The 115,343-nt window shown below is 54.3% G+C and carries 105 protein-coding genes and 1 tRNA gene (2 of these 106 cut by a window edge); 77 read left to right on the top strand and 29 right to left on the bottom strand.

All coding sequences use genetic code 11. The features are described from left to right. The 3 genes from B4B27_RS12460 to B4B27_RS12450 form a co-directional block, all read left to right on the top strand. Positions 1-1,548: the 3' portion of a glutamine--tRNA ligase/YqeY domain fusion protein gene (locus tag B4B27_RS12460; RefSeq protein ID WP_290726964.1), read on the top strand. Its footprint begins 135 nt before the window's first position; only the last 1,548 of its 1,683 coding nucleotides appear in the window; its start codon lies beyond the left edge, outside the window; its stop codon occupies positions 1,546-1,548. A 183-nt stretch (positions 1,549-1,731) separates the two neighbouring features. Beyond that, on the top strand, positions 1,732-2,718 hold the full coding sequence (locus tag B4B27_RS12455) for a tetratricopeptide repeat protein (RefSeq protein WP_290726963.1): 987 nt from the start codon (positions 1,732-1,734) through the stop codon (positions 2,716-2,718). Between the two features lie 247 nt (positions 2,719-2,965). Then, positions 2,966-6,571 (top strand): fibro-slime domain-containing protein, encoded by a 3,606-nt coding sequence (locus tag B4B27_RS12450; RefSeq protein ID WP_290726962.1) that lies wholly within the window; start codon positions 2,966-2,968, stop codon positions 6,569-6,571. Here the strand turns inward: B4B27_RS12450 and B4B27_RS12445 are convergent. After that, positions 6,546-8,351: a CotH kinase family protein gene (locus tag B4B27_RS12445; protein WP_290726961.1), complete on the bottom strand. Its 1,806-nt coding sequence runs from the start codon at positions 8,349-8,351 to the stop codon at positions 6,546-6,548. The genes B4B27_RS12450 and B4B27_RS12445 overlap by 26 nt on opposite strands. Positions 8,352-8,543: 192 nt before the next feature. On the opposite strand from B4B27_RS12445, the gene B4B27_RS12440 reads away from it, so the two are divergent. Further along, positions 8,544-9,659, top strand: a complete 1,116-nt coding sequence (locus tag B4B27_RS12440; RefSeq protein ID WP_173365811.1) for a DUF3300 domain-containing protein — start codon at positions 8,544-8,546, stop codon at positions 9,657-9,659. Here B4B27_RS12440 and B4B27_RS12435 read toward each other — a convergent pair. Beyond that, positions 9,656-10,882: a TPM domain-containing protein gene (locus B4B27_RS12435; protein WP_290726960.1), complete on the bottom strand. Its 1,227-nt coding sequence runs from the start codon at positions 10,880-10,882 to the stop codon at positions 9,656-9,658. The two genes, B4B27_RS12440 and B4B27_RS12435, sit on opposite strands and share 4 nt — an antisense overlap. Further along, complete coding sequence (locus B4B27_RS12430; protein WP_290726959.1) at positions 10,883-11,785, bottom strand: DUF6175 family protein; 903 nt, start codon at positions 11,783-11,785, stop codon at positions 10,883-10,885. Positions 11,786-11,979: 194 nt separating this feature from the next. Between B4B27_RS12430 and B4B27_RS12425 the strand changes: the two genes are divergently transcribed. From B4B27_RS12425 to B4B27_RS12360, 14 genes are all read left to right on the top strand, one after another. Then, positions 11,980-12,618: an alpha/beta fold hydrolase gene (locus tag B4B27_RS12425; protein WP_290726958.1), complete on the top strand. Its 639-nt coding sequence runs from the start codon at positions 11,980-11,982 to the stop codon at positions 12,616-12,618. A 115-nt stretch (positions 12,619-12,733) separates the two neighbouring features. Next, positions 12,734-15,199 carry an ATP-dependent helicase gene (locus B4B27_RS12420; protein ID WP_290726957.1) on the top strand — a complete coding sequence of 822 codons (2,466 nt, stop codon included), beginning with the start codon at positions 12,734-12,736 and terminating at the stop codon, positions 15,197-15,199. Positions 15,200-15,275: 76 nt separating this feature from the next. Further along, complete coding sequence (gene gatC / locus B4B27_RS12415; protein ID WP_173365816.1) at positions 15,276-15,563, top strand: Asp-tRNA(Asn)/Glu-tRNA(Gln) amidotransferase subunit GatC; 288 nt, start codon at positions 15,276-15,278, stop codon at positions 15,561-15,563. A 19-nt stretch (positions 15,564-15,582) separates the two neighbouring features. Next, on the top strand, positions 15,583-16,287 hold the full coding sequence (locus tag B4B27_RS12410) for a 3-deoxy-manno-octulosonate cytidylyltransferase (protein WP_290726956.1): 705 nt from the start codon (positions 15,583-15,585) through the stop codon (positions 16,285-16,287). A gap of 29 nt (positions 16,288-16,316) precedes the next feature. Next, on the top strand, positions 16,317-16,781 hold the full coding sequence (locus B4B27_RS12405) for a ComEA family DNA-binding protein (RefSeq protein ID WP_290726955.1): 465 nt from the start codon (positions 16,317-16,319) through the stop codon (positions 16,779-16,781). Positions 16,782-16,818: 37 nt separating this feature from the next. Then, positions 16,819-17,736, top strand: a complete 918-nt coding sequence (locus B4B27_RS12400) for a hypothetical protein (protein WP_173365819.1) — start codon at positions 16,819-16,821, stop codon at positions 17,734-17,736. Continuing rightward, positions 17,733-18,749 (top strand): hypothetical protein, encoded by a 1,017-nt coding sequence (locus B4B27_RS12395; protein WP_290726954.1) that lies wholly within the window; start codon positions 17,733-17,735, stop codon positions 18,747-18,749. The genes B4B27_RS12400 and B4B27_RS12395 overlap by 4 nt, the downstream gene beginning before the upstream one ends. Position 18,750: 1 nt before the next feature. Further along, positions 18,751-19,299, top strand: a complete 549-nt coding sequence (rsmD, locus tag B4B27_RS12390) for a 16S rRNA (guanine(966)-N(2))-methyltransferase RsmD (protein WP_290726953.1) — start codon at positions 18,751-18,753, stop codon at positions 19,297-19,299. A gap of 16 nt (positions 19,300-19,315) precedes the next feature. Continuing rightward, the gene (coaD, locus tag B4B27_RS12385; protein ID WP_173365822.1) at positions 19,316-19,780 is read left to right on the top strand and encodes a pantetheine-phosphate adenylyltransferase; all 465 of its coding nucleotides are present in this window, start codon (positions 19,316-19,318) and stop codon (positions 19,778-19,780) included. A gap of 48 nt (positions 19,781-19,828) precedes the next feature. Further along, complete coding sequence (locus B4B27_RS12380; protein ID WP_290726952.1) at positions 19,829-20,695, top strand: rhomboid family intramembrane serine protease; 867 nt, start codon at positions 19,829-19,831, stop codon at positions 20,693-20,695. Between the two features lie 26 nt (positions 20,696-20,721). Further along, on the top strand, positions 20,722-21,684 hold the full coding sequence (locus B4B27_RS12375; protein WP_290726951.1) for an adenosine kinase: 963 nt from the start codon (positions 20,722-20,724) through the stop codon (positions 21,682-21,684). Positions 21,685-21,742: 58 nt separating this feature from the next. Then, a complete protein-coding gene (locus B4B27_RS12370) occupies positions 21,743-22,993 on the top strand; it encodes a hypothetical protein (RefSeq protein ID WP_290726950.1) in 1,251 nt (416 codons plus the stop codon). 18 nt (positions 22,994-23,011) lie between these two features. Beyond that, entirely contained in the window at positions 23,012-23,443 is a 432-nt protein-coding gene (locus B4B27_RS12365; protein WP_290726949.1) for a hypothetical protein, read from the top strand. Positions 23,444-23,452: 9 nt separating this feature from the next. Continuing rightward, entirely contained in the window at positions 23,453-25,048 is a 1,596-nt protein-coding gene (locus tag B4B27_RS12360) for a choice-of-anchor I family protein (protein ID WP_290726948.1), read from the top strand. A gap of 164 nt (positions 25,049-25,212) precedes the next feature. Here B4B27_RS12360 and B4B27_RS12355 read toward each other — a convergent pair whose 3' ends face one another. Together B4B27_RS12355 and B4B27_RS12350 are read right to left on the bottom strand one after the other, a co-directional pair. Continuing rightward, positions 25,213-25,638, bottom strand: coding sequence for an ACT domain-containing protein (locus B4B27_RS12355; RefSeq protein ID WP_173382230.1), 426 nt, complete (start codon positions 25,636-25,638; stop codon positions 25,213-25,215). Between the two features lie 12 nt (positions 25,639-25,650). Then, on the bottom strand, positions 25,651-26,988 hold the full coding sequence (locus B4B27_RS12350; RefSeq protein WP_290726947.1) for a phenylacetate--CoA ligase family protein: 1,338 nt from the start codon (positions 26,986-26,988) through the stop codon (positions 25,651-25,653). 300 nt (positions 26,989-27,288) lie between these two features. Here B4B27_RS12350 and B4B27_RS12345 point away from each other — a divergent pair, with 300 nt between their 5' ends. Both B4B27_RS12345 and B4B27_RS12340 read left to right on the top strand, forming a co-directional pair. Further along, positions 27,289-30,036: a BamA/OMP85 family outer membrane protein gene (locus tag B4B27_RS12345; RefSeq protein ID WP_290726946.1), complete on the top strand. Its 2,748-nt coding sequence runs from the start codon at positions 27,289-27,291 to the stop codon at positions 30,034-30,036. 11 nt (positions 30,037-30,047) lie between these two features. Beyond that, positions 30,048-30,563, top strand: a complete 516-nt coding sequence (locus tag B4B27_RS12340; protein ID WP_173365831.1) for an OmpH family outer membrane protein — start codon at positions 30,048-30,050, stop codon at positions 30,561-30,563. A gap of 33 nt (positions 30,564-30,596) precedes the next feature. Here the strand turns inward: B4B27_RS12340 and B4B27_RS12335 are convergent, their stop codons facing one another. Further along, positions 30,597-31,790: a class I SAM-dependent rRNA methyltransferase gene (locus B4B27_RS12335; RefSeq protein WP_173382228.1), complete on the bottom strand. Its 1,194-nt coding sequence runs from the start codon at positions 31,788-31,790 to the stop codon at positions 30,597-30,599. 50 nt (positions 31,791-31,840) lie between these two features. Between B4B27_RS12335 and B4B27_RS12330 the strand changes: the two genes are divergently transcribed. Then, positions 31,841-32,272: a VanZ family protein gene (locus tag B4B27_RS12330; RefSeq protein ID WP_290726945.1), complete on the top strand. Its 432-nt coding sequence runs from the start codon at positions 31,841-31,843 to the stop codon at positions 32,270-32,272. Positions 32,273-32,274: 2 nt separating this feature from the next. On the opposite strand, the gene murB is transcribed toward B4B27_RS12330, so the two are convergent. Next, the gene (gene murB, locus B4B27_RS12325; RefSeq protein WP_290726944.1) at positions 32,275-33,183 is read right to left on the bottom strand and encodes a UDP-N-acetylmuramate dehydrogenase; all 909 of its coding nucleotides are present in this window, start codon (positions 33,181-33,183) and stop codon (positions 32,275-32,277) included. A gap of 50 nt (positions 33,184-33,233) precedes the next feature. Between murB and B4B27_RS12320 the strand changes: the two genes are divergently transcribed. Both B4B27_RS12320 and mtgA read left to right on the top strand, forming a co-directional pair. After that, positions 33,234-34,358 carry a CHC2 zinc finger domain-containing protein gene (locus B4B27_RS12320; protein WP_173382225.1) on the top strand — a complete coding sequence of 375 codons (1,125 nt, stop codon included), beginning with the start codon at positions 33,234-33,236 and terminating at the stop codon, positions 34,356-34,358. Between the two features lie 7 nt (positions 34,359-34,365). Next, positions 34,366-35,085, top strand: coding sequence for a monofunctional biosynthetic peptidoglycan transglycosylase (gene mtgA / locus B4B27_RS12315; protein WP_173365836.1), 720 nt, complete (start codon positions 34,366-34,368; stop codon positions 35,083-35,085). On the opposite strand, the gene B4B27_RS12310 is transcribed toward mtgA, so the two are convergent. The 6 genes from B4B27_RS12310 to dnaX all read right to left on the bottom strand — a co-directional run bounded on the left by B4B27_RS12310 (position 35,086) and on the right by dnaX (position 44,329). Then, the gene (locus B4B27_RS12310) at positions 35,086-36,315 is read right to left on the bottom strand and encodes a GspE/PulE family protein (RefSeq protein ID WP_290726943.1); all 1,230 of its coding nucleotides are present in this window, start codon (positions 36,313-36,315) and stop codon (positions 35,086-35,088) included. 89 nt (positions 36,316-36,404) lie between these two features. Then, positions 36,405-39,551 carry an efflux RND transporter permease subunit gene (locus B4B27_RS12305; RefSeq protein ID WP_290726942.1) on the bottom strand — a complete coding sequence of 1,049 codons (3,147 nt, stop codon included), beginning with the start codon at positions 39,549-39,551 and terminating at the stop codon, positions 36,405-36,407. Positions 39,552-39,569: 18 nt separating this feature from the next. Next, positions 39,570-40,619: an efflux RND transporter periplasmic adaptor subunit gene (locus B4B27_RS12300; RefSeq protein WP_290726941.1), complete on the bottom strand. Its 1,050-nt coding sequence runs from the start codon at positions 40,617-40,619 to the stop codon at positions 39,570-39,572. A 12-nt stretch (positions 40,620-40,631) separates the two neighbouring features. Then, the gene (locus B4B27_RS12295; protein WP_290726940.1) at positions 40,632-42,050 is read right to left on the bottom strand and encodes a TolC family protein; all 1,419 of its coding nucleotides are present in this window, start codon (positions 42,048-42,050) and stop codon (positions 40,632-40,634) included. A 206-nt stretch (positions 42,051-42,256) separates the two neighbouring features. After that, a complete protein-coding gene (locus B4B27_RS12290; protein WP_290726939.1) occupies positions 42,257-42,559 on the bottom strand; it encodes a YbaB/EbfC family nucleoid-associated protein in 303 nt (100 codons plus the stop codon). Positions 42,560-42,595: 36 nt separating this feature from the next. Continuing rightward, positions 42,596-44,329 (bottom strand): DNA polymerase III subunit gamma/tau, encoded by a 1,734-nt coding sequence (dnaX, locus tag B4B27_RS12285; RefSeq protein ID WP_173366679.1) that lies wholly within the window; start codon positions 44,327-44,329, stop codon positions 42,596-42,598. An 88-nt stretch (positions 44,330-44,417) separates the two neighbouring features. On the opposite strand from dnaX, the gene B4B27_RS12280 reads away from it, so the two are divergent. Next, complete coding sequence (locus B4B27_RS12280) at positions 44,418-44,795, top strand: hypothetical protein (protein WP_173366678.1); 378 nt, start codon at positions 44,418-44,420, stop codon at positions 44,793-44,795. Positions 44,796-44,825: 30 nt separating this feature from the next. Here the strand turns inward: B4B27_RS12280 and B4B27_RS12275 are convergent, their stop codons facing one another. Further along, entirely contained in the window at positions 44,826-45,722 is an 897-nt protein-coding gene (locus B4B27_RS12275; protein ID WP_290726938.1) for a hypothetical protein, read from the bottom strand. Between the two features lie 156 nt (positions 45,723-45,878). On the opposite strand from B4B27_RS12275, the gene B4B27_RS12270 reads away from it, so the two are divergent. Next, complete coding sequence (locus B4B27_RS12270) at positions 45,879-46,400, top strand: hypothetical protein (RefSeq protein ID WP_290726937.1); 522 nt, start codon at positions 45,879-45,881, stop codon at positions 46,398-46,400. An 80-nt stretch (positions 46,401-46,480) separates the two neighbouring features. Here B4B27_RS12270 and B4B27_RS12265 read toward each other — a convergent pair whose 3' ends face one another. Next, positions 46,481-46,987 carry an ion transporter gene (locus tag B4B27_RS12265; protein ID WP_290726936.1) on the bottom strand — a complete coding sequence of 169 codons (507 nt, stop codon included), beginning with the start codon at positions 46,985-46,987 and terminating at the stop codon, positions 46,481-46,483. On the opposite strand from B4B27_RS12265, the gene B4B27_RS12260 reads away from it, so the two are divergent. From B4B27_RS12260 to B4B27_RS12240, 5 genes are all read left to right on the top strand, one after another. Beyond that, positions 46,899-47,330 (top strand): transposase, encoded by a 432-nt coding sequence (locus B4B27_RS12260; RefSeq protein WP_173382217.1) that lies wholly within the window; start codon positions 46,899-46,901, stop codon positions 47,328-47,330. The genes B4B27_RS12265 and B4B27_RS12260 overlap by 89 nt on opposite strands. Continuing rightward, positions 47,312-48,286, top strand: a complete 975-nt coding sequence (locus B4B27_RS12255) for an IS3 family transposase (protein WP_349678257.1) — start codon at positions 47,312-47,314, stop codon at positions 48,284-48,286. The genes B4B27_RS12260 and B4B27_RS12255 overlap by 19 nt, the downstream gene beginning before the upstream one ends. Positions 48,287-48,421: 135 nt before the next feature. Then, complete coding sequence (locus tag B4B27_RS12250) at positions 48,422-48,685, top strand: type II toxin-antitoxin system RelB/DinJ family antitoxin (protein ID WP_173382214.1); 264 nt, start codon at positions 48,422-48,424, stop codon at positions 48,683-48,685. Between the two features lie 164 nt (positions 48,686-48,849). Then, complete coding sequence (locus B4B27_RS12245) at positions 48,850-49,059, top strand: hypothetical protein (protein ID WP_143153091.1); 210 nt, start codon at positions 48,850-48,852, stop codon at positions 49,057-49,059. Then, positions 49,046-49,423, top strand: coding sequence for a PIN domain-containing protein (locus tag B4B27_RS12240; protein ID WP_173382213.1), 378 nt, complete (start codon positions 49,046-49,048; stop codon positions 49,421-49,423). The genes B4B27_RS12245 and B4B27_RS12240 overlap by 14 nt, the downstream gene beginning before the upstream one ends. Before the next feature lie 106 nt (positions 49,424-49,529). Here B4B27_RS12240 and B4B27_RS12235 read toward each other — a convergent pair whose 3' ends face one another. Further along, on the bottom strand, positions 49,530-52,277 hold the full coding sequence (locus B4B27_RS12235; protein WP_290726930.1) for a valine--tRNA ligase: 2,748 nt from the start codon (positions 52,275-52,277) through the stop codon (positions 49,530-49,532). Between the two features lie 395 nt (positions 52,278-52,672). Here B4B27_RS12235 and B4B27_RS12230 point away from each other — a divergent pair, with 395 nt between their 5' ends. From B4B27_RS12230 to B4B27_RS12215, 4 genes are read left to right on the top strand one after another with little or no spacing between them, the layout of a single operon-like run. Next, complete coding sequence (locus tag B4B27_RS12230; protein ID WP_290726928.1) at positions 52,673-53,506, top strand: TIGR02147 family protein; 834 nt, start codon at positions 52,673-52,675, stop codon at positions 53,504-53,506. Next, entirely contained in the window at positions 53,499-54,287 is a 789-nt protein-coding gene (locus B4B27_RS12225; RefSeq protein WP_290726926.1) for a hypothetical protein, read from the top strand. Before B4B27_RS12230 ends, B4B27_RS12225 begins: the two co-directional genes overlap by 8 nt. A 15-nt stretch (positions 54,288-54,302) precedes the next feature. Next, complete coding sequence (locus tag B4B27_RS12220; protein WP_290726924.1) at positions 54,303-55,415, top strand: hypothetical protein; 1,113 nt, start codon at positions 54,303-54,305, stop codon at positions 55,413-55,415. Between the two features lie 32 nt (positions 55,416-55,447). Continuing rightward, a complete protein-coding gene (locus B4B27_RS12215) occupies positions 55,448-56,845 on the top strand; it encodes a hypothetical protein (protein ID WP_290726922.1) in 1,398 nt (465 codons plus the stop codon). A 15-nt stretch (positions 56,846-56,860) separates the two neighbouring features. On the opposite strand, the gene B4B27_RS12210 is transcribed toward B4B27_RS12215, so the two are convergent. Beyond that, positions 56,861-57,829, bottom strand: coding sequence for a nickel/cobalt transporter (locus B4B27_RS12210; RefSeq protein ID WP_173366580.1), 969 nt, complete (start codon positions 57,827-57,829; stop codon positions 56,861-56,863). Between the two features lie 97 nt (positions 57,830-57,926). Between B4B27_RS12210 and B4B27_RS12205 the strand changes: the two genes are divergently transcribed. Beyond that, positions 57,927-58,000: transfer RNA gene (locus tag B4B27_RS12205), tRNA-Arg, on the top strand. A gap of 33 nt (positions 58,001-58,033) precedes the next feature. Here the strand turns inward: B4B27_RS12205 and B4B27_RS12200 are convergent. After that, positions 58,034-58,579, bottom strand: coding sequence for a TlpA family protein disulfide reductase (locus B4B27_RS12200; RefSeq protein WP_173366579.1), 546 nt, complete (start codon positions 58,577-58,579; stop codon positions 58,034-58,036). Between the two features lie 242 nt (positions 58,580-58,821). Between B4B27_RS12200 and nirJ2 the strand changes: the two genes are divergently transcribed. The 9 genes from nirJ2 to B4B27_RS12155 all read left to right on the top strand — a co-directional run bounded on the left by nirJ2 (position 58,822) and on the right by B4B27_RS12155 (position 66,232). Continuing rightward, on the top strand, positions 58,822-59,811 hold the full coding sequence (gene nirJ2 / locus B4B27_RS12195) for a putative heme d1 biosynthesis radical SAM protein NirJ2 (protein WP_290726919.1): 990 nt from the start codon (positions 58,822-58,824) through the stop codon (positions 59,809-59,811). Further along, positions 59,808-60,299 (top strand): tRNA adenosine(34) deaminase TadA, encoded by a 492-nt coding sequence (gene tadA / locus B4B27_RS12190; RefSeq protein ID WP_290726916.1) that lies wholly within the window; start codon positions 59,808-59,810, stop codon positions 60,297-60,299. Before nirJ2 ends, tadA begins: the two co-directional genes overlap by 4 nt. A gap of 101 nt (positions 60,300-60,400) precedes the next feature. Next, entirely contained in the window at positions 60,401-61,156 is a 756-nt protein-coding gene (locus tag B4B27_RS12185; protein ID WP_290726914.1) for a hypothetical protein, read from the top strand. Then, complete coding sequence (locus B4B27_RS12180) at positions 61,156-61,878, top strand: hypothetical protein (RefSeq protein ID WP_173382571.1); 723 nt, start codon at positions 61,156-61,158, stop codon at positions 61,876-61,878. Before B4B27_RS12185 ends, B4B27_RS12180 begins: the two co-directional genes overlap by 1 nt. A gap of 42 nt (positions 61,879-61,920) precedes the next feature. Further along, positions 61,921-62,796: a hypothetical protein gene (locus tag B4B27_RS12175; RefSeq protein WP_290726911.1), complete on the top strand. Its 876-nt coding sequence runs from the start codon at positions 61,921-61,923 to the stop codon at positions 62,794-62,796. Positions 62,797-62,810: 14 nt separating this feature from the next. Beyond that, the gene (locus B4B27_RS12170; protein WP_290726909.1) at positions 62,811-64,472 is read left to right on the top strand and encodes a fimbrial protein; all 1,662 of its coding nucleotides are present in this window, start codon (positions 62,811-62,813) and stop codon (positions 64,470-64,472) included. A 3-nt stretch (positions 64,473-64,475) separates the two neighbouring features. Then, entirely contained in the window at positions 64,476-65,114 is a 639-nt protein-coding gene (locus B4B27_RS12165; RefSeq protein ID WP_173365417.1) for an OmpA/MotB family protein, read from the top strand. Next, the gene (locus B4B27_RS12160) at positions 65,114-65,773 is read left to right on the top strand and encodes a hypothetical protein (RefSeq protein ID WP_173382569.1); all 660 of its coding nucleotides are present in this window, start codon (positions 65,114-65,116) and stop codon (positions 65,771-65,773) included. The genes B4B27_RS12165 and B4B27_RS12160 overlap by 1 nt, the downstream gene beginning before the upstream one ends. Positions 65,774-65,818: 45 nt before the next feature. Then, complete coding sequence (locus B4B27_RS12155) at positions 65,819-66,232, top strand: hypothetical protein (RefSeq protein ID WP_173382568.1); 414 nt, start codon at positions 65,819-65,821, stop codon at positions 66,230-66,232. Between the two features lie 145 nt (positions 66,233-66,377). Here B4B27_RS12155 and ilvN read toward each other — a convergent pair whose 3' ends face one another. Beyond that, positions 66,378-66,872 (bottom strand): acetolactate synthase small subunit, encoded by a 495-nt coding sequence (gene ilvN, locus B4B27_RS12150; protein WP_173365414.1) that lies wholly within the window; start codon positions 66,870-66,872, stop codon positions 66,378-66,380. Positions 66,873-66,887: 15 nt separating this feature from the next. Further along, positions 66,888-68,606, bottom strand: coding sequence for a biosynthetic-type acetolactate synthase large subunit (ilvB, locus tag B4B27_RS12145; protein WP_290726904.1), 1,719 nt, complete (start codon positions 68,604-68,606; stop codon positions 66,888-66,890). A gap of 398 nt (positions 68,607-69,004) precedes the next feature. Here ilvB and radC point away from each other — a divergent pair, with 398 nt between their 5' ends. The 6 genes from radC (at position 69,005) to B4B27_RS12115 (ending at position 76,283) form a co-directional block, all read left to right on the top strand. Beyond that, positions 69,005-69,670 carry a RadC family protein gene (radC, locus tag B4B27_RS12140; protein WP_173365413.1) on the top strand — a complete coding sequence of 222 codons (666 nt, stop codon included), beginning with the start codon at positions 69,005-69,007 and terminating at the stop codon, positions 69,668-69,670. 159 nt (positions 69,671-69,829) lie between these two features. Beyond that, entirely contained in the window at positions 69,830-72,910 is a 3,081-nt protein-coding gene (locus B4B27_RS12135; RefSeq protein WP_290726901.1) for an OmpA family protein, read from the top strand. 64 nt (positions 72,911-72,974) lie between these two features. After that, positions 72,975-73,226 carry a hypothetical protein gene (locus B4B27_RS12130; RefSeq protein ID WP_173381982.1) on the top strand — a complete coding sequence of 84 codons (252 nt, stop codon included), beginning with the start codon at positions 72,975-72,977 and terminating at the stop codon, positions 73,224-73,226. 35 nt (positions 73,227-73,261) lie between these two features. Continuing rightward, on the top strand, positions 73,262-74,074 hold the full coding sequence (locus B4B27_RS12125; RefSeq protein WP_173381981.1) for a thymidylate synthase: 813 nt from the start codon (positions 73,262-73,264) through the stop codon (positions 74,072-74,074). A 15-nt stretch (positions 74,075-74,089) separates the two neighbouring features. Continuing rightward, positions 74,090-74,575 (top strand): dihydrofolate reductase, encoded by a 486-nt coding sequence (locus B4B27_RS12120; protein WP_173381980.1) that lies wholly within the window; start codon positions 74,090-74,092, stop codon positions 74,573-74,575. A gap of 1 nt (position 74,576) precedes the next feature. Beyond that, positions 74,577-76,283, top strand: a complete 1,707-nt coding sequence (locus tag B4B27_RS12115) for a histidine kinase N-terminal 7TM domain-containing diguanylate cyclase (RefSeq protein ID WP_290726897.1) — start codon at positions 74,577-74,579, stop codon at positions 76,281-76,283. A 13-nt stretch (positions 76,284-76,296) separates the two neighbouring features. Here B4B27_RS12115 and B4B27_RS12110 read toward each other — a convergent pair whose 3' ends face one another. Next, complete coding sequence (locus B4B27_RS12110; RefSeq protein WP_290726895.1) at positions 76,297-77,763, bottom strand: leucyl aminopeptidase family protein; 1,467 nt, start codon at positions 77,761-77,763, stop codon at positions 76,297-76,299. A 94-nt stretch (positions 77,764-77,857) separates the two neighbouring features. Between B4B27_RS12110 and B4B27_RS12105 the strand changes: the two genes are divergently transcribed. From B4B27_RS12105 to B4B27_RS12090, 4 genes are read left to right on the top strand one after another with little or no spacing between them, the layout of a single operon-like run. Beyond that, positions 77,858-78,862, top strand: a complete 1,005-nt coding sequence (locus B4B27_RS12105) for a porin family protein (protein ID WP_290726893.1) — start codon at positions 77,858-77,860, stop codon at positions 78,860-78,862. A gap of 19 nt (positions 78,863-78,881) precedes the next feature. After that, positions 78,882-79,895 carry a calcium/sodium antiporter gene (locus B4B27_RS12100; RefSeq protein ID WP_290726891.1) on the top strand — a complete coding sequence of 338 codons (1,014 nt, stop codon included), beginning with the start codon at positions 78,882-78,884 and terminating at the stop codon, positions 79,893-79,895. A 1-nt stretch (position 79,896) separates the two neighbouring features. Then, on the top strand, positions 79,897-81,387 hold the full coding sequence (locus B4B27_RS12095; protein WP_290726889.1) for an MBOAT family O-acyltransferase: 1,491 nt from the start codon (positions 79,897-79,899) through the stop codon (positions 81,385-81,387). Positions 81,388-81,396: 9 nt separating this feature from the next. Next, positions 81,397-82,632: a hypothetical protein gene (locus B4B27_RS12090; RefSeq protein ID WP_290726887.1), complete on the top strand. Its 1,236-nt coding sequence runs from the start codon at positions 81,397-81,399 to the stop codon at positions 82,630-82,632. On the opposite strand, the gene B4B27_RS12085 is transcribed toward B4B27_RS12090, so the two are convergent. The 3 genes from B4B27_RS12085 to B4B27_RS12075 all read right to left on the bottom strand — a co-directional run bounded on the left by B4B27_RS12085 (position 82,625) and on the right by B4B27_RS12075 (position 85,660). Beyond that, positions 82,625-83,869 carry a nucleoside recognition domain-containing protein gene (locus B4B27_RS12085; RefSeq protein ID WP_290726885.1) on the bottom strand — a complete coding sequence of 415 codons (1,245 nt, stop codon included), beginning with the start codon at positions 83,867-83,869 and terminating at the stop codon, positions 82,625-82,627. The genes B4B27_RS12090 and B4B27_RS12085 overlap by 8 nt on opposite strands. Before the next feature lie 66 nt (positions 83,870-83,935). Beyond that, positions 83,936-84,565 (bottom strand): phosphodiesterase, encoded by a 630-nt coding sequence (gene yfcE, locus B4B27_RS12080; protein ID WP_290726883.1) that lies wholly within the window; start codon positions 84,563-84,565, stop codon positions 83,936-83,938. A gap of 18 nt (positions 84,566-84,583) precedes the next feature. Next, the gene (locus B4B27_RS12075) at positions 84,584-85,660 is read right to left on the bottom strand and encodes an RluA family pseudouridine synthase (protein WP_290726881.1); all 1,077 of its coding nucleotides are present in this window, start codon (positions 85,658-85,660) and stop codon (positions 84,584-84,586) included. Between the two features lie 74 nt (positions 85,661-85,734). Between B4B27_RS12075 and B4B27_RS12070 the strand changes: the two genes are divergently transcribed. The 8 genes from B4B27_RS12070 (at position 85,735) to hisB (ending at position 94,703) form a co-directional block, all read left to right on the top strand. Then, complete coding sequence (locus tag B4B27_RS12070; RefSeq protein ID WP_290726879.1) at positions 85,735-87,042, top strand: deoxyguanosinetriphosphate triphosphohydrolase; 1,308 nt, start codon at positions 85,735-85,737, stop codon at positions 87,040-87,042. Positions 87,043-87,053: 11 nt separating this feature from the next. Further along, positions 87,054-87,740, top strand: a complete 687-nt coding sequence (locus B4B27_RS12065) for a pyrimidine 5'-nucleotidase (protein WP_290726877.1) — start codon at positions 87,054-87,056, stop codon at positions 87,738-87,740. Positions 87,741-87,761: 21 nt separating this feature from the next. Continuing rightward, complete coding sequence (locus B4B27_RS12060; protein WP_173381969.1) at positions 87,762-88,880, top strand: hypothetical protein; 1,119 nt, start codon at positions 87,762-87,764, stop codon at positions 88,878-88,880. Between the two features lie 109 nt (positions 88,881-88,989). Then, positions 88,990-89,805 (top strand): S41 family peptidase, encoded by an 816-nt coding sequence (locus tag B4B27_RS12055; RefSeq protein ID WP_290726874.1) that lies wholly within the window; start codon positions 88,990-88,992, stop codon positions 89,803-89,805. Between the two features lie 305 nt (positions 89,806-90,110). Continuing rightward, a complete protein-coding gene (locus B4B27_RS12050) occupies positions 90,111-92,540 on the top strand; it encodes a putative LPS assembly protein LptD (RefSeq protein WP_290726872.1) in 2,430 nt (809 codons plus the stop codon). Between the two features lie 23 nt (positions 92,541-92,563). Next, positions 92,564-93,136 (top strand): Maf family protein, encoded by a 573-nt coding sequence (locus tag B4B27_RS12045; RefSeq protein ID WP_290726870.1) that lies wholly within the window; start codon positions 92,564-92,566, stop codon positions 93,134-93,136. Continuing rightward, the gene (locus tag B4B27_RS12040) at positions 93,133-94,119 is read left to right on the top strand and encodes a helix-turn-helix domain-containing protein (RefSeq protein ID WP_290726868.1); all 987 of its coding nucleotides are present in this window, start codon (positions 93,133-93,135) and stop codon (positions 94,117-94,119) included. The genes B4B27_RS12045 and B4B27_RS12040 overlap by 4 nt, the downstream gene beginning before the upstream one ends. Next, positions 94,119-94,703: an imidazoleglycerol-phosphate dehydratase HisB gene (gene hisB, locus B4B27_RS12035; protein ID WP_290726866.1), complete on the top strand. Its 585-nt coding sequence runs from the start codon at positions 94,119-94,121 to the stop codon at positions 94,701-94,703. The genes B4B27_RS12040 and hisB overlap by 1 nt, the downstream gene beginning before the upstream one ends. Positions 94,704-94,753: 50 nt before the next feature. Here hisB and B4B27_RS12030 read toward each other — a convergent pair whose 3' ends face one another. After that, entirely contained in the window at positions 94,754-95,404 is a 651-nt protein-coding gene (locus B4B27_RS12030) for a hypothetical protein (RefSeq protein WP_290726864.1), read from the bottom strand. A gap of 90 nt (positions 95,405-95,494) precedes the next feature. Between B4B27_RS12030 and B4B27_RS12025 the strand changes: the two genes are divergently transcribed. The 5 genes from B4B27_RS12025 to B4B27_RS12005 all read left to right on the top strand — a co-directional run bounded on the left by B4B27_RS12025 (position 95,495) and on the right by B4B27_RS12005 (position 100,474). Next, positions 95,495-95,797 (top strand): type B 50S ribosomal protein L31, encoded by a 303-nt coding sequence (locus tag B4B27_RS12025; RefSeq protein WP_290726862.1) that lies wholly within the window; start codon positions 95,495-95,497, stop codon positions 95,795-95,797. Between the two features lie 84 nt (positions 95,798-95,881). Next, entirely contained in the window at positions 95,882-96,781 is a 900-nt protein-coding gene (locus B4B27_RS12020) for a hypothetical protein (protein ID WP_173382483.1), read from the top strand. A gap of 536 nt (positions 96,782-97,317) precedes the next feature. Continuing rightward, complete coding sequence (locus B4B27_RS12015) at positions 97,318-98,283, top strand: AgmX/PglI C-terminal domain-containing protein (RefSeq protein ID WP_290726859.1); 966 nt, start codon at positions 97,318-97,320, stop codon at positions 98,281-98,283. 147 nt (positions 98,284-98,430) lie between these two features. Beyond that, a complete protein-coding gene (locus tag B4B27_RS12010; protein WP_290726857.1) occupies positions 98,431-99,228 on the top strand; it encodes a fibrobacter succinogenes major paralogous domain-containing protein in 798 nt (265 codons plus the stop codon). Positions 99,229-99,355: 127 nt separating this feature from the next. Next, entirely contained in the window at positions 99,356-100,474 is a 1,119-nt protein-coding gene (locus B4B27_RS12005) for an aminopeptidase (RefSeq protein WP_290726855.1), read from the top strand. Between the two features lie 81 nt (positions 100,475-100,555). Here the strand turns inward: B4B27_RS12005 and B4B27_RS12000 are convergent, their stop codons facing one another. The 3 genes from B4B27_RS12000 to B4B27_RS11990 are packed head-to-tail and all read right to left on the bottom strand — an operon-like array spanning position 100,556 to position 103,018. Then, positions 100,556-101,575 (bottom strand): aspartate-semialdehyde dehydrogenase, encoded by a 1,020-nt coding sequence (locus tag B4B27_RS12000; RefSeq protein ID WP_290726853.1) that lies wholly within the window; start codon positions 101,573-101,575, stop codon positions 100,556-100,558. A 9-nt stretch (positions 101,576-101,584) separates the two neighbouring features. Continuing rightward, positions 101,585-102,517 (bottom strand): hypothetical protein, encoded by a 933-nt coding sequence (locus B4B27_RS11995; protein WP_290726850.1) that lies wholly within the window; start codon positions 102,515-102,517, stop codon positions 101,585-101,587. Between the two features lie 39 nt (positions 102,518-102,556). After that, the gene (locus B4B27_RS11990; RefSeq protein WP_173365385.1) at positions 102,557-103,018 is read right to left on the bottom strand and encodes a single-stranded DNA-binding protein; all 462 of its coding nucleotides are present in this window, start codon (positions 103,016-103,018) and stop codon (positions 102,557-102,559) included. 120 nt (positions 103,019-103,138) lie between these two features. Between B4B27_RS11990 and B4B27_RS11985 the strand changes: the two genes are divergently transcribed. Genes B4B27_RS11985 through B4B27_RS11965 form a run of 5 tightly spaced genes read left to right on the top strand, consistent with a single transcriptional unit; the run spans position 103,139 to position 108,787 of the window. Then, positions 103,139-104,236, top strand: a complete 1,098-nt coding sequence (locus tag B4B27_RS11985; RefSeq protein ID WP_173382479.1) for an exo-beta-N-acetylmuramidase NamZ family protein — start codon at positions 103,139-103,141, stop codon at positions 104,234-104,236. A gap of 31 nt (positions 104,237-104,267) precedes the next feature. After that, positions 104,268-104,864: a superoxide dismutase gene (locus tag B4B27_RS11980; protein WP_290726847.1), complete on the top strand. Its 597-nt coding sequence runs from the start codon at positions 104,268-104,270 to the stop codon at positions 104,862-104,864. A 30-nt stretch (positions 104,865-104,894) separates the two neighbouring features. Further along, the gene (gene cimA, locus B4B27_RS11975) at positions 104,895-106,613 is read left to right on the top strand and encodes a citramalate synthase (protein ID WP_290726844.1); all 1,719 of its coding nucleotides are present in this window, start codon (positions 104,895-104,897) and stop codon (positions 106,611-106,613) included. An 18-nt stretch (positions 106,614-106,631) separates the two neighbouring features. Beyond that, the gene (nirJ1, locus tag B4B27_RS11970) at positions 106,632-107,801 is read left to right on the top strand and encodes a putative heme d1 biosynthesis radical SAM protein NirJ1 (RefSeq protein WP_290726842.1); all 1,170 of its coding nucleotides are present in this window, start codon (positions 106,632-106,634) and stop codon (positions 107,799-107,801) included. After that, a complete protein-coding gene (locus B4B27_RS11965; protein ID WP_290726840.1) occupies positions 107,771-108,787 on the top strand; it encodes an Lrp/AsnC family transcriptional regulator in 1,017 nt (338 codons plus the stop codon). Before nirJ1 ends, B4B27_RS11965 begins: the two co-directional genes overlap by 31 nt. A gap of 21 nt (positions 108,788-108,808) precedes the next feature. Here B4B27_RS11965 and B4B27_RS11960 read toward each other — a convergent pair whose 3' ends face one another. Next, positions 108,809-109,621 carry a hypothetical protein gene (locus B4B27_RS11960; RefSeq protein WP_290726838.1) on the bottom strand — a complete coding sequence of 271 codons (813 nt, stop codon included), beginning with the start codon at positions 109,619-109,621 and terminating at the stop codon, positions 108,809-108,811. A gap of 36 nt (positions 109,622-109,657) precedes the next feature. On the opposite strand from B4B27_RS11960, the gene B4B27_RS11955 reads away from it, so the two are divergent. From B4B27_RS11955 to cobA, 5 genes are all read left to right on the top strand, one after another. Continuing rightward, a complete protein-coding gene (locus tag B4B27_RS11955) occupies positions 109,658-110,929 on the top strand; it encodes a CotH kinase family protein (protein ID WP_290726836.1) in 1,272 nt (423 codons plus the stop codon). An 80-nt stretch (positions 110,930-111,009) separates the two neighbouring features. Beyond that, positions 111,010-111,669, top strand: coding sequence for a hypothetical protein (locus tag B4B27_RS11950; RefSeq protein WP_290726834.1), 660 nt, complete (start codon positions 111,010-111,012; stop codon positions 111,667-111,669). 93 nt (positions 111,670-111,762) lie between these two features. After that, entirely contained in the window at positions 111,763-113,028 is a 1,266-nt protein-coding gene (hemA, locus tag B4B27_RS11945) for a glutamyl-tRNA reductase (RefSeq protein ID WP_290726832.1), read from the top strand. Further along, the gene (hemC, locus tag B4B27_RS11940) at positions 113,021-114,079 is read left to right on the top strand and encodes a hydroxymethylbilane synthase (RefSeq protein WP_290726830.1); all 1,059 of its coding nucleotides are present in this window, start codon (positions 113,021-113,023) and stop codon (positions 114,077-114,079) included. Before hemA ends, hemC begins: the two co-directional genes overlap by 8 nt. Before the next feature lie 17 nt (positions 114,080-114,096). Continuing rightward, positions 114,097-115,343, top strand: the 5' portion of a protein-coding gene (gene cobA / locus B4B27_RS11935) for a uroporphyrinogen-III C-methyltransferase (protein ID WP_290726827.1). Its footprint extends 319 nt past the window's final position; the window shows 1,247 of its 1,566 coding nt (coding positions 1-1,247); the start codon lies at positions 114,097-114,099; the stop codon falls past the right edge of the window.

Below are 115,343 nucleotides of genomic sequence, written 5' to 3'. Positions count from 1 at the left end.
ATCTGCCTGAATTTCGGTACCGCCATCAAGTACAAGGATTTCGGCGGCATCACGAACCTGCGCTTTGACGACACGAACCCCTCCAAGGAAGACGTGGAATACGTGGACTCCATCCGCGAAGATGTGAAGTGGCTCGGTTTTGAATGGAAGGGCGGCGAATACTTTGCCAGCGACTACTACGACCAGATTTACGCTTTTGCCGAAAAGCTTATCGAGATGGGCAAGGCCTACGTGGAAGACCTGACTCGCGACGAGATGCAGGAATACCGCGGCAACGATGCCGGCAAGCCCAGCCGCCCGAGCCCTTACCGCGACCGCAGCATCGAAGAGAACATGAAGCTCTTCCGCGAAATGCGCGACGGCAAGTACGCCGATGGCGAGAAGTGCCTCCGTGCGAAGGTGGACCTCGCTAGCCCGAACATGAACATGCGTGACCCGGTCATCTACCGCATCAAGCACTGCACCCACCACCGCACCGGCGACAAGTGGTGCATCTACCCGATGTACGACTTTGCCCACCCGCTCAGCGACTGGATCGAAGGCATCACGCACTCCATCTGTACGCTGGAATTCGAGGCGCACCGCCCGCTGTACGACTGGTTCCTGATTGAACTTGGCCTCGACAACCGCCCGCAGCAGATTGAATTTGCCCGCCTGAACCTGACCTACACCATGATGAGCAAGCGCAAGCTCTTGGAACTGGTGGAAACGAAGGCCGTGATGGGTTGGAACGACCCGCGCATGCCGACGGTTTGCGGTTACCGCCGCCGTGGCTTTACGCCCAGTTCCATCCGCGAGTTCTGCGACCGCATTGGCGTGTCGAAGGCCGACTCCATGGTCGACGTGAACCTCTTGTACTTCTGCATCCGCGAAGAACTGAACAAGACGGCGAACCGCGTGATGGCGGTTATCGACCCGGTGAAGCTCGTGATTGACAACTGGGAAGACGGCAAGGTCGAGATGATCAAGGTGGAAAACAACCCGAACGATCCCGCTGCCGGTACCCGCGAAGTCCCCTTCGGTAAGGAACTCTACATCGAGGCCGACGACTTCATGGAAGAACCGCCCAAGAAGTACTTCCGCCTCAAGCCGGATGGCGAAGTCCGCCTGAAGGGCGCCTACTTCGTGACCTGCAAGAGCGTTGAGAAGGATGCAAACGGCAAGGTGACGGTGATTCACTGCGAATACGACCCGCAGAGCCAGGGCGGCGAGACTCCCGATGGCCGCAAGGTCAAGGGCACCATCCACTGGGTTTCTGCGGCACATGCCGTGGATGCCGAAGTGCGCCTCATCAACAACCTGTTTACGCTGGAAGACCCGGCACAGGTTCCCGAGGGCGAAGACTGGCACGACTACCTGAACCCGGAATCCATGGTGATTAAGCAGGCCAAGGTGGAACCGAGCCTCGCCGACGCCAAGCTCGAAGACCGCTTCCAGTTCATGCGCCAGGGCTACTTCTGCCTGGATAGCGAAGATTCCAAGCCGGACCACCTGGTGTTCAACCGCACGGTGGATCTGAAGGATTCCTTCGCTAAACAAGTGAAGTAATTCGCCGATAAACTTCGCAATACTGTGTCACGCGAACTCTCGCTGTATGTCAATACAGCTTCGATTCGCGTTCCTTGTCTTGCTCGTTTCTAGGCGAATTACAGTTTGATTGATTACAATGTTTTTAATAAATTAAAGGGTGGCTTTTGTGTCACCTTTATCATTTTTATATATACTTACAGTATGAAATTCAAGACACTTCTCATTTTCTGCATGTCTGCCGCAGTCGCCTTTGCGGAAGACGACAACCCCCTGAAGCGCGCGATGGAGACGCTGAACTCCTCCAAGATTGCCTATTCCGTGAAGGAACTCAAGAAACCTTTCCCGGAACCGGATCGCAGCAACTTGCTGAACATGCCCGCCTACCGCAGGTTTGTGGATGGAGGTTACAAGGTGACCGCCTTCGAGTTCAAGGGTGACGTGAAGAAGGCTTTAGACAAGGCGGAGGATCTCTTTTCCAAGAAGGAATACGCGAAAGCCCGCGATGCTTACAAGCGCGTGCTGCTGCTTGACCCGAATGCGACCATCGTGATGGCCTACATCGCGCAGACCTTCGGTATAGAGCAGAACTGGGACATGGCTGAGTCCTGGTACAAGAAGGCGATTGAGGCGAACTACATCGATTACCTTGCGCATTGGCTACTTGCCGACGTTTACCGCAACAAGGGCGACAGGAAAAGGGCCCTCGAGGAGATTTCTATAGCGAAGGTGCTGAACCGCAACAACCCGCGGCTCGAATCCCTGCGTCAGAAAATCTATGCGGCCAACGGGCTCGATTCAAGCCACTGGGCGTTCAACCCGCAGGCACGTGTTCTCGAGGCCCCCGATGGTTCCGTGGTGGTGGAGGCCGATACCCTCTGGATGTATTACGCGTTTATCGAGGCCGCGTGGAAGTTCGAACCCGAGTACAAGAAGCGTGCCGAGGCTAACAAGGACATGGGCGAGGCGATGATCAAGGAATGCCTTGCCGGCCTGTTGCCGAAGATTGATGAACGGAAGGCGAATTCAAAGACGCTTGCACGTCTGGACAAGGCTCTTTCGGCAGGGAAGATCAATTCCTTCATCATGTACGAAATCATTCTCCCGGATAGGCCCTCGCTGGCTTACTACCTGGATAAAAAGCAGATAGAATCCCTCAAGGATTACGTCATCTGGTCGAATCAGAAGTAACAAATAAGGGGCGTCCATCGGACGTCCCTTTTGCTTTTAGCAAGATGTGGAGAATAAGGTGGCCTTGCGCCGCCTTTTTTTTATTCGGTCGTTTCTGAGGGAAAATGAGAACATTTTGTAAAAAGTGAGAACATTCTTTATTAAATAATGGTAAAATTTTATTTAAAAACAATATATTTTATTGTAAAGGTATTATATTTGTTTCTAAAAATTGAGAACATTGTAGATGATCTCAGGGATGGATGTTATGGTGAATTGGGTTGAAAGGGCTAGGATGCTGGCCGTGGCTGCCGTCTTGGCGCTCGGAACGGCTCATGCCGAAAAGACGGTCGTTTTCTTTACGCCGTGGTCGAACACAAACGCGGTGCTGTTCGTGGGGGGCGATTCCGTAGCCACGATGACGCCTCTCGACAATTACTGCGGCTGGTTCAAGGCTACAGTGGATGCGCCCGCCGAGGGCTTCGGGGTCTACTTCAAGCAGACTGTCGGCCTCAACTACGTGGGTGCCGAGGGCATGGTCGCCGAGGAACCTACGGAATCAAGCGAGATATTGCTGGATTCCGTTGCCGCCCTCTCCGATACGGTTTGGGTGCAGGGGTACAAGGCCGATGTTCCCGCGCTGTTTTCCGGTTACCCCGGCGTGCTTGGCGACTGCCCGCTCAAGAAGATTCCCGTGACCGTCTACGACTGGCTGCACGGTACCGATGGCGATGGCGACGGAAGCGGAAAAAACGGTGACCCCGCAAACGGCGTTAGCGCGGACTTCGGTTCGGGCGGGTGCTCCGGCAAGGACAAGGCTGTTACGGGTATGGTCGAATACAGGCTCGGTGCGAACGGGGTTCCCGTGCGTGCGGACCCCTTCCCGGAAAAGTGCAAGATTACGGAGCATCTCGACAGCTGGTTCCTGCCCGAGGTTGTCGCCAAGGACAGTGCGGGCAACGAATACACGAACATGACCTGCCGCGACCTGTATGTATCTATGGACGACGAGGGTTTCTGGCTTGCGGAAGTTTCGAAGGACCAGATATCGAAAGGCAACGAGGCCAATTCGGACGGAATGTTCCTGCTGGACGATTTCGAGTTTCTCGACGATGCGGAGAAGGTTCCGAACCCTTACTACGACCAGCTGAAGGGAACGAAGATAGGCAAGCATAACTTCGGGTATGCCGCAAAGATCCAGGCGACGTTCGAGTATGTCCCGGGCCAGTACTTCGACTTTTACGGCGACGACGATGTTTGGGTGTTTATCGACAATCGCCTTGCGGTGGATATCGGCGGGCAGCATGGCCAGGTGGCGGGTGCTGTAGATCTCGATACCATCGGGCAGAATACCGGCGACATGCTTGTTCCGGGAAAGACGTACGACTTCCATATCTTTTACGTGGAGCGCCATACCGGTTCGTCTAATTTCCGCATGCGCACTTCTATTGACCTGCAGGTCGAGGCGTCGCTGTTCCTGACTTCGGACAGGCGCGGCTCCGGAATGAGCTACGAGGTATGGCAGATCAACAAGAAGAACAAGCTTTCCTGCAATTTCGACGCGAATTCTGCCGAGCGCGATACGACCGGTGGCGCGTCGACCTTCAAGCTTACCGGCGGTAACCTCGCGGGGCCCGAGATACTCGGGGTCGGTACCCATTACGAGGGAATCAAGATTACGAGCGATTCCACGTTCTCGATAGATTCTGCAGCGATTGTTTCAAACTACGCGCTTGCTCCCGGGCACTACTTCCTGGAAATTACCCTGAAGGCTGACCCGAGCCAGGTGACGAAGGTGGAAATTACCGTGCCGTCCTATTCCGTGCCGAGCGTCGCGTTCGCGAAGGAAGACTGGACTGTCCTCGGTACGCAGGTCTCTGGCGATACGGCGCAGATTGGCCCTTGGGCGTATGCGACTTACCAGGTGAATATCACGTTCTTCGAGGAATGGGCCGTCGTCAACAATTACAACCGCAAGATAAACCTATCGTTCTCGAATGCGGCGATAGATATCCTGGATGCGCCGGGCGGAAAGAAAATCAGCGCGGTGAATCTGGACGAGGATGGGCGTGCGACGTTCTACGTGCATGCGAATGTTCCCGTGTCCGGAGCCGTGCTCACGGCGAAGGGCGCCGCGGCGGGCATTTCGGTATGGACCGACCTGAAGTTTGCCGAACCTCCCGCACCGCGCGTAGAGAGGGCGGTCGCGATGGACCGGAACGGGGACGGGCGTGCCGACAGCCTGTACGTTCACTTTGAGCGCGCCGTCAATGGCAAGAGCCGTCTGGATTCTATCCAGCTGACTTTCGGAGAAACGTTCGTGGCGACATCGAACTTCAAGATTGTGAACGAGACCGATATCGTGCTTACTGCCGAAGACCTTGGCGCGGAATGTACCGGGAAGGTTTGCGGTTTTGGTAGTAGGCAGTTTACCGGAGATGCGTCGGGAATCTATTCTGGAAGCCTGAACAACTGGTTTACCTACGAAAATGAGGGCGAGGTCAGCAACTTCTTTATCGAGAACGAGCAGGTTGCCGACGGTGTCGGACCCATCGTGCTTTCTGCCTCGAAAAAGTTAAGCAAGGACGGGAGCAGGCTTATAGACATTACCTTCAGCGAGGCGATTTCTGAAGAGTCCCGGCACCTGTTTTCTGAAATCTTTGAATACACCTGCATGCGCTCGGGAATAAACGAGAAGCCCGAAAGGCCTCTGCAGCAGGGCGGAACGGGAGCGCGCATGACGCTCATCTATACCTCGGGCGGGAACGGGGCTGTACTGCCGACGGATGGTGACCTGATCAGGTTTGCACCCAAGGGCGGTGCGCAGGACCTTGCCGGGAATGTACCGCACAGGGACAATCCGTGGGTTGCCATTACGGGCGACCAGGAACTCGGTGTAGAGAACCCGGGCGTAGTCTCGCTGGGAGAAGACCCCTATGGCATTATCGGGAACGATACGGTTACGCAGGTGAAGCTTATTACGGACATAAGCCAGGACGTCCAGCAGATAGCGGATTCGCTCGGCGTGCAGGGCTCGCTTGTCGATTTTGATATCGCGAAGATTATGGTAGAGCAGACGAAGGATGCCGTCGAGAAGTTCGATGCCTTCGTGAAGTCTCGCGTCGGGAGCGAAACTGATTACGACACGACAATTGTCGGCATCAGCGAGCAGGAAGCCTTGACGCAGTTGTTCAACGACATTCGCGTGAACCTGGTGGATACCTCGTATGGTTTTAGCGAGCAGGCCATCAACGGGATTTTGGACGGATCCATTACCGAGGACAACTACAGGTCCGTTGTCGGCGAGGGCGACCTGGAGCTCTTCGCGAAAATGGCGGAGGCGAATATCGAGGCGAGCCGCGATACGGTAATCACCATAGGGAACGTCCAGACCGTGACGCAGGCCGACCTCTTCGATGCCATCCGTAGCGGCAGGCTGGATGCGGAACTTGCAGAAGCGGGCGTTGCGCGTGAACTTATCGATGCCGTAAAGGCGGGCGAGGTAACCGAATTCAATCTCGAAGAGTACCGTAGCGGCGAAAGGACGATTGTATCTGACGATGCCGTGGAACTGCACTACCGCACGTTCTATTACAGCCAGTTCGGCGAGTACGTGGGCGGAACGTCCAATACGATAAGGTGCTCCGACAAGGGCGTGTACGGCGAAGAGGGCTGCCTCAAGAACAAGGGAAATATCTTCCTTGCATGGAACATGCGTTCCAATAGCGGCCGCTTGGTCGGGACTGGCGTCTACATCTCGCGCCTAGAAATAAAAATTGTCGTGAACGGTAAAAATACACTTCACCAAGTTCACGACAGTTTCTGGGGCGTGCGCCGCGGTAAAAACTTTAGCGGCTTAGCATCTTCCCGTTGAGCGTTGCAATCCAGTGCTGATTCTGGGCCTTTCCCGGCACCTTCAGGGTCGTTACCCCTTTCTTGATTCTGGTCTTGAACAGCGTGACGCCGTTCAGGTCGATGAGCGCGAAGGTTCCGCCCAGATCGGTCTGGATTTCAATCTTGTCGCCGTTCACGTTGAAGAAGTTGGTCGGCGAGAGCCTGCTGAAATCGTCCAGGGCATCGGGAGGGGGCTCGACTTTAGATACGGTATCCTTCGCCCAGTCGGGAACGTGGATTACGGGCTCGGTGACGATGGGCTGCGCAGGTTCGGTAAATCCGAGCTGCTGGTCCATCCACTTCATGCGTTCCTTCATCTTCTTGCGGAGGTGCTCGAACTCGCCGTCCCAGGTGTCGGCGTTGTAGCCGCCCATGGGCATATTCATGCTCCACATGCCTTGCTGACCACCGCCCTGGTTGCAGTATTTCATCGGCTGCGGGTCGCTATCGCCTTGACCGCTGGACTTGCCTAGGTTCGGCCAGCGCTTGAAGTTTCTGTCGGCGGCTTTGGTCAGGTACGTCTTCATGGAGTCGAGATACACGTCCATGGTCTTGGTGTGCCATACGCCGCTGCGGAGTTCTGCCCAGCGCTTCTTGAGTTCACTCTGGTAATGGCTGTCTTTCCACATGCCAAGCAGCCAGTTGGGGATTTTGAGCCCGCTCATGCCGGTTTTCATGGTGCTCTCGATTTGCCAGCCGGTGGTGCCGGAACTTCCCATTCCGCCAGCGCCCTGTCCGCCACCGCCCCACATGTTCCAGTTGAAGCCGTTGTTGCCGCCGTTGTTGTTGCCGCCGTTTTCAGGCTGGCTTCCGTTGCTCATGGCGAGGTTGAAGTCCCACGCCGGGCCAAGCGTCACCTTGCCGCCCTTGCTTTCTTTGGGCTTGTGCAAGAAGAAACTGCACCAGTAGGAGTCGGAGTTGTTGGTCACTTCTTCGTGCAGCACGTAGTCGAGCGCGGAAGTCATGTCCACATAGTTCTCGTACCCGCTGCCGTTCTTGCCGTTCTTGAACAGGTTCTCGAGATCTTCCAGGTACTTTTTCAGGTAGGCCTGTTGCTGTTGCTGGAGGTTCTCCTTTTTGGGATAGTGCATGATGACGTTCAGGCCGTCGGCGGTCTTGAAACCTTCCTTGTTGATGTCTTCGTTGCCCATGCCGCCGGTATTGGTGCCGGTCTTGTCGAATGCCCAGATGTAGCCGCCGGTCACGTCGTCGCCGCTGATGTCGGTTTCTTTGAGCTTGCTTACATTCACGCGATATTTGCCGCGCTTGATTTTTTCGATGAGCACGTACACACCGCGGTACACGCCGTTGATGTAGAGGTCAAAGTGCTTGGTACGGGGGCTGTAGTGGCCAGCCTGCCTAAACAGCCAGTGGGCGAGTGCGTTGCGCATCAGGCTTTTGTCCACGTAGGGGCCGTGGAAAACCCAGTCGTCGGCAGGGGGCAGCCCGAACATGCTCACGTCCATGCCTTCGCCCTTGTCGTCGCGGATTTCTACGCTGTAGCCGGGTTTGGGGAACTTGGCCGAGGATTGCCCGCGGACCTTGATGCCGATATTGTAGTGCGTGCCCTTGGCGCTGTCGGCTACGTTGTTCGTTGCCGCGTCCAGCACGCTCATCGTGGCGGGTATTTTTTCGGTGACGTTCTGGTCTAGACACTTGTTCTTGGTGTCGATGAATACGATGGGTAGATCGTAAGTCTGCGCGAAAGCGGCTGTCGCTATGCAGAAGAACAGTGCGGATGTGATTTTTTTTCTGGACATGGGTGACTCCTTAACCATACCACTAAAAAATAAATGTCGGAGATGTTTATATAATGTTAAATGTGTTTTACGTGTTGTTTTCGCTTACAACTTAATTTTTTGCTAAAAAACGATAATTTCATGTTTTTTTGCAACGCCACGATGGTTTCGAACATCAAAAAGTTGTAATTTGAAAAACAGAGGAGGTACTTTATGTTCCGTTTTTTGCGAAAGCAGCCGAAAACAATCCGTGGAATCCTGATCCTAGCATCGGCGCTGCTATTCCTGCCGTCCCAGGGACTGGCGCAGGAGTTTACGCCGTCGGAGCTGGATACGCTAGTTGCAAACATCGCTTTATACCCGGACCCGCTTCTGGTGCAGGTTCTTGCTGCATCCACATACGGAGACCAGATTGCCCCTGCGAATTCGTGGGCGCAATCGCATCGTCACCTCTCGGGGAAGGATCTTTCAAACGCAATGGCGTGGGCGAAACTGCCCTACGATGCTAGTGTGCAGGCCTTGATTCCCTTCCCGTCTGTTCTTGCCATGATGGCGAAGTATCCGGCCTGGACCGACCAGCTCGGTGATGCGGTCTTCATGCAAAAAGACGACGTGATGTCCGCTATCCAGCGTTTGCGCCGTTCGGCCGCGAAGTACGGACACTTGAAGAGTGATGACCGAGTAAAAGTTTCGAAAGGAGACAACATAACGATTCTGCCGGTCCGTACGGAGTATGTTTACGTGCCTGTGTATAATCCGCATTACGTATACTACCGCTATTATGATGGCTACACGCGCATCACGTATGCACCGGGCATCTGGATAGGTGGTTTTACCTACTGGGGATGGGGCTCTTGCTGGTTCGATTGGGGGCCGCGCGTCATCTACGTGCGCGATACCCGTTGGCATGCGCCCAGGCGTCATTACCATCACCATCGCCATTACGCGCCTCCTCCGCGCAAGCCGCACCATGTTGGCCCGAACCTTGGCGATGGCCACCGCAACCCGCCTCCGCCGCCTAGGCATTCGCAGCCGAAGCAGTTGCGCAAGGACCCGCCTCCTCCGCCTCCTTCTAGGACAAAGGCGGAACCCGCATCGGGCAATGTTCGCGTATACCCGCACAGGAGCCAGGAGGAAGAAGAACCTCGCAGGCTAGAAGACAGGCCCCGCTCCAGGGATGAACGCCGGGATGACCGCTCGTCGTTCGGAAGGGATGTACCGTCTCAGTCGGGAACTTCTTATCCGCCTCCGCGTAGGTCCGATGACGACGACCGCCGCGGAGGAAGCGTTGGCCATGGTTCTGGCATCAAGCCGTTCAACCGTCGCTAGAATGCGTTCAGGATTGTCTTGATTGCATCGGCTGGGTCTTTTCCGCTAAGGCTAGGGAACAGGTCGAGAACCTGCTGATGCGTTTCGGGGTAAGTTCCTGTTTGTATAAAGAACATCCCATAGAGAATGAAGAGAATTTCTTCGAAGGTTTCCTTTTGGGAAACCTTTTTTGCAGGTCCCTTTTGCAACTGTTCAAGGATGTTGCGGAGCTTGTGTTCGCATTCAGACTGGAGCGCATCCTTGCGGGGCTCGAATCCGTCGAGGGGCTTGATTCCGCAGAGGGGGGCGTTCCTGTTTGCGATGTGCAGGTATTCAAGCGCATTGGTATCGAGCGTGCGAATGATTTCAGCGGGGCTGTAGAAGTGTCCGAACTCAATGTTGTCCCTGCGGGCGCGTTTGTCATGGACGTGAATTTTGGCAACTTCCTCGGACGAGTTGTCCTTGAGGATAAAGTTCACCGTCCAGGGCTTTGCGAGCGCGTCGAAGCCTTCCATAAGGCACTTGTCGGAGATGAAGGCCGAAATGAGGTTGTCTCCAAACGTGTCCTCGAAAATTTTTGGCCACTGTGAATTCTCGACCTCGCGGACGCTGAGCAGTTTTTTCATGTTGTCGAAGAATCCGAACCTTCGCCCCTTGCTCCCGAATGCGATAAGCAGGCCGAAAACGGCCGCGATGAATATCCATCCGCGTATGGTTAAGCCTTCTTCGGAGGGTTGTTCCTGCATGTCGATGTCGAACTTTTTTCCGGTGCTGTCGCTGATGGCGAAAGTGAGCCACCCGGCAAGTGAAAGGATGCCGTCGCCGTAGTGTTCCATGCGAAAGGAGGGGACAAGGAGATCCTGTTCTGCCTTTCGGATGGAGACTCTGTCAAGAATTTCGCTTGCGGTTCCCTTGGTCACGACCAGTTTTCGTCTTTGCTTCTGGACGACAAAAATAAGGACCTCGCCCTTGACGCCTGCATCTGCTTGCCATTTGTCTGCAATATCTGAAGCGTATTGAGCGACATCTCTCTCTCCGGTGTCGTCTAGAAGGACCGCATCGATGCTGATGCCGGTTTCTTTTGCAACTTCATCCGAGAGACGGTCGAAAAATTCAAGCTGCTGGGCGGAAACCAGGCGGTTCTCGTCGTAAACGTGGCTCTTTTCGGGACGGGTGGGAAGCCCGAACGTAGCGGAATAAAAAACGAGAAAAAACGCAGAGAGTATTTTGGCGTGCGGAATCACCTATTCGACATCCATCAGGATGAATTTCCGGGTGACGTTCACTTTCTTGGTGTCCGCCTTTCCCTTGAGCATGTTGCGGATAAAACTATAGACGCTCTGCGAGTCGGGGAATTCTGCAGGATCGGCGTAGACAATCATGTCGATGGTCTTTGCAGTCATCACGTTCACGTTCACCCGCTTGAAGGTCTTTTTGAGCCCGGAGGCGATGTCGTCATGGAGGTCTTCGATCTGTTCTTCGTCGAAATCCCCCTTGATGTTCATGACAATCTTGTATTGTGTCCCCTGGTTGATGTCCTGCTGCCAGTAGGCGAGAATCTTCTTTTCGAGCAGGGGCATGCCGCGTTTAGCCGCGTCATGGAGACAGGTCTTGATCGTCGTCTGGTCGGAAGCGCCGCAGTCGGGATCCTGAATGGTTTCGCTGCCGAGAAGCCTTGCCGTGGAGGATTCGTAGGCGTTCAGTTCCACGGTGATGGATTTCATTTTTGCATTTCCGGCGAACTTGATGTAGACATCGGCACCGAGGGAGAGGCTGGCGAGATACGACAGGTCTTCGTCCGTTTCTGCAATGTCGTTTTGCATCTGGACCAGGTTGTCGAGATCGGCTTGGCCCTCAAGGGATTTTACGTCGTATTTCTTCTTGGTGAGGTATTCGTTGATGGATTCCATCAAGGCACGGGCGAAGGGGTTGTTCTGCACGACCTGGAATTCGGAAATCCCGTTTCCGTTGTGGGTGGGAGTAACGAGGATGGTCGGTTGCGGCAGTTCTGCTGTTGCGTCTTGCTCGGGGGCCGCCTGTTCGACAATCTCGACCGATTGTACCTGGGGCTCGGTTTCGGGGGCGTCTCCTCCGGCGCAGGCCACGAGGATGAACGGAATTGAGAGCAGGATAGAGGTATATCGCATAAAAACCGCCTATTTAGATTTTTTTCTGTTATTTTTACAAAAAAAATCAGAGATTACTATTCCAAAATATAGTATCTCGAAAAAATGTTTGTTTTTTTCTTTAAAAATGTTTCCTTTTTTTGATTTGCATATATACATTTAGACTTGAAGATGTAAAGAGGTGTGCTTTTTGAATTTGTGTTTGGAGTATTGTTATGAAGGAAAAATGGATTTGGTTGCCGGACTGGGCTTCGGAACTGTCCCTCTGGGAAGATGATTTGACGGATGCCTGCGCATCTGCCTCCCATACCTTTGTGCCTTACGAGAAAATGTCTCAATCCCTCGAAGACGTCTATGAGATAGACGGGCTCTCGAAGGCCGACACGGTGGTTGGCTGGGGAATGGCTTGCCTCCTGCTCATGCTGGGTGCGTCGAAGCGCCCGAAAGGACAAAACTGGATTTTTCTTTCGCCCTACGCGGACTTTTGTGATGACGATGGCCCCTGGAATTCGGAAAACCTGCTGTTCAAGTCCCGCGAAATTTTCCAGACCCCGGATGTGGTTCTCGATGCCTTCAAGGAACAGTTTGGCGAGGAGTATAGCGAATGGCCCGACGAATGGGCCGATGCTGCGCGGAAAATGGACGCGGCAAGCCTCTCGGAGGGGTTAAAGTTCCTTGCTTCCCATCGGATTGAATGTCCGGTTGCAAGTGGTGAAGGTATCCAGGTCCTCTATGGTCGCATGGACCAGGACGTGACGCCCTCCATGACGCTCAAGCTAAGGGAACTTTTGCCGGGCGCGACATTCAAGGAGCGGCCCAAGTCGGGCCATTGGCCTCCGATGATGCTATTCTAGTTTTCTGTTCGACCCCGGTCTTTTTTTTGCTTCGCTAAATACTATATTAGCGGAGCGTTTTTAGTGTTTTTAGCGGAGCTTTTTGCGGAGCTTCCTTAATTGTCTGGAGATTTTGATGGCGCGCATTGTTGACGAAGAAGTTTTGGACAGGGAGCTGAATCCGGAGCAGGCGGCTGCCGCAAAGAAGATCGATGGCCCGATGCTTATTCTGGCTGGTGCAGGTTCGGGAAAGACCCGCGCTATAACCTACAAGATTGCGCATCTTGTGTCACGCCACCATGTTGAGCCGGGTCGCGTTCTTGCGGTGACGTTCACGAACAAGGCTGCCCGCGAGATGACCGGGCGTATCCAGAAGCTGCTCGATTGCGATATGCGGTTCCCTTGGATGGGGACGTTCCATTCGGTTTGCCTTCGATTGCTGAAACGTTGCCTGAACATGGAAGCGGTGCTCAGGGCTTTTGGTGGAAAGTGGTATGATGCAAATTTTTCTATCTACGATGACGACGACCAGAAGCGCATCCTGAAGCAGATTCTCAAGGAAGACCTGGGGGACGAATGTGATGCCGCCGAAATCAAGCGTGTGCATGGTGCGATTTCGCGCTACAAGAATACGGTGCTCTATGTGGGCGGCTGTGCAGAACTGCAAACTCCGGATGTGGCGCTCTCACGGGCCGAATTCGCAGATGAGGAACGCTACGCCCGCTATTATGCCGAATACCAGAAACGTCTCCTGGAATCGAATGCGATGGATTTCGACGACCTGCTGTTCAATACGGTTCTCATGCTCCAGAGAGTTTCGAACCTGGCTGAACAGCTCCAGTCGCATTTTGATTTTGTGGTGGTGGACGAATACCAGGATACGAACGATGTGCAGTATGAACTCTTGAAGTTGCTGATTAATGACCAGCGTAACGTGACCGTGGTCGGCGATGACGACCAGAGCATTTACGGTTGGCGTGGCGCGAATATCAAGATTATCCGCAACTTCCACCGCGACTTTGCGCCGGTGACGATTGTGAAACTCGAACGCAACTACCGTTCCACGTCTAATATCGTGAAGGGAGCGGGTTCCGTAATTGCACATAACATTCGACCCGCCGAAATGGAGAAGAACGTGTTCTCGAAAGAAGAAGCGGGCGACCCTATCCGCGTGCGGCATTTGGTGGATGACCGTTCGGAAGCGCAGCAGATTGCGGAAAATATCAGTGTAGCGGGCGAGGCGAACTTTTCGAAGACGGCAATCTTCTACCGCACTAATGCTCAATCCCGCGTGATAGAAAAGGCTTTGAATGACTTGCGTATTCCCTCGGTTATTTTCGGGGGAACGCGCTTCTGGGATAGAAAGGAAATCAAGGATATACTGGCATACCTGCGTCTCCTTGCAAACGAGAAGGACGATGCAGCCCACTTGCGCGTTATCAATACGCCGCCACGCGCCATTGGCAAGACCACGGTGGAAACGGTGCTGGAACGAGTCCGTAATGGCGATGGCACTTTTTGGCAGGTGCTTGTTTCCGAGGCGAACGGAATGGGTCGTTCTGCTCCGAAACTCAAGGGCTTTACGGATCTGGTCCAGGGCTGGAAGAATCTTGTTGCGGCGGGAGAGACTCCGCTTCCGATTCTTGCGGAACACATCATCGCCGATACGGGATACAAGGAATTTTTACGCAAGGAAGATGAACTTACTGCGGACGAACGCATTGCGAACATCGACGAAATGGTGAACGCCATCCGCGAATTTGACGAGGAACATCCCGATGCGACCCTGGATGCGTTCTTGCAGGACATCTCGCTATTGACGGATGCCGACAAGAAGGTGGATGATTCGAAGGGCGCCGTGACGCTCATGACCATCCACATGGCGAAGGGACTTGAATTCAATACGGTTCACATTGCCGGTTGTGACGAAGAAATCTTCCCGCTGGTGCGAGGTTCATCGTTTGCGACGGACAAGGAAATGCGCGAGCAGATGGAAGAGGAACGCCGCCTGTTCTACGTGGGCTGCACCCGCGCCGAAAAGAAACTTTATCTGTACCACGCCGAAAGACGCTTCTACCAGGGAACCGTCAGGCCGTTTTTGCCATCGAGGTTCCTCAAGGAACTTGATTCGTCAGTGGTCGAGTTTACGCCGTGTGTTGATACGCGCCCGGCATTCGGCTCTGAATTTGGCTATTCGCCAGCCGCACCACGCTACAACAAGGCGCCCGATTTTGCCTTGAAGGGAGGGCGTCCTTCGCCTTCGGGCTCTTTCGGTTCCGGATCCCGAGGTGGGTTCAGTCGTCCGGGCTCGGTTCCTGCCTCTGTCCGTAAGAACGACCAGCGAATCGTCTACCGCAATCCTATCAAGGTTGCTCCTATTGCAAAACCGGCAGCTCCGAGCGGTCCGCGCGTTGTCTACGATGAATATAGCGAGAATCCGTATCATCCGGGAGCCCGCGTGCGTCATTCCAAGTACGGGGTGGGCACGATAACCAAATGCTATGGCACGGGAGATAGCGCCCGTGTGGATGTCCGCTTCAACAGCGACAACGTGGTTCGGACCATCATTCTTAAGTATGCCGCGCTCGAAATTATGGGTTAGGGCGTATTTTGCAAACGATTGTTGCTCTCCTCGGGAAAATAAATTGCTATTTTAGGAATGAAAATAAAGAGGTCCTATGCTTGAACGTGAAGAAGTTCTGAAATTGGCGAAGCTTTCGAGGCTCGAAGTCGCGGAAGGCGACATCGATTCCGTGAAGGCGCATCTGGATGGAATGCTCGACCACATGGAAGCCCTCAAGGCGCTCGACTTGTCCAATGTGGAACCGATGACTGCCGTCGAAAACGGCGCTACGATTCTCCGCGAGGATGTCCCTGTGCAGGGATTCTCCCTGGACCAGGCTTTTGCGAACGCTCCGGCGGTGGAGAACGACCATTTCGCCATTCCGAAGGTTATCGGCGGCTAGACTCCCGAATTAGACTTCCATGACCCCAGTCCATTGCATCGTGCCGGCGCGCATGGGTTCTTCCCGTTTTCCTGGAAAACCGCTTTTTAAGCTCTGTGGAACGGAAATGATCGTGAGGACGCTCAAACGGGCTGCCCTTGCGGAATGTTTTGACCGTATCGTCTGCGCTACGGATTCCGAACAGATTGCCGAGGTCGTGTCTGGGGCGGGGTTCGAGTTTGTCTTGACGGGGAAGGCCGCTACCGGTTCCGACCGCGTTGCCGAGGCCGCGAGCGCCTTGGACCTTGACCTCGTCGTGAATCTCCAGGGGGACGAACCCCTTGTAGAGCCTTCCGTACTTGAAGATGTGGCCTGTGAATTGGCTGCCCATCCGGATTTCTGGGTGACTGTTGCGTGTCCGCTGTCGCCTTCGGATGCCGAGGTCGCGACTGTCGTCAAGGTCAAGGTCGAAAACGGTTTCGCTGTAGATTTTACCCGCCACGTGGAGCCTTCCGAGGCGCCCCGATGGTTCCAGCACCAGGGGATATATGCGTATTCCCGTGCTTCGCGGGATGAGTTTTCCAGGCTTCCCCAAAGCGGGGTCGAGCTGGAGCGCTCGCTGGAACAGATGCGGATATTGGGGAAACGCCCGATCCGCATCGTGCAGAGTCCTTTCCCGTCCGTTTCGGTGGATGTGCCCGCCGATGCGGCTGCGGTGGAGGCTCTCATAAGAAGACATATGTAAATACGCTTTCAACAAGGTGAGGGGACCGGATGAACGCTGCAGAAAAGAAAATTCTGTATATAGCAATGGCATTTTTCGTGGTTGGGGTTGCTGTTAGGGTCTTGCCCTGGGAGCCGCCGTCTATCGAGACTGTGGAGATTTCGGAGCGGGTTCGCCCTGAAGAAACTCCTGTCCCATATTCCAAGGTGGAATATGGGGCGCCGCGTCCGTCCGAAGAGGCGGTAACTTTGGATAAAGTAACAAAAAAGGAGCCGTCGGAAGGTGCCCGTAAGGGGCGCCCGAAGAAGCAAACGGTGCATTTGCCCCTAAAAATCAACGCAGCGACGGAGGAGGAGCTTTGTGCCCTGAAAGGGGTGGGGCCCAAGCTTGCACAGCGGATTGTCGCTTTCCGGGAGGCCCACGGCCCCTTCAAAACCCCCGCAAGTCTCGAAAAAGTGCCCGGAATCGGGAAGAAAAAGTTGGAAGGTATACTCCAGGGGGTGATTTTTGATTAGTTTTAGGGTATTAAAATCTTCATAAGTCGTTGAGTATATGAGTGATACGAAACTGTACCTAGGTATTGAGGTTGGCGATGTTTCCTTGAAAGTCGCCCTCTTGGACTCCGCCGAAAAGCGGGTGCTCAAGACTGCGGTCCTCCAGACGGAGACGAGTCCGATTGATGACATCTTCACCTTCGAGACCGTCCTGCAGGGGTGGATGGAAGAAAACGAACTCGATGGCATCGAGTCGATTTCGGTGACCGTCCCGGCATTCCGGTCCATTGTCCGGCAGGTGTTTGTGCCGGCGGAGGCGGTTCCCAACTTGGATGACTACCTCCAGTGGTATCTCGGCCTCATTACCAATGCCGACAAGGGCGCCTATATCGTAGACTACAAGATCTTGAGCGGCGACGAGAACCTCGGAAAGACCGTTCTGCTGATTGCGGTCCGCCGTGAATGGGTGGATGCCCTGCGCAAGGGCTTCCGTAGCAAGAGCCTCGTGCCGAAGTCCATGGAAGTGGATGTACTTTCGCTCATGAACCTTATGGACGTGGGGGATGGAATCAAGGACCTTGAATGCGTCATCAAGGCGGATTATGCCGGTGTCACCATGCTCTGGCTCAACAAGGACAACCTGCAGGCGCTCCGCTGCGTCTCGACTCTGTCTCTCGTGAATACTTCGACGGAACAGGCCTACGAGCTCCTTGCCAATGCCATCTGCGACCAGATGAAGGAAGCTCGCGAACAGAATACCATGCCCGAAATGAAGCAGGTGCATATTTGTGGCGAAATGGCTATGGATCCGCTTTTCGTGCAGAAACTGCGTGCTAAACTCACCGACGATTGCCAGCTTATTCTGATGGATTCGTTCTCGAAACTCAGGCTTCCTGTGGACGAGGTCGATTCTGCTGCCGTGCTCAACTGCGCGGGCGCCATCGGTACGGCGCTTAGCGTGATGGAGGGTGTATGATTCGTTTGAACCTTATTGAAGCTGCCGAACGTGCTTCGGTCGCGGACGAAACCGTAACTCCGGTCCACGTGACCGACGTTGCCGCCCAGGTAAAGACATCCAAGAAGAAAACTTTGGTTGGCTTGCTCGCCGCACTATTCGTGTTTGTGGCGTTCAGCTGCTTCTTGAGCGTATTTGGCGTTCCCAAGCCGTTGCAGGGGGTTCTGCCTGGACCGTATCTCTCGCTGATAGGTGCCGAGGATCCGAGCCGCACCGCGTTGACGCTCGCTTCCGGGCAGACGACCTCTGCCGGTGGTTCGCTCCAGGCCCAGGCCGCCGCTGCCGATGCCGCCATCAAGAAACGCGAATCACTGACGGTTCGCCAGGTGGTGGGCGAAATCAATCCGAAGGTGCTGTTCAACAACAAGCGTGATGACTACGCCTCGCTCCTCCCGATGGAAAAGGTGTCGTACCAGAGGTCGGCCATCAACCAGTTCTTCACCTTCCTTACCACGGCGACTCCCGATGATGTCGGCTTCTCCGACTGCGTGTTCCAGTCCCCGAACTACTTCTACGTTCGCGGTGTTTCGGTCAAGCCGACTTCGCAGCGCAGCTTCTTGGAAAGGGTCAAGTCCGTGAGCTCTGATTTCAGGACTCCGCCTCTGCCGGAAAACGCTCCCGCAACCGACATTACCGCGTTTGGTCAGTTCAACGTGAACAACGTGAACAAGGCCGCGGTGTCGAGGTTCGTGCCCGTGTCCGAGATGTCCGAAGAAATCAAGGCGTTCAAGTCTCTTGCTTCTTCGAACAAGGTGAACCTTTCCGGGCTCGACAAGCCTGTGGTCGAGGAATTCGGTGTCTACAAGCGCTTCACTTACCAGGTGACGACTTCTGCAGACTTCCCGGAACTTCAGTCCCTGATGGCAGCCCTGGATGCGTCTCCGGTGCGCATTGGCGTGACCAAGGCAGAACTTAAGTTCGCGAAGAAATCCCTTGCTGCGGCATTCACGCTTGTGATGTTCGTAGCTCCGTAATATGCCCATCCGCATTACTGGTGGTCTGTTGCGGGGGAGGAATGTCCCCTCTCCCGATTCATCGAAAACAAGGCCCACGGGCTCCCGCACGAGGGAAGCCCTCTTCAATATATTGCAGGGCGTTGAAGGTTTCCGGGTGCTCGACCTCTTTGCAGGAACGGGAATCATGGGAATCGAAGCTGTTAGTCGTGGCGCCTCTAGCGTCGTCGCCGTTGAAATGGCTCATTCCCAGGCGAGGCTCGTGTTTCAGGCCTACAAGGCTCTCTCGTTGGAATCGAAACTTACTTTGTTAGAAAAGAACGCGCTGACTCTTGAAAAAGAATTACTTTGTTCTGAATCTGGGTTCGACTTAATTTATGCAGACCCGCCGTTCAAGAACATGGACTATCCGGACCTGCGTCCTTTTTGGCAGTGGCTGAATCCGGGGGGAACGGCTGTGTTCGAAGCGCCGAGCCGGGACTTGCCGGCATGGGCCAAGGCCGCCGAAGAAGCGGGAACCGTGCAAATCCGCCGCTACGGCGAATCCTCCCTGGTGGTCTACAGGGGATAATTTCTATATTTGCGGCATGAAAAAAAACGCCGTATTCGCAGGGTCCTTCGATCCTTTCACTGTGGGGCACCTAGATGTTGTGAAGCGCGCCTCGGCGCTCTTTGATGAACTGTGGGTGCTCCTGGCGGTAAATGTTTCCAAGAAATACTTGTTGCCGGAATCGACTAGGGTCGAAATCGTCAAGACGGCGGTCAAGGACATTCCGAACGTGAAGGTGGATTGTTTTGACGGCTTGACTGTCGATTTCGCGAAACGCGTTGGCGCTAGGTTTCTGGTGCGCGGCATTCGCGGTGCAGGCGATATTGAATACGAGCAGACGGTTGCCTGGAATAACAAGATGCTTTATCCTGAATGCGAGACGGTTTTCTTGTCGAGCGCTCCCGAGCACCTGATGGTTTCCAGTACCGTGGTGCGCGAGCTCCTGAAGTGCGGAATCGTTCGCCACGTCCCCGAAGAAATTATCCCTCTGTTGAAGAAGTAAGTAGGAAAAACTATGCGTCCTTTTGCCTTTCTCCCTAAAGTTATAAGAGTGCTGCTGATTTCGAATGCGGTTGTCTTTTTGCTTGCTTTCGTGGTCGGTAGGCTGCTTGGCCTGCATCTGAACTTGCCGGGCCTTGGATATGGGAGCCTTGCCGAATACATTTCGTACTTCGGCGCTTTTTGGCCTTTTGCCCCGGAGCAGGCATGGCGTTTCGTGACGTACATGTTCGTGCATGTCGACTTCTGGCATTTCCTTTTTAACATGCTTATGCTCTGGATGTTCGGTTGCGACGTTGCCGACATGATGGGTTCTAAGCATTTCATGGGAATGTATTTCTTTTGCGGTATTTTTGCTGCCGTGTTCAGCATGGTCATGTACTGGTTCGGCATGACGAACGCCCCGATAATCGGTGCTTCGGGAGCTCTGATGGGGATTTTTGTTGCCTACTACAAGTTCTTCCCGAATCGCATGCTGTTGCTGTTCATGTTTTTCCCGATGCGCATAAAGTATGCCATGTGGTTCATGGTGGCAATCGATGTTTTTATGGCGGGATCGGGAGACCATGTAGCTCACCTTGCTCACTTGGGTGGCGTCGTGGGCGGATTCCTTTACATGCACTTGTTTGAACGGGGTTTTGGTGGTTTCGGCCATGCTTTTGAAAAAATGCGAGGCCCGAAATTCAAGGTGTATCCGGGAGGCCGTTCTGAGAGGGAATCTCGCGACGAGTCGGATAGGGATGCCGAAGATGCAAAGGCCCCTCTCGAAGGCGAAGTTTTCTATGTAGATGAACAAAAGCGCGTAGATGAAATCCTGAAAAAGGTAAATAGCGAAGGCATAGATTCGCTGACGGATTCTGAACGCAGATTTTTACTGCAGGCTAGCGACAAGTTGCGTCGCCGCAGGGGCGGCCTGTAGTTTTGGACATTTTTAGAGGAAGCATTATGAAGAAAGTTCTTGGTATGGGCGCGGCCCTCGTTGATATTCTCGCGAATGTGGATGACGCATGGATTGAATCTCAGGGCGTGCAGAAGGGCGGCATGAACATGGTGGACTGGCCGCAGATGGAAAAGTTCCTTGCGGCGCTCAAGAACCCGCTGCGCGTGCCGGGTGGCTCTACCTGCAATACGATGGTCGGGCTCTCACGCCTGGGCGGCAAGGCTGCGTTTATCTCGAAGGTCGGCGATGACGAACTCGGGAAGATTTTCCGCGAGCACCTGGAACGCAACGGCGTGGAATCGAAGCTCGGGATGAGCGATGCGGCTACGGGTTGCGTGTTCTCTGCGGTAACGCCCGATGCCCAGCGCTCCATGTGGACGTACCTCGGCGCTTCTGACTTCCTTGTGAGTGAGGACTTTGTGCCGGCGCTCTACGACGGCGTGGGCCTGCTCTATGCGGAAGGCTACCGCGCGTTCAATGCGGATTGCTTCAAGAAATCATTTACGCTGGCGCGTAGCCTGGGCGTGGAAACCGCGCTTGACTTCAGTAGCTTTGGCGTGGTGGAAGCCTGCCGCAAGCTGTTTGATGAACTCTTTGCCGAAAAGATGATTGATATCATCATCGCGAACGAGGACGAGGCGTATGCGTATGCGGGCGTGAAGGAAGAGGCTGCACTTGATGTTCTTGCACAGAAGGCGAAGGTTGCCGTGGTGAAGATTGGCAAGCGTGGCGCCCTCATTGCGAAGGACGGCAAGGTGACCCGCGTGCAGGCAGGCCCCGCGAAGGCCATCGATACGACTGGTGCCGGCGACCTGTGGGCGTCGGGATTCCTGTACGGCTACATGAACGGCTGGGACATGGAACACAGCGGCAACCTCGGGAGCGTAGTGAGCAACGAGGTGGTGCAGGTGATGGGCGCGCAGATTCCCGAAGACGGCTGGAAGCGCATTCTGGCTGCCCGCGGGTAGTATGCCCGCTAACGATTCGCCCCAAAACGATATATATTTAGGAGAAAAGGGAGGCTTTATGAAATTATCCACTCTGAAGAACAGCCTGATGGCTCTCGCGGTTTTCGCAATGGCTTCGGTTGCCTATGCTCAGGATACGGCTTCTGTATTCATTCGCAATGCTTGCGACTCGCTTCATTCCGAGATTGAACTCGTCCCTGCTTATATCGAAGAGACCAACTGGTACGGCAATCCGCATACAATGGCGAAGGATTCCTCGAACGTTACGCGGCACGAAACCTACGAGACGCTGAGCATGAATTATTCCACGAGTCAAACCATGCAGATTCCTGTGTCCATCAAGGCTTCTTGCCGCGAGATGCAGGGGACGACTGTGGGTTATGCCAAGTGGACAACAAGCCAGACGTGGCAAAATGTTACGGAAGGCGATTACTCGACGTATATTTACGACATTCACGCTTTGAAGATGAATGGTCATGATTCCTCGAATACTTATAACATTTTGGCGTATGTCTCGGGGTTGATTCCCGATGACTATTCGTTTACGGCCTCGAACCTGTTGTTCTCTACGACCTTTGAATTTGCTTTTGAGTGGTGGTTTGCTTCCGTAAAATACCAGTACAATAAAGATGCAACGCATATAGGTATTAGGTTTGGATCCGCGGCCAGCAATGATTCCCTGAAGGCAGTGAATGCCGCTGTTAAAGCGTTGTCTGTTCCCGATACGATAAAGAGCGTCCGCCTTCAGGTGATTAAGGTCGTGCTTGGCGATTCCCGCAAGCCGCTGTCGAGTTCTTCGTCTGAGGCGTCTTCTTCAAGCGAAAATAGCTCTTCGAGCTTCTCTCCTGTATCCTGCTCGTCCGAAGAGGCTAGTTCCAGCTCGAGCGCCGCGACAAGTTCCTCGTCGCAGAAGGTCAGCAGTTCTTCTGCGGATCCCGTTTCTTGTTCTAGCGTAGAATCCAGCAGCTCTGCCGAACAGTCGTCTTCGAGCAAGGAAGTCGAGTCTTCATCGAGCGGAACATCGTCTTCGAGTGAGGCATCCTCGTCCGCTTCCGCCGAGTCGAGTTCCGGCACGGAGGCAAGTTCTTCTTCTGATGCAGAAAGCAGCTCCTCCGATGTTGTAAGTTCTTCGTCCGAAGGCCCGACGCGTCTAGCTACGATGTCTGCTCCTGAAGCCGCAGTTCATGTGGTGCAGGTGCGTAGCCTTGATGGATCTGTCGTTAAGAATGCTGGCAAGCTTGCTCCGGGCGTGTACTATATGAAGTATTCGAACGGAGTTTGGCGTAAAACGGCTGTCATGCCCAGGTAGGTTGTTTTTATAATGCGAGTGTTAAAGTCTTTTCTTGCCATTCTTTTTTGTTCAGTCGCGATTGCATTTGCGGCCGAGGACGCTCAGCCTGCGGATCCCGTCAGTACGGAAGCCGTAGGCCAGATCGCCGTTTCCGAAGTCCAGGCTGAACTTGCCATGCGCGATAGCGTGATGCAGGAACGTGATAGCCTTTGTGCTGTGGAAAAGGACTCGCTTCGCAAGGCTGTTGTCGTTGAAGAGGCGAAGTGTGCCAACTGGGAACAGAGCTACCAGACAATGAAGCTAAACAACGAAGTCTGCGCTCAGGCTCTGGGTATCGCACTTGAAGTGAACGAAAAAACCAAGGATAAGGCCGAAGAAGAACGTAAGAAGATGACCATGATGGGAGGCTCTTCTTTTTTGGGTGGAATTGGAATTGGCCTGCTGATAATGTGGCTGATAATGAAGTAGGAATTCGGTATGAAGTTTTTTGCCCCCGTTGCTCTTAGCCTGCTTTTGACGACAGGCTTTTGTTTTGCAAAGCAGAACGCCCAGTTGGCGGGCCCGTTCCAGTTGGGGAATGTGCTCACTCCGCTTGCGACCTTGCCGATGAAGACTGCCGAGATTTCGGACTTTATGCCAGGCAAGAACATGCTGTTCGTGGTGGGTGGAGAAAAGATTATCGAGGTGGTGGACATGAACAATCCTGGCCTCCCCAAGAAGGTTGCCGAGGTGCAGGTTCTCGGGAATGCGTCTAGCGTGACGGTGCATGGCGACTTGGTGGCGGTATCCCTGCTCGAAGACGAGGAATGGCGCGACGGCCAGGTGCAGGTGATGCGCTATACGGATAGCCTTGAGGTCGTGGGACTCTACAAGGCGTGCAGCCAGCCCGACATGATTAAGTTTACGCCCGACGGCAAGAACCTGCTGGTGGCCTGTGAGGGTTCACCGAGCGCGGATTTTTCGGAAGACCCGGAAGGCGGCGTTGCTATTTTGTCCGTAGCGCAGGCGGGCGAGGCGGACTTGTGGAAGAATGCGGAATATACGGTGGCGCGCTTCGACCATCTTGATTCAAATACTCTCAGGAAGGCGGGTGTACGCGCTCCGGGAACGCAGGGCTTCTTGAAGTCTTTGGAGCCGGAATACATCACCGTGTCTGCCGATTCCAGGTGGGCTTGGGTCTCGCTGCAAGAGAACAATGCCATCGCGAAGGTAGATGTAAAGGCCCGCAAGGTGAAGGATGTTTTCGCCCTCGGGCACGTTGACTACATGAAATCCGGTGCCACGATTGATGCGGTGAGCGATGGCGTGATTGAAATGAAGAAATACCCGCTGCGTGGGCTCCGGCAGCCTGACGGTATCGCTTCCTTTTCTATCGGCGACAAGTATTACGTGCTGACGGCAAACGAGGGCGCTCCGGTCAATGATTACAAGGCGTGGACGGACGTGACGACCCCGATGATGCTTGCTGATCAGGAACGGCTCGACCGTCGCGTGTTCACGGATTCGCTCCTGAACGAACTGAAGGACTTGAGCGTGAGTGGGCTCGAACGCACGTGCGACGGGGAACGCGACAAGAGGGCTGCCTGCCCCTACATGTACACGTTCGGCACGCGTTCCATGAGCATTTTCAACGGCGAGACAGGAAGGCTTGTGTGGGATTCTTTCGATGCGTTCGAACGCATTCTCGCAAAAAGCGCCCCGGACTACTTTAACTGGAATTCCAAGAAGAACAAGCTCAAGATGGACAAGCGTAGCAGCGACAAAGGCTGCGAACCCGAGAATGTGACCGTGGGAGAGGTCGGTTACAGGCGCTATGCGTTTGTCGGTCTGGAACGCACTAGCGGGATCATGGTCATCGACGTGACGGAAGCCGAAACGCCCCGCTACGTCAAGGCTCCGAAACCTGGAGAGTACAAGGGCCCCAAGGTGGTCGGTTTTTACCTGGACCCGCTGGATCGCGGCCCGGAAGGAGTCCTCTTTATTCCGGCAGACAAGAGCCCGCTCGAAGGCCAGGCCTTGCTTGTTGTCGGTTACGAATACAGCAAGACTCTCACGATTTACACGGTGAAATAAGACTGCTGTTGGTTTTCACGTAAAAAACGCCGGGCTTTTCGCTCGGCGTTTGAAATTTTTGGATCCCCACCTTGGTGGCCATGCGCACTAAGCACTAAAGTGCTAAGTGCGCATGGCCACCAAGGTGGGGATGACAACTAAGGTCGCGGGGATGACAATCCGGGTTACCCCAGCAGTTCTTCCTTGCTGATGGCCTTGAAGTTCGTCGCCTTCAGGGCCTCGATGGCCTTGTCCGTGTCCTGGAAACGGAGAATCATGATGTTAGAGCCGTTCAGGGTGGAGGGGTAGGCGTACATGTAGTCGATCTGCTGGCTCCCAACCGCGGTGGAGAGCAGTTCGGCGAGGCCACCGATGGCGGCGTTCACGGGGCAGGCGACCACGTCGGTGATGGTGGCGCTGAGGCCCGCCTTGGCGAGCACGTCTACGGCCTTTTCCGGGTCACTCACGATAAGGCGGATAAGCCCGAATTCGCCGGAGTCGGCAAGCGTGAGCGAAAGGAGGTTCACGCCCGCATCGGCAAGGGACTTGCAGACTGCATGGAGGCGGCCCGGGCGGTTGGAAACGAAAACTGAAACCTGTGGAATTTTCATAGTGCATTCTCCTTACATCTTTTTCCTGTTGTCGACAACTCTCTTGGCTTTGCCTTCGCTACGCGGCAGCGAATCGGGTTCGCACAGCGTGACGATCACGGAAATGCCGAGAATCTGCTCGATGGAATGCTTGAACTTCTTGTTCAGCTGTTCCATGGCACTCATGGAGTCACTCACCATATCGCGGGAGACTTCCACCTTGACCTCGAGCGTGTCCATGTTGTTCTTGGTGTCGAGCACAATCTGGTAGTGCGGCAGTGCCTTCTCTGCGCGGAGGAGGGCCGTTTCGATCTGGCTCGGGAACACGTTCACGCCGCGCATGATAATCATGTCGTCGCTACGGCGGCCAATGCGGCGGATGCGGCGGATGGTGCGGCCGCACTTGCACTTCGTCTTCTCGATGGCGGTAATGTCGCGGGTGCGGTAGCGGATGATGGGCATGGCCTTCTTGCTGAGCGTAGAAAGCACGAGTTCGCCTTCTTCGCCGTCCGGGAGCGGTTCCAGCGTTTCGGGGTCGACGATTTCGGGGTAGAAGTGGTCTTCAAAAATGTGGATGCCGTCGCGGCAATCGCATTCGCAACCCACGCCTGGGCCAACGATTTCGGAAAGGCCGTAGATGTCGTACGCCTTGATGCCCGTCTTTTCTTCGATGTAGTCGCGCATGCCGTCGCTCCACGGTTCAGCTCCGAAGATACCGCGCTTCACCTTGAGGTCGCGCAGGTCGACGCCCATCTTTTCGGCAACGTCGATGATGCGGACAAAGTAACTGGGGGTTCCACCCACCGCGGTGACGCCGAAATCCTTCATGAGCATCACCTGGCGTTCGGTATTGCCGCCGCTGATGGGGATGACGGTTGCACCGAGGGCTTCGAAACCGCCGTGGATGCCGAGACCGCCGGTAAACAGGCCGTAGCCGAAGAAGTTTTGCACGATGTCTGTGCTCCTGAACCCGCAGGCGAGGAGGCCGCGCTTCACGACCTGGGCCCACACTTCCATGTCTTCCTTGGTGTAGCCGACCACGATGGGCTTGCCGGTGGTGCCCGAACTTGCGTGCAGGCGCACGACTTCGCTCAGGTCTACGGCGAACAGGCCATACGGGTAGGTGTCGCGCAGGTCCTTCTTCATGGTGAAGGGGAGTTTCGCCACGTCCTTGAGGGTCTTGATGTCTTCGGGCTTGAGTCCCTTCTCGTCCATGCGTTCACGGAAGAGCGGGACCTTCTCGTAGGCAAGTTTCACGGTGGCGCGCATACGCTGCAGCTGCAGGTCGCGGAGTTTTTCTTCGGGCATGAAGTCGAGTGCCATTTCGGGCAGGACTCTATTTTCTTCGTCATTCCAGGCGGTTGAACGCATATAATCCTCAGTTGCCGGTCTTTGGGACCGCGGTTAAAAAATTACAGCCTAGAATTTATCTTTTTTTCCGATGAAAAATCAGGGAAAAGACGAAAATTCTTTTCGAAAAAACACGTTTGCGAGTTTAACAAAAAGTGTAAAACCGTTGATTTGTTTTTCTAATTGCTTTTGGATGCGTTTTTGACTTTCTTTTGTGGGCTAATTGCCGTTTTTTTTGTATTTTTGGGCATGAATTTTGTTTTAAATGCAATTATAGGTAGGTTTATTCTGCGTCCTCGTTTGCTCTTTATCGTTTTAGCTTTGGTTGGACTTGTTCAGGCTCAGTTGTTGGACATGTCCCAGATGCCCACGGATTATATGGCTGAAAATAAGGTCCGCAAGGTTCTTGTGGAAGGTAACGTTCACATGGACCAGCGATCCGTGCTGGGTCGAATTGGTATTCGGGATGGCCAGACCTATTCTCCGGCCGCCCTTTCCGACAAGGTCCAGGAGGCCGTGACTGCTCTTTACAAGTCGGGACTTTTTGACGACGTGTCCGCCTGGGTGGATTATGTGGATAACTCGACCGAGGTTGACCTTATCTTCAAGATCAAGGAACTGCCCGCTCTTGATACGGCGATTATCGACGGCTGCGACGAAATCTCCGAAGATGACTTGCGCCTCAAGCTTCGCTTGATTCCGGGTCAGGTCTACAGCAAGAGCCAGCTTGAACGCGACCGCCAGGCTTTAATCGACTATTACCATTCGGAAGGTTTCCTGCTTGCCGAAGTGGGCTACCGTGAGACCGCCATCGACGAAAACAAGAACCAGGTGACGTTCATTATCCGAGAAGGCGAAAAAGTCAAGGTTCGCCGCATTGAAATCGAAGGTAACGACAATGTGCCCGCAATTGACATTACCGACCATATGCTCACGAAGGTGGATCAGTGGTATGGTGGCGGCGAGTTCAAGGAAAACGTTTTTGAGGCCGACCGCGATTCCGTGCTCAATGCCATCCGCCATTTTGGCTTCCTGGATGCGGAACTCACGGATTACCGTGCTGAATACTTGCCGGATTCCAGCTGCCTGTTCTACCTTGGACGTATGGTGCCGGTTGGGGAGAGCCTCCAGCCCCTTTACGACCAGTTGAACCGCGCCATGGGCGATTCTGCGACTGCAATCTACAAGATGGCAGGAAAGCCTACGATGCAGGTTTCCCATTATTTCCGCCAAAACCACAATGCGGCAAGCCATAACTACGTGACCCGTCCTAAACCGAAGGTCATGGACGAAGAAGAAGCGCTCAAACTTTTGAACGACATCATCCGCTACGAGAATTCTCGCCGTGAATGGCTCAAGATTGTGGATGGTCGCAAGTTCAACAATCCTAAGATCGATTCGCTCAAGGCGCTCCCGAAACTTTCTGCCTACGACGAGAAACTCTTGGTCCGTTACATGCTCGAAGACATGTTCCCCGTGCTGAACAAGTACGATAATATCAAGACTTCTAGCGCCATTTGCATTCATATCGGCATGGTCGAGGGCCGTCGTTACTACATGGGTAGTGTCCACTTCTCCGGCAACGAGGTCCTGAACGATAAGATTCTGGGCTACGCATTCCGCCTCGACAGTGGCAAGGTCTTTGACCAGTACCTCTACGACGCTTCCCGGAAGGCCCTGATCGAAGTGTACCGCGAAGACGGTTACCTGTTTGCCCAGTTTGACGAGGAACGCACGTTCGAAAACGATTCCGTGGTGAACCTCACGTACCGCATGCGCGAAGGCCTCCCGGCGTCCATTCACAAGGTCTATATCCATGGCAACACGAAGACCAACGAGAAGGTCATTCGCCGCGAGGTGCGCCTGTATCCGGGTGATACCTACCGCCAGTCCGCCCTGGAACGTAGCTTCCGCGATATCATGCAGCTCAACTACTTCGACATGGTGCTTCCGGATATCAAGGTTTACGGAGAACAGGAAGTCGACCTCGACTTTACGGTTCAGGAGAAGGAAGCGGGCACGGGGCAGTTCAGCCTGGGCGTCTCCTATAGCGAAAGCGACGGTCTCGTCGGAACGGCTAGCATTTCTATCCCGAACTGCTGTATGGGTGATGGCCAGGCGGCGAGCTTGAGTGTTGAGTACGGTGCCGACAAGAAGAGCGCCTCGATCAGTTTCCAGGAACCGTGGCTGCTGGACAAGCCGATTACCCTTGGTGCAAGCCTCAGCTACACCTGGTGGAACATGGAAGATTACGGAGATCCGGACATTACCCGTTACGGTGGCTCCGTCTACGTGGGTAAGCGTCTCAAGTGGCCCGACGACTACTTCTACGGTCAGGTGGGCTATAGCTGGCTCATGAATAAGCAGGGCCCGAACATCGATGGCAGCTACGTGGTTTATACCGGTAAGGAATCGGCAATCAACTTCCGCTTGCTGCGTGATGATAAGAACCTTCCGCAGTTCCCCACCGACGGTTCCCGCTATGTGCTTGACGTCCAGGTCGCAAACGACCTCCTGTTCAGTGACTTCAGCTTTGTGAAGACGGAACTGACCATCAAGTGGTGGTTCCCGCTGTTCCGCGATCGTCTGGCGATTGCCCTTACGAATGAATACGGCGTTATTTTCGGCGACCAGCTGCAATACCGCACGCTCTACACGATGGGTGGCGTGATGGGTTACGAAGGCACCATGCGCGGTTACAGCGCAGGTTCCATCGGCTACCGTCGCCTGGGGCGCAGTTTCCAGTATATTGGTGCTGAACTCCAGCTTGGTATTGTGCCGCAGACATTCTACCTGCTTCCGTTCTTCTTCGACGCAGGTAACGTGTTCGGCGAACGCTACGACCCCAAGACGAAGGTCGCGAAGCCGAGCAGGAACCCGCTTAGCGAATGGGATCCGACCAGTCTCAAGAAGGACATCGGTTTCGGATTCCGCGTAGTGGTGCCGATGCTCGGTATTATCGGATTCGACTTCGCTTGGCCGCTGGACGTGGGCGAGACCTACTCCGGCTTGAAGCGTAGCGAAGTGGGCGACATGGAATTCAACTTTGTCATTGGCCAGGGATTCTAACAGGAGGCTCTATGATGCGCAGACTTATACTTCTAGTGGTGATGGCTCTTGCTTGTGCCGGATTTGCCGAGGACGGCCTGCGCATTGCCCATGTGGATTCCAAGCTCATCTTTGACGGTTACAAGGGCACGAAGAAGGCCCAGGAAGAGTATGACCGCCAGGTGGCCAAGTGGGAACAGCAGGCGAACCTGTTGCAGAAGGAACTTTCCGCTATCAAGGAAAAACTTGACAAGCAGGTGCTGATGCTCAGCGATGAAAAGAAACGTGAGCTTGAAGCCGAATACAACAAGAAGGATACTGAACTCAAGACCTTCATCGACCGTGTCTACGGGCGCAAGGGAGAACTCATCAGCGAAAACGAAAAAGTGAGTGCCCCGATTATTCAGCTCATCCGCAAGGCGATTAACGAAATTGCCTTGCAGGAAGGTTACGACATGGTTGTGGACCGTGCCACGGGTGCCGTTCTCTTCTGGAAGAAAGAAAACGACCTCACGAACAAAGTTCTGGACTACCTGAATAGCCGCTAGTGAATCGGGATTTCTCTCGGTCTAACTTACACCTTACACAACCTGAACGAGCAATCCCTTGAGGTACTGCCCTTCGGGGAATGCTGTATTCACGGGATGGTCGGCAGGTTGGCCGAAGCGTTCAATGATTTGAACGTGGCGCTTGGCATCGGCGGCGGCATCCGCGATAATCTTCTGGAACAGGTCCATTTCCATGAGCCCGGAGCAACTGAAGGTCGCAAGCATTCCGCCCTCGGCTAAAAGCTTCATGGCGAGCAGGTTGATGTCCTTGTAGCCGCGGGCTCCCTTTTGCAGGTTGTCCTTGCTTTCCACGAACTTGGGCGGGTCGAGCACGATGAGGTCAAAAGTTTCGGCCTTGTCGCGGCACTTGCGCAAGTACTGGAACACGTCCGCTTCTACATGGGTGGCGTGTGCGGTGCTGAGCTTGTTACGTATGATGCCTTCCTTGGCGAGCTTGAGCGCGTCCTTGGAAACATCCACCTGATAAACTTTTTCGCAACCGCCGCGGAGAGCGTAGAGCCCGAATCCGCCGGTATAGCAGAAGCAGTTTAGCACCTTCCTGCCCTTGGAAAGTTCTCCGATGCGGCGGCGGGCGTCGCGCTGGTCCAAATAGTAGCCGGTCTTGTGACCGTTCTTCACGTCGATGGGGAAGAGGATTCCGTTCTCGTTGATGATGACGGGCTCGTCGCCCACTTCGCCATAGACGACACCCGTGCGCAGTTGCAGGCCTTCCTTGCGGCGCACTTCGGAATCGCAGCGTTCGTAGATTCCCTTGCAGTGCGTCTTTTCGGCGAGCAGCTCGTAAATCGTTTTGCGGTGGACTTCCGCACCGGCTGCAAGGATTTCGACAGAATAGATGTCGGCGTACTTGTCGATGATGCAGCCCGGAATGCCGTCGTTCTCGGCGTTAATCAGGCGGAAAGCGGATTCCTTGTCTTCGATGTCAAAACCGCGGCTTTTGCGGGCCGCAATCGCGCGGTCAAGAATATCGCTGAAGAATTCGCGGTCGATGTTTGCCTTCTCGCCGAACGTCCAGAAACGCCCGCGGATCTGGGACTTGGGCGAGTACGCCGCAAGACCCAGAAAATCGCTCTTGTAGCTGTAAACTTCAACGGTGTCGCCAAGTTCCGGGTCGCCGATAACTTCGTCAACGGCTCCGCTAAAAATCCAAGGGTGGTAACGCAATGCGGACTTCTCGCGTCCGGCTTTCAGAGTAATCGCTTTCATGGGTGTAAATGTAGAAAAAGGGAATGCATTTTTCTACATTTGGCGTCGATATGTTCGAAAGCATTTTTGAAAAGTATCCGTTTTTCAGGTCTGTTCCTTGCATTCTCTGCATGGCCATTATTTTTAAACTGTCGTCGATGACGATGGAGCAGTTGGAGGGCTTGCCCCACGTTTGGGACAAGCTTGCCCATTTTTGCGAGTACGCGACCCTTGCTGGCTGCTATGCCATGCTCTGGAGCCGAAACGAATGGTCTAAGCGCCAGTGGTTGCGTGTGCTGGTAGTTGGCGGCCTTGCTCTTGCTTACGGATGTACCGATGAATATCACCAGAGTTTTACCGAGGGCCGTGACAGTAGCGTGTTGGATCTTGTGGCCGATTTGACCGGAGGTCTTTTTGGCGGTGTTGTATATGCGGTGATTACCCGCATCCTGAACCGATTTGATCCGGTGTCCGAGAAGGTGGAATCCAAGGCTGAAGAATAAAACTAGAATTCTCCGAGCAGAATAATCTCGCGCTTTAGTTGAATACCGAATTTTTCGGCAACTTTTTTTTGCACGAGTTCGCTTAAATTCATGATGTCTGCGGCAGTTGCGCCACCCGCGTTCACGATGAAATTCGCATGCAACGTACTCACTTCGGCGCCACCGATGCGGAGTCCCTTGAGCCCGGCCTGCTCGATGTAGTAGCCGGGGGCGACTTGCGTGGGCGTGTCTTTGGCCCCGGTTTGTAACCGCTTGAAGGTGGATCCCGCATTGGGCATGTTGAGCGGCTGGCTCGCCTTGCGCTTGGCCATGCATTCGGCAAGTTCCGCTTCGAGGTCGGCAACGGATTTACCTTGTGCATTGGCTGTGGGTAGCTGGAATGTTGCAGAAAGGATTGTGGCCTTGTCCTTCTGGAAGATACTTTGTCTGTACCCAAAGGCGCAGTCGGTGGATGAAACCGTGCGGATGTTGCCGTCGCAATCAAGGATGGTCACTTGTGTGCAGCAGGTTCCGATTTCTTGCCCGTAGGCGCCTGCATTCATGTAAATCGCGCCGCCCAAAGTTCCCGGGATTCCGGCGAGTTTATGGATGCCCGCGAAGCCAAGTTTCATTGCTGTCCGCGCGAACCTGCCGAGCGGGGTAGCCGCTCCGACTTTGAACGAACCATTTCCTGAATCCTCGATGGCCGAAAATACACCTGCAAGCGTAATGACAACACCGTCGTAGCCCTTGTCAGAAACAAGCAGGTTCGTCCCGTTTCCGAGAATGAAGTGGGGCAGCCTCTTTTCGTGGGCTTGAGCGATGGCCGTCTTTAGTTCTTCGTTGTCTTCGACTTTTATAAAATAACGTGCTGCACCGCCAACCTTGAAGGAGGTGTGCTTGCTCATAGGCTCGTTTTCATTGACAATCATAGTCAAAATATAGCTTAGCTTCAAACATTTTTCCTATTATTTCATTCGAAATGACCGACGACGAACTGAAACAATTCAAGGCTTCGCTTTCCATCACCGCGGTGGCCCAGGCTCTGGGAATCAAGGTCGAACGTGGAAAGTTCAAGTGCTTCTATCCGCAGCGCCATGTCCATGGCGACCGCACGCCGTCGGTCTCTATATCGGAAGAACGCGGAATGTTTCGCTGCTGGGTCTGCGACGATGTCCGTGGCGATGTGTTTTCGCTGGTGCAGCAGTATCGCGGATGCTCGTTTCCGGAGGCCTTGAACCTGCTCAAGGATATGTTCCCGTTCCTGGTTGCGGGAGGCAAGCGTGCCGTACCGACTTCGCCCGCCGTTTCGTCGTCGACGCTTCAACCGGTGATTTCGCGTGATGAACACCGCGAGGTCGTTGCTCCCCCCGAACGTGAAATTTTGTCGGAAGAACCTAAGGCGCTCATTCCTGACGAAGAACGAAAGAAAGTCGTGCTTTCTTTCTTGAAGATGCTTTCGCCCATAGACGGAACTCCTGCTGCAGCCTACCTTTCAAAACGAAGAATCTACAAGCCTGTTTGGGATCGGATGCTGCTTCGCTGCATTACGGATTACGATAGCCTGAACCGGCATTTGAGGGAATCCTTCAGCATGGACGTCCTTCGCTACGTTGGACTCTTCAATGACCGGGGAAACTTGCGTTATTACAAGCATCCGCTGATATTCCCGTATCTCGATACGCAGAATCGCGCGTTCCATTTTCAGGCGCGAGCCATCGATAGAACCGTCGAACCCAAGGAACTCCACCTGAAGGGGTCGGTTCCGTTCCCGTATAATTTATCTGCATTGAACCAAAAGACGGGATGGATTTACCTGTGCGAGGGGGTTGTCGATACGCTCACATTCTTGCAACAGAATATCGAGGCGGTTGGAATCCCGGGCGTTCGCAGCTTCAAGATTGAATGGCTCCCGCTTTTCAAGAACAAGAATATCGTGCTTTGCCTAGACCACGACGAGGCTGGGCGCAAGGGGATGGAATACCTTCAGGGTGTTTTTGGTAATGCTGGCATCCGAACCATTATTTTAGGAGATGGTTTGGAGGGGCTTTCCTCAAATATCAAGGAAGGCGAAGATGTCAATGATTGGTTTGGAGGAAAAAAGTAATACGATTATGAAAAAATTTGCGATTGTAGGCCAGATTCTCTTGGTGGCCTTGCTGATTTATTCAGTGCTGTTCTCAATTGTGGGGACAATCTTTATCATTAAGGCACACTCGATTATCTTTGATCCTATTAACGATATCGGCTCGATGAAAGAGGAACCTCCGGCCATGAGCCGCTTTATGCAGGACTTGCTGGATTCCAATCCGAAGGTGCAGATGAAACATCGTTACGTGCCGCTGGATTCCATTAGTCGCAACCTCCAGAGGGCGGCGATTGCTGCCGAGGATCCGGGATTCTATTATCATCCAGGTTTTGATGTGAAAAGCATCGCGTGGGCGATGGATGCGAACGTGTCCGCCGGTAAAATCCTTTATGGCGGTTCGACAATCACGCAGCAGCTGGCGAAAAACCTTTTCTTGACGGGCGAACGCACTTGGGAACGCAAGGCGAAGGAATTGGGCTATGCGGTGGTGATGGAATGGAAATTGGGTAAAGACCGAATCCTCGAATTATACTTGAACTATGCCCAGTGGGGCAAGACCATTTTTGGATGCGAGGCGGCGAGCGAAGTCTATTATGGAATCCATTGCTCTGAACTCGACATGCAGCAGGCAATAAACCTGGCCGCGATGCTAGCGAGTCCGGGGAACCACATGCCGGACGAAGATTCTGAATTTATGCGTAACCGCCGGCGCAATATCAAGTTCCATCTGGAAAAACCACAGTAATCATGCCAGTACGCGGTTGACTTCGTCTAGGTCCGTGATTCCAGAATGAACGAGTGATTCTGCGTATTCGCGGATGTTTCCTTCGACGTAGCTGCCGTCTGGTTTCAGGATTTCGGTGGCGGCGATTCGCCCCCGGTAACCGCCTGAACCTGTTTTCTTCCGCAACAATCTTTGAGCGGCAACACCGAGGAGCACGTCTTCGAGAACGTTTGCCGAAATTCCCAAATCCAAAAGCCTGTCCCTTGCCGCTTTTGCGCTGTTCGTATGGAGTGTGGAAAGTACGAGGTGGCCCGTTTCTGCCGCCCTTACGGCTATGCGGGCGGTTTCCTCGTCGCGGATTTCGCCCACGAGGATTACGTCAGGGTCCTGGCGTAGAATCGAACGCAATGCAGCCGCGAAGGTGAGCCCACATTTTTCGTTCACCTGGACCTGGTTCGCTCCGTCGAGCGGATATTCCACCGGATCCTCGATGGTTGTCACGTTTACCTTTCGCTTGATGATCTCGCGAAGCCCGGCATAGAGCGTTGTCGTCTTTCCGCTGCCCGTGGGCCCCGTAACGAGGAAAAGTCCCTGTGGCTTGGCGAAGATGTTTCTCAGTTGCCTTAGGGTGGCTTCATGGAATCCGAGGGCGACGAGCCCGGTTCCGCCATCATGCGCAGGAAGCAGCCTCAGGACGCATTTCTCGCCCCGGTGTGTCGGAAGCGTACTCAACCGCACGTTCGATTCGTGGCATCCCTGAAAATGGAACGAACCGTCGTGGGGCAGGCGTTTTTCGGTAATGTCTACGTCGGCGAGCAGCTTGAAACGGATCAGTAGCGGGTCGCAAATCCACTCGGGCAGGGTGCGGTAGATTTCGAGCATCCCGTCGCGTCGAAATCTGATTCTCATGCCTTCTTTGCAGGGTTCTAGATGGATGTCCGTGGCGCCTCGTTCAAGGGCTGCTTCCAGAAGCGAGTCTGCGAGGTTGATGATGGGCTCTGATTCCCAGGAATGAGCCTTGCCGCTTGGCGGAGGTGCTGCTTCTAGCCCTGCAAGGGTGTCGCCGACATCCTTAACCGCGGCAGCTCGGATCATCTGCTGGATTTCTGTTTCGGTGTGCTGCTCGGGTTCTAGCCTGCAACCTGATTCCACCCGAATGCGTTCGAGCGAGAACTCATTGTAAATGTCGGGAACGGCTACGCGCAAGATATGGCCTTCGCGTGCCTCTCCCCAGTAAATATTTTCGGTCATGCCCCGCAATATACAAAAAAGGCGGGTTTGCAGACCATAAAAAAATCCCGCCGGTTTGGCGGGATTCCTGAAACATTGCTTGTGCGGGCTTATGCCTTCGCGTGCCTGTTCATCTTGTTCTTAACCTTCTTCACGCCCTTCTTGACCTTGTGGAACAAGGCGTTCGGGAGCCAGAATGCTGTCGGAATGAGGTACATCGTGAGGAACGCGGACACGGCGAGGCCGCCCACGCATGCGATACCCATGGGCTGGTTCATCTTCGCGACGTCACCACCGATGGCGAGAGCAAGCGGCATCTGGGCCACTATGGATGCGAATGTCGCAAGTACGATGGCCTGGAATTTTTCTTTTGCGGCCGTCAGCATGGCGCTGCGCCTGCCCATGGCTCCGCTTCGGAGCAGTCGGTTCGCTTCGTCGAGTAGCAAGATGGCGTTGTTCACCACCACACCGATAAGCATCACGATTGCCATGAGGGAAACCATCGAGAGCGAGGTGTTCGTAAACACGAGCGCGAGGATAACGCCAATGGCGCCCATCGGGATAGTGAACATGATGATGAAGGGCTGCAAGAAGCTTTCGAGCAGGGCCACCAGCAAGATGTAGGTGAGGAGAATGGCCATGAGGATAGCCGCGATGAATTCTTCCACCATGTCGTTCTGCATGTCGGCGTTTCCACCGAAACTGAACGTGATGCCGTCGGGCACCTCATCCTTCATGGAGTCAGTGATAACCTTAATCGAGTCCATGATTTCGCCGGTCGTGTGGCCGGGGAGAAGGTTCATGTAGACGTCTACATGGTTGTGTTTGCGCTTGCGCTCGATCTTGGTCGGGCCTGCGCCGTCGACAATGTCGAACAGCGTGCTTGCCGGGACAAAACCCTTGGGCGTGAGCATCGGCAGGTCTTCAATATCGGCGTGATCCTTGCGGTCTTTCTCTTCCATGCGGACAAACACCTTGTATTCTTCACCGTCTTCGGTGTAGGTGCTGGTTTCAAGGCCGCTTACAGCGATGTAGTTCATGACAGCCACGGACTGCAGGGCGACTCCGTAGTCGGCGAGCGCCTGGCGGTTGGGAACAAGCTTGATTTCGGGCTTGCCGGCTTCGTAGCTCAGCTTTACGTCGACGACGCCGGGAATGTCCTGAATCTTGTCCATGAGGATTTCTGCAGCCTTGAGGGCGGAATCGACAACGAGACTGTTCACTTCGAGCACGACGTCTCCACCCTGGCCGTTGCTCATTTCGGTGACAGAGGCCATCTTGATAGAGATGTATGCGTCGGGAATGTCGGCGAGGTAGGGGCGCAACGAGTCGACAATGTCTTCGGAACTGCGGTCACGGCCTTCGCCGCGCTTGAACAGTTTCAGACGAATTTTGGAGGTGTTCGTGCCCGTAAAGCCGTTTTCACCACCGACGGTAGCGTTGTAGCGCTCCATATCGGGAATGTCCTTGATGCGGCTTTCGATAATCTTCGTTACGCTATCCGTAGTTTCGATGTTCGTACCGATAGGCATTTCGACGGAAATGAGGATTTGACCCTGATCCTGCTTGGGCATGAGTTCGACGGAGAGGAAGTTGAATCCCATGAAGGCGACGAATGCAAGCAGTGCGCCCATGCCGAGCAGCTGCGCGAAAAACCCTGGCACGGAAAGGCAAAAGCCGAGAGTCTTTAGGTAGACAAAGCGGATGCCGTTGAGGACCCACGGGAAGAAGCTCGTGAGGCGTTCCACTATTCCGGGCTTTTCGTCGATAATGTTGCCGTTCTCGTCTTTCTTTTTGCCCTTGAACAGGTAGGCCGCCATGAGCGGGGTGAGCGTGAACGTCACCAACAGCGACACGACTGTCGCAAACACCATGGTCATACCGTAGGTCTTGAAGAAAATGCCTACGATGGACTTCATGAACGCGATAGGCACGAACACGCACACGTTGGTGAGGGTCGATGCCATGATGGCGACCATGATTTCGCTTGTGCCCTTGTAGGCCGCTTCCTTGGGATCGAGGCCATCCTGCAACTTGGAGTTGATATTCTCGAGCACCACGATGGAGTTAGTGACCAACAAGCCCACCGCCGAAGATAGCGCCATGAGAGACATCATGTTGATGCCGAAGTCGGCGAAGTACATGAACGTGAACGCACCGATGACGGAAATCGGCATCGTGAGGGCTGCGATAAGCGTGGTGGAAAGCTTGCCCAGGAAGAGGAGCAGGAGCACCGACGTAAGCACGATGGCAAGGAGGATGTTCTGGATAACGTTGTCTACGGATTCCTGAATTGCTTCGGACTTGTCGTAAATCAGGTGAATTTTGAAACCTTCGGGAAGCGTACTGTTGATCTGTTCCACGCGGGCGAGTGTACCCTTGGCGACGTCGACCACGTTAGCATCAGAACGCTTCTTGATGTCGAGCGAGACGGAGTTGATGCCGTTGTAGCGCGATGCGGATGTAACCGTCTTGACGGTGTCCTTGACCTTCGCGATTTCGCCGAGCTTGATGACGCCTGTTGCAGTCGGGATATCCATGTCGCGCATCTGGTCCAGGTTCTCGAATTTGCCTGCGGTACGCACGGAGGTGTTCTTGCGGCTGCCGCGAACTTCACCGACGGGGTAGTTGATGTTCGACGCCTGGAACACGCCCATGATGGTCGATATGTCTACGCCGCGAGACTTGAGCATTTCCTTGTCGAGTTCGATGGAGATTTCGCGGGTCGTACCACCGAAAATATCCACGCTTGCAACACCGGAAACAGAAGTAAGCAGGGGCTCGATCTCGTCTTCGGCCTTCTTACGCAGTTCGGTCGAACTGACCGGACCGGTGAAGGAGAAGCTCATGATTGCCTGGGCGTTGATGTCGAGTTTCGAAATAATCGGCGCTTCGACGGCATCGGGGAAGGTTGCCGCCGTCTGCTCGATTTTCGCGCGCACGTCGTTTGCTGCCACGTCCACGTTCGTTCCCATGTTGAACATGGCAATGAGGATGCCGTAGTTCTCCATGCATATTGCCTGCACGTAGTCGATACCGTCAACGAGTTCGACGGCGTCTTCGACAGGCTTGATGACGGTTGTCTCGATTTCTTCGGGGTTTGCGCCCGAATAGACGATGACCGCCGTTACCACGGGCACTTCGAATTTCGGCAACAGGTCTACCACCATCATGCGGTAGGTGTAGATACCGAAAACCACCACGGTCAAGATGACCATGAGCATGGTAATCGGTTTATAGATACTCGCCTTAATCATTCAAAAATCTCCGTAGCCTTATTCGATGATGAGCACCTTGTCGCCATCGTTCATGCGGAACTGACCTTCAACCATGACCTGGTCGCCATCTTCAAGGCCCTCGAGAATCTGGACATCGCCCTTGGTCTGCACACCGAGTTTCACGACCTTGCGCTTTGCCTTGCCTTCGGCGGTAACGGTCCAGACGGTGTTTACGCCGTTGCGGTAGACGATTGCCTCGATGGGGACGATGATTCCCTTCACGTTGCGGGCGTCAAGTTCGGCAGTCACATACATGCCGGGCAACAGCTGCTTCTTCTTGTTCGGGAATGTCACTTCGACAGGGAAGAAACGCGTCATGGAATTGGCGGCGAGCGGGATGAGTGTCACCTTGCCCTTGACCTTTTCTCCGCCCACGTCGATGGTCGCGGTCGCACCCTTCTTGAAGAATCCGATATCCTTGCTCGTGACGTTCAGCTTGAGGATGACCTGGTCGAGTTTTGCGATGGTGCAGAAGACCCCGAGTCCGGGAGTCTGTCCTTCCTTGAAGTGCAGCTCCGTGACAACGCCTGCCGCCGGGGCGAGAATCTTCGATGCGCGGCGGACGGTTTCAAGGTTCATCTTCGCAACCTTGAGCTGCATTTCCTGGGTGTCCATGTCCTGCTGGCTGATGCCGCCCTTGGCGTGCAGTTCGCGCATGCGTTCGGTCGCCTTTTCGAGGAGGGCGATTTGTTCTTGCGCCTGTTGGTACTGCGTGTTGTCGCCGGTGAAAAGGTACTCGGCAAGAACCTGGTCCTTCTTTACGCTAGAACCGACCTGCACGTGGATCTTGGCAAGCGGATCACTCATCTTCGAAAGGGCGTAGGTCTGCTGCATGCCTTCGATGGTGCCGCTGAACTTTCGCACGTCGGTGATTTCTGCCGTGGTGGCCTTTACGACCTTGGCGGGCTTGCCCTTTTCGGCCTGGATTTGTTCGATGGTGGCGGCCTTCTGTTCGGCGCCTTCATCTTTCTTCTTGAACATGTCGCAACCCGTGAGAAGAAGCGAGAATGCGGTTGCAGTGATGATTGCTTTGGTAATCTGGTTCATATCTTCTTCCTATTAATATTCTCCGGTGGCCTGCAGGAGCGCGTTGTAGGCCTTGTTCCATTCGACGATGGCCTTCATGTAGTCTATTTTTGCGGTGCGCAGGCTGTTTTCGGCGCTGAGCACGTGCAATTGCGTTTCGCGCCCGAGCTTGTAGGCTTCGTTCGTGAGGTCGTAGTTCTTTTGCGCGAGGTCGATCTGGCGCTTTGCGATTTCAATCTGGCTGTTCGCATCCTCGAGCGTATTCACGCACGACTCGATCTGCACGCGGAACCCGCGCTCGGCGGTTTCCTTCTGGATTTGCGTGCTGCGGAGGCTCGACCTGGCCTGGGCCACGCCTTCGCGGGTCTTCATGCCGTTGAAGAGGTTCATCGACACGTTCAGCGCGATGTACTTGTTCAGCTTGTCCCACGTGGGGGCGTCCCAGTCGAAAAATTCGTTCTTGTTGTTTGCGTACTTGATTCCGCCAAGGAGCACTACGGTCGGCTTGTAGCCGCCCTGTTCGATTTCGATGTTCAGGTTTTTCATGTTCTCGGTTTCTTCGAGCATCACGAGTTCCTTGCGACGCTTCTTGACATTTGCCATGGAGGTGTCGGGGAAGCTGTAGCCTGCGGCGGGGTCGCGGAGTTCGCCCTGGAACTGCACGTCGGTTTCCCATTCGAGGCCCATCGTGTTGAGGAGCGAGTTGCGGGCGAGGACGCGCATCTTTTCGGCGCTCGCAATGGTGGAGTTCAGCTGGTCCATCGAGAGCTGCACGCGGATAAGGTCAAGTTCGGTGGCCATTCCGCTCTTGAGCGACTGTTCGACGAAATTCAGGTTCTCCTGGAGCAGTTCCTTGGAGGCGTACATGATCTTGATGGCGGAATCGAGGTAGATGAGCTGGTCGAAGGCGTTTTCCACGTCGTAGCGGACCTGGGCCTTCGTGTTTTCGAGCTTCACTTCGTTGATGCGCTTGTAGGCCTTCGCGATTTCAATCCCGACGCCAACCTTGCCTTCGGCGTAAAGAATCTGGGTGGCGGTGATGCCTACGCTGGACTGCCAGCGGTAACCCTGGGATTTCATGCCGTAGATGAGCCCGTCGAGCGCGGGGCCGAGGACCTGCTGGTCGTAGGCGTTTGCCATGGGGTGGCCTTCCGCATCCTTTCCCATGGCCATCTGCGTGGCGGCATCGGTCAGGTCGGTGCTCTTTTCGACATCGTCGAGGCCGAAAATACGGGTCACGGTGGCGTTCAGGTCGATGGAGGGGTAGGCGTTGCCGTAGCCTGCCGTCACCTGGGAAGTAGCGCTTTTGAGGTCTTCTTCGGCGGATTTCACGTCGGAGGAGTTTTCGAGGGCTGTATTGACGGCCTCTTCGCGGGTATAGGTCTTCCCGGCCCAGCTAGGGGCTACAAGGAGCGTGGCGATAATCGTAGGGATTGCAAATTGCCTGAGCATCTGTTCTCCATAAAATTTGACCCGCCAAATGTAAAAATATATTATATGATGTTAAAGGTTCCCCGTGAAAAAAAGTGATGGAATGCACGAATCTATGGATGAGAGGAATCCTGGATTTTAGGTTGCTCCTTTTGGGGTGCAAAAAACACCCTTCCGCCGGGGGGCGGAAGGGTGTCAAAACAGGGGTCGGATTCTCATATCCGGGGCTACATCAGACCGGGGATTTTCATGCCGCCGGTGATGTTGGAAAGGCTTGATTGTGCCGCCTCGTCTTTTTTCTTGATGGCTGAATTGACGGCTGCCATGACGAGGTCTTCGAGGGCTTCAACGTCGTCCTTGTCCACGGCGTCCGGATTGATCTTGATCATCGTCAGCACACCCTGACCGTTGATGGCGACCTTGACCATGCCGCCGCCGGCTTCGGCGTCGAAACTTTGGGTTTTGAGGTCGTTCTGGGCCTTCAGCATCTTGCTCTGCATCTTCTGGAGGTCCTTAAGCATTTTACTCATGTCCATAGCGGTTTTTCCTTTTAGCGGTTTTCTTTATTAGTTGTCGTTCATTTCTTCGGGCTGTTCGCCAGCCGGGGCTTCGGTAACCTTTTCTAGCGACCTAGAATATACCAATTCTCCCATGAATTTTTCTACGAGTTCCTTCAATCCGCCTATGCTTTCGCAGTCCTTTTCGAAGGGGCTCTTGAGGGCGTTTTCCCTGGAAACTCGTTCTTCTTGCGTGTAGGCGCGGGTCTTTATCGAGAGGGAAACCTTCGTCTGCAACTTGTCTTCCAGGATAGTCTGTACGCGCTTCGCGAATTCCGGGTTCTCGCAAATCTGCTGGTAGCCCCAGGAGGTGTTGTTCTCCGTTTCGCCGATATAGGTGAGAAATAGCGGGAAGGGGTTCGCCTTGATGTCGCCCGCTTCCAGGATGGTCCCTGTGATGGCAGCGGAAAACTTGTAGTCTCCGCAGTCGGCGAGGCCAGCCACGATGGAGGGCCAGGCGGCGGTGATTTCGTAGCGCGAGAATGCGACCGGGCTGTCAAAGTCGGAGCTGCCGACGAAATCCATGCTTGCCCCCTGGGAAGATTCCTGGGTGTCGAGCATCTGCTGGACGTCAGCTACTTTTTTTTTTGTCGCCTCGTCTGAGGCGCTTTTCGGGTCGTTTATAGCGGCAAGTGCTCGCCGGAGGTCGGTGAGCCTGTCGAGCCAAGCCATGCGGGCGAATGTCGTCTCGACAAGGAGCCGCGGGTTGGAACTGTAGCGGATTTGCGCCTGCAGGTCGATGAGCATCTTGGATATGCGCAGCAGGTCCCCGTTGGAAAGGCCTGTCGCGGTTTCCTTGAGCTTCGTGTAGAGTTCCGTAGAGATGTTCAAAGCGTCAGGCGAAAACGCGTCGAGGCGGCCGTAAAGGAGGTTGCGGAGGAACTTGCCGAATCCGTCCAGGAGCGGCGCGAACTCGATGCCGCGGCTTACGGCCTTGTCGACCATCAGGAAGCAACCCTTGAGATTATGGCTTTCGATGGCGTTGATGAGGTCGAAGAAAAGCTCGACGGGCGGGATTCCCAGAACGGACCGGACAGATTCGTCCGTCATCTCGTTTCCCGTGAAGGCGTAGGCCTGGTCGAAGTAGGTGAGGCCGTCGCGCATGGAGCCGTCCGCCTTCTCGGCAAAGATGTTCAGGGCCTCGTCGCTTGCGTTGATGCCTTCCTGTTCGCAGATGTAGCGCAGGCGGCTGCGGATCTGGTCCATGGTCAGGCGTTTGAAGTCGAAACGCTGCACACGGCTGAGGATGGTCTGCGGGACCTTGTTGACCTCGGTAGTCGCGAAGATGAAAATCACGTGCGGAGGCGGTTCTTCGAGCGTCTTCAGGAGGGCGTTGAAGGCCCCGGTCGAAAGCATGTGGACTTCGTCGATGATGAAAATCTTGTACTTGCCGATGACGGGAGGGTACTGTACGCGGTCGATGACATCGCGAATGTTCTCGACTCCGGTGTTGGAGGCCGCGTCTATTTCGTACACGTCCATCGGGTTTCCGCCCGAAATGTCCTTGCAGCTTTCGCATTTGCCGCAGGGGTGCAGCGGGTCGCCGCCAGAACAGTTGAGCGTGCGGGCGAGGATTCTGGCACTGGTGGTCTTGCCTACACCGCGGGTGCCGGTAAAGAGGAATGCGTGATGGAGTCTGCCCCCCTCGATTGCGTTCTGGAGGGTTTTCGCGATATGTTCCTGCCCGACCATGTCGTCAAAGGACTGCGGGCGCCACTTGCGGGCCATTGCTACGTATGCCATGTCTTGGAATATAGCAAAAAAGTGTCGAATTCGGGCCAGTCCGGAAGTCGCTTTTGATTATATTTTGAAAAAAATTACGAGGTTCACGATGAATTCGAATATGGCGCTCTTGATTCTTTCTTGGCAGGTGGCATGCCTGTATCACGAAACCGAAACCGAGAAACTTCTGCCCGGTTCAGCCTCGGCGACCGAGGCCGAGAGCGACACGCTCGACGCGATTCACGACGAACTTGTACCGGATGTCTCGTGGGACGACTTCAATGACCTCTATGCGAAGTTCAAGTCGGCGAAGGAACGTGCGGGCGCCTGCATCGAAGCGCTGAAGGAATCTACGCCCGAATTCAAGAGCAAGGTGCTCGAATCCATGCTCCGCGTGGCGAACGCCTCCCGCGAAGATGACAACGAAAGCAACGTCTCGCCCGAGGAGATGAACTTTATACAGCAAATCCGCGAAGCACTCGAGTAGTTTTCTGTCGCATTCGCGCTTAACTTGTTTTTAATCCTTCAGGTAAAGGTTCTGGCTGTTGTCCAGCATCAGGATGACGGGCAAATTTTTTGCCGTAAACACGCCGTCATTCAAGATGCCGCTTTCGATCAGTTGGCCGTTCAGGCTGAATGCCTTGTACGCGGAACCGGGCTTCACGTTCGTGATACGGTAGCGCATCTGGCCGAGCCTTACGAAGCTGGCCTTCGCCTGCGGTAGTCCCGCGGCGGTGCGCGGATTGACTGTCGGGGATTCGGCAGGGAACTTGTGATCCGGACACGTATTCAGCGTATCGAGAAGGATGGTGAACTCGCCGGCAACGGCTGCAAGTGCAAGCGGCATGTCGACCATGTCGACGTCCTTCCCGCCGTTTCTTCCTCTCTGCTCGGGCGGGTTGAATACACAGCCGCCGTAACCGTAATCTTTGCTGTAGAATCGCTGGCACAATTCAAATACGTGTGTCACGAGGGAATCTGCCTGTTCCGCCGTCCCCTTGAAGACTCCCGCCTTCTGCAGGCGCGGAAACTCGTCCTTGTACACGTCTTCGTGCTTCACGGTAAAAAGTGAATCCATCCGTGAATTTTCGTCATCGGAATAGGTGACTCGTGCGACCTTGACCACCTTCTCGGTGACGATTACGATCATGGTGGAATCCAGTTCGGACCTGTAGACCCATGCCGTATCGGTGCCGGAGGCGTTCTTGACCGCCGGTTCGCGCTGGCTCATCTTGGAGAGGTCCAGGTAGTCGCCTTCGAACAGGTAGAGCGCTGTTGCTGGATACCCCATGTAGATGTCGGTGCTGCCGCCCCCGCCTTGATGGTGGGTGACATTGCATTCCGCCGCATGTAGGCTTGTGGTGAAAAGGCTTGCGGAAAATACGCCCGCAAATAGAAATTTGGTGAATTTCATGATTTCTTCTCCTAACTTGTTGTAATAATAATAAAAAAGGAGAATGCTCGTTATTCTTTTTCTGATGAAGTGCAATTTAGGGTGATTAGGAACATTTTATTTAGAAAAAATGTGGTTATTTTGTTATAAAACTTGTTCTAAAATAGGAGGTTGAACATGAAAAAGGTTCTCTTGATACTTTGCATTCTTGCCGGGGCTAGTTTTGCCCAGATAGGTGTTTCTCTCGGTTTCGGGCCGTCTCAGGGGATGGTTGGTGTTGGATACACCATGCTGGACGGGCACTTATCTGCAAACGTTCATTTGGCAACCTACAACTCCGACTACGATTTCATGGGAGGTATCGGGGTTGCCTACCGATTCACGGGCTTGACGGGCCCGTATGTATACCATTCTTCGGAATGGATAACCGGTGAAATGAACGGCTTTACGATAACGAATGTGGGTTCGGAAAATTCAGAACTCATCGAGCATACGAGGGACATCAATTACTGGCGACTGGTTTTTGGCTTGGGGTACCAGCACATGTTCCTGAACCATTTTGGAGCCTACTTTGAAATGGGCTTTGAATTCTATGCCGGCAATGGCGGCTATTATACTCATTTCGATGCTGAGTATGGAACGCTTGATAACGACAAGCCGTTTTTCCCTGTCGGTCTCGGTATCGTAGCCGAGTTCTAAAAGGTGGATAAATCAAAAAAGAGGTGCTCCGTTAGGAACACCTCTTTAAAATGGATTCTCGTTCGTGTAGATTATCCCGACTACAATTGTTGTTCTTTTTTCTCAATCAAGGTCTCCAAATTGTTAAGGTGTTGCTTGATTGCTTCTACTTCATTTAGAAAATCTTTTTCTTTTGTTGTACTTTGCGGTTCTGATGATGTCGTTTCCCCAAAGGAATTGACGACAATTCCCACGAGAACATTCAGAACAACGAATGATGTTATGAGTATAAATGGGATGAAAAATGCCCAAGCATAAGGATATACTTCCATGACGGGTCGGCTGATCCCCATAGACCATGATTCCAATGTCATTATTTGGAATAAGGAATACATTGATTTTCCAATGGAACCAAACCATGCGGGAAAATTTTCTCCAAAGAGAGTTGTTCCTATTATTGCGAAGACTGTCTTATACTGAAAAAAGTTGACACTACTCAAAAAAGCAGGAGTAGTGCCAATGAAGACAAAACAGGTAATAAAGAGAGTCGCGGAATACGACCAGTTCGGATATCCCCGATGGACTAGCGTTACCACCGAAAAGCGCATCTTCGACGACGAAGACAAAATGGCGGTTGTCGCCGAATACCAGGCGGGAAAGATGACTGCGGCACAAATCGTCGAGAAGTACCACCTAAGCAGCAGGCAGGTCCTATTCAACTGGATGGACCGCTACCTGCGCGAAGAATCGCTATCTTTGGGGGCAAGCGAGGCTGAAGACATGGCCAAGGACCCCGAAGAAAGGATACGCGAGCTTGAACTCGAGAACCGTCGCCTGCAGAAGGCGCTGGATACCGAGACGCTGCGCGCGAAGGCCTTCGACACCATGATAGAGCTTGCCGAGAGCAAGTTCAACATACCCATCAGAAAAAAATCTGGCACCAAACGGTAGCCCTGCTACGCAGGAGGCTCCCGGGCACATCCCTGGATGCCCTCTGCGGGCTGTTTGGTTATAGCAGGCAGGCGTTCTACAAGCGAAGCGACAATGACTTCGCGGGCGACGCGATGGAGTGCGTGGTCCTGGACGCGGCACGCCGTTACCGCAAGGACAACCCCGGACTTGGCTGCGCGAAACTGCACAGGATCATCTCGGCCAGCATGGGGGCTCCGGACATGATGGGCCGGGACTCGTTCGTGGAGCTGCTCCGGGAAAACGACCTCATGGTGCGACTGAAGCGGCGCAGGCGCTACAGGACGACGAACTCGGAACACAACTACAGGAAGTACCCGAACCTGATCGCAGGCGTAGTCCCGAACCGTCCGAACCAGATATGGGTCGCGGACATCACCTACGTGGAAAACGACGAGGGCGTGTGCTACCTGTCACTGGTGACGGACGCCTACTCGCACAAGATCGTTGGCTGGGCGCTTGGCCCGACGCTGGAAACACGCTATCCGCTAAAGGCGCTGCTCATGGCGCTGGGCACGATCCCGCTCGAACACGCCCACGCCCTGATACACCACTCCGACAGGGGCAGCCAATACTGCAGCCACGAATATGTGGGAGTGCTCAAGAAACTCAACATAGGCATCAGCATGACACAAAGCGGCGATCCGCTGGAGAACGCCGTCGCGGAACGCGCAAACGGCATCCTGAAAACTGAATGGCTGTACAAGATGAAGTTCGCAACACGCAAGGAGTGCCAGGCCGAACTCGAGAGAATAATCCCGTTCTACAACGGTGAACGGCCCCACATGAGCATCGGGATGCAGACTCCTAACGAAGCGCACGGTCAAGAGGGACCGCAAAAAAGGTGCTGGAAGACGCCCCGCGAACGTCGCGAGGCAGGCAAAAAGATATCTTTGGATGAAGAAGGCCCAGTCGGCAGTGACAACCAAGTCGGTTGAACTGTCAACCGGGATCGATATACCGGGAAAAAGGTGTAAACCAAGTCAGAGAAACTGTCAACCCGGTCAGTAAAATCACCTAAGAAGTGTCAACCTTTTTCAGTGATGGTCATTTAGGGGGAAAGGAGTCTAATTATGGCTACGTTGCAGATGAGAGTTGATGATGACCTGAAAAAGAAGTCGGACGACTTGTTCCAGTCTCTCGGTATGGATACCTCTACGGCTATCCGTATTTTCTTGACTTTTGCCATCGAACATAACGGTATTCCTTTTGATGTTCGCCATGCCCCCGAAGACTTGTCTCTAGAAAAGGCTATTAGCGATAGCCGTACTCGCAAAAATCTCCATGGCTCTTATGCAACGGCGGCAGATGCCGTTGCCTCCATGCTGGAGGAATAGCCTTTGTAACCACTTCCGCCTAACAATCGAGATTATCAGCTAGTTCGTTTTTTTTTAAAAGTAGATTTATGCTATTTTGTAAAGACAAATCTGCACTCCAACTTGGAATGGTATTGGCAAATTTGGGGCAAATAATGTATATTAAACCCAAGAGAGGTCCAAACATGTCGGAAACAGCCTTTGCAGAACTTGAATCGCAGGTGGAAGGATTGCCCTATACCCAACTGGAAGAACTCCAGTGGAAAATAGGTCTTCTTCTCATGGAAAAAAAGTCACAGAAAGCGCACGACATTTCTGGTTTGAAGAAGTATCTTGGCAACACCGACCTGGATATCGATCTCGACGCCCTGCGAGGTAGAAATGACCCTCGTTGATACTTCCGTATGGATCGACGGTTTTCGCGGTGGTGAAAGCAAGGAAGTTCTCAAAAAACTGATTGACAACGGCAGTATCTGCATTAACGACATCATTCTTGCCGAATTGCTCCCATCTATAAGGAAACGGGGCGAGACAGAGCTTGAAAATCTGCTAAACCTCCTACCGAAGGTTCCAATACAGATTGATTGGAACGGCCTTATCTACATGCAGACGGAAAACCTGAAGCATGGTATAAATAAGGTCGGCTTGCCTGATTTGATGATTGCTCAAAATGTCTTGCAGAATGGATTGACACTGTTCTCGCTGGATAGGCATTTCGAACTTATTGGGAATCTACTTCCCCTGCAACTGTATAAATAAAAACGAATGTCAATAGCGTTGAATGTTTGAAAAAAGAGATGTTCTTTGAACATCTCTTTTAAAATAGATTGCCACGGCTCCTTGCGGAGCCTCGCAATGACGTGAGTTAGCGCAGTTCCTTCAGCGCCGCCTCATTTTTGGATATAATATCCATCTGCGTTGCGAGCTTGGTGTGTTCGGCGTTCACCACGGCTTCGGGGGCACCGCTGACGAACTTCTGGTTCGAAAGCTTCTTCTCGATGCTGGCGGCGAATGCCTTGGCCTTCTCGATTTCCTTTTCCAAGCGGGCGATTTCTGCAGCCGGGTCGAGGATGCCTTCCAACGGAATGTAGAGCTCGCCACCGGGCACCACGGCGCTGGCGCTGAACTTCGGCTTCGCGGCCTTCACGGCGACGCTCAGGTCAGAAAGACCCGAAAGTTCGGTGATGATTGCCATGCAGTCCTTCACGCTGGCTTCCGTCGCGGCGTCGTCCACGCTCACCACGGCGCTGAGCTTGGTGGCGGGGCTCACGTTGTAGCGGCCACGCACGCCACGCACGCTTTCCACCACGGCAAATGCCTGGTCGAATGCGGCTTCGATCTTTGCGTCGATGAGCGATTCGTCGGCCTTGGGCCATGCGCGGCTGATCACCATTTCGCTGCCCTGGAACAAAATGCTGTTGAGCTCTTCGGTAATGAACGGCATCACCGGGTGGAGCAAGTCGAGCACGTTCTTCAGCACGTAGCTGAGGATGGCCATCGCGTTCTTCTTTTCGGCGGTGAGCGTTTCGCTGTTGATCACGGCCTTCTTGATTTCCAGGTAGCTGGAGCAGACGTCGTCCCACACGAAGCGGTACAGGAACCCGGCGAGTTCGGCGAAGTGGTATTCTTCGAGCATGCGGGTGGCGTCCTTGATGGTCGTCTGCAGGCGGGAGAGAATCCACTTGTCTTCGAGCGCGAACAAGTTCTTGTCCATCGGGAGTTCGGCGGCAAGAGCGCCGGCCTGTTCGAGCTGCGGGTACAGGAAGCGGCAGGCGTTCCACAGCTTGTTGCTGAAGTTACGGCCGATTTCGAACTTTTCGCTGGTGTTGATTTCGCGGCCATCCGGCTGCTTTTCCTTCTTCACCGGCAGGCGCACGTCCTGGTTGTCGGTGCAAAGGCTTGCCATCACAAAGCGCAGGGCGTCGGTACCGTACTTCTCTTCGATATCCATCGGGTCCACGCCGTTGCCCTTGGACTTGCTCATGGTCTGGCCATTGCCGTCGAGGATCTTCGGGTGGATGTACACCGTATGGAACGGAACCGTGCCCATGTTTTCCTGGCTGAAGAGCACCATGCGGGCGACCCACAGCGTAATGATGTCGCGGCTCGTCACGAGCACGCTGGTGGGGTAGTAGCGCTTGAGCGTGTCGGTGTTTTCCGGCCAGCCCATGGTAGAATGCGGCCAGAGTCCACTGGAGAACCACGTGTCGAGCACGTCTTCTTCCTGCTTGAGCACGCGACCCGGAACGGCGTCTTCCTTCAGGTCTTCTTCCTGGCTGCACACGAGGTAGCCGCCGTTTTCGGCCTTGTAGAAGAAGATGTCGTCGCGGCCGGCAAATGCGGCCTTCAGTTCGTCTTCGCTAGCGTCGGTGTGCCAGATAGGAATGCGGTGGCCCCACCAGAGCTGACGGCTGATGCACCAGTCGCGCTTTTCGGCGAGCCAGTCGAGGTACTTGTTGGCGTAGCGTTCGGGGATAATCTTGATTTCGCCCGACTTCACGGCGTTCATCGCGTTTTCGGCGAGCACGTCCATCTTCACGAACCACTGGTCGCTGAGGTACGGCTCGATCACGGTCTTACTGCGGTCGGAGTGGCCCACGTCCATTTCGTGGTCTTCCACCTTGATCAAAAGTCCGAGTTCTTCGAGGCCTGCCACCACGGCGTCGCGTGCGGCCTGTCCCTTCAGGCCCTGGAACTTGCCGGCGTTTTCGTTCAAGCTGCCGTCGTCGTTCATGATGTTGATCATCGGGAGCTTGTGACGCAGGCCCGTCGCATAGTCGTTGGGGTCGTGTGCGGGCGTCACCTTCACGGAACCCGTACCGAAGTCCTTGTCCACCAGGATAGCGTCGGCAATCACCGGAATTTCGCGGTCAACGAAGGGCACCTTGAGCATCTTGCCGATGTACTGCGCGTAGCGTTCGTCGTTGGGGTGCACGGCGAGGGCGGTATCGCCCATGATGGTTTCCGGACGGGTGGTCGAAACGGGGATAAATCCCGAACCGTCGGCCAGGGGGTACTTGAACGTCCAGAAGTGGCCCTTCACGTGTTCGTAGTAGATTTCGTCGTCGGCAACGGCGGTCTGGAGCTTGGTATCCCAGTTCACTAGGCGCTTGCCGCGGTAAATGAGGCCCTTCTTGAACAGGTTGAAGAAGGCGTGGCGCACGGCCTTCGCGCAGACCGGGTCCAGCGTGAAGCGCTGACGGCTCCAGTCGCAGCTGACGCCCAGGCTCTTGAGCTGCTTGGTGATACGGGCTTCGTATTCGTCCTTCCACTTCCAGATGCGTTCCACCAGCGCGTCTCGGCCGATGTCGTGGCGGGTCTTGTGTTCGTCCTGAAAAAGGCGCTTTTCGACCACGGCCTGCGTGGCAATACCCGCGTGGTCCGTACCCGGAATCCACAGCGTGTCGCGGCCGGTCTTACGGCGGTAGCGTACCAAAATATCCTGGAGCGTATCGTTGAGCGCGTGTCCCAGATGGAGCGCGCCGGTAACGTTCGGGGGCGGAATCACGACCGAGAACGGTTCGCCCTTTCCGCTGGGTGCAAAACTGTTATTCTCAGCCCAGGTCTTATGCCATCGGGCTTCCACATCTTTAGAATTGTAACGAGTTTCCATAGTGGGCACAAATTTAGTAAAAGGCGAGTGCCGCGGCAAAAGTGTGCAAGGCGAGAAAGCGCGAAAAACTTGTTTTTTGCATTTTCGAGCCGTAGCCACGGACGTCGCAGACGTCAAAGCAATTCATTGCTTTGACATGGCCGAGCCGTACTAAATGCGCCCCAAAGGGGCGCCAAGATAGAATTTTTTATGTCGCCTGATATGGGGTTGCTTGGGGTATGACGTGGGAAAACTTTTTAATGATGCTTTTTTGCGGTGCTGTATTATACGGTGTGTATAATATAGTGAAAAATTTTCTTTAATTCTTGAAAATATTGTGAAAATTTACTAAAAAAGAACATTTTTGTATAATAAAACTATTGACTTGCCTGAGGAAAAAAGATATATTGGAAAGTATGAAATCGGTGCTCGAATATAAGGATTACCACCTGTATATACAGGATTACTACGACGAACGCAAGCGTCTAGGCGCGTTCTCGTGGCGTGAATTTTGTCGGAGCGCTGGTTTCTCGTCTCCGAATTTTCTAAAGCTCGTGGGCATGGGCCAGAGCAAGCTCAGCAAGGTCAAGGTCGATGCGGTGGCACGAGCCATGGGACTCGTCGGATTCGAAATAGAGTATTTCCGGCTGTTGGTGGTGTTCTGCAATGCGGAAAAGGATTCCGTCAAGAGGACTGCCCTGCTTGAGATGCAGAAAATCGCGCTCGAACACAGGGTGCGTATCGTGGACGGAGACGCTTTTCAATATTATGAATCGTGGAAATATCCGGTATTGAGGGAGCTTATCCCGATGATGCCGGGTGCCTGCCCGCGCGATATTGCCGAGGAGTGCAAGGAACACGTGTCGGCGGAGGAAGTCCGCGACGTTTTGGAATTCTTGCTCAAGGCCGGATTCCTGAAGAAGGACGGGGAGAAGGTCTATTCGCAGACGGAGCAGACCGTGATAGGCTCAAAGGAGGCGCTGCCTATCGCAATTCGTTCCATGCACAAGGAGATGGCGAACATGGCCGTGCGCGCCGTGGACCGCTATTCTCCGAATGAACGTTATTTTACCGGAGTTACACTTAGCGTGAACGAGGAGGCAAACCGGAGAATTATTGCAGAAATAGATGCCTGCTGCAAGAAGGTGCTTTCCATTGCAAACGAGTACAAGGACCAGAATCAGGTTTGTCGAATCAATTTCCAGTTTTTTCCGGTCACCGACAAGGTCAAGGAGGCTCGCCATGCTTAAGAAATTTTTCATTGCCGTAGGGTCTCTTTTGGCGGTGCTCGTGATTGCGTGTTCCAATGGCGGTGTTGAAGATGTCGCAGGAGGCACCATCGATCCCAGTACAATTGCGTTGAATAGTTGTTCGTCGGGGGATGCAGGCGCGCTTAGCAGCAGTCTCTCTGAAACTGAGAACGGGGTGAGTGTGTCGGAGCCGAGTTCTTCGAGTAGTGAGTCGGATTCGAAAATGGTGCAGGACGAAAGCAGCAGTTCCGGTAATGAGAATAATATCAAGCCGATTTTCAGGAGCAGCTCGAGCGAACGTCCTGTTATAGAAAGCAGCTCGGATGAAGGCGAGAATAAAGTTGTCGACCCGATTCCGGTTTCGTCTTCTTCTGAATTACGCGATGGCGATATTGCGCATGCGAGCGATTTCTCCATCCAGTGCGTGGAAAACGTCATTTATGTGAAATTGGATACCCCCGCCGCAGCATCGGATGTCAGTGGCCCTAAGGCGTTCAAGCATGTCGAGGGTGACTCCGTGAAATTTGTCTTGCAGAATGTCTATTTCGCTATCCCTTGCGAGGAGGATGCCCAGAAGCAGTTCCTGCAAGGTGTAAACGAAGGCCACCCGGTTGTCAGTAGTGAAGGCGATACGCTGTACGTGGCTTTTAGCCGGAGCAAGGGCTGGGATTACGGTTGTGAATGTGCGGCGAAGGCCACGTTCACGCTCGGCAAGGCCTATTCCGGTATCAACTACATGGCTTTTGACCAGAAGGAAACTCTTCCGGTAAAGGATAATTAAAAGAAGGAGGCTAACATGAAAAAGATACTTGCAACAGCTGCGGCCCTGTCGCTCATGCTCATTGCCTGCGGGGACGATTCGTCTTCGACGGCACCTGACCCGTCGGCCGGTAACGAGAGCTCGTCTTCTGCCGAGGTTGCCGAATCGTCTTCGGCTGAAAAACTCTCGTCGACTGGAGCGCCTGAATCTTCATCGTCGGTTGCGCTTCCGGTTGAATCGTCTTCGTCTGTGTCGGCAAAAAGTTCGTCGTCTGAGGCGAAAGTTGCGGACAAGCACCAGGTCGTAACGGACGCCAATGCTCAGTGTCTTGCGAAGGGTGTGGTGGACGATCCTATGCTTGATGGCGGTTCGGATACTGGTGTGAGCCGATCTGTCGACGGCGATGAAAAATTACCTCCGGTTGTCTACCGCTATGTCGGTACCGAACGGACCGGCTTTACCATCGAAAATCTTTCGCTTACCTGCGGTGTCGTAGTCGATACGCTCGATGTCGATGTGTCCGACGATACGGTTTACGTGAAGGCTAAATTCGACAACACGAATGCGCAGCGGTGCATTTGTAATTCCAAGGTGGACTTTGCCGTGGAAAACAATGAAGCCTACTGGCGTGCGACAGTTCTCGTTTTCGACAATGTTGCCGGTTCAAATCCGAACATCATGGAAATTGTCGAAATGAGCGTGGTTACGGTTGAAGAAATAACGGGGCACAAGCTGGCGAAGGATATTAAGCTGGAATGCAAGAACGATAGGCAGACAGCTAATGCGCCGGCGCTGGCAAGCAATTCATTTGTCATGGACCCGATTGATACGACGTCGACCAAAGTGGCCGTTGCGGGCCGTAGAGTGGGCGACGATGGCTTCGATACCATCGTCATTCTTGAAGTGATGATGCCTTGCGCGATTGTTTTTGAAAGCTTTGATGTCTATGCGGACAATGGAACGCTGTATGTCAAACCGAAAGTCGATCCGGACAGCCCGATAACCAACTGCATCTGCCCGACGCGAGTGTCCTTCAAGGTGGAACAGAACGAGGCGTTCTCCAATACGAATTATCTCGTGTTCGATGGGGGAGAGCCGATGCCCTTGGCGAAAGCTATTCTCGTGGATGCTTCCGATTTGGATGGTTGATGTTCGACTTTAATTGAAGAAGGAAAATGGATATGAAAAAGTATTTTGCATGTGCTGTGCTTCCGCTTATGATTGTTGCCTGCGGGGACGATTCGTCTTCGAATGCCAAGACCGGAGATTCTGGAAAGCCGTCTGAAAGGGCTGAAATTGCCCACGCCGGGGAGTGCGGTGCCTTCACGCCTTGGGACGGGGAAGGCGAGGCATTCGTTGTAGGCTCGAAAGGTAGCGGCTTCCAGGTTCTTCTCCCGAAGGTGCGTTACGATGTTGAATTATGCAGTGAATGCCTGTACGAACGTTCCGGCGATACCCTGCATGTCTGGAATTCGGATTCGACAAGTGAGACTCTGAACTGGCTCTGCACTACGGACTTTACGTTCGATATCTCCGATGCGGATATCGACATCAAGTATTTCAAGTACGAGAATACGGTATTCAAGATTGTGGATGGTTCCGCTCCGGAAAAGATTTCTTCGGGCATGGTCGTCTCTTCTTCCAGCGAGAATCCGTCTTCTAGCGAACCGGCCGAATCCTCCAGTTCGCAGGGCGGGTCGTCAGCAGGGCTGCCGGACTTGTCGTCCTCGAGTATTGCGCCGGGCTCTTCTTCGAGTGCGCAACCTGCTGGGAGGGTGACCCAGATGGCGACTCATGTTGGCGGCAAGTGCCTCGATAAGGAAGGTCCCGATGATCCGATGGTCGATGGCGGCGCCGACATGGCGCTTCCTCCGATGGCCACCATGAGTTTGGAAGACGGTTCCAGCTTTGCAAATGTTCTTGTGGAGAGGGTGATGGTGGCGTGTAGCGAGATTGGCGGATTTGTAGGCATGTCCAGGCGGGTTCCTCTTGACAGCATCGAGGTGACTGCGGCGGGTGACACTCTCTACGTGAAGCCGCTGATGCACGAAGATGATGTTTCCGACGGCTGTGCTTGCCAGGCGCAGGTCTACTTCACTATGAGGGCCGAAGGCGCCTTTACGGGGACCTCCCTCCTGGTCATGGATGACAAGCTGAACTTGGGCAACAGGATGCGTATCGCAAAGGAAACTGTCGAATCGGAAGACATGAAGCAGCTGAAGATGACCGGCTATTACAAGGGCCAGTGCTTGAATGGATTCTCGGAGAATAACCCGAAGGTGATGGCTGCTCCTGCTGCGAAGGAACTCCCGACTGCGACCTTGCTCTACAATCCCGATGGACTTTCCATCGTGGAACTGAACAATGTCGAGGATTACTGCGATATCGAGGCGAAGGTTTCCCAGAAGGTGAAGGACGACACGCTGTTCGTGGACTACTACGACATGGGTGCCGTATCCAAGTGCGTTTGCACCTTCGATAAGATCAAGTTTGCGGTTGACGAGGAAAATACCCATGTGGCGTTTTTCTCGTTCAAGTCGGTGCTGTACCGCCTGCAGGGTATGGAAGTTGTCGACTAGAAAGGCTGGGAGCGATTACACTCTCCCGGCAAACTGGTTGCTGAACAACAGTAGCCCTGATACAAAAATCACAAGTCCTCCAGCAAGAGTCGCTGCGGTGTAAATGTTGGCTGCCAGACGGGTGTGCGCACTTCCTTTGTCGATTCCTTTGCGAAGGGCTACGGCTGCGATACCGAAAGTGATGTTGGTGATGGTCATGCCAATGCAGATGACAAGGGCGCCCAGGAGTGAAAGTGCGACCATAGAGTTGAGAAGGCAGAAGAGGACTATTAGTGCGACTGCCGGGCAAGGGACAATGCCCGTGATGGCTGCGACTCCGATAATTTCGCGCCAGCGGGCTGTGGGGGGTAATGCGGCCTCTGAAGGTGTTTCTTCATGCTCCTTTTTTTGTTGCTTGAAAAAGTCGCGGATGCCGAGAACGACAAGCAATATCCCGGTTAGCATGATAAGGGCGTAGCTTGCCTTCTCGATGCCGATGCGGCCCGTTTCAAATGCGGTAAATACGGTTGCCTTGAATATTGCATATAAAATGAATAGAAGCAAGACGGCGCTCATTGTGTGGGTTACGGTAATCCCTGCTCCGAGTGCAACTCCTTGCCGCCAGCGTCCGCGCCTTGCGATAAAGTAACCGACGACGATGGATTTCCCATGTCCAGGGCCGAGTGCGTGCAACATCCCATAAATAAAGCAGATGGCGAGAAATTTCCAGATGGCGTTCCAATCGCCCTGCTTCATTGCCGTGATGGCGGATGTCATCTTTTCGCGCAGGACTTTTTGCGCTTGAGCGATTGTGGAAAGAAACGACGAGCCGGAAGCCTGCTTGTCTGTGACTGCGACGGGCGCTGAACTAGCAGTGTCTGCTTTTATAATCTCCGTAGTGGGTGCGGATTCTGTTCCGTTGATGTCAAAACGCTTTTTTTTGACCGCGGCGGATGCGGCCATGGCCAGCAGGCAAATCAGTAGAATAACGAGAGACTTCTTCAATGGGATCGTCCTTTTCCTATATCGAAATACAATTTAGGTTTTGGGAGAACCTTGCATTTGACGCCAAGTCCGTTTTTGGCTATATTTGCGCCACAACGCTCGCGTAGCTCAGTTGGATAGAGCAGCTGCCTTCTAAGCAGCGGGTCGTGGGTTCGACTCCCGCCGTGAGTATGAAACTCTGGATGCCGATGGTGTCCAGAGTTTTTATTTGTTCAGAGCCTTGTTGAGGGTGGCACGAAGGTGGTTTATGTTCGCTTCGTCGAGGGTCTCATAGCGGTAGATGGTCCCGTCCTCGAGTACCAGATAGAGCACGGGAACGTACCCGTTGCCGTAGATGGGCCCGAATTTCTGGTTGGTGTCCTGGAAAACAGGAACGACGACCTTGAACTGGTCGATGAACATGCGGATGTCGTTTTTCTTGATGCTTCCGCTAATTGCGATGGCGATACCGGTTGCTCCCGATTTTTCATACTCCTTCATGATTCCCTGGACTTCGGGGAAGTGCTTTTGGCAGTGGGGGCACTTGGGGCTGAAGTAGTAGATGAGCAGCGGGCGCTTGGAAAAGTGGCTAAAGAGGATTCCCGGGTCGCTGACCCCGCTTAAGGGGATGCTGAAGTCCATTTTCATGGTTGCACCGGTGGAATCGGTCATTGGAGTGATATTGGCTTGCTGGGGCTGGGGCGCGAGCTGGGCGAATGCGATGCCCGAGGCTACTGCCGCAATGCTCAAAATTCGTGCAAAAAAACGCATAGGAACTCCTAAAATTCGTAGAAGGAACGCTATCGTTCCTGTTTGGCTTGTAAAATATCAAAAAAAAGGCGGTAAAGTGTCACGAAATTGCAAAATATCTTCATTAGACCTGCCGATTAGGGCGATTTTTCGCGTTTTTCTGCTTTATATCACACTTTCGGGCGGTTTTTGAATACATTTGGCTGGATTTTGATGATGGCGCAGATTGCTATCTTTGTATCGTTATTGACTGAGGTTTTAGAATGATTGTATCTTGGATGACCACCAACAAGTGTAACCTGACCTGCAAGCACTGCTATCAGGACGCGGGCGAGAACAAGGCTGCGGAACTCACGACCGCAGAAGCTTTGAAACTGATTGATGAAATCGCGAAGGCGGGGTTCAAGATCATGATCTTTAGCGGTGGCGAACCCATGACCCGCCCGGACATTGTGGAACTTATCGCGCATGCCTCGAGCAAGGGACTTCGCCCGGTATTCGGTACCAACGGCACGCTCATCACGCACGACCTTGCCTTTGAACTCAAAAAGGCCGGCGCGATGGCCATGGGCATCAGCATCGACAGTATTGACCCCAAGCGCCACAACGACTTCCGCGGGCTCCCGAACGCATTCGAACTCACGATGATGGGCATCGAAAACTGCAAGGCGGCGGGCCTCCCGTTCCAGATTCACACGACGATTATGGACTGGAACCAGAACGAGATTTTCGACATCATGGACTGGGTCAAGGAAATCGGTGCGGTGAACCACCAGATTTTCTTCCTGATTCCCGTGGGGCGCGGCAAGGAAATTGAAGGTCACGCGCTCCGCGTTGCCGAATACGAGGGACTCCTCCGCAAGATTATGGAAAAGAGCCGCACGCTCGGAATCCCCGTGAAGCCGACCTGCGCCCCGCAGTTCCTGCGCATCGCGGACCAATTGGACATCAAGACCCGCTACAGCCGAGGCTGCCTCGCCGGTATCGACTACTGCATCGTAAGCCCGATAGGGAAGGTGCGCCCCTGCGCCTACATGATGGAAGAAGCGGGCGATGTGCACGATACGCCGTTTGACGAAATCTGGGCGAACGCCGATGTGTTCAAGAAACTCCGCACCAAGGCATACTCCGGTTCTTGCGGCAAGTGCAAGTTCAACGACCGCTGCGGCGGTTGCCGCGCCCGTGCCGCTTACTACCACGACGGCGACTACATGCAAGAAGACTCCTACTGCGCCTACGGGAGAGGGCTGTGATTTCTGCAGACGACGAAAAGTTCATGCGCATGGCGCTTCGCGAGGCGCAAAAGGCTTTCGACGAGAAGGAAATTCCCATCGGTTGCGTCATCGTGAAGGACGGCGTGGTGATAGGGAAGGGCCACAACCAGATCGAGATGCTGAGGGACGCCACCGCCCATGCCGAAATTTTATCCATCGGGACTGCCGCGGGCAAACTCGAAAACTGGCGCCTGGACGGTTGTACTTTGTATGTAACGCTCGAACCCTGCCCGATGTGCGCGGGGGCTATCCTCAATAGCCGTGTTTCCCGCGTGGTCTACGGCTCCCCGGATACCCGTTTTGGTGGCTGCGGAACGACTATCGACGTGATTGCGGGTAACGCTCTCAAGCGCGAGGTCGAGGTGGTGGGTGGAGTGCTTGCCGATGAGTGCCTGGGCCTGCTGAAGGCGTTTTTTCAGCGCATGCGGCTCGAAAAGGGCGATTCCGGCAACAAGGGCCCCACGTAAGCCGGTCTAATATCTATATTCAGAACATGAATTTTATCAAGTCTTTTTCATGCTCTGTAGCACTCGCTTTTCTTTGTTCTTGTGACAGCAATGATGTTTCCTTGGCGTTCAATACCCAGAATCCGCCTGTCCAGAAATATTTCATAGAGTCCTCTTTGGACGCCCTGTTGCCGGTTGATTCCGCAAATCCGAACCCGGAATCGATGCAGACCCGCCTGAACGTCCAGGCGACGCTCTCCGAACTGGTTGCGTACGATAACGGTTCCGGTCGGTTCGAGATGAAAATCGATTCCATTCAATATAAGAGCGATAAGCGGACCGTAGAGGATTACCTCTATATAGAGAAATATCTCCTAACGCAGCATTTCCAGTACAAGATGGCCTCGGATGGAGCTGTGAGCGAACCGGCCGTTGAAGATGTTGCCTTGCAACCGGGAACCGAGGAATTGAATCTGCTCAAGCTGTTCATGAAGGTGCAGCCGATTCTTCCGGGAGGTCCCGTGAAGGTGGGCGAGACCTGGAAGCGTCCGGTGGAAATTCCGGAGAAGGGCAAGACGACAGTCGTTTATAAGTCTTTTACCCTCGAGGAAGTGTTTTTGCATGATGGCGTCCAGATGGCAAAAATCGGGATGAACGTCCAGTACAAGGAAGTCGCGGATTCTACGTCGAATGTCCGGATGGAAAGCGATGACTTTATTGTCGGGACGGGCTCTATCCTCTTCGATATCACGCACGGAATTGTGTCCTCGGTAAATCTTGAACTTTCGGGGCATTTGAACGTGAACGATATTGTCGCGGGCTACGAGGTTCCCAACATGCGCGTCATTCAGAGAATCAAGCTGAGGAGTGAAATCTGATGTTTGTCCGGCGTATAGGATATGCTGTGGTTTGGTGCGTGGCCGTTCTTGTGGTGGCGGGTTTTGCCGGTGAAATGCCGTTCCCGCATCCGACCGAAGGCGTTGTCCGCTTGACGGAAAAAGATAGCCCCTATATTCTAGAACAGAGTGTCGTCGTTTCGGTCTCGGACACCTTGGTTGTCGAGCCTGGAGTGACGGTCCTTATGGGCGAGTATGCGAAACTTACTCTTCGCGGGCCGGTCCGCATCCTCGGGACGGAGACGAAACCCGTCACGTTCAAGAATGCGGATTCTAGCGGCAACTGGAATGGAATCCATTTTGTCTCGTCTAATAGGCCGTTCGAAGTCAAGAACCTGGTGGTGCAAAACGCCTTTCGCAATACGGTGTTCCGTTCCCGCGGTATTTTTGAAAATGTGCATTTTGTGAACAATTACTACGGCCTGTGGATTGACGATGTTACAGAAGTATTCCTTTCACGCTGTGATTTTGTCCGCAATCGCTTTGCTCTTTCTGTAAGGGCGGGCAAGGTGCTCGCTGCCGATACCAAGATTTCCGGCAATGTCTATGGCCTCTATCTTGAAGCGGGCGGCGACTACAATGGAGATCTTGCTCTCATCAAGGGAAATCTTGAGGCGGATGTCCGCAAGGAAGCCGACGAACTTTCTCGTTCCGGCAAACACGTGAACCGTAGCATCTGGCATGCGATCGAGACTGGGTTCTAGGGGGAGCGCGTGGAAGAGTCTTTTCGTCGAGCTATAAGGAAGATGACAGGGGTGAGCGTTCGCTTGAACGATAGCCCTAACCGCTCCTCCATGGTTGCGGATCTTTCTCAATCGATGATGGTCACTTGGTCTATAGCTCTTTTTGAGCATATGGATGCGCTCCTGAACAACCTGGAAGAATCTGTCGGCGGTTCGGAACAGATTTCGTATAGCGAGACCGCGTGGAAACTCTGTGATGCGGGGTTCCCGCAGATCATGGCCGATGCGAACAAACTTTATGATGAATTCCGCGCCAAGTGGATCCAGCGATTCTCGACGGAAGAGGTGATGCGTCTGCTTTTGGAAGGGGGCGATTTCTTGCATCATGACGAGGAAAAGGGCTGGGCGCTCACGGTCAAGAACAACAAGCAGGATATAAGCGCTTTCTACTCGGCGACGATCCATTTGCTGGTGAGCGATGCCGAACCCTTGTTTGTCCGCATGCATGGCCGCGTGATGCAGCTGCAGGAAAAGCTGTGCAAGTATTGGCATGCCGAGAGTGCCGTGGATGCGGTCTCGAAACTGCTCCCCTGCCTAGAATCCTCGCTCCGCGAAAAAGAAAATACGATCGTGGTGTCCTTGCGCAGTTCGCTCAATGCCCTTGCCAAGAAGCGCTTTGCTGCGGCTTTCAACACCAAGGGGGCTCCGCGCTATTATAGTTCTGCGGCCTCCTGCGCTCGAAATGTGGGACGCTTCTGGAACCCGCATTATGCTTACGAGAATGGTTTTCTCGCTTTTACGGATGATTTTTGCGATTACGCCCGCGGACTTACTATGCATGTCATTGAATGGTACCGCGACAAGTGGTTGCTTTTTCTCCGCGGATTCTCCCGCGGTCAGTTGAACCTTTTTGAAACAACGGCCTCGATGGAGGCCTAAACTCAAGGAATAAGATGAAGAACGCTTTCAACTCGATTCTCATTCTCACGGTTGTCGGACTTGCGGTCTTGGTTGCCGGCGCTGTTTTCTTTGGAGCCCCGCTCTTCGGCTGGATTATCATGATGGCGATTTTCGCCGTGTTCGTTATCGACCAGTTCAGGTTGCTTTCGGCTTTGAAAACCATGAGCTCGGATGAGGATGGGTTTGTTTCCCGCCGCCTGAGTCAGGCCCGCGAATTGCTCGGCAGGGGGGTGCGCCTGGATTCTGCGATTGCTTTCGAGGTGCTTTCGAACAATTCCTCTGTTCCGGCTCCGAGAAGTTCGGGTGGTACGGTGATTCTCCTTGGCCTTATGGGAACTTTCTTTGGTCTCATGTATTCTGTTGCGACCGCGGGCGTTGCCATTGACAATTCTACGACCCAGGGGACTCTCGATACGATCCAGGTTCTCTTTGGCAACATGAAGGGCATTTTCGGTACGAGCCTTTGCGGCCTCTTCGCGGCTCTCGTGCTTGGTATTTCGCGCGGGCTTTTCCTCGGTTCCCGCGAGGCCTTTATTGCGCGCTTGGATTCGCTTACGTTGGATTTGCAGGGAGAATCTGCTGGTGAAAATGAAAAGAGCAAGGATGAGCTCGGCCGCCTCTTCGATGCGGTCGAAAAGAATCTTGCCCGCGTGGCGGAGTCTGTGCAGCAGGGCCTGAACGGTGTTGTTTCGAAGGTGGGCGAGGAACTTTCTTCGACAACGTCCAAGTTGAATTCTGACCTCGGCTCCATGGTCTCGAAACTGGAGGGTTCTCTTGGAAATCTGGGTAGCAGCGTCGGCAATGATGTCGCGAATGCGCTGGGTCCGATAAACGACTACATGAAAAACCTGCAGACCTCGGTGGAAGCATTGCCGTCCAGGCTTGACGACAAGTTGAACGGAATCTCTTCGAGTCTGAATTCCAACTTGAATGCTATTTCCTCCAGCGTGAAGGAAGGTCTTTCGGGTGTTGCTGCATCGACCGAAAAGTCGATGGATGGCGCTGTAAAGAACATTGCGGATTGCGTCTCGGCTCAAGTCAAACAGTCTGACGAACAGTGGAAAGCCTTTATGGATAAACTTGCGTCTGAAAGTTCTGCGAGTACGGAATCCCAGAAGCAGGGCCTCGAGACACTCAAAAATGTCGCCCTTCAGGTGGCCGAGAAGGCGCAGGCGGGTTCTGCTGAACTCAGCAATTCCGTTGCCGAAAAGCTTTCGGCGCTCTCGAACGATATCCTTACCGCATTCCAGAAACTTTCTGAAACGTCGGCGACACTCCTCGAAGCCCAGAAGGCTCTCACCGAAAGTATCGACAATCGCGTGGTGAAGGAGAAGGAAGCGACCGACGCGCTTGGCGGAAACATCGTCGAGACGGCCGAACTCATGCGTGTGAACCAGAGCGAACTTAGCGCGAATCTCGAAATGCTTCGTGCGGGCCTCGAGACGATTCTCGAGAAGCTCAGTGGCGATACGGCGGAACACGAGGAAGAAGAAAACTTCGTGGAACACCTCAACCAGTCCCTGGAAGCCTTCCACGAACGCGCAAGCGAAGTGCTCGTGGAAAATGCCGTCAAGACGCAGGAAATTCTACTCGAGGTGCTGGAACAGGCTCAGCGTGCTTCCATTGCACACAACGCTCCGAAGGCCGAGGGCTAACCTATGCGTCTGCGTCGCGACGAGAATACCAATCCCTGGATGGCCTATACCGACCTCGGCATAGCTTTGGTTTCTCTGTTCATTCTTGCGTTTGTCGCCATGGCGACATTGAAGGAACAGAAGGCCGAAGACCTTACGCGAACCGAGGAAGAAGTTCTCAGCTGTCAGGAAGAAATGCGTAAGATAGCGAGCGAACGAAATGCGCTCCTGTCGAAAAGTTTGCAGACATCCATCGAGGCGGGACTCATTGCTCTTGACGACGGAAAGATTCAGATCCAGGCGTCGTTCCTTTTCCCGACGAGCGGTGCCAACCTGACCGAAGAAGGCGTTTCCGTCATCAAGGGAATCAGCAAGGGGCTCCTGGATGCGCTCGACACGGGCGATGTCGTGATGGTGAGCGGTTTTACCGACGATACTCCGTTCAGTTCCAAGGTCAATTACACGAACTGGCACTTGTCTTCGGAACGTGCAGTGAACGTCGTGAAGGCGCTGGTTGCACAGGGGTTCCCGCCCGATCGCATCTTTGCGGCGGGATTTGGCGAATTCCAGCCCAAGTATCCGAACGATACCGAGGAACACCGCCGCTTGAATCGCCGTGTGGAAATCGGTGTCACGCCACTTAGACGAGAGAATTTCCACTGATGAATGAAAGGGTAGAATCCATACGTCGATCCGTCGATGCCATCCGCAAGTCCGGGACGCTCCCGCACTGGCGCTTGGTCTATGCCGACAAACTCCTCGAGCGAGCTTGCGACTATATCGCGATTGACAGGGAACCCGAAGCGAAGATGATGCTGGACAAGCTTGCTCGCTGGGTGGGGTCGCATACGCCTATGGCGAGCGGCAAGACGTCGGATTCGCGGATCCCGATGGTCTTCTGGAAACCCGACATGTTGCGCGGAACTGTCCAGCAGATAAGAGATACCCTTGTCCGCAGGAAGATGCTTATTCCGCCTACGGAGCGTTCGTCCATTCAACGTCGCCTCGACATGGTGGAAGATTGGATTTCGAAGGGCAAGTGCCTGGAAGCGCATCGCGAACTCGTATCGCTTCGCGGTACACTTATCGCCCGCTTGCGCCGTTCGTTCCGCGCGCGCCTTGTTGCGTCGACTGATTACCGTGGCGGAGTGCTGGTCCAGCCTGCGGGTAGTTTGGTCGGCCCTTACAACTCGCGTCATACGCTCGAGGAAATGTTCCAGATCGTGGGCGAGAGGGATCCTATCTGGATAGAAGATTTTCTTGATGTCTACAATGATCTTTTCCGTATTGCGGAACGCCTTGTGCCGCAAGAAAAGAAGTAATGCGCTAGGCGATGTTGCCTATAACCAATGATTGGGAGGGATGCTGTGGAATGTAGAATCTTGATGCGTTTTATCGGCAGCCACGCCGATTTGGAATCGGTTTGGAACGAAATTCTGGAGCGTTTTCCGGAGGCTGACTTGCCGAATGCTGATTCGGGCGACTGGTATTACGTGAATGACGTGATGGTGGACGAATACGAATGCCGCTTCGAGGAACTTCCTGAGGAAGAGCTTCTTGCGATGGATGGAAGCCTCTTCGTGGAAGAAGACTTTCCCGAGGAATTCCTGACGGAGTTGATGGAACGCAATGAACGCGTCTATGGCGTGTTCAAGTGGTCCTCGATGGAAGTTGGAGTTGGTTGCGGAGCAAGCGAAGCCTGGGGCGAATTTACGGCCGATTTTGTTGATGATTACTCCGACGAGGCGAACGAAATTTCCGAAGCCGTCCTCGGATTTTAAGTCTGCTTCGTTAATGTAGTTTGCTTCGAACGGCATTTCGCACGCTCACACATAGCAAAAACCGCCTGGACTTGCATCCAGACGGTTTAATTTTTGCATTTTCTAGTAACTAATAACTAGTGACTAGTAACTGCGGCGGAGCCGCTTACGTTTTATCTTCGCCGCGGAGCATGATGACCTTGCCCGTGCGGATGTATTCGACAATCTCGAACTTCTGCAAGAGGCTCTTGAGCGTGTCGACCTTCTGGCTGTTGCCCGTAATCTGGATAATCATGGACGTGGCGGTCATGTCCACGGTATTGGCGTGGAAATGGTCGCACAGCTGCAGAATTTCGGTACGCTGGTCCGGAGTGCAACGCACCTTGATGAGTGCGAGTTCTTTCTCGACGGCGTCCGTGCCGGTATGGTCCTTTGCCTGCACAACGTCCACGAGCTTTTCGAGCTGCTTGATAATCTGCATCAGGATCTCGGGATTGCCGTGCGCGATGATATTCATGCGGCTGAAGTTCGGGTCAAGCGTGGGGGAGACAACGAGTGAATCGATGTTGTAGCCACGGCGGGAGAACACGAGGGCGATACGCACGAGCACGCCCGGGCGGTTCGCCACCAACAAACTAATGGAATGTCCTTTATCGATCATGGTAATGTCCTCCTGTTAGGTCGATCCCGTGGGTTTTTCAAGTTTGGCCTTGGGTGCTTCCGTAAGCATGGCGGTAAGCGGTGCGCCTGCCGGAATCATCGGGAACACGTTGTCTTCCTTCTCGCATTCGCAGTGGATGAGGATCGGACCGTCCTTGTATTCGAGCGCCTTCTGGATTACGCGTTCGGCATCAGCGGCGCGCTTGATGCGGAGCCCCGGAATTCCGTAGGCTTCGGCGAGCTTCACGAAGTCGGGGTTGCCCATCATGTCGACGCTAGAGTAGCGGTGGTCGTAGAAGAGTTCCTGCCACTGGCGCACCATGCCGAGGTATTTGTTGTCCATCACGAAAATCTTGATGGGGAGCTTGTGGATGGCAGCGGTCGCGAGTTCCGCTTCGGTCATCTGGAAACCACCGTCACCGCTGAAGCTGAGCACTGGCCAGCCGGTCTCGTTGCCGAATGCGGCGCCGATAGCGGCGGGGAAGCCAAAGCCCATCGTGCCTGCGCCACCGCTGGAGTGCAGCTGGCGCGGATAGTTGATGTGGAAGAACTGTGCCACCCACATCTGGTGCTGGCCCACGTCGGTCGTGACGATGGCCTTGCCCTGCGTGAGTTCGCTTGCGGTCGCAATCACGTGCTGCATGCGGAGTCCGCCCTGCTTGGGGTAGGTGAGCGGGAAGCGCTTCTTCCAGGTCTGGCAAGTCTTGATCCAGTCGGCTGTATCGAGCTTGTGCACCATCGGCAAAAGCTGTTCCAAAACGAGCTTCGCGTCGCCGCACATGAACACGTCGGGCTGCAGAACCTTGCCTTCTTCGGCGGGGTCGATGTCGATGTGCATCTTGATGGCGTCCTTGCAGAACACTTCAAGCTTGCCGGTAATGCGGTCGTCCCAGCGGCTGCCGATAGAGAGAATCAGGTCGCAGTCGAGTACGGCCTTGTTGGCGTACACGGTGCCGTGCATGCCGAGCATGCCGAGCGAAAGCTCGTGATCAACGGGGAAGGCGCCGAGGCCGAGCATGGTGCAGCACACCGGGGCGCCGATCTTTTCGGCGAGTTCCTTCACCTGGCGGCTGGCCCCGCTGATCATGGCGCCGTGGCCCACGAGCAAAAGCGGTTTCTTGGAATTCTTGAGGTATTCGGCGGCCTTCTCGACGCTCTCGGTAGAGGCGTACGTCGGAATCTTGTAGCCGGGCAAGTCCATCTGGTCGGTGAAGGGTGCTGTGCAGGGGCCTGCGGTCACGTCCTTGGGCAGGTCGATGAGCACAGGGCCCGGGCGGCCAGTGCGCGCGATGTGGAAGGCTTCCTTCATCACGCGCGGGAGGTCGTTGGTATCCTTCACCAGGTAGGAATGCTTGACGGCAGCGAACGTCATGCCGCTGGTGTCGCATTCCTGGAAGGCGTCCTTGCCGAGGTTCGGGGTCGTCGTCTGTGCGGCGAGCACCACGATGGGGCTAGAATCCATGAGGGCTGTATAAATACCGGTGAACGTGTTGGTTGCACCCGGGCCGCTCGTCACGAGAGCGACGCCGACCTTGCCGGTCTGGCGTGCGTAGCCGTCGGCCATGTGGGTCGCGCCCTGTTCGTGGCGGGAGAGGACTACCTTAATATTGGAATCGAGAATCGCATCGAACATCGGGATGGCGGATCCACCGGGATAGCCGAAAATGGTGTCGATGCCTTCGCGTTTGAGGCATTCGATAATCACTTCGGCGCCGCTCAAAGTCTTGTTTGCCATAATTTTTCCTGTTTAAGCGTTTGGATTTTTGAAATTTGTGCTGAAAATATAGAATGTAGGCTTGTCTATGGCAACGGATAATTGGTAATAAGATGAAAATTTTTTGTTTTTATGGTGAAATTTTAATTTTTTGTGATTTTGCTTTCATCTAAATTGAATGAAAAAGTTTGAAATTTGTCAGTTTTGGAATTTTGTGACTTTGAAAATTGGTTGTTTTTGAATGAAACTTTATAATTGAGTGGAAATAATTATAGAAAAATTCGATGATTTTTGAGAAAAATAACCCGTGAGGCGTAGCGGCCCCCCCTCTTTAGGTGCTCTTGAATAAAAAAATGGCAAAAAAGGAACAATTTCTGGTTTCGGCCGTTTTTATAGGTAGATAGTACTTGGAGGTACAAATGGATATGAATCTTCTACCGCGCGAAAAGCTCGCGGCGCGTGGTGCTGCTGCGCTTTCGAACGAGGAACTCCTGGCCCTCATATTGGGGAGCGGGACTCAAAAGTGCGATGTATTCGAACTCTCGCGCCATATTTCGGATTACCTGTCTGCGGCGACCCAGGTCCCGACGATTGAATCCCTGTGTCGCATCCGGGGGCTTGGGAGGGCTAAGGCAACGCAAATCCTTGCCTGTCTCGAGCTTTCCGGACGTTATATTTTGAGCGCGAAAGCCGTATCGGTAATGAGCCCCGAGGATTTGCTTTCGAGGCTAGCCTACATGAAATACGAAGAGCAGGAGCACCTGGTTGCGGTGACGCTTAATTCTGCAAACAATGTCATCAATGTTCACGAGTTGACGACTGGGCTTGTGAATCAGACTCCGGTGCACCCGCGGGAGGCCTTTGTAAAGGCGATTGAGGACCGTGCGGTGGCGGTCATCTTTGCGCATAACCATCCGTCAGGTTCGATAGCGCCCAGTGAGGAGGATTTCGCTATTACGAGGGTTCTTTGTGCGGCGGGGAAGATTGTCCAGATTCCCGTGATAGACCACATCATTATTGCAAAGGGCGGTTTTACCAGCTTGTGTCGCGAGATGCCGGAGCTGTTTGAGGGGTGTTTGCGTTGATTGTACGGCCATTTTTGTAAAAAGATATAAACAATGACAAAAAAAGCCGTAAAAGTGTGTTTTTTATCGCTTTTTGAGGGAACTCGTGAAAAAAATGCTTTATTAAAAGTTATATTATGTGCAGTTTAGTTTAGGGATCACCCTTTTTAAGGAGACTCTATGAAGAGAGTAGTTACTGGGTTGGCTTTGGCCTTGGCAGTACAGGCCTTTGCTGACCATCCACAAACGATTAACAAGACCGGTTTTGTCGGTGTAAATAAAACTCAATCTGCTCAATCTCTCGGGCATGCCAAGCTGTCTTTCTATGCCTTGATGGATGCGACTACGGACGTGGAGAATATTGCTCCGACGGGCGTCTCGGAATATTACATTGGCCAAGAACCCACTCTTTCGTATAACACGCTTATGCGTCAGGGTATGGTCGAAGATTACATTGCCTTGGGAGCCCAAATCGGCTTCGGCATCGGTCTTTGGAATATCGTTGACTTGGGCGTGGGTATCCCCGTTTATTACGATAAGTTCACTGTGAATAATACGGGATGCGCTCCTGGCTTCTACGGGGTTGATTCCACTTCTGGAATGAGCTATGGCTGCCAGGCGGGACAGATTCCCAGTACCGATATCGGCTATATTGGCAATATCAAGGGAAACGTCAAGTTGAGGATTCCTCTTCCGGACGAACAGCCCATCGACATCGCCATTTTCGGCGAGGGTGATTTCGGCACGTCGAACCCGGCCAAGGATGGTCTCTGGATTCGTGAGGCTGAATTCATCCACAAGACGGGAGGAACTGCCGAAGCTTACGGAACCCGCGCAACCGTTATCAAGGGCGGCTTGGCATTGACGCTCGACTTTGACAAGATCGATGCGATTCCGCTTCTCATCCACGGAAACGGTGGCTATGTCTATTCCATGAACGAAGACTACCTCTCGTATCCGTATGCGACGGGCGCCTTGGAAATTTACTTTGCGTCCTTCCTCTCGATCTTTGGCGAATACTACATGATTTTGCCGTTCATGCAGGACGAATTCAAGGATGGCGTCAAGCTCGATGTCAAGGACATTACGGGCGCAATCGTGTTCCACTTGCCGATTGGCCTCGATATCCATCTGGGCGGATCTTATTCTCTGGGCAAGGGCTATGCGGACGACTCCACGAAGTACACTACTGTCCGCGCGATGGAAAACGATGTCCGTATCCTCGAATACAAGACGACGATCAATCCGAAGTATAAAGTCTACGGCGGCATTACCTGGAGCGGATTCCTCGTTCCGCAGGACCGCGACGGCGATGGCGTGAAGGACAACGAAGACAAGTGCCCGGATGACTTTGGTCACCGTCTGAACCAGGGTTGCCCGTTGGGCAATCCGGATGCCGACGAGGATGGCGTTTGCGATTCCTGGGTGGCCGAGAAGGGCTTTGAAGCTGAATTCCAGGATGTGTGTGAAGGTATCGACGCCTGCCCGAACGAACAGGGTGAAGGCGAAGATGGTTGCCCGCTCGATGAACCGGATCCGGATAAGGACGGCGTTTGCGATGCTTGGGTCTCCAAGAAGAAGATGCTGAAGAAGTTCAAGGATGTGTGCGAAGGCATCGATAGCTGCCCGGCCGAAAAGGGTACTGTCGCCAACAAGGGCTGCCCCGAAGATAATCCGGACCCGGATTCCGATGGCATGTGCTCTCCGTGGGTGACCGACAAGAGCAAACTCGCTGAATTCGCGGGCGTCTGCAAGGGATACGATATGTGTCCGGGTGAAGCCGGTCCTAAGGCGAACAAGGGTTGCCCGTGGGATGATCCGGATAGCGACGGTGACGGCCTCTGCGACGAGTGGGTGACCCAGAAGAAGATGGGCTTCTACTTCGAGAAGGCTGCCGAAGACGACAAGATTAAGAACGAATGGTTTATCGAGAAGACCTGTAAGGGTATCGACAAGTGCCCGACTGAATTCGGTCCGGCCAACAACGAAGGTTGCCCGCTTGGCGAACCCGATACCGACAAGGACGGCATCTGTGACGAATGGGTGACGCAGAAGAACATGCTCGACCAGTACGACGGCATCTGCTCCGGTATAGACAAGTGCCCGACCGAACCTGGTGAAGCATGGGCCAACGGCTGCCCGATGGACAACCCGGATATTGACGGCGACAGCCTCTGTGCCGGCTGGGTTGCCGAGAAGAACATGCAGACGCAGTTCAAGGACATCTGTCACGGCATTGACAACTGCCCGACCGAAAACGGACCGGAATGGAACAAGGGTTGCCCGGCTGAAAATCCGGACTCCGACGGTGACGGCCTCTGCGATTCCTGGGTCTCCAAGCAGAAGATGCAGGATCAGTTCAAGGATGTCTGTAAGGGTATTGACCGCTGCCCGGATGAAGCTGGTCCGGAATGGGCTAAGGGTTGTCCGTCTGATGACAATCCGGATACCGACGGAGATGGCATCTGTGACGCCTGGGTGACCAAGAAGAAATTGCAGGATCAGTTCAAGGATATCTGTAAGGGCATTGACAAGTGCGAAGAGGAACCGGGACCGGAATGGAGCAAGGGCTGCCCTGCCGACAATCCGGACTCCGACGGCGACGGTCTCTGCGATGCTTGGGTTTCCAAGAAGAAGATGCAGGATCAGTTCAAGGATGTCTGTAAGGGTATCGACAAGTGCCCGGATGAAGCTGGTCCGGAATGGAACAAGGGTTGTGCCATGGAAGACGATCCGGATGCCGATAAGGATGGCGTCTGCTCTGAATGGGTGTCTACCAAGAAGCTCCTTAAGCAGTTCGAAGGCGTCTGTACTGGTCTCGACCGTTGCCCGGATGTTGCGGGTGATGACGGCCACGGCTGCCCGAAGAAGGCTGTCGAGAAACTCACCGGCGTGACCTTCAAGCCCGGCAAGGCAACGCTCGAATCCAACGCCAGGAACATCCTCAAGGCTGTTGCGAAGAAGCTGAACGAAGACGATAGCTACAAGGAACTGAAGATTGTTATCCAGGGCCACACCGATAACAAGGGTAAGGACAAGACGAACCAGAAGCTCTCTGAAAAGCGTGCTAAGGAAGTCATGAAGACCCTCATCAAGTTCGGCGTGAAGAAGAACCGCATCAAGGCTGTGGGTCTCGGTGCAAGTTGCCCGGTGGATGACAACGAAACAGCCGAGGGCCGTGAGATGAACCGCCGTATCGAAATGCACTTCGCTACGCCGGAAAACGACGGCACCAAGTGCGAATCCGAATTCGCTCAGTAAGATTGAACGGCAAATAGATTTAAATCCCTGGCCCCTGCGGGTCGGGGATTTTTATATTTGAGGCATGACAAGACTTGACGAAATTCTGCAGTCCCTCGGGGCGTCGAACCACGACCTGGTGGAAAAGCTTCCGGCCAACCTGAACCACAAGATGGTGCAGAAGGCGCGTTTGGGTAAGAAACCCGTGCCGAAACACACTCAGGATTTGATATTGCAGGCGCTGAACATGCTGATGCGTGAAAAGGCTGTCGCCGAGGACAAGGCGGTTTGCCAATATAAACGTGTGGAAATATTCCCGGCGGAGCCGGAAACGTGAGTTTTCTGATTCCACTTTTTTTATAATTTGGTTATATGCGACAGTACCTAGACCTACTTCAAGATATTATCGATAACGGCGTGGACCGTTCCGACCGTACCGGCACCGGCACCCGTAGCGTTTTTGGTCGCCAGACCCGCTTCGACCTTTCGAAGGGATTCCCGTGCCTCACGACAAAAAAGTTGCATTTGCGCTCGATTATTCATGAGCTGCTGTGGTTCTTGAAGGGCGACACGAACATCAAGTACCTGCACGACAACAAGGTGACCATCTGGGACGAGTGGGCCGACGAGAACGGTGACCTGGGTCCGGTTTACGGCCACCAGTGGCGCAGCTGGCCGACCCCCGATGGCGGCCACATCGACCAGATTCAGAACTTGATCAACAGCCTCAAGAACAATCCCGATTCACGCCGCCACCTGGTGTGCGCCTGGAACGTGGCCGAAGTCGACAAGATGGCGCTTCCGCCGTGTCATTGCCTGTTCCAGTTCTACGTGGGCGGAGTGGGTGCATCTGGCAAGCGCAAGCTCAGTTGCCAGCTTTACCAGCGCAGCGCCGACATGTTCCTCGGGGTGCCGTTCAACATTGCTTCGTACTCGCTTTTGACGTTGATGCTTGCGCAGGTGTGCGATTATGAGCCGGGTGAGTTCGTCCATACCTTCGGTGACCTTCACCTGTACAGCAACCACTTTGACCAGGCCCGCGAGCAGTTGTCGCGCGAGCCGCGCAAGCTTCCGACCATGAAGGTGAATCCCGACGTGAAGGATCTCTTCGAATTCAAGTTCGAGGACTTTGAACTCGTCGATTATGACCCGTGGCCGACCATCAAGGCTCCCATCGCGGTATAGGCTGGGTGATTCGGTATGCTCGTTTCTGCTATCGTTGCTGTTTCTAGGAATAATGTCATCGGTCGCGATGGACACCTCCCGTGGCACCTGTCTGCCGACCTCAAGCGTTTCAAGGCGATTACAACTGGTCATTCGATTATCCTCGGTCGCAAGAACTACGACGACATCGGACGTCCGCTTCCGAACCGCACGAACTACGTGCTTTCGCGGAATACGGCGTTCGAGGCTCCGGGGTGCACGGTGTGCCGGAGCCTCGGGGAGGCCTTGGAAAAGGCCTCTGCCGCCGGAGAAACGGAATGTTTCATCATCGGCGGCGCCGCCGTATACCGCGAGGCGATGCCGCTTGTGAAAAAGTTGTACCTGACGCGTGTGCTTTCCGATGTCGAAGGCGACGTGTACTTCCCGGATTGGGGTGATGGATGGCACAAGGTGAGCGAAGAGGCTTTTGCTGCCGACGAAAAGAATGATTTTGAAACTTTGTTCGAGGTCTGGGAACGATAAGATGCAGAAGGGAATGGACGTCTCCAGAGTAATCAAGAAGATTTTGGCGAGGCTCCTGACGCTAGCCCTGTTGCTGTTCTTTATTGCTGTGCTCTTGATTGTCCGCGATAACGGTATTTCGCCTTCTATCACGCATCTCAAGTGTGCTGGGAGCATTTTGTACAAAGGGGAAACGTTCGAAGTCCCTTCAATTTCGAACTATGTGCTTCCTGAAAATATGGCGAAGGGTGATACAGTCACTTTAAAGTTCGCGCTCCCTTCGGAATTGAAACCGAAAACGGTTCTTCGGTTCAAGACTTACCATATGATGGTCGAGGTTGTCGAGGACGGACGTGTCGTCTATTCATACGGCAAGGAAAAACAGATGAAGGGACGCATGGTGGGAAGCGGATTCCATTATGTTGTCTTGAACCAACAGGCTTCGAAACATCCCCTGGAAATCCGTTTTGTCCATGCTATCGAAGGAAATCTTTCCGCATTTTCCGAATTTGATTTGCTCCCGGCCCAATATGCCAATAGCGATTATTCGTCGCGCCATGTAGTTGCACTTGCGGTTGGCGTATTCCTTCTGCTGTTTGGCTTTTTGTCCGTGCTGATAGGGATCGGAATCAGCTTCCATGGAATCCGGGGGTTCCGTGTCACCATGATTGGATTCCTTTCGTGTTCGCTTGGAATATGGACATTGTGTTATCAGAAACTGCTCCAGATTGTCTCGTACAACTTTGCTTTCAATACGACTCTGGAATACTTCAGCCTCTATTTTGCGCCGATTCCGTTTTTCTTGTTGCTGCTTGACATGCGGAAAGGTAAAATCGCCAGTTGGAAATGGTGGGGAACTTTTGCATTTGTGGCCGTTGAAGTTGCGTTCCTCCTGGTAACGACGTTCCTCCATGCGCTTAATGTTGTATGGTATCCCTTCTCGCTACCGTTCTTCCATGTGTTTGTTGCGATCGCCTTCTCGTATCTCCTGTTCTTTGGTGTGCTCTACAACCGCAAAATCGATTTGTCGGGTAAGTTCCTTACCATGGGCGTCGTGGTGTTCGGTTGTGTCGCGCTCCTCGACTTGATGCGCTACCATTTCTGCAAGTATTTCTTGATAGATAACCCGATTCTTGATATGACGTGGATTCCCTTTGGGACCCTGCTGTTTGTCCTTTGCCTTGTGCTGAGTTACATCATTTATCTCTTCCAGTTGCTAGAGTCCAAGGCCGAAAAGGATGTGCTTTCGACGATGGCGTATGTGGATTCCTTGACGGGACTTTTCAACCGTGCCAAGTGCCAGCAGATTTTTGGATTCCTGGACAAGTCTCCTGCCGACTATGCAATCGTGAGCATTGACATGAACGGCCTCAAGCTCGTGAACGACAAGTACGGCCACATGGCGGGCGATACCTTGATCAAGGCGTTCGCGAACGTGTTCAAGCAGTCGCTCGCCGGCATAGGGACTGCAATTCGCATGGGTGGCGACGAGTTCCTTGCGATTGTCCGTAGCGAACATATTGCGGAAGTAGAATCGTCGCTCGCAAAGCTTTTGCAGTTGCAGAAGGATTGCAAGGAAGAACTGCCTATTCCGCTGGAAGCCGCCTATGGAGTGGCCTACCGTAGGGAATGTGGTGAGAACGCTACGGCGGAAATGGTTTACCAGGAAGCCGACAAACGCATGTACGACATGAAGTCGCACATGAAGTCTAATCTGGTCCGCAAGTAAATAGTTCGATTGCTTAGTTTGTCTGCGACATTTCGCGGGCAAGCTCGATTAGAGTCTGCACGCCGAAACCGGTGGCGCCGTATTCGGTGTACTTCCACTTCTTGGTCGAAAATGCGGTGCCTGCGATGTCCCAGTGCGCCCAGGCGGTATTCTCGGGGACGAATTCTTGCAGGAAAAGTGCTGCGGAGATGGCTCCCGCGTCGCTTCCCGTATTCTTGAGGTCGGCGAACTTGTCCTTGAGCGCATCGGCGTATTCTTCTTCGAGCGGCATGCTCCAGAATTTTTCGCAGCAGGCTTCGCCGCAGTTGATGACCTTGAGGGCGAGATCGTCGTCGTTGCTGAAGAATCCGGCGACGGCATAACCAAGTGCGCGGACCATGGCTCCGGTAAGTGTGGCGAGGTCCACGATGTGCGTCGCTCCGATTTCGCCCGCTTCGGCAAGTCCGTCGCTGAGTACGAGCCTGCCTTCGGCGTCCGTATTGTCGACCATGACGGTCTTGCCGTTCTTGGCCTTGAAAATGTCGCCCGGGAGGACGGACTTGTTGCCGATTGCATTTTCGGCGAGGCAGCAGACGGCGCTTACGTGAATCGGAAACTTGAGGGTGGCGATTGCCTGGATGGCGGCGAGCGCGGTTGCGGCGCCACTCATGTCGCTGATCATTTCGGGCATGGATTTGGGCGGCTTGAGGCAGAGTCCGCCGGTATCGAAGGTGAGGCCCTTGCCGACAATCACGAGGTGGTCCTTGGACGTGCGCTTGGCGGGCTTGTAATCGAGCGTAATCATGTACGGCTCGTGCGAGCTGCCCTTTCCGACAGTCACGTGGCCCATGAAGCCTTCCTTTTCGAGCTGCTTCATGTCGCGCACCTTCACGGTAAGGCCCGGAGTGTATTTCGCGATGGTCTTTGCGTTTTGAACAAACTCGGCGGGGTAGAGGTCGGCGGCGCAGGTGTTGATGAGGTTCTTCGCGAGCACGATCGCCTTGTTTTCGATGGCGACTTCTTCGGCAATCTTCTTGAAGGCGCCTGTGCGGTCACCCGCGACAATCTCGTAGATCACCTGGAAGTTGGGCTTCTGCTTGCTCTTGTAGGCGTCGAACTTGTATTCGGCGTAGTGGAGCCCGTGGAGGATGGCCTTGAACTGTTCGTCGGCGGCATCGGCAAGGAAAAGGCTGACGCAGGCAATCTGTTTTTTCATGGCGCGGCCGGCAAGGCGGTAGGCGGCCATGCGCAGGTGATCGAGGGCGGAAAGGCCGCGCTCTTTTGCGGCATCTACGAAAAATGTGGGCTTGGCGTCGATTTCGAGGTATTCCAGGTCTTCGAACGGACCATCCTTCATGCCATTGAGGACGGTTTCGGCCTGGGCGTTGCCGGTTTCGGTCAGCACGCTGGAAAACTGGATGGACTGCTTGACAAAAAACAGCGCATAGGCCTTGCTTTCGGAGGCCTTGGCGGATTCGGTGGTGACAATGTTCAATTTCATGTCCATAAAGATAGCAATGTGCTGTTCTGCGAAATGAAAAAAATGCTATAATGTTGAATGTTAGAACTAGTTGAACTTAAAAATGGAGTGCAAGATGAACCTCAAATTTTGCGTTACCGCTATCTTTGCGCTTTCTGCAGCCGTATTTGCTGCAGATGCGGCAGTTCCTGCTGAAGTGGCTCCTGCTGCGGAAGAGGCTGTTGCTGAAAATCCGGCTCCGGCAGCACCCGAACCGGGCGCTGCCGAAGTTGCCGCTCCTGGAACGGCCGAATCTGTCGAATCAGCTCCGCAGCCGGCAGAACCGGTTGTTGAGCCAGCCGCCGAACCTGTTGCAGATGCGGTTGCGGAACCGGCGCCCACCGAGGCCGAGCCTGTGATGGATGGGGAAGTCCCTGCACCAAGGGCAGTGCGTGGCGTCCCGGCAGATGCTCCTGCGGGTTATCCCTATGCAGAAGAAGCGAAGCCCGCGCCCGAGGCTCCGGCATTCCGTCGTCCTGATCCTGTCCCGATGACGTTCTCTGCCGGTGTCCAGGCCTTTATCGGGATGAGTAACCTGTATGACAATAATTGGGACCTTAACGAGTCCTATGACGGTGTCGAATGGAAGGCGGGTGCCTTTGTCCTGATTCCGCTGAACGAATATACCATGGGATTCAGGATCGGCGCTTTCTACAGTCGCAGCGAGACGAGCGCCTCGTATGCCTATACGAGCGACCTTTCCAAGGAAGCCCATGTGAAGTTTAAACAGGACAAGGTCGATGTTCCGCTCCTGTTTGTCTTGAAGCCGACATATTCCCGCTTTACTATCGACATGGGTGCGCAGGTATCTATCCCGGTGCGCGATGAGTTCAAGTATTCCTACGAGAAGTCGAACGGGGACCAGGTAAATCGCAAAGCCGACATGATTGATTTGGATTACCGTGCGTCTATGGATTTTGCTCTTGTCTTTGGCTTTAGCATCCGCGCGAACAAGTACTTGTCCTTCGATCTACGGACGGATTGCGGATTCTCGAACAATTACGAGGGTGTACCCGGCTGGCGCATCAACGATTTGACTCGCACCTCCCTGATGCTTGGCCTTTCCATTTACGCTTTTTAAGCAGGTTTAATTCTTGTTTATGATTCTTCCGATTTTCGCTGTAGTCCTGGGATTGGGTGTCCTGGTATGGAGTGCGGACAAGTTTGTTGATGGTGCGGTAGGTGTCGCCAAGTTTTGCGGCATGTCTACGCTCCTTATCGGTATGGTTATTGTCGGGTTCGGCACCTCCGCTCCGGAGATGGTCGTCTCGGCGATTTCTGCCATGCAGGATGCTCCTGAACTTGCTCTTGGTAACGCTTACGGGAGCAACATCGCAAACATTGCCCTCATTCTCGGCGTGACAGCGATTATTTCGCCGGTTATCGTGGTGCGGAAGGCTCTCGTGCGAGACCTGCCCGTGTTGATTGCCGTTACGGCTGTTGCCATATTCCAGGCGTTGGACGGCTCCATCAGCAGGCTCGACGGCATTGTCGTGCTGCTCGTTTTTGCGGGCGTGTTGACCTTCAATATCGTGAGCGAGCTTCGCCAGAAAAAGGGTGCCGCTGCGGAAGAACCGGCTGCGGCGGAATCGGGCGAGAGCGAAAAGCTTTCTCTCGGAAAGTCTATCCTGTGGCTTGTGCTCGGGCTTGCGCTGTTGGTGGCGAGTTCACGCGCGCTCGTGTGGGGGGCGGTAGAAATCGCGCGTGCTCTCGGCGTGAGCGACTTGCTGATTGGCCTAACCATCGTTGCCGTGGGTACCTCGCTCCCGGAGCTTGCGAGTTCCATTGCGGCTGCCCGCAAAGGCGAGAACGACCTCGCCATTGGCAACATTATCGGGTCAAACCTGTTCAATACGCTCCTGGTGGTTGGCATCGCAGCGATGATTGCGCCGATGCATTCCTTCAGCGCTTCTATCCTGAGTCGTGATCTGCCGGTTATGGCCGTGCTGACTGTTCTCCTGCTGCTGTTCGGGCTTCCTGTGCGCAAGAGCAGGGTCGGTGCGGATGGCAAGCGCATTGGCCGCATCAACCGCCTTGAAGGTACCGTGTTTCTCGTTGCCTACGTGGGCTATATCGGCGTGCTTATTGCGCAGGCGACCGGAGTCTTGAAGTAGCGTGCTTTTCCATTCCTGGTATTTCATTCTGTTTGCGGTCGCTGTCGTAGGGCTATACTACGCGGTTCCCGTGGGCAGGGAGAATGCCTGGGGCGGCAAGTTCCGCCGTGTACTGATTCTCGTTGCGAGCCTTTACTTTTATGCGGTGTGGCGCCCCGAGTATCTCGCGCTTATCCTTGCGACTATTGGCGTGGATTACACGATGGCGCGCCTTATCGAGAGGTTCGGCCGGAATGCAGATGGTTCATCTGGCACGAATCTTAAACGCCGCATTGCGCTTGTTGTTTCGCTCTGCTTTGACCTCGGGCTCCTGTTTGCGTTCAAGTACCTGGGATTCTTTGAGGAAACGTGGAACACGCTTGTTGCCCCGTGGATGGGGAAGCCCTTGGACTTGCCCAAGCTGCTGCTCCCGATGGGCATATCGTTCTACACGTTCCAGAGCCTGAGCTACGTGATTGATGTTTACCGCGGGAAGGTCCCTGCATGCAGGAACATTGCGCAGTACGCGTTGTACGTGACGTTCTTCCCGCAGCTGGTGGCGGGGCCTATCGAGCGCGCACCGCACCTGATGCCGCAACTTGCACTTGAGCACCGCTTTGATGTTGCAGACCTGCAGGCGGGCATGTTCCGCATATTGCAGGGGTTCTTCAAGAAGGCTGTGCTGGCAGACCACCTGGGCGTATTCGTGGATGCGGTGTTCAACCAGGTCGCTGCCGGGTATGCCATGCAGCTGTCGCCGCTCGACCTTGCCATTGCGAGCGTGTGTTTCACCTTCCAGATATACTTCGACTTCTCGGGCTACTCGGATATCGCTATCGGCATCGCGCGGATTTTTGGCGTGCGGCTGATGGAAAATTTCAACGCGCCCCTGCTTGCGACAAGCATTTACGACTTCTGGAAGCGCTGGCATATCTCGCTTACGAGCTGGTTCCGCGAGTACGTGTACTTTAGCCTCGGCGGTTCGCGCAAGGGGCGTCCGCTTGCGATAGTGAACGTGCTTATCGTGTTCTTCTTGAGCGGACTCTGGCACGGTGCTGCATGGACGTTCGTGGCGTGGGGTGTGTGCCATGGGGTGGCGTACGTGCTGGAACGGCCGTGGCGTAAACTCCCGGTAAAGCACCCGTGGCTCGGTCGCATCAAGACGTTTGCGCTTGTCGTGCTGTTCTTCACTTTGTTCCGTGCGCCGGATTTCGCATCGTGGGTCAACTACATGGCGGCGCTCTTTAATTTTGGTTCGTTCGGCGATGTGGTGGATGCGTTTCGCAGCGCAATTTGGGGCGGTGTTGCCGTGCCCCGTGCCGTGCTGGTCAGTTGCGCCGTGGGGCTTTCGATTTGGGGCGCACGGGCGCTTATTACCCGTGGAGGTACGCGTGGTGCTGTCGTGGGTGATGAACCCGGTGCGTGGCGTTGGACCTGGAGCCTTGTCTATCTGTTGGCAATCATTCTTCTGGGCCGCTTTAGCGGACAGGGATTCATTTACTTCCAGTTCTAGGGGGCGACGGTGGATACAAAGACTAAAATCGCTCTCTGGTGCGTTCGCGGGCTCGGCCTGCTTTCCATTGCATTGCTCGTGATTTTCTTTAGCGGGGTGTTTCCGCAGTGGTTTACCGGCAGGGGAGACCTCTTCAGGCTCACCTCCGTCAAGCAGTACGAGGAAGTTGTCGACAAGCCGTATCATCCCGACGAAAGCGTGCATACTGCACCACTTGATTCGGGAATCGTGTGGTGGCTGGGGGATAGCTTCAGCCGCGTGCAGTTCGGCCACAAGCCTCTGCCCGAGGCAGTTTCGGACAAACTAACTGAAGCGGGCGTGGGTAAGGTTGCAGCGGTGGATTACATTGACCTGCAGGGCTCCCCGAAATCGCTCTTTGCGCTCGCCGCTGCACGCGCGAAGGAAGGGAAGCCCGCTCCGAAAGTCATCGTGGTGGAATGTGTCGAACGCAATGTGTATGCGAACTTCGGTGCGAATGCGGTATTTGATTACGGTGACGTTGCGCCCTGGAACGAGGGCAAGGGTCTAGGTTCGAAAGTCAAGCGCATCCGGCGTCGCGCCTTCCTTGAGGCTCCGGGAACGGTCGACTTTAAGTTGCGCAGGTTCCCGCCGGTGGCCGAAATCCGTGAGTTGACCGATACCTGGCGTTATGCGCTCTACAGGGACAGGCATCCCGATGCGAAGGTCTGGCGTCGCCCCATGATAAAGGCGTATGACGGTACGATACAACCCCTGCCGGCTATGGCGAAGGTTGCGGACCACCTCCTTTATTCTCCGGATTCCGTCGTGGTTAGTGTTGGCTCGGACTTAGCACCGGAAAATGCGGCTCTTATGAAGAACCTCCGGCAACTCGATTCGCTTGCGTGGACTTTCGGCGCGCGCCTCCTGTTTGTGATGCCTCCGAACAGGAATTCGCAATGGGTCGATGGATTCATTATCCGATATGACGGCTTTTTTGATAGATTCCTCCTAAACGGCATTCAATTTGTCAATCTGGAAGACCATTTTTCCAAAATTCGCCGCAGGAATCTTAACGGAGTCCCAGAAGAGATTTTCTGGAGGACTGATTCACACTGGAACGGAAAAGCGCATGCCGCGGCGAGCGAGGCTATCGCGGAAAAGCTAATACGGATGATTAAGAAGCCCGAGCCATTCTTGCCGGACGATCATCGGCGTTTGCGTGTTGTTCCTCGCTGGTTCAGAAAATATACTGTGAGTGTGCCGCCTCCTCTCGAGATTAAGTAGGCGGGAAGAACAGGTACGCGATTGCGATTGCCGAGATGATGCCCACGGCATCGGAAATGAGTGCGCAGGTTACCGCGTGACGTGTCTTCTTGATGCCCACGGAACCGAAATACACCGCGATGATGTAGAACGTGGTATCGGTTGCGCCCTGGAACATGCTGCTGAGGCGCCCTGCAAAGCTGTCAGCACCGAAGGTCTTCATGGCATCAATCATCATGCCGCGTGCACCGCCTCCGCTCAGGGGCTTCATGAATGCGGTGGGGAGGGCGGGAACCACGTCGTTGCCAATTCCGAAGCAGGCGAGAACCCACGAGATTCCGTTCATGACCAGGTCCATCGCCCCGCTGGAACGGAATACGGCGACACCCACGAGGATGGCGACCAGGTTCGGGATAATCATTACTGCTGTATGGAATCCGTCTTTCGCCCCTTCGACAAATGCCTCGTAGGCCTGGACCTTCCTGTAGATTGCAAGGCCGAGGAATGCAACGATGATTCCGAAAAGAACAATGCCGCTAATGAAGAGGCTCGTGGTGCCGATGGCTTCGGCGGTGAGGGTGCTGAAATAGAACATGATGGCGATGACGCAGGCGGAAAGTCCACCGAGCCATGCGACTGTCACTGGATCCTTGAGCTTGACCTTCTGGAAAAAGCTGATGGCGATGATGCCCGCGATGGTGCTGAAGAACGTAGAGAGGAGGATAGGGAGGAACACGTCGCTCGGGTTAGCCGCCCCCATCTGGGCGCGGTAAGTCATGATGCTGACCGGGATGAGCGTGAGACCGCTTGCGTTCAGCACGAGGAACATGATTTGCGAGTTGCTTGCGACGGTCTTGTCTTCGTTCGGGTTCAAGTCCTGCAGTTGCTTCATCGCCTGCAGGCCCATCGGGGTGGCCGCGTTATCGAGCCCGAGCATGTTCGCGCTGATGTTCATGAGCATCGTGCCTACGACCGGGTGGTTCTTCGGGATTTCGGGGAACAGTCGGCTGAACAGCGGGGAGACGATTTTCGCGAGAATCTGGACGGCTCCCGCCTTCTCGCCAATCTTCATGATGCCGAGCCAGAGGGAGAGTATGCCTGTTAGGCCGAGGGCGATTTCGAACGCGGTTTTCGACATGTCGAACGCGCCGAGGATCGCCTTGTTGAAAATTCCGGTGTCGCCGAAGGCGATCCACTGTACCATGCACGCGACAAACGCGCCAAAGAAGAAGATGAGCCAAATAACGTTTAAGACCATGGCTTAAATATAGGAATGTGTAAGAAAATGTCATGGCGAGCCCGTAAGGGCGCGGCCATCTCGAACCTAAATTTCTGCCGTAGCGAGTTCGCTGCCGTCATCGAGCCTGTGGATGCTGAACTTGGCGGGGGAGGAGGCGGTAGCGCTCTCGTAGAGGGCGAAGGTCGGCGGGTTTCCGCCCTTGGGGAGGCTCGTGGAACCCGGATTCACGAGCAATACGCCCTTGAAGTTCTTCTCGCATTTCCAGATGTGCGTGTGCCCGTAGATGTAGGTGTCGACGCTTCTGCCGTTCAGTTCCAGGTCGTTCGGGGCGAGCGTGTGGAGCGCATCTGCGGGGAAGCATTCCGGCATAAAGATGTGCCCGTGGCTCAGAAACAGCGTCGTTTCTGCGGGCGTAGCGCCTGCGCGGTCATCTTTCACGACAGCAAATTCATCCTCGATGGGCATGTCGAGCATCATCAGGTCGACATCTGCATCGCAGTTCCCGCGGACCGCGACGATGCGCTCCTTGTAGGGAGCAAGCGCATCGACGACTCCCATGGGGCCGTGACCCGCCGGGAGCGGGTTGCGCGGTCCGTGATAGAGCGTGTCGCCCAGCAAAAAAATTTTGTCGCAGTTGAATTTCTCGAAAAAAGCAAGCGCCTGCCTTGCGGCGATGGCGGAACCGTGAATATCGGAGAGGATAAGTGCGCGCATCTTGTTTCCTGAGCTATCTTATTTCCTTGCCCCGCGTGGGTCGGCAATATCGTGCCTAAAACGCATGGGCTTTAGTTTGTCTATAACGCTTTGCAGTTCCTTCGGGAGCGGGCAATCGAATACCTTGCGTTCGCCCTGCCATACGAATTCGAGCCTGCAACTGTGCAGGAATAGCCTGTGGAGCCCGAGCGTCTTTTTCACTTCGCGGTTGAGCGCGAAATCGCCGTAGCGGGTATCGCCCAGGAGCGGGTGTCCGATGCTTGCAAAGTGCGCGCGAATCTGGTGCATGCGCCCGGTCTCGAGCTTGATTTTCACGAGATCGTAACCTTCGTAGTGCTGCTTCACGCGGTAGTGCGTTACGGCCTCCTTCGCGTCCTTCCCGGTTTCGCCGACCTTCATCTTGCTGCCCTTTGCGGCATCGGTGCGGGTAAGCGATTCCGAAATCGTGCCCTTTTCCTTTTTCAGGTTGCCCTTCACGAGCGCGAAGTAGAACTTTTCCACCTCGTGTTCGCGAATCATACGGGTAAAGTCGCGCAGCGTGTCGCCGTGGAGGGCCGCAATCAGCATGCCCGATGTCTCTTGGTCCAGACGGTGCGCGATGGTGGGCTTGAAGTCGAGGCCTTCGCGGCGGCCCCATTCCCACAGGTATTCCACGAGGCTTTCGCCCGGGCGCGTACCGGAACCCGGCTGGCTCGCAAGTCCCGAGGGCTTGTTCACGATGACGTAGTCTTCTGTCTGGATGACGATATCTAGGTCCTTCGCGCCCCAGCCCGCCTGCTTTTCTGCAGGGGAGAGGACCTTGCCCCATGTGGACTTGTTCTTCGCGAAACCGGAACTTGGGGCAGGTACCGGCGACTGTTCCGTTTCGGTGGTTTGCGCTGCGGATTCATCCACGCTCTTGAAATTCTCGTAGATGCAGACGGTATCGCCTTCGGCAAGCATCTGGTTCGCCTTGCCGACGACTCCGTTCACGCGCACCTTTTTTTTTCGGATGACTGCGAAGAAAACCGACAGGGATTCGTCGGGGAATGCCTTGCGTAAAAAACGGTCCAGTCGCATGTTGGCGAAGTTGCGGTCGATGATGCGCGTAATCATGTAATGAAAGATAGAAATAAATGCCAAACAAGTTTGTCGCTTCTCTCGCCTTGCAGAATTTTTATATTTGCGCCATGCTCAGATGGGAAACACTTTTATCCGCTACGCGTTATGGGCACCCGGCCGATCAGGACCCGAACCGCTCCGATTATCACAGGGATTACGACCGCATTGTCTTTTCGACGGCTTTCCGCAGGCTTGGCCGCAAGACGCAGGTTCACCCGTTCTCGGTGAACGACCATGTGCATAGCCGACTCACGCACAGTATCGAGGTCTCGAGCGTGGGGCGTAGCCTTGCGATTACGGTTTTCCACCTCATCAAGAAGTACTTGCCCAAGTATATCAACGAATACCAGTTCGGGACCATCGTGCAATCGGCCTGCTTGGCTCACGATATCGGTAACCCGCCGTTCGGGCATGCTGGTGAGGCTGCTATCCGCGAGTGGTTCCGCAAGAACCGCCAGAGTGCCCCGCTGAAGGATTTGAGCGACAAGGAAATGGCGGACTTCGAGAACTTCGACGGCAACGCGCAGGGACATCGCATATTGAGCAAGCTGGAATACCACTTTCTCGATGGCGGAATGCGCCTTACCTACGCTACCATCGGCGCCATGATAAAGTACCCGCAACTGGCCAAGTACGGTTGCCCCACCAGTTTGTTCTCGACGGAGGCGGACCTCTACGGGATTACCGCCGAAACGCTCGGGCTCCCGCAGATAGATAACGGCAAGTGGGTGCGCCACCCGCTCGTTTACCTGATGGAAGCCGCTGACGACATCTGCTATTCCATCCTCGATGTGGAAGATGCCATTGAACTTGGAATCCTTGCTTTTAGCGATGTGCGCGACATGTTCAGCTACCTCTGCGGCCCCGAAATAAATATCGACAAGGAATACGAGGAAAACGGACGCAACTTCCGCGACTTCCTCAGTAGCATCCGCGGGAAGGCCTTCCAGAACATTATAGACGACGTTGCCGTGACCTTCGTGAAGCACTATGAAGAAATCATGGAAGGCAAGCTCAACAGCCACCTGATCGATATCACGAAATCCGATGCCATGTGGGGAATCCGCATTGCGAAGCGCCTGGGCGTGGAACGTATCTATCCGGATCGCCGCAAGACGGAACTTGAAGTCGGCAGCTACACGACGCTTGCAACCGTTCTCGACGCCTTTATCAACGGCGTTTACGATTACAGGCAGAATGGCAGGAATTCTTATCGTGCCGACCGCATCGTGCGGCTTATCGGGCAGGCGAAAATCGGACAGAGCGTGACCGCCGCCGAGGCCTACCACCAGGTGCTCGATTTTGTGACGGGCATGACGGACAACTACGCCACATACTTGGCGCGCCAGATTGGCGGCCTTGCGATGGGCGTGTAGGCGGGGGTCCCTTGAAGGTCTGGCTTTTCGATTACGACCTTACTTTGTATGGTGACGAAGAGCGCTATGTCATCAATTCGCTCGACCACCGCATTTCGCTTTTTGTGCAGAAGACTGTCGGCGGCGATTTTGAATCGGCGCACAGGATTCGCACGGATTACCTGGAAAAGTTCGGCACGACGCTTGCTGGCCTCATGGCGATGAACGGTACCGACCCGGACGAATTCTTCGACTTCATTCACGAACCGGAATATCTGACGTACCCGAAGCGTGCTCCCGAGAAACTCGCGCTGTTGCAAGGCCTGCAGGGCCCCCGCTTTGTTTTTACCAACGGGAGGCGCGACTGGAGCGAGGCGGGCATGGCGCACATGGGAATTGCGCCCGCGATAGACGGCGTTTTTGACCTGAAGATGATGGACTGGGTGGGCAAACCGCACGAGAGCGCGTACGAGAAGATGGAGCGGTGGCTTGCGCGTGTTTGGCCGGAGAGATGTGGCGCGATGCCCGGATGGGAATGCTCGATGCCCGCGGACAAGCGCGATATTGTGCTCCTGGAAGATTCTCTGCGGAACCTGGAACCCGCGCATAGGCGGGGCTGGACCACCGTGCTCGTGAACCCGAGCGTGGAAGCGCCGGCTTGGGTGGATTTCCATATACCGCATCTGATGAACCTGCGCGACTTGGATGTTTCTGTTTAACTTTTTGTATTTTATACCCGTATGAAACGAACTGTTTATTCTGCACTTTTTGTAATGCTCGCTCTCCTTTTTGCCTCCCTGGCGTGGTCGTTCCCCGCTCCGCAGGCGCGCAACGGCTTCAGCAACATGAACGTGACGACGGAGTATTCCGAACTCCTCAAGGAGAAGAATGCCCGCAACGATTCGCTTTTGCCGGCCCTCGATGGCGACAAGGCCTTTGCCGAGGTGCTCCGCCTGAACCCGAACTTCTGGAGTCTCGGGAGCGCGATGGACAAGGAAGGCTCGCTTGTCACTAAGCTCAATGCGCAAATCGTGTTTATCGACGGTATCCGCGAGGATCCTTTCTGCGAGCTGGTAAAGGGCTCCAAGAGTGACGCTTCCACATGGAACGTTCGTATAGGCGTGGACTTCGTTTCGGGCGGTTCGAATACGGTGCATATCCACGTGCAGCAGTGCCTCGACTACGTGCGTGACCAGCTGGGTTATGCCATCAAGCAGGGCGACAAGATTGTGGTTATCCCGCCGAAGAAGGTGCTGGACAAGCTCCGCGAAAGCGAGATTCCCGATGCCATCGACCTCGACATGCAGCAGACGCTTTTGAAGGCGCACGAAGAAGTGGAACTTGACGGCAAGTGCCCGAAGAACATCGAGGCCTACATCATATTGATGAACGTGTACAACCAGGTCAAGGACAAGAAGATGGATTACGTTGTCATCAATGACCAGTTGAACAAGAACCGCAATGGTGCGGGCCGCGTGCAGAGCTGCGCCTTTAGCCGCGAGTGGAATAAGCGCTACCAGGAAAGTGCAAGTTTCGAGTGCGATATCGACAACGACCGCTGCCTCTACCGCCAGGAGAAGGACGGCAACTCCGAGTGGAGCATCAATTACGAGAAGGACCGTTTCGAGTACATCAACAAGAAGTTCCTGTTCTTCAACCGCAATCCCAAAAGCATCCACAAGGGCGGTTCCATGCTTGACCTGCGCCTTATCCGCCTTTCGACCAAACTCTATCTGGAAGCCTACATCGACCTGAAGGGCGAGCCCGTGACGCTCGGCCTCATCATCGTCCCCGGCGACAAGACTATCGAGGATTACGACGATGGGGAAGACGAAGAAGACGGCGTGATGATGGAATAGCGGAAATTTGCCTGTAAAATGGCGTATTTCTTGTAAAAAAGTCCGTTAATTGGTCCGTTCGTTGTTTTTTATAGTATATTTAGAACAGAATAGTTTACAAGGAGAATCAATGAAAAAGTTTGTCAAGGCGTCTCTTGTTGCTGGCATGCTTGCCGCTCCGATTATGGCCGACGAACAGTTCGGCGGTATCGGCGTTACGATTTACCAGGTGCCCGCTGGCGTGTACGTAGCCGAGGTTATTCCCGGTGGCCCCGCTGCCGACACAAAAATCAAGAAGGGCGACGTGATTGTCGCTGTTGACGGTGTAAGCCTCAAGGGCCAGAACATCGAGTTTTCCAAGGATCAGATTCGTGGCCAGGTGGATAAGCCGGTCGAACTCACCTACGTGAGCGACGGCGATACGCTTTCCGCTGTCGTGCGTCGTACTTCCATGCTCGTGAAGGACTTCAATGCCGACGACGTTACGGCCTGGTATGGTGACAAGGACGAATTCAACGCCCAGGAACTTGAAACGTTTGCTAGCGGTAGCGAAACGGACAAGCAGCTGCTCGCCGTATTGAGCCGCGGAACGATCGTCGCGGGCGATGCCGAGAAGGTTTCTGCAAGGAACCTGAACGGCGTGTTCGTGAAGAAGGCCGAAAAGGTTGAACCCAAGACCAACCCGAACAAGGGTGTGAAGTCCAACGGGGCTGTGCTGAAGGGCTTTAGCCGTAATGCGATTTCCTTCACGCTCAAGACCGCAGGAACGGCTGTTGTCAAGGTTTCTGGTCCGAACGGCGAAGAAGTGGCTTCGGTGCGCGTGGATAACGCTCCGGCCGGCTTCAACAGCGTTGCCTGGAATTCCGAGAACGTCCCGAGCGGCCGCTACATGGTAAGCATCGAGCAGTCCTTCGGTGTTGCCGGCAAGTTTGCGGTTCTCAAGTAAAAACGGTTTAGCGGCCGCTCGTTTTAACGAGAGCCGTTCGCGGTAATACCGCTCACTTTTCGCAAATGCCCCTGGTCCAAAGACCAGGGGCATTTTGCTCACGGGCCGCTACATGGTAAGCGTCGAACAGTCCTTCGGTGTTGCCGGCAAGTTCGCCGTCCTGAAGTAAGTACAAATTAACTTTTGTCTGGAAAGTCTCGCGCTCGCGGGACTTTTTTTGTTGCGGTTCCCAAACAGTAATCTCTAATTCCTATATTTGCCGCAACGTGATTTTGTCTAGAACCCATAGTCTTCTATGGGCCGTTTTGCTGTTTGCAATCGGTGCCCTGGATACTCCCGCCGTGTTTGGCGCGGAGATGACGCGTTTTGAACTTGAGGAGCGCGAGCAGCCGGTCGAGGACACTACCGAGGTGGACTGGATGAACGACACCACGGGGACGGATACCGTCGAATACCGCGCCGTGGACCTCATCTACGACGTGGAAAAGGAAACGTTTAATCTGAACAATTCGGCGCAGCTCAAGTACCGTACGGCGACGCTCGATGCGGATACCATCTGGTTCGACCAGAAGAACAGCGTGCTTGTGGCAGGCGGCCAACCGATACTCCGCGAAACGAAGAACCCGTCGCTGTCGGGGATGCGTCTCAAATACAACATGAACAGCCGCATTGGCGAAATCTACTATGCGACGACCTTCCAGGATAACCAGCAGCTCAACGGCATGGAGGTGCGCAGGCTTCCTGACCAGCGAATCCAGATTGCCCGCGGCGACTTTAGCACCTGTAACGATTCGACGCACCAGCACTTTTACTTTTACGGTCGCCGCATGGTGGTGAAACCGAAGGAAACCATCACGGCGCGTCCAGTGGTCTTGAATATTGCTGATGTGCCGGTCGCTGTGCTCCCGATGATTGTTGCACCCTTGAAGAGCGGACGCAAGTCGGGACTCCTCTCGCCCAAGTTCGGTGGCGACCAGGTGCAGGGCTACTACATGCGCAACATCGGTTTCTACTATGCTCCGAACGACTACTGGGATGCGACCATCAGCGGCGACATCATCGAAGGAGAGGAAGCCCGATTCGAGAAGTCTTCGCTCAAGGGAGAAGTCCGATACAAGAAGCGCGATTTGCTCGATGGAAACCTTTCCTATACGGCATACCTGGACGAATTCGATTTTGGCAAAAGCGACTACGACATCCGGTATTCCCATAACCAAAACCTGACTCCGGATGCGAAGCACAAGCTGACGGGTACGGGCTCTTTCGTAAGCAACACGAAGGTCCGAAGGGAAAACGCCCTCGACGCGGAAACGATTCTTGACCAGCAGGCAAACGCCTGGCTTACCTATTCGGGCAAGTTCGGGACGAACAAGAGCCTTACCGTGAAGGCGGGGCAGAACCATAACTTGCAGACGGGCTATATGGAGCGCCAGCTTCCCGATGTGCAGTTCAACATGAGCGGTCCGCTGTTCTCTTTTGAAACCGATGAGGATGAGACGGCCGTCGAAGATAATTCTTTCCGTTCTTACCTTCAGAAGTTGAACTACAACTTCACGAACCGGTTCAACTACAAGATGGTGACCGCTCTCGACAGCGTCAATGACATGGACACGACTGCCAAGTATGTCGGCTATTCGGGAACGTACTCCCTCGATTATTCGGGGTCGCTTTTCAATGTCATCAACTTGACTCCGAGGGCGACCTGGAGCGGCTACTGGACGGGTCAGTCGTGGATAAACCCGGACGATTCGAGCAAGTACTGGAAACGCCGCACGAGCCTCGATCCCGAACACGATACCTTCGGTGAGTTCGCCTATAATCACAACTACAGCCTTACCGCCGATACGAAACTTTACGGCATCTGGGTCCCCGAAATTGGCCGATTTACGGGACTTCGCCACATTCTTTCTCCGAGCATTTCTTACACCTACGCGCCTGAAATCGATACGGTCAAGTATTTTGCGCCGCATCCGGATTTGGGGCAGTCGCCTTATCAGAAGGAGCAGCAGACGATTGGGTTCTCGCTTGGAAACGACCTTGATCTCAAGTACCTGAAGGTGGTGGGGCACAAGGCGGATACTACGAAGGGAGATACGGCAAAGGCTGTCGAAGACCAGTATGGCAACCGCAGGCTTCTTACGACGCGCCACAGCGTTTCGTACAACTTTGCGGCAGACTCGCTCAATTTTTCCGATATCAATTCGTCTTTCGGGTTCCAGATTTTGCCGGATTACCTGTTCACCATCACGACGCGCCACAGCTTCTACCACAAGTATTCCATGGAACCGACGAAGGTGCAGGTGCCGGAGCTTACCTACTGGGGCTACGAGCTGAGCCGCAGCTTCAACTGGAGCGGAACGCTCAATGCGGGGCTCCCGTCCCAGATGGGCAAGTACGAGATGCGCAAGTGGTCGCTGGGCCTCACGTATCGCTATTCGTTCTCCAGTACGCGCGTGGGCAAGGACCTCTTTCAAGACAACGTAAACCACTCGACATCGATTACCGCATCGTTCCAGCCGACGATAAATTGGGAAGTCTCCTACAGCACGCAATACGATTACAACGAGGGCAAGTTCGTGACGCACCGCTTCACGTTCAACAGGGCCCTCCATTGCTGGCAGCTGGATTTCACATGGACTCCGACGGGGCCTGCTGCGGGCTGGAGTTTCGCCATCTACGTGAGAGACCTGCCCGATATCAAACTCAATGCGGGAAGCACGGAATCGAGCAAGTAGGGGTTCACGACAAGGATATGGAAATGGAAAAGACAAGAATTGTTCTCGCAAGCGGTTCTCCCAGGCGGCGCGAAATCCTGTCCCAGATAGGGGTGGATTTCCGGGTGGTCGTCTCCAACGAGGAAGAAAAGCCGACATCGAGCAATCCGCTGGACTTCCCGCGCGAAAACGCGGCGGCGAAGGCGCTTTCGGTCTCTAAAAAGGAGCCCGGACAATACGTGCTCGGTTTCGACACCCTCGTTTTTCTGGACGGACGCCCCCTCGGGAAGCCAAAAAGCCCCGAAAACGCACTCGAAATGCTACAGGAACTGAACGGAAAATCTCACAAAGTTATTACGGGAGTTGCAATCGCAAAAGATTCGCAAGTCCTTGATACTCAACAAGAAGAAACAGAGGTCGTTTTCAGGAACTGCTCCTTACAGGAGCTAAAAGATTATGTAAATTCTAAAGACCCGATGGACAAGGCGGGGGCCTACGGTATCCAAACGCGAGGCGCCCGGCTTATCAGATCGATTTCTGGATGTTATTACAACGTGGTGGGCTTGCCTGTCGCCCTCACACTGGAAATGCTTACAAGGCAGAAGGTAAACGTATGAGTATGAGCCCTATAGAAGACAAACGCCCTGATGAACGCCTGGGATCCTACCTTGCGCGTGCGCGTGAAGCGAAGGGCCTTTCCGTAGAGGAACTCGCCACTGTGACGAAGCTCACAGTGAAGAACATTACCCTCATCGAAAGCGGCGACTGGAAGGCATTCCCGGTCGAGGCCTACCTGAGGGGCTACCTGCATTCGATTTGCGTAAAGCTGAATCTGGATTCCAAGAGGGTCCTGGATTACTACTCCGGCGAAACTGGCGCCAAGTTTTCGAGTCTCCTTTCTCCGTCCCCGGCTAAGCCCGCGAAACCCGCAGCCCCGGTCGACGAAGAGCACAAGCCTCACAGCAAGGCCGTTCCGGTGGTGGTGGTCCTGCTCGGACTGGCATTTGTGGTCGGCACTCATTTCATGAAGAAGATGGACGAAGGGACGACTCCTCCCGAGATGAACGAATCCGCTGCGGAAATGGTGGTGGAACCTCCTGCACCATCGGAAATGCCCTCGGAAATGCCTGAAGGCGCCGAGGCTATCGCCCCGGATTCTTCCTCGGTGGATTCTGCGGCCGTCGATTCCTCCAGCCTGAAGGTGACGCAGGAAGTCGTGGACGAGGCTGTCAAGAAATCGGACCTTCCCGCATCTGCGACAATCTTTATCTCTTCGACGTCTGGCAAGGATGCTCCCGCCGAGAAGACGAACAAGACTCGCATCGAGCTTGTCGCTTCGGGCGAAATGCGTTCTTGGATTGGCCTCAAGCGTCACGAGGAAGACAACGCTTTCCTGAAAGAAGCGAACCTTGCGGAAAAGGGAACGCGACTGATTTACGAATCGGAAGACACGCTGTTTGTTGTCGTGGGCGAACCCCGTGCTATTTCGAAGATGCTTTTGAACGGGAAGGAATCTCCGCTTCCCGAAATGAAGTTTGGCCGCGTGGCGCGCTTCCGCGTGTTCGGCGGCGAAATTGTTAAGACGAAGGGAGGCCGCTAATGCGTATTGCGAACATCAAGAGAAAGACCGGCGAAACCGATATCGAACTCTCGCTGAACCTGGACGAGGCTTCCCGCGGGGTCGTCAATTCTGGCAACGCGTTTCTCGACCACATGCTCGACCTGTTCCAGGTGCATGGCGGCTTTACGCTCAACCTCACCTGCAAGGGCGATACCGCTGTCGATATGCACCACAGCATGGAAGACATCGCGATTGTGCTCGGTCAGGCGATTGTGGAATGCCTTGGAGACAAGAAGGGAATCGAACGCTACGGCTTTTACTTTGTCCCGATGGACGAGGCGCTGAGCCGCGTTTGCCTCGATTTCAGCAACCGCATCGGGTTCGTGTGGAACGTGAACCTGCCTGCCGCCATGGCAGGTGGCATCGAGGCCAGCATGTTCGAACACTTCTTCAAGAGCCTGTGCGAAAATGCCCGCATGAACCTGCACGTGGAGCTCTTCTACGGAAACGACAACCACCACTGCCTCGAAAGCATCTTCAAGGCTTTCGCGCGTGCAGTTGCGATGGCCGTTGCCCCGAGCCGCAATGTGAAGGGAATCCCCAGCAGCAAGGGCGTGCTGTAGAATTTGAGATTGCCGGGAGGGTCTTAGGGAGGGGGTTACCCTCCCTAGTCTTATATCCTAGGGACCTTGACTTTATCCCCGGCGTTCAGCTTTTCGAGGTTGAGGCCGGGGTTTATTGTTTGCAGCGCGGACTGCACAAAAAAGCGGGGGAGCGTGAGCGAACCTGCACCGTAGGTCCGCTTGAGGAATGTGGTCAAATCCTCGTCGTTTGCGACTACAATCTTGTAGAGCTTCGCGTTGTTGGGGTCGGACTGTAGCGCGTTCATCGCCTTCACGAACCTGTCGCCGAAAGCCTCCGCCTTTTTGCCGGAAATATCTTCGCTTCGGCCCTGCGGGGCTGCCCTGCCCGATTCGTGCGCCTGCTTTTCGGCGGCGATTCTCTTGAGCATTTCTGCGGTGCCGGGCTGCTTTGGCCCGTCCTTTTTCCCGGTTACGGAACTCGGCAGTTTAAATACGGGCGCGCTCTTGGAATTGAGCGAGAGGTTCACGTCCTTTTTCTCGTTTGCGGATTTCTTGACAGGTTCAAGTGCGAGGATGGAGTCTAGCGAGTTTACGTAGATGCTGTCGGGCCACTCGATGAGGGGCATCTTTTGGTCTATCTTGATGACGGTGGCCTTGGGGGGCTCGCTTTTGCATGCGGAGAGGGAGAGGGCGATAATGGAGGCAGGAATCGCTAAAAGCAGTCTGTAGCGGGTGTTCATGTCCACAAAGATACTATTTCCCTTGCCAAAAGGCCGAAAATCTTCTAAATTTAGGCTCTCAAAATCAACTACTTCAATAGGAAGTTTAAAATGAAAGAAGGTATCCACCCTAACTATCAACCGGTCGTGTTCGTCGATGCGAATACGGGTAAAGAATACATCACCCGCTCCACGAAGTCTTCCGCCGAAAAGAAGACTATCGATGGTGTTGAATATAGCGTAATTTCTCTGGAAATTACGGCTGATACCCATCCGTTCTGGACGGGCAAGCAGCATCGCGTGGATACGGCTGGCCGTATCGACCGCTTCAACAAGCGTTTCGCTGGCAACATCACGGGCGCAAAGCGCAAGACCCGCAAGGCTGTGCCCGCCAAGGCCGAAGAAGAAGCTTAATTTTAGGCGATTCTCGATGCCCTCCACGCTGCGGGGGGCATTTTTTTTTAAATTCAAATCGGTTTTTAACACAAGGAAAAAAAGATGAAGAAACAACTTATCTCTGCATGTGCCTTCGCTCTCGTTGCCATGGCAATGACTGGTTGCGAAAAGACCGGTACGATCGAAGGTGTCGTTCTCGATCCGTTCACCGAACAGCCTGTCCCGATGCCGACGGTGTGGATGGACTCCACCATCTATACGACGACCAAGGAAAAGTACCCGTTCAAGGAAGACCTCCAGAAGGGTGAATTCAAGTTCCAGAAGGTTCCTGTTGGCAGCTACCGCATTCTCGCTGGCCGTTCCAAGTATATCAAGAGCCGTAACCCGGTTGCAACGACCGAGGCCGAACCGAACCTCAAGCTCAAGCTCTACATCTACAGTGACCAGGTGAACCCGGGCCTCTACAAGACGGGTGAAAAGGCTCCGACCAAGATCAACAACGAATGGGTGCTCTTCTCTACCCAGTGCACCGAATCCATCGCCGGCTACCGCCTCGAAATGCCGCAGGCTACCGATGGCGCCAAGATGCCGCCTGCCCCGAAGAAGGAAGACAAGAAGGGTAAGAAGGGCAAGAAGGCCAAGAAGGCTGCCGCTCCCGCTGCAGCTGCGGCTTCCAAGATGCTCGCTCTTCCGGCTCCGCTCGTTGTCGGAAACCAGATCAACGTCCTCTTCGTGAACGCGAACTCCGTTTCTTCTCCGCTCGTCGCGAAGACCTTCGCTGCGGTTGAAGAAAATGTCTCTGCCCACAAGGACTGCAAGGGCTTCGACGCAAATGACAAGAAGGGCATCTTCGTAGACAAGAGCAAGTCCACGGACCTCCAGGTGACCTACGTTGCCGAAAACCTCTTCCGCATCACGGGCACGCTCCCGCAGGGCAAGCAGATCATCCAGCTTTCCCAGGACGGCAAGACGGTCCAGACCTACTACTTCGAGGTGAAGTAATCGGTTAACGTTTTTACAAAGCCTTAAACGTTAAAAGACGGCGCCTGCAAAGGTGCCGTCTTTTTTTGTGCGCGAATTGTCTTCGCCACTCTAAGTTGGAATAAATTCACTTGATATATGTTTTTGTAAAAACAGGAACGAGAATTTTGTTGTAGGATGCCTGTGGAAAGCCTTATTTTTCGGGATTCCCGCGATGGGACCTGAGTTTACATTTCTTATGTTGAAAATTTGTTTACCCGTTCGGGTGAATCCGTTCCGATTTTTCTTTATAGTTTAAAATCAGAGAAGAACAATTTGTCTTGAATCTGAGTGAAGGAACGGATTCGGGAATGGTGTTTTGGATAAAGTAATTCCTTCGGTGTATGTAGTCTAAACATCCTGACATTGTTAGTTTGTGCGAAAGGCTTGGCAGACGAGCCCTTTCCCCGGTATTGCTTTTTGCAAAGAAAAAAGCCTTGACCACAAGGCGATAGCCCACTTTTTACCCCCATAAACATCAACCATCAATTCCCTCGAAAGAGGGGGAGGATAAAATCATGAAACCGATCAAAAAACCACCAAAAGAAAAAGAAACTGATGAACTCGTGGTAGCGCTCATGCCCGATTCCGACGAGAAATTGAGGAACATTACAGGAGTTTCTCTGCTCGTCGCTCTCGCACTGAGTTTCTGGGCCACGACATATGAGGTTGTTATCAACGATATGATGTTCGAGAAAACCTCCAGTTTGGAAATCGAAACAAAAATCGAAATCGCAGATAAGAAAGAAGAGAAAAAGCAGGAAAAGAAACAGGAGAAGAAGCCAGACAGGATGACAAAACGCGATACAAAATCCACGGGCGGGGGCAAGCCCAAGGGTGCCGGGAAACCGAACGTTCCCGAATCCAGGGGTGTGCTCAGGGAACTCGCTTCGATGACGAAGACCGCCACGGCATCGGCGTATACCCTGATGAACGACCAGAAATTCGCGAAGGATATCGATAAGATTCTCCGGAATGCGAACGTTCTGCGCAATTCGGGCAAGACGCAGATAGGCGAGAGGCGCGGCAAGGTGGACGGCGGCTTCAACGAAGGTGTCGCTTCGGGCGATGGCGGCGGGATTGATGGCGATCTCAGGAACCTCTTCGGGGCACCTGGGGGCGGCTTCAATAACAAGGCGATGAAGGGCAACATGAAGACGCCTTCCGTGCGCGATATCGACATGGGTTCCGGCGGCGGGTCGCGTTCCGCAGCCGACATCATGAAGGTAGTGCGCCAGAGGACTCCGGGGCTTCGCCACATATACAATAAGCACCTGAAGAAGGTTCCGGGCTTGGAAGGCAAGGTGACGCTCAAGTTCACGATTGCCCCGGGCGGCGAGGTCATCAGCATTGCGGTTGTATCGTCTACCACGGGTCACGGCGAATTCGACAACGACATCAAGAATGCAGTCGGTCGCTGGACTTTCAGCAAGGTCAAGTCCGGAAACACCACGGTGACCATACCCTTCACGTTCACGGAATAGGACTCTAAAATCCTGTAAATGATACCATTCCGGCGGCCGTACGGCTGTCGGAATTCCTTTTTTGCCTTGTGGTATGGGCCTCCGCTTTTGTGGATGCCGAAAAATTATATAGATTATCTGAAAAAAATTTCTGGTAGAGGTTAGGTTATGCTAAAAGCGAAACATGGATTTTCTTTTGCTGTTGCGGCTGTTTCCTTTTTGTTGCTTGTCGCCTGCGGCGATGACGATAGCGATTTTGCGACTCGACCATCGGAAGGTTCGTCTTCCAGCGTCACACCGCAGTCGAGCGATAGCGAGACAAGTGTGTCCACTGGAACAATGACCGACTCCCGCGACGGCCAGACGTACAAGACTGTCACCATCGGCACGCAGACCTGGATGGCGGAGAACCTCAACTACGCATACACTGGTGTACCCTATAAAGTTTATAGCTATACCTCTGATTCCACCAGTTGGTGCTACGAAGACGGGGAAAGCAACTGCGCCAAGTACGGACGCTTTTACACTTGGGCTGCAGCGATGGACAGCGTGGGAACATGGTCTACGAACGGCAAGGGCTGCGGCTATAAGAAGACATGCTCTCCGACTTATCCTGTTCGCGGTGTTTGCCCAGAGGGCTGGCATCTGCCAACAAAAGCGGAATTCGAAACTTTGTTCACTGCAGTCGGCGGTCAATCAACCGCAGGGAAGGTGCTCAAGTCCACATCCGGATGGAATAGTGGTGGCAATGGCTCGGATGCCTTCGCCTTCTCCGCGCTCCCTGCCGGCCACAGGGACTACTACGGGAATTACAACAGCGAGGGCGACTACGCGCACTTCTGGAGTTCTACAGAGAGCAATAGCGACGACGCGTACAGCATGTACTTGTTCTATAGCGTCGGCGATGCGTGCCTGGACTTCGACGGCAAGTTCACCGGATTTTCTGTTCGTTGCCTCAAGGACTAGGGTCGGCGAGTACAGCGGTCGGCGAGCGCAGCGGCCCCTCTTCGTTTTTTTTTGAGTGGGTCCCTGTTCTTGCGTTTGTTTCTCCTTTTTGCTATATTCTCACGCGGAACAAAATGGAGAAATTGAAATGACCGATCCGCGTATTACGAAACTTGCAGAAAATCTGATTAACAACGCGCTTGCCCTGAAGGCGGGCGAGAACATCCTTATCGAAACCACCGACACGCCCGACGAAGTCTCTACCGAGCTCATCAAGGCTGTCGAGAAGGTGGGCGGAAACGCCTTCGTGCGCAATTCCAAGAGCCGCGTGCGTCGCCAGATGCTCCTTTCTGCAAGTGAAGCCCAGATGAAGGTCGAGGCTGAACTTGCCCTTGCCGAAATGAAGAAGATGCAGGCCTATATCGCCATCCGTGGGGCCGACAACTTCATGGAAAATTGCGACGTGAGCGACGAGAAGATGCTCATGTACCGCAAGATGACTAAGGAAACGCTCGATTACCGCGTGAACAAGACGCGCTGGTGCGTACTCCGCTGGCCGAACGCCTCCATGGCGCAGGGTGCGAAGATGAGTACCGAGGCGTTCGAGGACTTCTACTTCCAGGCTTGCCTCGCGGACTACCCGCGCATGGGCCGCGCCGCGCAGAATCTCGTGAACCTCATGAACAAGACGGACAAGGTGCGCCTCGTGGCAAACGGCACCGACATCACGTTCAGCATCAAGGATATCCCCGCGATTCCGTGCTGCGGCAACATGAACATCCCGGACGGCGAAGTCTATACCGCACCGGTGCGTGGCAGCATCAACGGCGTAATCCACTACAACACGCCCACGCTCTACGAGGGCAAGCAGTTCAGCAACATCCGCCTGGAATTCAAGGACGGGAAGATTGTGGACGCCACCTGCGAAACGGGCGACAATGCGCAGCTCAATGCCATCCTCAATACCGATGAGGGCGCACGCTATGTGGGCGAGTTCGCCATCGGTTTCAACCCGTTCGTGAATGCGCCGATGTGCGACATCCTCTTTGATGAGAAGATTGCTGGCTCTATCCACTTTACGCCGGGCATGTGCTACGAGGAAGCCCCGAACGGCAACAATTCCGCTATCCACTGGGACCTGGTGCTTATCATGCGCCCGGAATATGGTGGCGGCGAAATCTGGTTTGACGACAAGCTCATCCGCAAGGACGGCCTGTTCGTAGTTGACGAACTCAAGTGCCTGAACCCGGACCAGCTCGGAAAATAATTACCAGAATCAAAAAAACCGTCCTTTGCGGGACGGCTTTCTAAATGCATAATGTTATCCCCGCGAAGGCGGGGATCTTCATTACATCTTCAGCAAGATTTCACCGATCTGCACGGCGTTGAGGGCAGCCCCCTTGCGGATCTGGTCACCGGTGAGCCACAGCGTGTTGCTGTTGTCGTCGGCGAGGTCCTTGCGGATACGGCCAACGAACACGTTGTCCTTGCCTGCGCTTTCGAGCGGCATGGGGTAAACGTAGTTCTGCGGGTCGTCCTTGAGGGTCACGCCCGGGGCGTTCTTCAAAGCGTTGCGGATTTCTTCGACAGAAACCGGACGCTCGGTCTCGAACCACACGGATTCGGAGTGGGAGCGCAGCGAGCTCACGCGCACGCAGGTAGCGCTCGTACGGACGTCGGAGTGCATGATCTTGCGCGTTTCGTTGAACATCTTCATTTCTTCCTTCGTGTAGTCGTTTTCCGTCATCTTGTCGATCTGCGGAATCACGTTGTACGCGAGCTGGAACGGGAACTTGTTGATGTGTGTGGTGGTGCCCGTCTCGATGATGTCCTTGTACTGCTGCTTGAGTTCTTCCATGGCGATGGCACCTGCGCCGCTCGCGCTCTGGTAAGAAGAAATGTGAATCTTCTTGATGTGAGAAATCTTCTCGATCGGGTTCAAGACGACAACCATCATGATGGTCGTGCAGTTCGGGTTGGCGATAATGCCCTTGCCGCCGTTTTCAGCCTTGTAGAGCTTGATGTCTTCGGGGTTCACTTCGGGCACGACCAGCGGGACCTTCGGGTCCATGCGGAAGAAGCTCGTGTTGTCGACGACCACGGCACCGTTCTCGACGGCGATGGGGGCGAATTCCTGGGAAATCGCGGCACCGGCGGAGCTGAGCACCAGGTCGATACCCTTGAAGGAATCCTTGTTCAGGACTTCGCACTTGAGCGATTCGCCCTTGAACTTGAATTCCTTGCCCGCGCTGCGCTCGGAAGCGAGGAGCTTGAGGCTCTGCAGCGGGAAGTTGCGTTCCTCGAGGATGGAGAGAATTTCCTGGCCGACGGCGCCGGTTGCGCCCATGATGGCAACGTTGCGGATCATAATTAACCTTTAATTATCTTCTTGTTGAGGTTGGTAGTTTGATTTTAAGTTCTCGATGTCCTTCCAGAAGCGATCCAGTGATACCCTTGCCTGCGTAATCTGGTTTCTGCACTGGCTGTACTGGTTGGCCTGCTCCTGTGCGTTTTCTTGCAGGGTGTAGGTGTACAGCGAGTACGCGGCAAGGCGGACGCTTTCGCTCGCCTGGATGATTTCGGAGTGTGCCTCGCTCGATTCGTGCGGATGGAACAGCCCGAGAGTCTTCTTGTTGAGTGCGGTCGCGTTGTTGTTGATGGCGAGCGCCTGCTGGCTTTTTTGCTCGCGTTCGGATTCGGACGCGTTTGCGGGAATGGTCCCGAAGCTCTCGATGCTCGCCATGATGGAGTTCATGCGGTCGATGACTTTGGTGCACTCGTCGACATACTTGTCGAGTCTGCTCCTGGCGGCATCGTTCAGACGCGGCTGCGCGCTTGGGGTGGCCGTCCCGGCATTCGGCGCTGCGGAGCGGCCTTTCGGGGCCTCTTGCCACTTGCCTCCTTCACCGTTCTGGAACGAGGCGATGTAGTCCTGGTATTTCGCGTTCTGGGCGGCTAGCTCGGCGGGCGTGTAGTCGGCCGTAACGAGGAGGGTCGGGCGCTCCCAGTAGGCGATTCCCACGAAAGCCGAAAGCATGAATACGCAAAAAAGGATGTTCGCGACTTTCGCCGGGACATCCTCGCTGCGGATAACGTTCAGAATTCCGAACAAGAGAAGACTTGCAAATGCTAGAAGCAGTCCGCCGTCGGCGTTGTAGCTGATGAAGGAGTTCTTCGTGAAGTAGAAGAGACAGTCCATTACGACGACGAGGAACGAAAGCCCCGCGCCAATAATCTTGTGCATGCGCTCGGGGGCGGCTGCCGTCTGGAGAATAGTGATGAACGTGATCCCGAGCGGGAGCACGAACATCAATGAAATATTGGCTACGTCCTGGTTCATAGTCGAACGCTAGAACGGGAGGTCGTCGTCGCCCTCGGGCATGGCGCTTTCGAAGGCGGGGGCGCTGTTCTGTGAAGAATAGCTGTTGCCCTGGTTGGCGCTTTGGTAGTTGCCGCCCTGGCCGGCACCCGGGGTGCGGGGGCCGAGGAGCTGGAAGGTGTCCATGTTCACTTCGGTGGCGTAGCGCTTCTGGCCGTTCTGGTCGGTCCAGCTGCGGTTGGTGAGGGTGCCTTCCACGTAGAGGCTCATGCCCTTGCGGATGCCGAGCTGTTCGACGATGTCGGCAATCTTGCCCCAGCCGACGATGTTGTGCCAGTCGGTCTGTTCTTTTTGTTCGCCATTGTTGTCGCGGTAACGGCGGCTAGTGGCGAGGGAGAAGGCGACGCGCTTGCGGCCGCCGGTTTGGCTCATGCGAATTTCAGGGTCCTTTCCGATGTTACCAATGAGCATCACTTTGTTTAGATATGCCATATTTTTACCTGTCTGTTGTTTTTTGTTTCTATTCCAAAAATAAAAAAAACATTTTGACACTTTGTGCCATTTTTGGGATTTTTTTTGACTTTGACTACATTATTTTATATTTTGGGACATATGACTACTTTGGCTCTTTCACGTTTTGAAAAGGTTTTTCCCGTAAATCTCCGCGGCAAGCGCCTCGGCGCAGTCCTCCACCCGGCATCAGTCCTCCCGGACCTGCACTACACCCTCGACCTCCTCAAGGAATACGACGGCAAGCTGTTCAAGCTTTCGGCGCTCTTTGGCCCGCAGCACGGCATCAAGGGCCACACACAGGACAATATGATCGAATGGGAGGGCTACACCGACCCCGAACTGGGCATTCCCGTCTATAGCCTGTACGGCGAACACCGCGAACCCACGCCCGAGATGCTTAGCCACGTGGACATGATGCTCGTGGACTTGCAGGACGTTGGCGCCCGCTACTACACGTTCATCTGGACGCTGTTCCTTTGTATGAAAGCCTGCGAGAAGGCCGGAATCCCCGTGATTGTGGTGGACCGCCCGAACCCCATCAACTGTATCGACGAGGAAGGCCCGGTGCTGGACTTGAATTACACGAGTTTCGTGGGCCTCCACAGCATCCGCACGCGCCACGCGAAGACCATCGGCGAACTGGCGGTTCAGTTCAAGGAAGAACGCTTCCCCAAGTGCGAACTCTATGTGCTCGGCATGGAAGGCTACGACAAAAAGATGTGGTACGACCAGACGGGGCTCCCGTGGATTTTACCGAGCCCGAACATGCCTACGCTCGATACCGCAATCGTTTACCCCGGCATGTGCCTTTTCGAGGCCACCAACGTGAGCGAAGGCCGCGGTACCACGCGCCCGTTCGAGATTTTCGGTGCGCCGTTTATCGATGCCGTAAAGCTCTGCAAGTACATGAACGGGCTCAAGCTTCCCGGCGTGTACTTCCGTGAGAACTACTTCCAGCCCACGTTCCACAAGGGTGCGGGCCAGATTTGCGGAGGCGCGCAGATACACGTGCTCGACCGTGACAAGTTCCGCAGTTTCGACATGGCGGTAAAGCTGTTGCAGTACATCTTCAACGAGTACCCGAAGGATTTCGCCTGGAAGCAACCGCCCTACGAATATGAGTTCAAGAAGTTGCCCATCGACATCCTGCTCGGCAACGGCACGTTCCGCAAGGAATTTATCGAAAGTAGCATTTAACCGCGGCACGACCGCAAATAAAGAGGCTTACATGATTCAACCGGTCAATGGAAAATTTGAAATGCCCGCCCTTCCGTATGCGGCGGGGGACTTGGCTCCGGCACTGAGTGCTGAAACCATTGAATTTCACTATGGGAAACACCTGCAGACTTACCTCAACAACCTGAATGCGGCCCTCCCGGGGAGTGCCTTCGAGGGCAAGTCTATCGAAGACATCGTGAAAAGCGCAGAAGGGGGCGTGTTCAACAATGCGGGGCAGTTCCTGAACCACTACATGTATTTTATGCAGTTCAGGTCTCCGTCTGCTAGCAATACGCCGTTCGGTAAAATTGCCGAGGCTATTGTCCGCGACTTCGGTTCCTTCGAAAAGTTCCAGGAAGAATTCCAGGCGAAGGGAGCCTCCCTCTTCGGTTCCGGCTGGGTCTGGCTATCCGCCGACGCATCGGGCAAACTCGTGATTACGCAGGAAGGCAACGCCCAGAACCCGCTCGCCAGGGGCCTCAAGCCGCTTCTCACGTTCGACGTGTGGGAACATGCCTACTACATCGACTACCGCAACCGCCGCCCGGACTACCTCAAGGCGCTGTGGAGCATCATCGATTGGGACGTGGTGAACAATAGGCTCTAGTCGCGGGGATATTTTTCTATCTTTGCGCTCATGAAAGTCCTTTTATACGATACAACCCTCCGTGATGGTAACCAAGACCGCAAGATAAGCCTTTCTCTCGCCGACAAGCTGCAGATTGCGCGAATTCTTGACCATTTCGGTTTTGACTACATCGAAGGGGGCTGGCCCAATCCGAGCAACCCGACCGACGAGGAATTCTTCCGCAAAATCAAGGAAGTGAAGCTGAAGCATGCGAAGATCGCCGCGTTCGGCTCTACGCGCCGTCCGAAGGTGTTGCCCGAGAATGACCCGCTGCTGCAGGCGCTCGTGAAGTCGGAAGCCCCGGTCAAGACGATTTTCGGCAAGAGCTGGGACCTGCACGTGACCGACGTCATCCGCACCACGCTAGAAGAGAACCTCGACATGATCGAGTCTTCCGTCGACTACCTCAAGGACCATTCCGAGGAGGTGATTTACGATGCGGAACATTTCTTTGACGGCTACAAGGCGAACCCGCAATACGCTATCGAGACGCTGAAGGCTGCGGAACGCGGCCGTGCGGACTGCATCGTGCTTTGCGATACGAACGGCGGGACGATGCCGTGGGAACTCGAACAGATTGTGAAGGACGTTAAGAAACAGATTTCGACGCCCATCGGCATCCACGTGCATAACGACGCGGGCCTTGCCGTATGCAACAGTATTTATGCCGTCAAGTGCGGTGCGACTATGGTGCAGGGCGTTGTGAATGGCTATGGCGAGCGTTGCGGAAACGCAAACCTCACGACCATTGCCGCCGATCTTCATTTCAAGATGGGCGCGAAGTTCTTTGCCGCCAAAAAAATGGCTCGCCTCCGCCAGCTGAGCAGCAACGTGGACCAGATTGTGAACCTCCCGAGCGACGTGCATGCCCCGTACGTGGGCGATGCGGCGTTTGCGCACAAGGGCGGTGCCCATATCGACGGCGTGATGAAGGTGAGCCGCAGCTTCGAGCATATCGACCCGCACGAGGTGGGTAACGACCGCGTGTTCGTCACGAGCGACCAGGCGGGCGGTTCCCTCGTTGTGGAAAAGCTCAGGGCCATCAAGCCGGGCATCGACAAGAAGGATCCGGTTGTGGGCAAGCTGCTCACGCTCATCAAGGAACGTGAGAACGCGGGCTGGCATTTCGATTCTGCCGAGGCCAGTTTCAAGCTTTTGGTGTACCGCCACTTGGGCATGGTGCAGGAGCCGTTCAAGGTTCTGGGCTACCGCGTCATCGAAGACAAGACGACTCAGGGCGTTTCCGTTTCGCAGGCGACTGTCAAGCTCCAGATTGGCGACAAGATTAGCCATCAGGTGAGCGAGGGCGACGGCCCGGTGAACGCGCTTGACGCGGCTCTCCGCAAGGCACTGCTGCCGTTCTTCCCGAACATGGCGAAGGTCAAGCTCGACGACTACAAGGTGCGCGTGCTCGGGAGCAAGGTGGCATCTGACGCTACCGTGCGCGTGTGGACGACCTTTGGCGACGAGAAGGGCTACTGGAATGTGGTCGGAGTCTCGAGCAACATCATCGAGGCGAGCTGGATGGCGTTTGTCGATGGGCTTACCTACAAGATTCTTGTGGACAACAAGGTCATCGAGGGTGCCTATAAGCATATCGATGTGAAGCCGGTTGCTTCGAAAGCTGCTGTGAAGGACGAGGAACCCGCTCCTGCGAAGCCGAAGAAACTCTCTGCCCGCAAGGTGAAGAATCTCGCTGACATCACGAGGAACAAGAAGAGGAAGTAGCCTCTTCTGGAAATCTTTATGATAAGCATTACCAAGCTTTTGATGGATACTCCGAACTTCGGGGACCAGCTCCGCTATGAACCGCGGGCCCATGAGTGCAAGAACGGCGTGGCGCCCGGCCGTGGTCCCGTTGTTGTGTGGAACTGCACCAAGACCTGCAACTTGAGCTGCGTGCACTGTTACGCTCGCTCCGAGGCCATCAAGTACCAGAACGAACTGACGCACGAAGAAGGCTTGGCGCTTATCGACCAACTTGCCGATTTCAAGGTGCCGGTAATCCTCTTTAGCGGTGGTGAACCGCTCTTGCGCCCGGACTTTTTTGAACTTGCGAACTATGCGGCAAGCAAGGGAATTCGCCCGACCATCAGCACGAACGGCACCTGCATTACGCCCGATGTCGCCCAGAAACTCAAGGATATGGGTGTGGGCTACGTGGGCATTAGCCTGGACGGTTGCGAAGCGACCCACGACAAATTCCGCGGCAAGGAAGGCGCTTACAAACTCGCTTTGCGCGGAATCCGCAATTGTGTGGCGACGGGCCAGAAGGTGGGCCTTCGCTTTACTATTACGCGCTACAACGTGCAAGACTTGAATGCGATTTTTGACTTGCTCGAAGCCGAAAATATCGACCGCGTATGCTTCTATCACCTGGTTTACAGCGGGCGCGGTTCCGCGATGGTCGCAAACGACTTGAACCACGAAGAGAGCCGCAAGGCGATGGACCTGATTATTGACCGCACGCTCGACTTCAAGAAGCGCGGGATAAACAAGGAAATTCTGACCGTCGATAACCACGCCGATGCAGTCTACCTTTACTTGCGCATGAAACGCGAGGACCCTGCCCGAGCAGAGAAGGTGCTGGAACTCATCCAGCGTAATGGCGGTAACCGCAGCGGTATGGCCTTCGGTAACATCGACAGCATCGGGAATGTTCACCCCGACCAGTTCACGCAGTATATTACCCTCGGGAATGTGCGCGAAAGGAACTTCGGCGAAATCTGGAGCGACGAATCGAACCCGATTATGGCGGGCCTCAAGAATCGCAAACCGATTTTGAAGGGACGCTGCCCCAAGTGCGCCTACCTGAACTTGTGCAACGGCAACTTCCGCACCCGCGCCGAGGCCGTCACGGGCGACTTCTGGGAACAGGATCCGGCTTGCTACCTGACGGACGAGGAAATATCCTGACCCCGCTCGAACAAACGCTTCTGGATACCATTCAGGACGCCTTCCCGCTGGAAGAGCGCCCTTATCGTGTGCTTACGGATGTCCTGAATGGGCGAGGCGAGGGTGAAACCGTCACCGAACAGGCTGTCTTCGAAGCGGTCGAGAACCTCCGCAATTCTGGGATTGTCCGTCGCATCGGTGGCATCTACGACTCGCAAAAACTCGGCTTTATTTCGCGGCTCTGTGCGGGCAAGGTTTCTGATGTGGATAAATTCGCAACTGCAGTCAACGGGATCCCTGCGATTACGCACAACTATGTGCGCTCCCACGAATACAATGTGTGGTTTACCGTCATCGCGGAGTCCGAAGGTGAAATTCGTGCGGTTGTCGAAGGGCTTTGCTCCACTACGGATTTGCACGATGTGCATATCCTTGCCGCAACGAAAAAGTTTAAGATAAACACGGTGATGGGGAAGGGCGCAGACGAAAGAAATGAAGATTCCCGTGATTCTATCGGGGCTTTGTCCCTCCAGAATGACAGCGGGAATGATGATCGGGGTGTGCAATTCGTTACCGCGTTGTCGTCGTCCGACAGGGCTCGCATCCGCATAGCCTGTGGCGATATTCCGCATACGCTCACGCCGTTTGCGGACTGGGGTGTTCCTATCGAGGCCCTCCGCGACGACTTCGTGCAAAAGAGGATGCGCCGTTTTGGGGCTATCCTTCGGCACCAGGATGCGGGTTTCGCGTTCAATGCGATGGTGTGCTTTGATGCCCCGGGCTCTGCCGGCGATGTCCTCGCGCAAAAGCCCTATGTATCCCATTGTTACGAGCGCCCTTCCTTCGAAGGCTTCCCTTACACGCTCTACGCGATGATGCATGCCCAGTCTGCCGCGGAACTCGAAACATTCATAAAGGGTGCCGCGGAATCTATCGGGAGTCCCGATTATGTCGTGCTCCATTCCCTCCGCGAACTCAAGAAAACAAGCTTTGATTTTTTCGCCTAGCGGCGCTGTCAGAAATATAGCCTAAGGGGTGGCCTGCAGGTATATTCCCACGCGGTGTCCCGTCTCGAATCCGAAGAGGGTCCCGTCGTGGATTTCGTAGTTGAAACCGATGCCGACCGGTAGCCCGTAGATTCTGAAGAAGCGGGTGGCATCGAATTTCATTTTATAACCCCGGTATTTGTCGTCCATCTTGCGGAAGCGCTTGTCGAGGTTTCTGTTCTCGGAATCCGTGATGCGCGCCTGGTAGAGGAATACCTCGCTAAATTTCCAACCTGTATGGAGAGAGTCGTTCCAGCCGAGTTTCCACACGAAGGACGCCTTGATGCCGATTTCATCGCCCGGCATGTAGTTCTTGTCTTCGAGGAACATGTTGTAGCGCAGGGAGGTGCCTAAAACGAGGTGCCTTGAAAATTGCAGGTAAGTGAACGGTTCGACGTTGAGGCGGTGGAACCGGTTCTTTTGCGATCCTTCGCCGGGCGGGAATCTCCAGCCCAGATCGAGCCCGATGTTTTTATACAGGATCCCGCGGATTCCCGCATACGTCTCGTTGAATCCGTTCACGTGCAGGTTGCAGTAGTTGTGGAGATACCCTTCGGTCGAATACTCGTAGCTGTAGCTCATGAAACGGAAGGAGCCGTCGACATAAAGGCTGATACGCGAAAGCGGGGCGTATTCCAGCGAGACTGCCATGTCTGTGCTGTAGACGTCTTCGTCCAGTTCCTCGGTTCCCTGGATGCTGAGGCTGCTTGCGGGCGGCAGAATCGGATGCAGGACTTCGGTGGCGTGTGCCGCCACGGCGAACAAAAACAAGGTGCATGCGATTGCCGGTTTCATGGGGAGAAAGATAAAAATTGTTATTTTAGATGCAGGATGCGTGAACATTTTCGACAGTGCATATTGCCGGTTGCAGTTGCGGTGCTTCTGTGCTTTGGCTGTTGTGTGGTCGGATGCCAGAACGAGACGACCGACCCGTCTCCCGACTATTTGCCGCTCGACGATTCCGAATATCCCTATGCGGACTTGCCACGTATTGTCATCGAAACCGAGAATTTCTCGGGCATTCGCGACCGGGAAACAATCCATCCTTCGCTTCTTCAAATTTATGGGGAGTCGGGCCCCGAAAGCGAAGTCCTGGAGCTGACAGTCCATGGTCGTGGCAATTCGAGTTTCAAGATGCCCAAGTACGGCCTGAAACTGGAATTTAAGGATAAACTCGCCTTTCTTGGAATGCCCGCAAGTCGTGACTGGGTGCTTGTGGCCAACTATGGCGACAAGGCGCACCTGCGAAACTATATGGCAACGCGTCTTTCGGAATGGTTGGGCATGCCGTACACGCCGCGCTGCCGCTTTGTGGAACTTTACTTGAACCGCAGGTATATGGGGCTCTACCTCCTCATGGAATCGGTCAAGGTCGCGAAGGAACGCGTGAACATCGCGGAAAACGACACCTCGTTCCTTTTCGAGAAGGAAGGCGAAAAGAAGATAGATTCACCGTTCTTTCGTTCGTGCACGGGAGAACCGTTCCACGTGAGGTCTCCCAAGAATGTGTCGCAGGAGTCGATGGAGCTTTTGCGAACGCACCTGTGTGACTTTGAACGCTGCCTGCAGCGGGCCTGCACCATAGATAGCGGTGCTGTCGCGGAATGGGTGGATATGGACGATTTTATGCCCTATTACTGGGTCCAGGAATTCTCGAAGAACGAGGATGCCAATTTTGGCAGAAGCATTTTCATGACATGGCAGAAGGGCGGCAAGATTCATTTTGGCCCGATTTGGGATTTCGATATATCTTTCGGCAACGAATCCTACGAGCGGAACCGCGGCTTCGACGGTTGGTACATCCGGAAATACAGGTGGTTCGGTTCCATGTTCCGGAGCCCGGAAGTGAAAGAGGAGGCGAGGCTGTATTGGATGGAACACCGCGAGACAATCCACGCCCTGGCCGACAGCGTCCCCCTGTATAGGGCCATCATCGAAAAGGCCGTCAAGAACGAATACCGGCGTTGGCCGATAATGAGCAATACCGAGAACTGGGCGCTCAAGGAGCCCTACGAGGACTATGCAGAGGCCATTTCGGTCATGCTGGACTGGATGGAACGGCGTTTTCAGTGGATCGATGCCGAATTGAACGATGGATCCTAAGCAAAATTTATTGGAAGGTTGACGGCTGTAATGATGGTTATATAATCAGTCCAAGATTGGATTCGTCCTTTCCGGGGAACATGGATGCTGGGCTTTATTTAGATGAGACTCCATACATGTCAATGCGGTTTTCTCACGAGTTTAGTGGAAAAATTACGGTTGGTGGACCCTATTCCAGCGTAATTGTGGGAGTAGAAGTTGGTTTGTCGAATCCGATTTTTGGGGGAACGATTTCGTGTCCGACTGTAGAAGTACGTGGTGTGGACTATAGTTCGTCTTCTTCCTCTTCTGGGTCTATCGCTTGTGGCGACATGTGGTGCGGGCTTAAACAAGAGATTAAGGGGGCTTGGACATATAGTTGGGTAAATACAGGACATAATAAGTCTCTAAATGATGGGTATTATATCGTGGGAGCCCGAAAGGGCGCTGATGTTACAGATTGGGATGGTCTCTGTATTGTTTACAAGTCTACGGTAGACTTTTATTTAGAGATTCCTGTCGAGAATGAGGCAGTCGTAGTTGATTATGATAATTTCAACTACAAGTTGCCCAAGACGTCTGAAATGTCTGTTGTAAATATTCCATGGGACAATTTCAAACAGGGCGGTTGGGGCAAAAAAATTGATCGCGCAGAAGCATTAAAAAAGGTAGCAGCCGTCACGTTGGAATTTAATGATGAAGTTGGTTCCCCGCAAGATTTCTTCATACAGTTCGTCGGCCGCTATAATTCGTGCCAGTAATTCCTAGTGCTTGACGCCGTATAGTTTTGCGGCAACTGCAGTAATTTGTTGTCCCTGCCTTTGTGCAGGGATTTCTTTTTCTATCTTTGTACCATGCGCAAAATCTACATGGCAGGCATGAGCCACAAGGTGGCTGAAATCGCAGTCCGCGAGAAGTTCTACATCCCGATGGATGTGAAGACGGAAGCGCTCGGCCATTCTCCGTTTGACGAACTCCTGATTCTTGCGACGTGCAACCGTACCGAAGTCTACGTGGCATCGGACAGGGATATTGCCGAGGCGGAACTCGTGCAGTACGTGTGCAAGCTTGCGGGGCAAAGGTTCGAGGATTTTGCGAAGTTTTTTTACTTTAAGACGGGTGACGACGTTGCGCATCATGTGATGAACGTGTCTGCTGGGCTCGATTCCGTGGCCGTGGGCGAGGACCAGATTCTGCACCAGATTGGCCGTGCCTACGAGACGGCGCACAACCTGCATGCGACGGGGAACAGCCTCAACAAGTTATTCCAGGGGGCAATCCACACCACCAAACGCATCAAGACGGAGACAAACCTGAGCAAGCTCAGTTGCAACATCCCGTTTTTGGCGATGAAGCAGGTGCAGCGCACGTTCGATGACCTCGAAAACCGCTCCGTGTATATCGTGGGCCTAGGCGAGATGGGTTCCCTGATGCTCAAGTACGTGCAGGAATACACCACGAATATCTTTGCGAGCAGCAGAACTTTCGCAAATGCCGAAAAGTTTGCAGACGTGCTCACCCCCGTGAAGCTCGAGGACCGCTACAAGGTGCTGGGCAAGTGCGATGTTGTCGTACTGTGCAGCATCTGCCAGGAACCCCTTATCACGAAGGATGAATTCGAGAAGGTCACTGAGTTGGTTGGTGAGCCTGCCGAACCAGCCGAAGTGACCGACCGACGGAAACGCTTGATTATTGACCTCGGTAGCCCGCGCAATGCGGAAGCCTCCATTGGCGAAATTCCCGGCGTGCAGTACGTGTGCGTCGATGACCTCGAAAAGATTGTTTCGGAGAACCGCCGCCTGCGCATGGTGGAACTCGAGGCCGCGCAGAAGATCTTGAAGGAAGGCCTGGACGAGTTCTTGCAGTGGTACCGCATGGACGAGGTTTCGAAGGATATCCGCGTGCATGCCGACAGGATGGTTGCAACCGCGAACGAGGAATCCGAAAAGCTGTTGCGCTCGATGCCCGACTTGCCGGAAAATGAACGCGAACGCATCCGCATGATGTACGAACGCTTTGCGAAGAAGATGGCGAACGATTACCTGTACAAGGTAAAGGCGGGCAATTCGCCCGAAGACGTGAAGGTGTTCCTCAAGTGTCTGGAGGCCTGCGATGAATAATGCCATTTTTTCGCTGGGCGGAGATGTGCGCCCGCTGCGGATTGCGACGCGCAAGAGCGCCCTTGCCGTGGCGCAGACTACGCTTGCCGCCAACGCCCTCGTGTCGGCGAACCCGGGCCTCACGTACGAACTCGTGACGATGACGACCGAGGGCGACCGAAGGCTCGACAAGTCCCTTGCGAGCTTCGGTGGCAAGGGTGTGTTCATCAAAGAACTCGAAGTCGCGCTGCTCGAAGATCGCGCCGATATTGCGGTCCACAGCCTCAAGGACATGCCGGCAGAAGTCTTGCCGGAATTCAGGCTGGCCGCAGTCCTCAAACGCGAGGACCCGCGCGATGCGTTTATTGCCCGCGGTGGTGCAGGCGGCGTGCACTTTATGGACCTGCCTTCGGGTGCCCGCGTCGGTACGGGCAGCATCCGCAGGGTGGTGCAGCTCAAGGCGCTCCGTCCGGACTTGGAATTCGTGCCCATCCGTGGGAATATCCAGACGCGCCTCTCGAAACTTGATGAACTCGACGGCGTCGTGCTTGCGGCTGCAGGCCTCAAGCGCATGGGCCTTGCAGACCAGGTGACGGAATACTTCGATACCGATAAAGTTTTGCCTGCATCTGGCCAGGGAATCCTCGCGATTGAAACTTTGGCCGATTGTCATTCTGGAGGGAGCCTTGCGACCGATAGAATCCAGACCATTCTTTCCCGCGTGAACGACGCTCCCACCTATTGTATCGCAGTTGCCGAGATGGCCTTCCTCAAGGCGCTCAATGCGGGTTGCCAGTTCCCGGTGGCGAGTTTTGCCGAATTCGTTTCTCCCGCAGGGAAAGGTGAATTTGCGAATGATTCGCAAATTTATAGCGGGGCGGAAGGCTGCCAGCAGATTATGAAAATCCACGGCATCTACTGGGACGAATCTTCACAGCGCTTGCTCCGTGCGGAACATGGCGTGCAGTTTGGTGCGCTTGAATCCGGTGTGGGCGAATCGTTTGAAAATGCTGTGATGCAGGCTCGCGAGGCGGGTGTTGCGCTTGCGGGCAAGATTCGCGAACAGTTGTAGTTTATTGAAGGTTTGTAATGAGCGTTGCTGGAAAGGTTTACTTGATTGGTGCAGGTCCCGGCGATCCGGGGCTCTTGACGCTCCGTGGCAAGGAAATTCTGGAAAAGGCCGACGTGGTGGTCTATGACCGACTCGTTTCGCCTGCGATTCTCGGGTTCTGCAATCCGAAGGCCAAGATGGTAGACGTGGGCAAGATGCCGACGCACCACAAGGTCAAACAGTCCGAAATCAATAAGCTTCTGGTGCAGTTCGCAGGGGAAGTTCCCGGCGGTGTGATAGCGCGCCTCAAGGGCGGCGACCCGTTCGTGTTCGGGCGCGGCGGCGAGGAGGCCTTGGAATTGGTTGCCGCTGGCGTCGAATTCGAGGTGGTCCCGGGCATCACGTCTGCAATCTCCGTGCCTGCGTATGCGGGCATACCTGTAAGTCATCGCGGGATTGCGACGAGCTTCCATATCATTACCGGCCATGAAAAGGCGGAGTCGGGCGATCCCCTTTCCCTTGACTTCGAGACTCTCGCGAAGTGCCCCGGCACGCTCATATTCCTGATGGGCATCGCCAACATGGATTTCATTGCCTGCCGCCTTATGGAATGCGGGAAGGACCCGAAAACCCCGCTCGCCTTTATCGAGAAGGGCACGACCCCGTACCAGCGCACCGTCATGGCGACGCTCGAAACGGCGGGGGAGACGATTGCCCGCGAAAATGTGACGGCACCCGCAATTACGATTATGGGTGGCGTCGTGGAACTTGGGAACACGCTTGCGTGGAAAAAGAACTTGCCGCTTTCGGGCAAGCGCCTCGTGGTGACCCGTGCCGCAAAGCAGGCCAGTGGGATTACCGCACGCCTCACGGCCCTCGGCGCCGAAGTCATCGAAACCCCGATGATCGAAACCAGGGATGTCATCCCCGCGACTTCATCTGTCATCCCCGCTGTCATTCTGGAGGGGCAAAGCCCCGATAGAATCACGGGGATCTTCTCTGCAGACTTCAATGCCCTCGCGAATTTCGACATCCTCGCCTTCACGAGCACGAACGGCGTGGAAAGTTTCTTCAGGCAGCTGTTCGCCGCAGGTTGTGATGTGCGCGTCCTTGCCGGAAAGAAGATTGCGAACGTCGGCAAAATTACCGAAAAGAAGTTGCTCGAATACGGCATCCGCTGCGACTACGTGCCCGAAGACCATACCGGCGAAGGCCTTGGAAAGTTGCTTGCGGCAAAGGTGACCGCGGGGGAAATCGATGAATCCCGCATTCTCCTCCTGCAAGG

This window comes from Fibrobacter sp. UBA2449 (genome assembly GCF_002342555.1).
Classification (GTDB): Bacteria; Fibrobacterota; Fibrobacteria; order Fibrobacterales; family Fibrobacteraceae; genus Fibrobacter.
This window is presented reverse-complemented; position numbering and strand designations above follow the sequence as displayed.

Excerpts from the sequence above, each read along its gene's own strand:
- B4B27_RS12455 (WP_290726963.1), top strand. The coding sequence starts at position 1,732 with ATGAAATTCAAGACACTTCTCATTTTCTGCATGTCTGCCGCAGTCGCC.
- B4B27_RS12450 (WP_290726962.1), top strand. The coding sequence starts at position 2,966 with ATGGTGAATTGGGTTGAAAGGGCTAGGATGCTGGCCGTGGCTGCCGTC.
- B4B27_RS12445 (WP_290726961.1), bottom strand. The coding sequence starts at position 8,351 with ATGTCCAGAAAAAAAATCACATCCGCACTGTTCTTCTGCATAGCGACA.
- B4B27_RS12440 (WP_173365811.1), top strand. The coding sequence starts at position 8,544 with ATGTTCCGTTTTTTGCGAAAGCAGCCGAAAACAATCCGTGGAATCCTG.
- B4B27_RS12430 (WP_290726959.1), bottom strand. The coding sequence starts at position 11,785 with ATGCGATATACCTCTATCCTGCTCTCAATTCCGTTCATCCTCGTGGCC.
- B4B27_RS12425 (WP_290726958.1), top strand. The coding sequence starts at position 11,980 with ATGAAGGAAAAATGGATTTGGTTGCCGGACTGGGCTTCGGAACTGTCC.
- B4B27_RS12420 (WP_290726957.1), top strand. The coding sequence starts at position 12,734 with ATGGCGCGCATTGTTGACGAAGAAGTTTTGGACAGGGAGCTGAATCCG.
- gatC (WP_173365816.1), top strand. The coding sequence starts at position 15,276 with ATGCTTGAACGTGAAGAAGTTCTGAAATTGGCGAAGCTTTCGAGGCTC.
- B4B27_RS12410 (WP_290726956.1), top strand. The coding sequence starts at position 15,583 with ATGACCCCAGTCCATTGCATCGTGCCGGCGCGCATGGGTTCTTCCCGT.
- B4B27_RS12405 (WP_290726955.1), top strand. The coding sequence starts at position 16,317 with ATGAACGCTGCAGAAAAGAAAATTCTGTATATAGCAATGGCATTTTTC.
- B4B27_RS12400 (WP_173365819.1), top strand. The coding sequence starts at position 16,819 with ATGAGTGATACGAAACTGTACCTAGGTATTGAGGTTGGCGATGTTTCC.
- B4B27_RS12395 (WP_290726954.1), top strand. The coding sequence starts at position 17,733 with ATGATTCGTTTGAACCTTATTGAAGCTGCCGAACGTGCTTCGGTCGCG.
- rsmD (WP_290726953.1), top strand. The coding sequence starts at position 18,751 with ATGCCCATCCGCATTACTGGTGGTCTGTTGCGGGGGAGGAATGTCCCC.
- coaD (WP_173365822.1), top strand. The coding sequence starts at position 19,316 with ATGAAAAAAAACGCCGTATTCGCAGGGTCCTTCGATCCTTTCACTGTG.
- B4B27_RS12375 (WP_290726951.1), top strand. The coding sequence starts at position 20,722 with ATGAAGAAAGTTCTTGGTATGGGCGCGGCCCTCGTTGATATTCTCGCG.
- B4B27_RS12370 (WP_290726950.1), top strand. The coding sequence starts at position 21,743 with ATGAAATTATCCACTCTGAAGAACAGCCTGATGGCTCTCGCGGTTTTC.
- B4B27_RS12360 (WP_290726948.1), top strand. The coding sequence starts at position 23,453 with ATGAAGTTTTTTGCCCCCGTTGCTCTTAGCCTGCTTTTGACGACAGGC.
- B4B27_RS12355 (WP_173382230.1), bottom strand. The coding sequence starts at position 25,638 with ATGAAAATTCCACAGGTTTCAGTTTTCGTTTCCAACCGCCCGGGCCGC.
- B4B27_RS12350 (WP_290726947.1), bottom strand. The coding sequence starts at position 26,988 with ATGCGTTCAACCGCCTGGAATGACGAAGAAAATAGAGTCCTGCCCGAA.
- B4B27_RS12340 (WP_173365831.1), top strand. The coding sequence starts at position 30,048 with ATGATGCGCAGACTTATACTTCTAGTGGTGATGGCTCTTGCTTGTGCC.
- B4B27_RS12335 (WP_173382228.1), bottom strand. The coding sequence starts at position 31,790 with ATGAAAGCGATTACTCTGAAAGCCGGACGCGAGAAGTCCGCATTGCGT.
- B4B27_RS12330 (WP_290726945.1), top strand. The coding sequence starts at position 31,841 with ATGTTCGAAAGCATTTTTGAAAAGTATCCGTTTTTCAGGTCTGTTCCT.
- murB (WP_290726944.1), bottom strand. The coding sequence starts at position 33,183 with ATGATTGTCAATGAAAACGAGCCTATGAGCAAGCACACCTCCTTCAAG.
- B4B27_RS12320 (WP_173382225.1), top strand. The coding sequence starts at position 33,234 with ATGACCGACGACGAACTGAAACAATTCAAGGCTTCGCTTTCCATCACC.
- mtgA (WP_173365836.1), top strand. The coding sequence starts at position 34,366 with ATGAAAAAATTTGCGATTGTAGGCCAGATTCTCTTGGTGGCCTTGCTG.
- B4B27_RS12310 (WP_290726943.1), bottom strand. The coding sequence starts at position 36,315 with ATGACCGAAAATATTTACTGGGGAGAGGCACGCGAAGGCCATATCTTG.
- B4B27_RS12305 (WP_290726942.1), bottom strand. The coding sequence starts at position 39,551 with ATGATTAAGGCGAGTATCTATAAACCGATTACCATGCTCATGGTCATC.
- B4B27_RS12300 (WP_290726941.1), bottom strand. The coding sequence starts at position 40,619 with ATGAACCAGATTACCAAAGCAATCATCACTGCAACCGCATTCTCGCTT.
- B4B27_RS12295 (WP_290726940.1), bottom strand. The coding sequence starts at position 42,050 with ATGCTCAGGCAATTTGCAATCCCTACGATTATCGCCACGCTCCTTGTA.
- B4B27_RS12290 (WP_290726939.1), bottom strand. The coding sequence starts at position 42,559 with ATGAGTAAAATGCTTAAGGACCTCCAGAAGATGCAGAGCAAGATGCTG.
- dnaX (WP_173366679.1), bottom strand. The coding sequence starts at position 44,329 with ATGGCATACGTAGCAATGGCCCGCAAGTGGCGCCCGCAGTCCTTTGAC.
- B4B27_RS12280 (WP_173366678.1), top strand. The coding sequence starts at position 44,418 with ATGAATTCGAATATGGCGCTCTTGATTCTTTCTTGGCAGGTGGCATGC.
- B4B27_RS12275 (WP_290726938.1), bottom strand. The coding sequence starts at position 45,722 with ATGAAATTCACCAAATTTCTATTTGCGGGCGTATTTTCCGCAAGCCTT.
- B4B27_RS12270 (WP_290726937.1), top strand. The coding sequence starts at position 45,879 with ATGAAAAAGGTTCTCTTGATACTTTGCATTCTTGCCGGGGCTAGTTTT.
- B4B27_RS12260 (WP_173382217.1), top strand. The coding sequence starts at position 46,899 with ATGAAGACAAAACAGGTAATAAAGAGAGTCGCGGAATACGACCAGTTC.
- B4B27_RS12265 (WP_290726936.1), bottom strand. The coding sequence starts at position 46,987 with ATGCGCTTTTCGGTGGTAACGCTAGTCCATCGGGGATATCCGAACTGG.
- B4B27_RS12250 (WP_173382214.1), top strand. The coding sequence starts at position 48,422 with ATGGCTACGTTGCAGATGAGAGTTGATGATGACCTGAAAAAGAAGTCG.
- B4B27_RS12245 (WP_143153091.1), top strand. The coding sequence starts at position 48,850 with ATGTCGGAAACAGCCTTTGCAGAACTTGAATCGCAGGTGGAAGGATTG.
- B4B27_RS12240 (WP_173382213.1), top strand. The coding sequence starts at position 49,046 with ATGACCCTCGTTGATACTTCCGTATGGATCGACGGTTTTCGCGGTGGT.
- B4B27_RS12235 (WP_290726930.1), bottom strand. The coding sequence starts at position 52,277 with ATGGAAACTCGTTACAATTCTAAAGATGTGGAAGCCCGATGGCATAAG.
- B4B27_RS12230 (WP_290726928.1), top strand. The coding sequence starts at position 52,673 with ATGAAATCGGTGCTCGAATATAAGGATTACCACCTGTATATACAGGAT.
- B4B27_RS12225 (WP_290726926.1), top strand. The coding sequence starts at position 53,499 with ATGCTTAAGAAATTTTTCATTGCCGTAGGGTCTCTTTTGGCGGTGCTC.
- B4B27_RS12220 (WP_290726924.1), top strand. The coding sequence starts at position 54,303 with ATGAAAAAGATACTTGCAACAGCTGCGGCCCTGTCGCTCATGCTCATT.
- B4B27_RS12215 (WP_290726922.1), top strand. The coding sequence starts at position 55,448 with ATGAAAAAGTATTTTGCATGTGCTGTGCTTCCGCTTATGATTGTTGCC.
- B4B27_RS12200 (WP_173366579.1), bottom strand. The coding sequence starts at position 58,579 with ATGCGTTTTTTTGCACGAATTTTGAGCATTGCGGCAGTAGCCTCGGGC.
- nirJ2 (WP_290726919.1), top strand. The coding sequence starts at position 58,822 with ATGATTGTATCTTGGATGACCACCAACAAGTGTAACCTGACCTGCAAG.
- B4B27_RS12180 (WP_173382571.1), top strand. The coding sequence starts at position 61,156 with ATGTTTGTCCGGCGTATAGGATATGCTGTGGTTTGGTGCGTGGCCGTT.
- B4B27_RS12175 (WP_290726911.1), top strand. The coding sequence starts at position 61,921 with ATGACAGGGGTGAGCGTTCGCTTGAACGATAGCCCTAACCGCTCCTCC.
- B4B27_RS12170 (WP_290726909.1), top strand. The coding sequence starts at position 62,811 with ATGAAGAACGCTTTCAACTCGATTCTCATTCTCACGGTTGTCGGACTT.
- B4B27_RS12165 (WP_173365417.1), top strand. The coding sequence starts at position 64,476 with ATGCGTCTGCGTCGCGACGAGAATACCAATCCCTGGATGGCCTATACC.
- B4B27_RS12160 (WP_173382569.1), top strand. The coding sequence starts at position 65,114 with ATGAATGAAAGGGTAGAATCCATACGTCGATCCGTCGATGCCATCCGC.
- ilvN (WP_173365414.1), bottom strand. The coding sequence starts at position 66,872 with ATGATCGATAAAGGACATTCCATTAGTTTGTTGGTGGCGAACCGCCCG.
- ilvB (WP_290726904.1), bottom strand. The coding sequence starts at position 68,606 with ATGGCAAACAAGACTTTGAGCGGCGCCGAAGTGATTATCGAATGCCTC.
- radC (WP_173365413.1), top strand. The coding sequence starts at position 69,005 with ATGGATATGAATCTTCTACCGCGCGAAAAGCTCGCGGCGCGTGGTGCT.
- B4B27_RS12135 (WP_290726901.1), top strand. The coding sequence starts at position 69,830 with ATGAAGAGAGTAGTTACTGGGTTGGCTTTGGCCTTGGCAGTACAGGCC.
- B4B27_RS12130 (WP_173381982.1), top strand. The coding sequence starts at position 72,975 with ATGACAAGACTTGACGAAATTCTGCAGTCCCTCGGGGCGTCGAACCAC.
- B4B27_RS12125 (WP_173381981.1), top strand. The coding sequence starts at position 73,262 with ATGCGACAGTACCTAGACCTACTTCAAGATATTATCGATAACGGCGTG.
- B4B27_RS12120 (WP_173381980.1), top strand. The coding sequence starts at position 74,090 with ATGCTCGTTTCTGCTATCGTTGCTGTTTCTAGGAATAATGTCATCGGT.
- B4B27_RS12115 (WP_290726897.1), top strand. The coding sequence starts at position 74,577 with ATGCAGAAGGGAATGGACGTCTCCAGAGTAATCAAGAAGATTTTGGCG.
- B4B27_RS12110 (WP_290726895.1), bottom strand. The coding sequence starts at position 77,763 with ATGAAATTGAACATTGTCACCACCGAATCCGCCAAGGCCTCCGAAAGC.
- B4B27_RS12105 (WP_290726893.1), top strand. The coding sequence starts at position 77,858 with ATGAACCTCAAATTTTGCGTTACCGCTATCTTTGCGCTTTCTGCAGCC.
- B4B27_RS12100 (WP_290726891.1), top strand. The coding sequence starts at position 78,882 with ATGATTCTTCCGATTTTCGCTGTAGTCCTGGGATTGGGTGTCCTGGTA.
- B4B27_RS12085 (WP_290726885.1), bottom strand. The coding sequence starts at position 83,869 with ATGGTCTTAAACGTTATTTGGCTCATCTTCTTCTTTGGCGCGTTTGTC.
- yfcE (WP_290726883.1), bottom strand. The coding sequence starts at position 84,565 with ATGCGCGCACTTATCCTCTCCGATATTCACGGTTCCGCCATCGCCGCA.
- B4B27_RS12075 (WP_290726881.1), bottom strand. The coding sequence starts at position 85,660 with ATGATTACGCGCATCATCGACCGCAACTTCGCCAACATGCGACTGGAC.
- B4B27_RS12070 (WP_290726879.1), top strand. The coding sequence starts at position 85,735 with ATGCTCAGATGGGAAACACTTTTATCCGCTACGCGTTATGGGCACCCG.
- B4B27_RS12060 (WP_173381969.1), top strand. The coding sequence starts at position 87,762 with ATGAAACGAACTGTTTATTCTGCACTTTTTGTAATGCTCGCTCTCCTT.
- B4B27_RS12055 (WP_290726874.1), top strand. The coding sequence starts at position 88,990 with ATGAAAAAGTTTGTCAAGGCGTCTCTTGTTGCTGGCATGCTTGCCGCT.
- B4B27_RS12045 (WP_290726870.1), top strand. The coding sequence starts at position 92,564 with ATGGAAAAGACAAGAATTGTTCTCGCAAGCGGTTCTCCCAGGCGGCGC.
- B4B27_RS12040 (WP_290726868.1), top strand. The coding sequence starts at position 93,133 with ATGAGTATGAGCCCTATAGAAGACAAACGCCCTGATGAACGCCTGGGA.
- hisB (WP_290726866.1), top strand. The coding sequence starts at position 94,119 with ATGCGTATTGCGAACATCAAGAGAAAGACCGGCGAAACCGATATCGAA.
- B4B27_RS12030 (WP_290726864.1), bottom strand. The coding sequence starts at position 95,404 with ATGAACACCCGCTACAGACTGCTTTTAGCGATTCCTGCCTCCATTATC.
- B4B27_RS12025 (WP_290726862.1), top strand. The coding sequence starts at position 95,495 with ATGAAAGAAGGTATCCACCCTAACTATCAACCGGTCGTGTTCGTCGAT.
- B4B27_RS12020 (WP_173382483.1), top strand. The coding sequence starts at position 95,882 with ATGAAGAAACAACTTATCTCTGCATGTGCCTTCGCTCTCGTTGCCATG.
- B4B27_RS12015 (WP_290726859.1), top strand. The coding sequence starts at position 97,318 with ATGAAACCGATCAAAAAACCACCAAAAGAAAAAGAAACTGATGAACTC.
- B4B27_RS12010 (WP_290726857.1), top strand. The coding sequence starts at position 98,431 with ATGCTAAAAGCGAAACATGGATTTTCTTTTGCTGTTGCGGCTGTTTCC.
- B4B27_RS12005 (WP_290726855.1), top strand. The coding sequence starts at position 99,356 with ATGACCGATCCGCGTATTACGAAACTTGCAGAAAATCTGATTAACAAC.
- B4B27_RS12000 (WP_290726853.1), bottom strand. The coding sequence starts at position 101,575 with ATGATCCGCAACGTTGCCATCATGGGCGCAACCGGCGCCGTCGGCCAG.
- B4B27_RS11995 (WP_290726850.1), bottom strand. The coding sequence starts at position 102,517 with ATGTTCGTGCTCCCGCTCGGGATCACGTTCATCACTATTCTCCAGACG.
- B4B27_RS11990 (WP_173365385.1), bottom strand. The coding sequence starts at position 103,018 with ATGGCATATCTAAACAAAGTGATGCTCATTGGTAACATCGGAAAGGAC.
- B4B27_RS11985 (WP_173382479.1), top strand. The coding sequence starts at position 103,139 with ATGACTACTTTGGCTCTTTCACGTTTTGAAAAGGTTTTTCCCGTAAAT.
- B4B27_RS11980 (WP_290726847.1), top strand. The coding sequence starts at position 104,268 with ATGATTCAACCGGTCAATGGAAAATTTGAAATGCCCGCCCTTCCGTAT.
- cimA (WP_290726844.1), top strand. The coding sequence starts at position 104,895 with ATGAAAGTCCTTTTATACGATACAACCCTCCGTGATGGTAACCAAGAC.
- nirJ1 (WP_290726842.1), top strand. The coding sequence starts at position 106,632 with ATGATAAGCATTACCAAGCTTTTGATGGATACTCCGAACTTCGGGGAC.
- B4B27_RS11960 (WP_290726838.1), bottom strand. The coding sequence starts at position 109,621 with ATGAAACCGGCAATCGCATGCACCTTGTTTTTGTTCGCCGTGGCGGCA.
- B4B27_RS11955 (WP_290726836.1), top strand. The coding sequence starts at position 109,658 with ATGCGTGAACATTTTCGACAGTGCATATTGCCGGTTGCAGTTGCGGTG.
- B4B27_RS11950 (WP_290726834.1), top strand. The coding sequence starts at position 111,010 with ATGGATGCTGGGCTTTATTTAGATGAGACTCCATACATGTCAATGCGG.
- hemA (WP_290726832.1), top strand. The coding sequence starts at position 111,763 with ATGCGCAAAATCTACATGGCAGGCATGAGCCACAAGGTGGCTGAAATC.
- hemC (WP_290726830.1), top strand. The coding sequence starts at position 113,021 with ATGAATAATGCCATTTTTTCGCTGGGCGGAGATGTGCGCCCGCTGCGG.